Source organism: Halomonas garicola (assembly GCF_055382465.1).
Genome location: NZ_AP043931.1, coordinates 1,354,809 through 1,466,220, shown reverse-complemented (window position 1 = coordinate 1,466,220; position 111,412 = coordinate 1,354,809). Strand labels below are relative to the sequence as shown.

Genomic DNA, 111,412 nt, shown 5'->3' with positions numbered 1-111,412 from the left:
TTGTCGAGCCTGGCTTCCACCCGCTCGAGGATTTGCCGGCTGACCTTGCTTACCAGCGGCGTCGCCGCCCGGTTGACGGCCTTTTCCATCAGCCGGCTGCCGATCTCGTAGCTCAGCGTCAGGGTCACCTCGGTCCCCTCGGGCACGCGCTCCAGGTGATAGCGCCCCTGGTTTTTCACCCCGCTCAGCGATTTCCAGGCAAGCGTTGTCGGCGCGCTGGCCTCCACCACCGCCACGTCGAAGGTCCAGTCCATCTTCAGCGCGTGGACGTACCAGCGGTAGCGCTCATCGCCCAGCGGCTCGATGCGCTCGATCAGATCCGAATAGTCGGCAAAATCCTCGACCCGGCGCAGCAGGGCAAACACGCGCTCGGGGGCGGCGCTGACAATCTCGCTATGTTCAATAGTGGCCATGAGGGTTTCCCCGGGTAAAAGTCTTTGGCGTAGGCACAGGGCCATGATGCCAAGCCTAACACGCCGGCAAGGCGGGCCTCACAAATCCCGCCTCGGCAGGGCAAGCTCAGGCATCGCGCCTTTTATGGGCTGCCTGACTGGCGTAAACTGCCCGGCGCCGGACCGGATCCCGGATGCGCCCCGCCGCCCTCGGGGCCTATACACTCTCCGCCCAAGGACACCGTATGCCTGCCCCGAACACGCCTGAATCAAACGCCGCCGTCGTCATCTATTCCGGCGGCATGGACTCCTTTACCGTACTGCACCGCGCCCTGCGCGAAGGCCGCCGGGTCCATGCGCTGTCGTTCGACTACGGGCAGCGCCACGCCCGCGAGCTGGAAACGGCTCGCCGGGTGTGTCAAGCGCTGGACATACCGCATCAGGTGGTGGATATCCGCGCGATACACGGCCTGATCGATAACTCCGCGCTCACCGACGCCTCCCGCTCCGTCCCCGAAGGCGACTACGCCGAGGACAACCTCGCCGCGACGGCGGTCCCCAACCGCAACATGATTCTTTTATCGCTTGCCATTGCCAAGGCGGTCAACATCGGCGCCGACCGCGTCGACTACGGCGCCCACGGCGGCGAGCACGTCCTCTACCCGGACTGCCGCCCCGAGTTTGTCGAGGCCATGCGCCACGCCGCGGGCCTTGCCAACCTGGCGCCGGTCGAGGTGCATGCCCCCTACCTGGACCGGACGAAAAGTGACATTCTGGCGGACGGCCTGGCCATGGGGCTTGACTACGCCGAGACCTGGACGTGCTATGCGGGCAGCGAGCTCGCCTGCGGCCAGTGCGCCAGCTGCCGGGAACGGCTCGAGGCCTTCGCCGCCAACGGCGCGCGCGATCCGCTGGCCTACGCAAGCGCTCCGGGCCACTCGTGAGCCGCCCTGCTACCGACAGCGCGGCCGGCCGGGTATTTTATATCGCCCCCGCCGAGGCGCCGCCGGCGTCGACCTCTGACGGCTGCCGCCCGGGCTGCGGCGCCTGCTGCATCGCGCCTTCCATCAGCTCGCCGATTCCCGGAATGCCCGACGGCAAGCCGGCCGGCGAGCGCTGCGCCCAGCTGGATGATGATAACCTCTGCCGGCTATTCAACGACCCTCGCCGCCCGGCCGTTTGCCGGCAGTTCGACTACGACGCCGCCGTCTGCGGCGAGCACCGCAACGACGCCCTGGACACGCTCACCGCGCTTGAAACCCTGACCGCCTGAGCCGGTCATGATTCAGGGGAAGCCGCGGCCAGCCGCCGCTCGGCAAGGCTCATCCAGCGCAGCAGCACCGGCGCATCGCTGTGCCGGACCTCTCCCAGCAGACGCCGAAAGTCGTCAAGCGCCGCCTCATCGTCCGGGGCAACCAGGGTCAGCCACAGCTCGAGCGCGGCAAGCGCCTGGTGGCGATTGCCCTGCTTGCGCGCCCGTCCAAGCGCCAGCTCGGCGAGCGCCGTTACGTCCGCCGTCGGCCGCCCCTGGCGATCGCGCACGTAGGCCAGCTGAACGGCAAGTTCGGGCAGAAACAGCGTATCGCGCTTCAGGGCAATCTTGAGGCACCGGTCGAGATAGCCTTCTACCGTATCCAGCTTGCCCAGCGCCAGGCAGGCGTCGGTGTACCACAGCACCGGGCGCAGGTAGCGCTCAAAGCCGGTGAGCTCGGCCATGTGCGTCAGGCACTCTTCCAGCTCGGCAAGTCCTTCGCCATCGCCGCCCAGCGCCCGTTGCCAGCCACGCACACCCCGGGCCGAGATCTGCCACAGCGCCAGATCCGCCGTATTGGCAATGGCGGCGGCCCGTTCGGCATGGCGGCTGGCCAGGTGCACGTGCCCCAGCTGGCGGTACAGTGCGGCCCCCACCAGGTGCGCCATGGCCTGCGTGCCCGGATGATTGATCCGCGCGGCCAGGCGTATCGCGCTTTCCACCTGGCGCTCGGCGCGGGCATAGTCGCCGTACAGGCACAGCGCCCAGCTCTGAAAGCACGCCGCGGACACCTGAGGGTGATCGGAAAACGGCAGCCACTCGATCATCATCGGCGCATTGAGCGGATCCAGCGCTTCCAGCCGGCGGTGCGCCTCGTCGACGTTGGCCGTCCAGTAGGCGCTGTGGGCCCGGGCGTAGCCCGCCAGCCGGCGGTAGCGCGGCTCTTCAAGCCGCCCCGCCAGATCCATCAGGGTCGCCACCAGGGCCTGAGCCTCCCGGTGGTCGTAGCGCTGGCTGCGCGCGACCCAAAGCCCCCAGCTGACCAGAAATTCCGCGCCCGTATCGGCGGGCGCGCCGTCTTCCCCGGGCGTTTTTTCCAGCAGCGCGCGGGCGCGCTGGAAGCTTTCCAGCGCCATGGGTGAGCCGTGGCCCTCAAGGGCAAACGCCGCCTGGCCGCGCACCGTCAGCAGGCTGACCTGCCGGGCGGGGTCGTAGTCCACCCGCGCCAGGCTTTCCAGCCCCGAATCCGCCATGCGCAGCGCCGTGCGGTTAGCGCTGACCTTGAGCGCCTCCCGGGCGGCAAGCTCGAAATAGCGGGCGCTGCGGGCATCGTGGCCGCTTCGCGCCAGGTGCACGGCGAAGTCGCCCGGATGGCGGCTGATCCAGATCGGAAAGCGCGCTTCGATCAGCGCGACGACCTGCCGGTGGAGAGTCACGCGCACGTCCCGCGGGCACGACAGGTAGGCGGCTTCCTGCAGCAGCTGATGGCTGAACTGGTACATCTTGGCACCCCCCTGCGGGTCGTCCACCGGCTCGATGATTTCGAGCTTGAGCATGTGCTCGAGCGCGCGGCCAAGGGCCGTTGCGTCCAGCTCGCTGCTCGCGGCGAGAAAATCCTGGCGAAAACGGCGGCCGAGTACCGCCGCGACATGGGCCACGTGACGATCGCCGCCCAGCTGGTCGATACGGCTGGCCAGCAGGCCAAAAAGACCGTTGGGCAGCGCGTCCAGCTGCATCGGGCGGCCGTCGCGCCGGTCCATGTCCAGCCGCCGGCAGATTTCCTGCAGGTAAAGCGGCACCCCGTCGCAGCGCTCGATGATACGGGAGCGCAGCCGCGGGCTCAGGTGCAGGCGGTAGCGCTTTGCCAGCAGCGTTAGCAGCCGCGACGACTGCAGCTCATCCAGCGGCCCCAGCGCTATCTGCTGGTCCCAGTGCAGCTTGCCCGGCAGCGCTTCGCGACCGTGATGGCTGGCCACCAGCATGAACGCCGCGTTGATGGGCAGGCGCGCCTGCAGGGCCGCCAGCATCTTGAACGACGGCTCGTCGACCCACTGCAGGTCGTCAATCATCAGCATCAGGCTGCGTTCGGCGGCCAGGCGCTCTATTAACCGCTGAACCAGCGCCACCACCAGCTCGGTGGCCTCTGCGCTGCGCGTCAGCCGAGCTACGTCGGTCGCCTCACTGGCCCCCAGCGCTTCTTCCAGCAGCCGCTGGCGCCCGGCTTCCAGCTCGGGCATGGCCAGCCGTCCCTGAAGGGCACGCAAGTGGGCGGCGTCGGGCCGTGCATCAACGTGCCAGGCCACCAGCCGGCGGGCCACGGCGTACGGCTCGAGCACCGAAAGGCGCGTCATCGGCTGCCAGCAAACCGCCGCGCCGCGGCTCAGCTCCAGCTGGCGGAACCCGACCATCAGCGCCGATTTGCCCACGCCCGCGGCACCGCTCACCAGCACGCTCTGGCGCAGCCCGATACCGGCCCGGGCCAGCGCATCGCGCAGCTGGCGCAGCGCGGTTTCGCGCCCCACCAGGCTCGGCGGCACCGCCTCCCAGCGGCCCTCGCCCCGGCCCAGCGCCAGCGCCCGCAGGCGTACCCGGCCGTCGCTTGCCACCCGTCGCGTGGTCAGCCGCGGCTGCAGGTCCAGCGCCGGCGGCATGTGCTGGCTGGCCTCGCGGGAGATCACCAGCTCGCTGCCTTCCGCCGCGCCCATCAGCTCGAGCGACGTTTGCGTCACCTGGCCCAGCGGGTCCGCCAGCTGGCGCTCGGGCAGGTAGATGACCCGGCCGCTGTGCAGCCCGGCCGCCAGGGTGAAACTCGGCACCTCCCCTTCGCCCTGCCAATGGCGCGCCGCCTCCTGGGGCAGCGCGTGGCGGCAGTGTTCGTAAAGCGCCACCAGCTCGGCCAGCTGGTGGGCCGGCCCGTGGGTGCCGAAACAGGCAAGCCCCAGCCCGCCGGTGGCGCCGGGCAGCCAGAAGCCGCCGAGGTGATGGCACTGCTGCTCCAGCCAGCGCAAAAGCGCGCGCTGCAGCGCCAGGCAGTGCTGCAGCGCGCCGCGCTCCTGCCATTCGCCTTCAAGCGTCAGGCGGATGGCCATGACCGACAGCTGGCGCAGCTCGATCTCGTCTTCGCGCAGCGGCTCGCTATCGGCGGCAAGCGCTCGAGAATAGGCGCCCTGGTGCGTCACCGCCTGGGGGGCGGCGGCGTCCGACCAGTAGCGGGCCAGCTGTAGAAACGCGGGCTCGGGCTGCTGGCCGGACAGCGCCAGCAGCTGCAGGTAGGCATTGTACTGCTCGTGAGCCGCGGCCAGCTGCCCCTGCTCGGCCAGCTGTTTGACCCGACGCTGATGAAACGGCCCGTAGCCGGAAAAGCGGCGGGTCAGGGTTTCCAGCACGGCATTGGGTACCGGCTCGCAGGTATCTAGCGCCTGCTCGGCAAAGCGGATGACCCGCTGGCGCCACTCGTTGCGCACCTGCACCAGCCAGCGCTGAAAAGCCGCGCAGCTGATCAGCTGCAGCTCTTCGACCAGATCCCCCTGATAGCACGCCAGCACCGCCTCAAGGCCGGCCAGGTCCCGGGGACCGTCGAGCAGCGCTTCCAAGCGGTAAAGGTCGACCTGCCAGGCCTCCGGCAGAGTCAGCGCAATGGTCTGACGCGATACGCTCAGCACCTCATCGCTATGCGCTCCCAGCGCCTGGCGCAGGCTGTGCAGCGCGTGACGCAGGTTGGTACGCCCGGAAGAAACGCCCTGATCCGGCCATAAAAGCTCGGCAAGCGCTGCCCGGCTCACCGGCTGGCGGTTAAGCAGCAGGTACACCAGCAGCGCCTTGACCTTGTCGTAGCTGAACCGGGTGAGCACATCTTGATCCAGGGTGAGCGAAAAGTGCCCCAGGAGGACAAGCTGGTCCGTCTTGCAAGCATCGCGCATGGGTAAGATCCTGGCGTCGACAAGCGGCGGGCTAGGCGGGCACGCCGCTATGGAAACGAAAATCCGGGTCGGGTGAGCGTATCAGCTCCGCTTCGCGGGCGGCGAAAAACGCAATGCGCTCGTCAAGGGGCGCCTCGGTCTGCTGTCGGGCCAGCAGCAGGTAGTCCTCGTAGTGGCGGCCCTCGGCCTTGACCAGGGAGCGATAAAACTGCGCCAGCTCGGTATCCAGATAGGGGATCAGCCGGGCAAAGCGCTCGCAGCTGCGCGCCTCGATCAGCGCGCCGACAATCAGAATGTCGATCAAACGCTCGGGGTCACTGCCCCGCACGTAGCGGCGCAGCCCCTGGGCGTAGCGCGAGGCGCTCAGGTGGCGATAGGCCACGCCGCGCTTTTCCATCAGTTTAACCACCTGCTCGAAATGCAGCAGCTCTTCGCGCGCCAGCTGGGACATCTTGCTCAGCAGCAGCGGCTGATCGACGTAGCGGTAAAGCAGGTTCATGGCCGTGGAGGCGGCCTTTTTCTCGCACTGGGCGTGGTCGATCAATAGCGTCTCGGGGTTTGCCAGCGCCTCAACGAGCCAGGCCTCAGGCGTCGGGCAGCCGAGAAACGCCAGCAGGCTCTCGGGCAATAGCCCCTCGGCGCTCATGCCGTGGTCGGCTGGGGTCAGAAGGCCGTCCGCCGCGGCCCCGGCGGAAGAAGATAGCGTATGCGTCATGTCAAATTACCGAAGCGGGCCGGCAACCGGCCAGCGTTGATGTTGGGCATATGTCAGGTAAAAAGTCGTATCATCGCATGGTAACGCGGCGCTTGCGCAATCACATCTGCCGGACATGCCCGGTTTGTAGTCCGGTTTCCAAAATGCCGCACAAAACGCGCCGTCGGCGTTATTTTACGCCACGGGCTGCGTCCAAAGTGCAACGGCCGGGCCGGGAGGTTCGCTTAACATTGTCAACGGTTTACCGTAATATTACGCCGTTCCGTCGCGCCGCCTCGCCGCGCATGCCGCCTGCCCGGCTGTGCCTGAAGCCTGCCGTATCTGCCGACACCGCGCGTCGCCGCGCCTTTTCCAGCCAAAGAGGGTCCCCCGTGCTTGAAGCCTACCGCCACCATGTTACCGAACGCGCCGACGCCGGAGTTCCGCCCAAGCCGCTTGACGCCGAACAGACCGCCGCTCTGGTCGAGCTGCTGAAAGCGCCGCCGGCGGGCGAGGAAGAGTTTATCCTGGACCTGATCACCGAGCGCATCCCCCCGGGCGTGGACGAAGCCGCCTACGTCAAGGCCGGCTTTCTGACCGCCGTAGCCCGTGGCGAGGCCGAATCGCCGCTGATCGATAAGGTCCATGCGGTGAAGCTGTTGGGCACCATGCAGGGCGGCTACAACATTGCCTCGCTGGTCGAGCTTTTAGACGACGCGGGCCTTGCGGCCGAGGCCGGCGAGCAGCTCAAGCATACGCTTTTGATGTTTGACGCCTTCCACGACGTGGAGGAGCGCGCCCGGGCCGGCAACGCCGTCGCCCAGGGAGTGCTTGAATCCTGGGCCGAGGCCGAGTGGTTCCTGTCCCAGCCGGCGCTTGCCGAGAAGATCACCCTGACGGTGTTCAAGGTGCCCGGCGAAACCAATACCGACGACCTGTCCCCGGCGCCGGACGCCTGGTCGCGCCCGGACATTCCGCTGCACGCCAACGCCATGCTGAAAAACCCGCGCGACGGCATCGAGCCCCAGGTGCCCGGCGAAACCGGGCCGCTTGCGCAGATCGAGGCGGTCAAGGCCAAGGGCCACCCGGTGGTGTACGTCGGCGACGTGGTGGGCACCGGCTCCTCGCGCAAGTCGGCCACCAACTCGGTTTTGTGGTTTTTCGGCGACGACATTCCCTACGCGCCCAACAAGCGCGCCGGCGGCTTTTGCTTCGGCGGCAGCGTAGCGCCAATTTTCTTCAACACCATGGAAGACTCCGGCGCCCTGCCCGTTGAGATGGACGTGGAAAACCTCAACATGGGCGACGTGATCGACGTCTATCCCTACGCCGGCAAGGTTTGTCGCCACGGCACCGACGAGGTCGTCACCACCTTCACGCTCAAGACCCAGCTTTTGCTCGACGAAGTCCGCGCCGGCGGCCGGATTCCGCTGATCATCGGCCGCGGGCTGACCGCCAAGGCCCGGGAGTCGCTGGGGCTTCCCGCGACCGACGTCTTCCGCCTGCCCGAGCAGCCGGCGGATACCGGCAAGGGCTTTACTCTGGCCCAGAAAATGGTGGGCAAGGCCTGCGATCTTCCCGGCGTGCGCCCGGGTATGTACTGCGAGCCGAAGATGACCACCGTGGGCTCTCAGGACACCACCGGCCCCATGACTCGGGACGAGCTCAAGGACCTCGCTTGCCTCGGCTTCCAGGCGGACCTGGTCATGCAGTCATTCTGCCACACCAGCGCCTACCCCAAGCCGGTTGACGTGGACACCCACCATACTCTGCCGGACTTCATCATGAACCGCGGCGGCGTCTCCCTGCGCCCGGGCGACGGCATTATCCACAGCTGGCTCAACCGCATGCTGCTGCCCGACACCGTGGGCACCGGCGGCGACTCCCACACCCGCTTCCCGATGGGCATCTCCTTCCCCGCGGGCTCGGGGCTGGTGGCCTTTGCCGCCGCTACCGGCGTCATGCCGCTGGACATGCCCGAGTCCGTGCTGGTGCGCTTCAAGGGCAAGCGCCAGCCCGGCGTGACCCTGCGCGACCTGGTCCACGCCATCCCCTACTACGCCATTCAGCAGGGGCTATTGACCGTCGAGAAATCGGGCAAGAAAAACGCTTTCTCCGGCCGGGTGCTGGAAATCGAAGGTCTTGAGGATCTTACCGCCGAGCAGGCGTTCGAGCTCTCCGACGCCTCGGCCGAGCGCTCGGCGGCGGGCTGCACCATTACGCTCTCCGAGGACAGCGTCAGCGAATACCTGACCTCCAACATCACCCTGCTCAAGTGGATGCTGGCCAACGGCTACGGCGACGCCCGCACCATCGAGCGTCGCATCAAGGGTATGGAAGCCTGGCTTGAAGACCCAAGCCTGATGCGCGCCGACAAGGACGCCGAGTACGCCGAGGTGATCGAGATCGACCTCGACGAGCTCAAAGAGCCGGTCCTTTGTGCGCCTAACGACCCGGACGATGCCCGCCTGCTGTCTGACGTCGCCGGCGAGACCATCGATGAAGTCTTCATCGGCTCGTGCATGACCAATATCGGCCACTTCCGCGCCGCCGGTAAGCTTTTGGAACAGCAGCCCGCGGGCAGCCTGAAAACCCGCCTGTGGCTCGCGCCGCCGACCCGAATGGACCAGCACCAGCTCACCGAAGAGGGCTACTACGGCATCTTCGGCCGCGCCGGGGCGCGCATGGAAATGCCCGGCTGCTCGCTGTGCATGGGCAACCAGGCGCGGGTAGCGGCGAAAAGCACCGTGGTCTCAACCTCCACGCGTAACTTCCCCAACCGCCTGGGCGACGGCGCCAACGTCTACCTCGCCTCCGCCGAGCTTGCCGCGGTGGCCGCGGTGGAAGGCCGCCTGCCCACGGTAAGCGAATATCGCCGCTACATGAGCGAATTTGACGCCATGGCCGGGGAAATTTACCGCTACATGAATTTCCACGAGATCGAGGAATACCAGAACGCCGCGTCGAACATGATTCCGCTTGCCGAAGAGGCTTGACCGCAAGCGCTCATGGCGCTGAGCCTTTAACGCTCCGGCCCGATCTGCTCGGGTCGGGGCTTTTTATTGTCGGTCAACCATTCCCTTGAGCCTGTCTAACCTGGAGGTAGCTCGCCATGGCGACACTTGATCCAACCCGCATCGTAACCCCGGATATCTGCGACGCCTACCCGGACGTTCACGCCATTCAGGCGCCGTTCGCCCGCTTTGGCGGCGTCACCGCCTTTGCCGGCCCGGTGCGCACCGTAACCTGCTTTGAAGACAACTCCCGGGTGCGCGAAGCGGTAAGCGAACCCGGCGACGGCGCCGTGCTGGTCGTCGACGGCGGCGGCTCTCTACGCTGCGCCATGCTTGGCGACATGCTCGCCGAAAAAGCCGTCGCCAACGGCTGGGCCGGCATTATCATGTACGGCTGCGTGCGCGACGTCGACGTGCTGGCGACTCTGCCCATCGGTATTCAGGCCCTGGGCCGCCACCCGCGCAAGAGCCACAAGCGCGGCGAGGGCACCCGGGATATCGCCGTGGACATCGCCGGCACCGACGTGCGTCCCGGCCAGTGGCTGTACGCCGACAACAACGGCATCCTGATTGCCGACCAGGAACTTTCGCTGTAAGCCCAGGGTCCCCCACCATGCCTTTCATGTCGTCACGCGCCGGGCCGCTGAATCAGCTCGGCGCCTCTCTCTGGCGTATTTTTCGCGGTCGCCTGCGCGCGCTGATTGCCTTTCACCTGCTGTTCACCCTGCTGGCTTCCACCCTGGTGCTGCCGGGCATCGCCGGGATCACCCGAGCGATGTACGCGCGTATCGGCACGGACGTGGTCACCACGGATACGCTGGTGGCGCTGCTGTTCACCCCCGCGGGCCTGAGCGGTGCGCTGGCCATCCAGGGGCTCGCCTTTGGCCTGCTCTATTGGCAGCAGGCGGGCATGCTGCATATTGCCCTCAGCCAGCGCCGCCAGAATCACTACCGCCTTACCCTGGAAGCCCTGTGGCACGGCACCCGGCGCCTGCCGGCGCTCATCGGGCTGGTGGTGCTGCAGGTAGGTAGCCACCTGCTGCTGCTCGCGCCGTTCATGTTCGGCATTGCCTGGCTTTACGACGCCTGGCTTGGCGAGCTTGAAACCTACTACCTGCAAAAAGTGCGCCCGCCGGAGCTATGGTATTTCATTGCCTGCGCCCTGCCGCTGCTGGCCCTCTGGGCCTGGCTTGCCGGCCGGCTGTATCTGCGCTGGCTGCTGGCGCTGCCGCTGGTGGCGCTGGAAAACGTCTCGCCCCGCCGCGCGCTTTCCCGCAGCGTCGCGCTGACCCGGGGCTGGCACCGCTCCATTGCCGCCGCCGTGCTGGCGGTGCTCATCGGCATTATCGCGCTGCCGATACTCGCCACCCTGGCGTTCGATGCGGTTTTCACCCCGCTGCTGGACTGGCTGCCCGAGTACCACAAGGTGCTGCTTCCGGCGATGCTGGCCTATCTCACGGCTTACGTACTGCTGACGCTGGCCCTGACCTTTGCCGGTATTGCGATCAATGCGCTGCTCTCGGCGTGCCTTTATATGCAGCTCGCCCGGGGCCGGGAATACGCCCCCACGCCGTCGGGCACCCGAGCGGGGAGGCTGGCCTGGGCGGTGGAGCTTGCCGTCATTGTGATAGCGGCGCTCCAGGCCTGGTGGATCGTCAACAGCTTTGAGCTCAACGATGACGTCGCCATCATCGCCCACCGGGGCAGCTCCAAGCGCGCGCCGGAAAACACGCTGTCGGCCTTTCGCCAGGCGGTAAAGGACGGCGCCGACGCCATCGAGCTGGACGTGCGCTTAAGCGCCGACGACGTGGTCATGGTGTATCACGACAGCAGCCTCGCTCGGCTGACCGGCGATCCGCGCCACGTCGGCGACCTCACCCGCGAGGAGCTTGCCAACTTCGACATCGGCAGCTGGTTCGGCCACGACTTTCGCGGCGAGCGTATTCCCACCCTGGATCAAGCGTTTGACGCAACGCGCGGCCAGGCCGGGCTGATGATCGAACTCAAACCAGCCCCCGGCCGCGGCCCGGCGCTGGCCCAGGGGGTGCTGACCGCGCTGAACCGCGAAACCGATACCCGCTACGCCTGCTGGGCCGACGCCGCCGAACCGGTTACCGCTCTGGGCCGCTGCGGCTATCCCGATGCGCGCCGGGAAATGCGCATAGCCTCCCTGTCGCCGACGCTGGTGCGCACGGTCAAGCAGCTGGCGCCGGAGCTGCGCACCACCCTGCTGGCCCAGCTGGTACTGCCCGGCACCCTGGACCGGTACGGCTTCGATGCCCTGGGCCTGCGGCACAACCGTATTACCGAAGACGAAATGCGCCTGGCCACTACCTACGGCTACGAAGTTCACGCCTGGACGGTCAACAGCCCCAAACGCATGGCCACGCTGATCGACATGGGCGCAGACGCCATCATCACCGACTACCCGGAACGCCTGGCTGCCCTGCTCGCCGAGCGCCGCCAGCTCAGCGACGCCGGCCTGCTGCTGCTCAAGTTTCACAGCTGGCTGCGGCGCTAGCGGGGTCAGTCGGGCTCGTCTCCCTTGACCACGCCTTCCCGGCGGGGGTCGGCGCCGCCAAACAGGGTATTGTCCGGCTGGCGGACCAGCACACCCAGGCCGCTGGTCAGCTCGCGCTCGCTGAGCGTATGGCCGCGCTCGCGCAACGCTTCCCGGGTGATATCCGGAAGCCGCTTTTCCACGTAGACATCGCCGCCCAGGGTTAACGCGTGGGGCAGCTCAAGCGCCCGCTGGGCGTCAAGGCCCCAGTCGCGCAGCGCGACAAGGGTTTGCGCCACGTAGGGGATAATCGCCGCGCCGCCGGGGCTGCCAAGGGTGGCTATCAGCGAGCCCGTTTCGTACTCGCCCTCGCTTTGTGCATCGTGCTCGAACACCAGCGTCGGGCTCATGCTTGAGCGCGGGCGCTTGCCCGGCTGCACCCGGTTGGCCACCGACTCGCCGTCGACGGCCGGGGTGAACGAAAAGTCGGTGAGCTGGTTGTTGAGCAGATAGCCACCGTCAAGGCCGGTGCCGCCGTCGGCCAATATCCGCGCGCCAAAGGCCTGCTCGATGGAGGTGGTCAGGGCCACGGCGTGGCCGTCGGCATCGATGATGCTGACGTGGCTGGTACCGTATTCCGACTGACGCGGCGGCGTGGCCAGGCTCGCCTCAAGCTTGCCGGGATGGCCAGGCTCAGCGTCATCGCCCAGGCTGTCGTCACTGACGACCATCCCGGCGCGCTGCTCCAGATACGCAGGCGCCAGCAGGCTCTGCCAGTCGCCGTCGGGGGCCTCGACAAAGGCCGGATCACCGATATAGCGGTTGCGATCGGCAAACGCCAGCCGCGATGCTTCCACAAAGCGGTGCAGCCAGTCATCGCTGGGCGCGCCGGCATCCAGCGGCGCCTCGGCCATGGGCTCTTCGTCCATCATGCCGAGGATCTGCATCACGGTCAGGTGACCCGAAGACGGCGGCGGAAAGCCGCATACCGTCCACTGCTGCCAGGGCGTACAGAGCGGCTCGCGCGCCTTGGCCTGGTAGTCTTCCAGGTCCTTCACCGTCAGGGCGCCGGGCACCTTTTGCGACTGCACCCGCTCGGCCAGATCCCGGGCCACCTCGCCCTGGTAAAACGCCTCGCTGCCGTGTTCGGCGATATCGCCAAGTATGGCGGCAAGCGCCGGGTTGGTCAGCGTCTCGCCCACGGCCAGGGGCTCGCCGTCCTTTTGATAGTAAAACGCCCGGGCCGCCGCGTCTTCCGCCAGGAGGTCGTCATCGGCCAGGCTCTGGTGCAGCCGCTCGCTCACCTCAAACCCGTTTTCCGCCAGGGTGATGGCCGGAATGAACAGCGTCTCCCAGTCAAGCTCGCCGTATTCGTCGTGGACCTTTTCCAGCATCCTGACGATGCCCGGCACGCCCACCGAGCGGCCGCTGGCAACGGCTTCCCTGAACGCCAGAGGCTCGCCCTGGTCGTTGAGAAACAGCGTTTCATCGACGCCTGCCGGCGCGGTTTCCCGGCCGTCAAACGCGGTAATCTCGCTGCCGTCAAAGTGCATCAAAAAGCCGCCCCCGCCAATACCGCTGGACTGCGGCTCCACCAGCGCCAGCACCATCTGCACGGCAATGGCGGCGTCAACGGCGCTGCCGCTGGCCTCAAGTATCTGCTTGCCGGCGTCCGCCGCCAGCGGGTTGGCAGCCACCACGGCAAAGGACTTCGTCGCCCAGCCGGGCTTTTCCTCAAAGCCCGAGGCCAGCTCGGGGATCAGCGCCGGCGTTTGATAGTCAAAGCCCGAGGCCGCAAGCGGCAGCAGCAGGCCAAGCGGCAGCAGGTAGTTTCCCAGGCGCGGCATGAGGATCGTCCTCCGTGTAAGGCCAAGCGTATAAAGCAAAACGCCCGGCGCATGGCCGGGCGTACGTTTAGCGCTGCTGACTAGCGTTGGGTTTCCCCGGCCAGCATCAGCCAGGTGTCCAGCACCGCATCGGGGTTGAGCGAGACCGAGTCGATCCCCTGCTCCATGAGCCACTTGGCAAAATCCGGGTAGTCCGATGGCCCCTGCCCGCAGATGCCCACGTACTTGCCCTGAGCCTTGCACGCCTGGATCGCCATGGCCAGCATCTTCTTCACCGCTTCGTTACGCTCGTCGAACAGGTGGGCGACGATGCCCGAATCGCGATCCAGCCCCAGGGTCAGCTGGGTCAGGTCGTTGGAGCCGATGGAGAAACCGTCAAAGTGCTCGAGGAACTCGTCCGCCAGCAGGGCGTTGGCCGGCAGCTCGCACATCATGATGATCTTCAGGCCGCGTTCGCCGCGCTTGAGCCCGTTGGCAGCGAGCAGCTCAACGACTTCCCTGGCTTCGTCCGGCGTACGCACGAACGGCACCATGACTTCGACGTTCTCCAGCCCCATCTCGTCGCGCACCCGGGCAAGCGCCCGGCACTCGAGCTCAAAGCACGGGCGGAAGGCGTCGGAGACATAGCGCGAGGCGCCGCGAAAGCCGATCATGGGGTTTTCTTCGCCGGGCTCGTAGAGCTTGCCGCCGATGAGATTTTCGTACTCGTTGGACTTGAAGTCGGACAGCCGCACGATGACCCGCTTGGGGTAAAACGCCGCCGCCAGGGTGGAGATCCCCTCCACCAGCTTGTCCACGTAGAAGCTCACCGGGTCGTCGTAGCCGGCGGTACGCAGATCGATGATCTGCTGCAGGTCGGCGGGGAGCGTGGCGTAGTCCATCAGCGCCTTGGGGTGCACGCCGATCATGCGGTTGATGATGAACTCCAGCCGCGCTAGCCCCACGCCGGCGCCGGGCAGCCCGGCAAAGTTGAACGCGCGGTCGGGGTTACCCACGTTCATCATGATGTCGAACGCAAGCTCGGGCATGGCGTCGATGCTTGATACCTTGCGGTCAAACGACAGCAGGCCTTCGTAGACCTGGCCGGTATCGCCTTCGGCGCAGGAGACGGTGACCTCCACGCCCTCGTGCAGCTGTTCGGTGGCGTCGGTGCAGCCCACAACGGCGGGGATGCCCAGCTCCCGGGCAATAATCGCCGCGTGGCAGGTGCGCCCGCCGCGGTTGGTGACGATGGCCGAGGCGCGCTTCATCACCGGCTCCCAGTCGGGGTCGGTCATGTCGGTGACCAGCACGTCGCCGTCGTGGATCTTGTCCATATCGTCCGGGCTTTCCACCACCTTGACCGCCCCGCTGCCGATGCGCTGGCCGATGGCCCGGCCGGTGATCAGCGTGCGGCCCTTCTCTTTCAGGGTGAAGCGCTCCAAGCGGCCGCCTTCCTGCTGGGAGACCACCGTTTCCGGGCGCGCCTGGACGATGTAGAGCTCGCCGTCGTCGCCGTCCAGCGCCCACTCGATATCCATGGGCCGCTGGTAGTGCTCCTCGATGGTGACCGCCTGGCGGGCCAGCGCCATGATCTGGTCATCGCTCAGGCAAAAGCGGTTGCGATCCTGGGGATCGACCTCGACGGTCTCCACCGATTTGCCGGCGCTTGTGTCTTCGCCGTAGACCATCTTGATACGTTTGGAGCCCAGGTTGCGGCGCAGCACCGCCGGCCGGCCCGCGGCCAGGGTGGGCTTGTGGACGTAAAACTCATCGGGGTTGACCGCCCCCTGGACGACGGTTTCGCCAAGCCCCCAGGAGGCGGTGACAAACACCGCGTCGCGGTAGCCGGACTCGGTATCCAGGGTGAACATTACGCCCGCCGCGCCGGTTTCCGAGCGCACCATTTTCTGGATGCCGGCGGACAGCGCCACGTTCTCGTGGGCGTAGCCGCGGTGCACGCGGTAGGAAATCGCGCGGTCGTTGAACAGCGAGGCAAAGACTTCGTGCACCGCGCGCTTGATGTTGGCCAGGCCTTCGATGTTGAGGAAGGTTTCCTGCTGCCCGGCGAAGGAAGCATCGGGCAGGTCTTCGGCGGTAGCCGAGCTGCGCACGGCGGCCTTGAGGTTGGGGTGGCGCGTCTGAAGCTCGGCGTAGGCGGTCTCCAGCGCCGCTTCAAAGGCCGGCGGCAGCGGCGTATCGATGATCCACTGGCGGATATCGCGTCCGGCCTCGGCCAAGGCTTTGACGTCGTCCACGTCGAGCCGGCTGAGCCGCTCGTTGATGCGCTCGTTCAGCCCCTCGTGGGAAAGGAATTCGCGATACGCGTGGGCGGTCGTGGCAAAACCGCCGGGGACGGTGACCCCCACTTCCGACAGGTTCGAGATCATTTCGCCAAGCGAGGCGTTTTTACCGCCGACGCGCTCGACATCGGCCATGCCCAGTTCATCGAACCATAGAATGTAGTTTTCCACGCAACCCCCTCGCACTGATATTTGCCACGACATTTTGACGGCGACACATCCGGTCGCCGAGCCGCCAACGGTTTAGGCCGGCAACCTTAACACCCGGCCGGCGTCTTAACCATTGGTCGAATCGCTAACGCGGTGGAGGAGATTTACAACAGAGCGGCAATTCGCGCCTTTCTTGTAGTCGGCGGCCGGCGGCGCTGCCGTGCTACCCTGAGCCACCGCCCTTAACCGAAAGCTTCACACCGCACGAATCAGGACGCTCAACATGACCCGCACCGCCTTTTTTATTTCCGACGGCACCGGCATTACCGCCGAAAGCCTGGGCCGCAGCCTGCTGGCGCAGTTCCGGGGGATCGAGATCACCATGCTGACCAAGCCCTACATCGACACCGTGGAAAAGGCCGAGGCGCTGGCCGGCGTGATCGAAGCGACCGCCGCGCGCGACGGCAACCGCCCGATCGTCATCGACACCATCGTCGACGAGGTCATTCGCGAGGTCATTCGCGCCGCGCCGTGCTTCAAGGTCGACATTTTCTCCACCTTTCTCGCCCCGCTGGAAGAAGAGCTCGCCACCCACTCGTCCTACAGCGTGGGCAGCACCCACGCCATCGGCAGCGACGACGTCTATATGGACCGCATCCACTCGGTGCACTTTGCTCTGGATAACGACGACGGCGCGCGCACCCACCAGTACGACGAGGCCGACATTATCCTGATCGGCGTGTCGCGCTGCGGCAAAACGCCGACGTCGCTGTATCTTGCGCTGCAGTTCGGCATCCGCGCGGCCAACTACCCGCTCACCGAAGACGACCAGGACGAGGACGGCGTGCTGAAGCTGCCCCGCTTTCTGGCCAAGCATCACCACAAGCTGTTCGGCCTGACCATTGACGCCCGCCGGCTGGCCGCCATCCGCCACGAGCGCCGGCCCAACAGCCGCTATAGTTCCATGGACCAGTGCCTGCAGGAGGTGGAGCAGACGGAGTCGCTGTACCGTTCGCTGAACATTCCCAGCATCGATACCACGCGCTTTTCCGTGGAGGAAATCTCCACCCGCATGATTGCCGAAACCGGGCTTGTGCGGCGCTTTTCACCGCGTTAGCCACCGCTGGCGGCGCTGGAAGACGCGGCTAAAGCCCCTTGGGGGCAAAGATTCCCGGGGCGTTGCGCCAGTAGCCCTTGTAGTCCATGCCGAAGCCGAACACGTAGCGGTCGGCCACAGCCAGGCCGCAGTAGTCGGCGCTTAAGTCGGGCACGGCCTTGCGGTCGTGGTGCTTGTCCACCAGCACCGCGGTGGTCACGCTGGCCGCCCGAGCCTTTTGGCAATAGTCAAGAATCGCGGCCAGGGTTGCGCCTTCGTCGAGAATGTCATCGACGATGACCACGTGGCGCCCGGCCATGGGGATCTCCGGCGACACCCGCCAGAACAGTTCACCGCCGGAAAGCCGGCTGCGGTAGCGGGTCGCGTGGAGATAGTCTACCTCCAGCGGAAAGCCCAGCCGGGTCAGCAGATGCCCGGTGGTAATCAGCCCGCCGTTCATCACGCAGTAGAACACCGGCAGCTTGTCCCCCAGGTCCCGGGTGATGGCCTCGGCCATGCAATCCAGCGCCTGCTCCACCTGGGCCTGGGTGATCAGGCAGTCGGCGTCGTTCATCAGCGCGCGCATCGAGTCCCGAGACTCGAGCGCGTGTTTATCCAGCTTGGCCATGTGCAGGTCTTGCATGTGGGGTCCTGGGTGTTGAGAAAGGAAATCGACAAGGAACGTCGAAAAAGCACGGCGAGCAGAAAAGCCGCTCAATCAGCCAAAAACGGCCGCCCGCAGTCAGGCGTCGGTGTCTACCAGCGCCTCGAGGCGAGCGTGGGTACGGCGCCAGCGGTTGAGCGCCGGCAGCGCGTCACGCTCGGGGCGTGCCCGGCCGTAGCGCAGCTTGGCCGGGCGCCGTGTCTGGCGCTCCCGGCAAACCCCCACCACCTCTTTGGCGGCTTCGCGGTCGTTGCACACCACCAGCGTATCGCAGCCGGCCTTCAGCGCCGCTTCGGCGCGCGCCGCCGGGTCGCCCGCTTCGCGGGCGCCGGCCATGCTCAGATCGTCAGAGAAGATGCAGCCCTTGAAGCCCAGCGACTCGCGCAGCATGCCAAGCCAGCTGGGAGAAAACCCCGCCGGGCGCTGGTCAAAGGCGCTATAGATGACGTGGGCCGGCATCACCCCGTCGAGCTTGCCGGCCAGCCGGGCAAAGGGCACCAGGTCCCGAGCCTTGAGCTCGGCCAGCGGCCGCTCGTCGACCGGCAGCTCCCGGTGCGAATCCGCAGCGACGCCGCCGTGGCCGGGAAAGTGCTTGCCCACCGCCGCCATGCCGGCCTCGTGCAGCCCCAGCACGAAGGCCTCGCCCAGCACCGCAACGTGCTCCGGATCGCTGCCAAAGCTGCGATCGCCGATGACGCTGGAAAGGCCGATATCGACGTCAAGCACCGGGGCAAAGGTGACGTCCAGCCCACAGGCGGCCATTTCCATTCCCAGCAGCCAGCCGGTGTCACGGGCAAGCGCCGTTCCCTCCTCGAGGGCGGCGGCAAAACGCTCGCCCAGCCGTGCCATGGGCGGCAGGCGCGTTACCCCCTGGCGAAGGCGCTGCACCCGGCCGCCTTCCTGGTCCACGGCGATCAGCAGATCGGGGCGCTGGCGGCGGATGGCGGCGCACAGCCGGCTGACCTGGGCGGCGCTTTCGACGTTGCGGGCAAAAAGGATCACGCCGCCTACCGCAGGATCGCGCAGCAGGCGTGCTTCGGCGGCGTCAAGGGTGGGGCCCTCAAGGTCGAGCATGACCGGGCCGATGGGTTGCGTCATGGTGAGAGTCCTGCAAAAGGGAGCGTAATTTTAGCCGATCACTGCCGGCTGTCAAAAACGCCGCATGCCGACTGCCTGAAGGGCGACCCGGCTCAGCCGTCGCCGCTGTGTAGCCATACCGGGGTGCCCGGCGGCGCCTGTTCGAACACCTTGAGCAGGTCATCCAGCCGCAGGCGCACGCAGCCGTGGGACTCTGCCACGCCCACGGGCTCGCTCGGCGGCGTGCCGTGCAGGTAGATATAGCGGCGCTGGGTATCCACGCGGCCGCCGCGGTTGTGCCCCGGCTCCAGCCCGCATAGCCACAGAATACGGCCCAGAATCCAGTCGCGCCCGGGGTGCGCCTGCGCCAGCGCCTCGGAATAGACCTCGCCGGTCGGGCGCCGGCCGCGAAACACCGCTTCCCGGGGCGCGTTCGCGCCAATGGCGGCGCGAACGTAGTGCCAGCCCAGCGGCGTCTGGCCGCTACCCTCCCGCTGGCCGGTACCCGCCACGCCGGTGGAAACGGAAAAATGCGCCTTCGGCGTACGACCGTGCCACAGCACCAGCTGCTGACGGCTGATATCGATTTCTGCCCATACCGCATGCAGCGGCGGCAGATCGCCAAGTGTCGGAGTATGCATGATCCATCCTCTGCGAACCGTTAACGTAAAGCGGTATCCTGCTGGCCTTGCAGCCGCATGCGCATGGTACGGTCGGTGACCCGCATTGCCCAGGCCGCCAGGCGCCAAAACGCCTCTGATCACGCGCCTGTCATGACGTACCGGTCACCCCGTAACGTACTTATCACCCGAATATTGGCAACCAACAGCAGGTATTTCATGTCTCATTACGCTAACGCCTGGACGCTGAAGGAAATCGATCAAAGTCGCGGTGCTCCCAAGGGAACGGCCTTTCGTGCGTTCAAGCGACTCAAGAGTCACTTTGTCGAAGGCGACGACTTCTTCTATCTAAGCGCCAGCCAGGACGCCGAGACCATCGAGTCATTACGCCGCTCCAGACGTATTTATGCCTCCAGCATTCATGTGGTGCTGTTTCCAGATGCGAGCTATCAGGCCATTGTGCAGTATCTGAACGCCACTTAGCTGGGAACGCTCACCCATTCTCCCCGGCTGGCTGTGCTTCGTCGGGCAGCGGGGCATTCATGGCGGCCACGACCACCGGGCGCAGCCGCCGCACCAAGTCGCGCACGGATACCTGCTGAGCATAGTCCTTTTCGGCGATGTCCTTGAGGGCATCGAGCCCCGAAAGGGTAAAAATCACCGTGCCCAGCATGAAATGCAGCCGCCAGAAGCGCTCGGCATCGGGCAGATCCGGCGTTGCCCGGCGCACAAGCCCGGTAAAGCGCGTGAACACGTCACCGTAGTGCTGCTGAATGTGGCGGCGCAGGTGCCCCTGGGCCTGGCTGTAAGCAAGACCCAAAAGGCGCATGAACACCTTGAGGCTGTCGCGCTCGGCGGGCACCGCCAGCACCGTTTCGGCCATGCTTTCCAGCAGCACCTCGAGCGGAACGGTGCCGCCCCGGTAGCGGGCTTCAAGCGTGTCGAGCGCGTCGTGAAAGCGCACCGAGAAGGGGTCGAGGTAGCGCGAAAACACCGCCTGGATCAGCGCTTTCTTGGAGCCAAAGTGGTAGTTCACCGCTGCCAGATTGACCCCTGCCCTGCCGGTAATCGTGCGCAGCGACGTTTCGGCAAAGCCGCGCTCGGCGAACAGCACCTCGGCGGTATCCAGGATGCGCGTGGTTGTATCCGCCTGAGCCATGCGGCGCTCCTCTATCAACGACGGCTTAAAACATCCGAGGATACTACGTCAGCGCCCGGTGCGGCTCAATCGGCAGCGCTCAACGCCCGGACGCTATACTGGACATAGAACCATACTGTATACTTGATCACTGAATACGCCGACCCTTTATCCTGCCGATGGCTCAAGCGGCCGGCACAGCCGGTTCCAGGCACTTTCGACACGGGAGTTTTCCATGACCCAGCGTTTGACCGCTCGCCAGCAGAACGTCTACGACTTCATCGTCAAAACCATGGGCGAATACGGCTACCCGCCCACCCGTGCCGAGATCGCCCGGGCGCTGGGGTTTCGTTCGCCCAACGCCGCGGAGGAGCACCTGCGCGCCCTGGAACGCAAGGGGGCCATCCGCATCATCCGCAACACCTCCCGGGGGATACGGGTACCCACCTCGGAAACGCCCGACGAGCCGCTGGCCGAGAGCCCCCAGGGGCTGCCGATTATCGGCGAAGTCGCCGCCGGCAGCCCCATCCTTGCCGCCGAGCACATCGACCGCTACTGCCCGCTGCCCGCCGAGTACTTCACGCCTAGGGCTGACTATCTGCTGCGGGTGCGTGGGCTTTCGATGCAGGACGCCGGCATTCTCGAGGGGGATCTGCTCGCGGTGCACCGCACCGAGCGCGTGCGCGACGGCCAGATCGTCGTGGCCCGGCTGGAAGACGACGTCACCGTCAAGCGCTTCAAGCGCCAGGGCCACCGGGTTCAGCTGCTGGCGGAAAACGCCGACTTCGCCCCCATCGATATCGACCTGCGTACCCAGGCGCTGGAGATCGAAGGCGTGGGCGTGGGCGTCATTCGCGGCGGCAACGGCCAGGCGCTAAGCTAATCCACCGCGCTGTGGTTTTACCCGCTACTGCATATCGATGTAGCGGTGGTCGTTGAAGGTGGCCACCCAGTCCGGGTGGTACACCATCAAAATGATCAGCAGCATGCCGGTGATGAAAGCTTCCGACGGCATCAAAAGCGGCAGAAACATGGCGTACTCCTTGGCCAGCATCACCGCCTGGGCATCCTGGCTGCCCACCAGGATCAGACCCACCGCGGCAAGCCCGCCGGCCAGGGTCGCCGCCGCCGCGCCGAAAAACCCGCAGATGAACATGAACAGCATGACGTTGTCCGGCAGCTTGCGGTCGACAAAGCGCCAAATGAGCCCCACCACGATCGCCGGCACCACGCCGGTTACCAGCACGTTGACGCCTAAAAGCGTCCATTCGTTGCGCCCGATGGCGACCATCGCCACGTTGACCATGACGTTGCTCAAAAGCGCCAGCGGCGCCTTGAACAGCAGGAGCATCAAAGTGGTAAACACCAGGTGCAGGGTCAGCCAGTCCACCGCCTGAGCGCGCAGCTGCCAGAGCAGAATTACCCCCAGCGTAGCGGCCAGCCAGCGGTGCTGAAGGGCGGGATCATCGACCAGCGCAAGCCAGGGCTTGAGCGTCGCGATCCAGGCCAGCAGCCCCATACACAGGGCCGCGCACAGCACCAACAGCCAGGGGGCCAGCACACTTTGGGCAAACGACATAGCAACCTCGGTAAGACGTCATCCGAAAGACAGGCGGCGCGCGCAGTGTAACCAATCGCGGCGTACGGCGCACCGGCCGGCGGCGATTGAGCCCGGCCCCTGCCATCCCGTATAGTAAAGCCCCACTTTCAAGGCATTTTATACCTGATGGATCCCGCACGCGTCACCGTTCGTCCCCGATACCGCTCCCCCCTGCGCCTGCTGCCGCTTGGCGGCTGCGGCGAGATCGGTATGAACCTGACGCTTTACGGCTACGCCGACGAGTGGATCGCCGTGGACTGCGGCATGATGATCCGCCAGGACCTGCCCGAGGCGCCGCTGCAGGTGCCCAACCTGGAAACGCCCCGCACCCTGGGCATTACGCCCCGGGCGCTGTTCATCACCCACGGGCACGAAGACCACATCGGTGCGGCGGCCTGGCTGTGGCCGCACTGGCAGTGCCCGATCTATGCCACGCCGCTGGCCGCCGGGCTTTTGCGCCTGAAGTTTGCCGAGCACGGCCTCGCCGCCGATGTTATTCGCGTCATCGAGCCCGGCGAGGCCCTGGCCGCTGGGCCTTTCACCCTGCGCTACCTGCCGCTACCCCACTCCATCCCCGAAAGCTGCGCGCTGCTGATTGCCGCCGGCCGCTACCGCGCGCTGCACACCGGCGACTGGAAGCTGGACCCGGAGCCGCTGGTGGGGCCACCCATCGACGCCGAGCAGTTTCGCGCGCTGGCGCCGGTGGACCTGGTCGTCGGCGACTCCACCAACGCCCCGGTGGCCGGGCATTCGGCAAGCGAAGGCGACGTCGCCCGCTCCCTTGCCAAGACCCTTGGCGAGTGCGAAGGCCGGGTGGTGGTCTCGTGCTTTGCCAGCAACGTCGCGCGCATTGTCGCCGTGGCTCGGGCCGCGCAGAAGACCGGCCGGCGCATCAGCCTGATGGGCCGCTCCATGGAGCGCATGGTCGGCGTGGCCCGGGGGCTTGGCTACCTGGAAGAGCTGCCGCCGCTGGTGCCCATTCATGATCTGGGTTACCTGCCGCCCGCCGAAGTCGTGGTGATCGCCACCGGCAGCCAGGGCGAGCCCCGGGCGGCGCTGACGCGCCTGGCCCAGGGGCGCCACCCCCACATGGAGCTTACCGCCGGCGACAGCGTGATCTTTTCGGCCAAGGCCATTCCCGGCAACGAGCGCCCTATCGAGCGGCTCAAGACCCGGCTCGGCCAGCTCGGCGTAACCCTGTTCGACGAATTCAACCGCCCGTCGCTGCACGCCACCGGCCACCCCGCAAGGGACGAGCTGACAACGCTGTACCGCTGGCTGAAGCCGCGCCACCTGCTGCCCGTTCACGGCGAGGCGCTGCACCAGCAGGCCCACCGCGAGCTTGCCGAAGGGCTCGGTATCAGCGCGCCGCTGTCGCCGCTCAACGGCGACATGCTGCGCTTCGATGCCGAGGGCCTGCACCGCGAAGCGCGCTATCCGCAGCCGCCCTGCATCGTCCGCCGAAACGCCGTGGTAGCCCACCCCGGGCTCGACGACTCGGCGGCCCGACACCCGCGCCGGGGCAGCCTGTATCTCGCCCTGCCGGTCACCGCCACCGCCACCGGCTGGGCGCGCATCGGCCGACTAATGCTGGAAAACACCGGCGCCAGCTCGCTGGACGAAGACAGCTTCAGCGACTGGCTGGACGAGCAGCTGGACGCCATTGTCGCCGACACCCTGGCCGAGCTGCGCCAGGCGCTCAGGCCGCGCCTGCTGGCCTGGCTTAACGAACGCATGCAGCACCTGCCCGACGTCCACCTGCAGATCATGGCTGCGGAAACGCCTTCCTATGGCTAGGGTCTGTTGACGTTTCATGGCAGGGGTATTGGCAGGATAGGGGCAAGCTCACAGAATAAAGGTTCCTAAGCCAACAAACTGCAAGCCTGCCATGCCCCGACAAATGCTCACGGATGAACACTGGCCGAAGCTGAAATCTATCCTGCTTCAACAAGGTATTTATGACAAGACCGATCTGCGTACCACGGTGGAAGGCATCCTTTATCGGATGCGAACCGGCTGCCCGTGGCGGGACCTACCGGAGGCGTTTGGCCCCTGGAACACGGTCTACAAGCGCTTCAACGCCTGGTCAGCGAGTGGAAAGCTGATGAGGATTTTCATCTCTCTGGTGGAAGATCCTGATGTCGAGTGGCTATTTATTGATGGTTCCTACGTCAAGGCTCACCAAGATAGCACTGGGGCTGCCACGGAAGATGCAGAAGCCATTGGCAAAAGTCGTGCAGGCAATACCAGCAAGATCCACTTGGCCGTGGATGCTTATGGGTTGCCGATCGCCTTCAGAATAACCGGGGGTGAAGTGCACGACAGCACGGAAGCCCAGGCATTGATTGACGGTTTGCCGGCAGGTGACGCGCTGGTGGCTGACAAAGGCTATGACAGTGAACGTATCCGTGAGCAGGTCGAAGCCAAAGGAATGGCTGCCGTCATTCCACGCAGGCGTAACTCGAAAAAAGGAAATGCCAATCTGGACAGAGGGTTATATCGCTACCGGCATCTGGTTGAGAATGCCTTTGCTCGATTGAAACCGTATCGCGCCATTGCGACGCGCTACGATAAGCTCAAACGAAATTACGAAAGCATGGTGGCCTTGGCATGCGGCTTTTTATGGCTACCAATGTGAAACGTCAACAGGCCCTAGTCCTGATGACTAAGCCCTGGCTATGGTAAACCCTAGCCGCCGGCGCCCCAGCGGTCGGCATCGGCGTAGTCGGAGTCCCGCTCGCTTACCCAGTAGTCGCCGTCGCGGGCATGCTCTTTTTTCCAGAACGGCGCCCGGGTCTTGAGGAAATCCATGATGAAGTCGCAGGCCTCGAAGGCGTCCCGGCGGTGGGCGCTTGCCGTACTCACGCGCACGATGCCGTCGCCCGGCGCCATATAGCCCACCCGATGGACGATACGCACGGCCTGGAGCGACCAGCGCTCCCAGGCCTGGCGGCCGATGTCTTCCAGCGTGCGTTCGGTCATGCCCGGGTAGTGCTCAAGAGTCAGGCCGGTGACGTCCGGCGACTCGTTGAAATCCCGCACCAGGCCGGTAAAGCTCACCACGGCGCCGATATCCTTGCGCCCCCGGCAGATCTCGCGGCTCTCGTCCGAGGCGCCAAAGGGCTCGCGCTGGACGCTTACGCGAATGTCTTTGCCAACGCCCATGCCTAGCCTCCCGTCACGGGCGGAAAAAACGCCACTTCGTCTTCGTCGGTAATGCGCGCGCTGTCGTTGGCCATAACCTGGTTGATGGCGCACAGCACGCGACGTTCGCTCAGCGCGTCAAACGCCGAGTCCTGGGCAGCAAGTGCGGCCTTGAGGCCGGCCACGTCGCAGTTTTCCAGCTGGTCCAGTTCGACCAGGGCTTCGCTTTCGCCCACGCGCTCGCGGAGCTCGGCGAGAAACTTCACCCGCACCGCCGGGGCCTCGCTGCGCACGCCAAGCGATATCTCTCGGGCGGCGCTGTCGCCGGTGACAATGGGGTCCTCCACGTCGCCCCCCGGGCGCTGATAGTCGCCGCTCTTGCCGCCGCTTTTCTGCTCCAGCTGCACCGCCTCGATGTGCATGCCCTTGTCCACCGCCTTGCACATGTCATAAAGCGTCAGGCAGGCCACCGATACCGCCGTCAGCGCTTCCATTTCCACGCCGGTGCGGCCTGTCAGCCGGCAGCGCGCCTCGACGTTGACGCAGCTGCGGGCGGTATCCAGCTCAAACGATAGCTCCACCTTGGTCAGCGCCAGGGCATGGCACAGCGGGATCAACTCGTGGGTGCGCTTGGCCGCCTGAATCCCGGCGATGCGCGCCGTGGCAATCACGTCGCCCTTGGGCAGCGCGCCGTCGGCGAGCAGCGCCAGGGTTTCGGGCTCCATCACGATCCGCCCGGAAGCGACGGCTTCCCGGCGGCTTTCCTCCTTGTCGCCCACGTCCACCATGCTGGCTTCGCCGCGGGCGTTAAGATGCGTCAAATGCATGTTGTGTCACCTTTACTGTTGCTCTGCTCCACTGTCGGCTCGACGGCCGGCTGCCCGGCCACCCACTGCGCTATCCAGCGGGCCACCGCCGGCACGTCGTCAAGGTCAAGCCGGTCAACATCCGGGGCCGGGCCGTGCTGCTCAAGCGCGGCGCGCTCATCGCGCTTGCAGGCAACGGCGCGCACCCAGGGGTCCCGAAAGATCGCCGGATCGCCCACGCCGTCGCGATAAAGTACCAACTTCGGCAGCGGCCAGGCCTTGAAGCCTTCGGCAATGACGAGATCCGGCGCGTGGGGCACCATCAGCTCGACCAGCCGCTCAAGATCCGGCTCGTTCTGCCCGGGGGTTTCCTGCATCAGCGCGAAGCGCTCCCGGGACGCTACCAGCATGGGCGCGGCGCCGGCGCTGCGCAGCCGGTAGCTGTCCTTGCCGGGTTTATCGACGTCAAAGGCGTGGTGGGCGTGCTTGATGACCCCCACGTTCAGGCCGCGCTCGCCGAGTAGCGGCAGCAGCTGCTCAAGCAGCGTGGTTTTGCCCGTGCCGCTCCACGCAGACACGGCAAGCACCGGGAACGGCGCATCAAAGTCGGATGCCGACATGCTGTCTCCTGATCAAAACCTGCGGCTATTCATCATCATTGGCGCGGGGCAGCACCCAGTTAAGCACAATCCCCACCACGGCGGCCAGGCTCACCCCCTGGAGGGTAAACTGGCCGTTGCCGAACTGCATGCCGCCAATGCCAAACACCAAAATCAGCGACGCCACGACAAGGTTGCGCGGCGCGGTGAGCGCCTGGCCGGCGCGCACCAGGGTGTTCATCCCCACCACGGCGATGGAGCCGAACAGAAGCGTCATGATCCCGCCCATGACCGGGCCGGGGATGGTCTGCAAAAACGCCCCGAGCTTGGCGACAAAGGCCAGAATGATAGCGGTCACGGCGGCTACGATCATGTATTTGGGGTTGAATGCCCGGGTCAGCGTCACCGCGCCGGTGACCTCGGAATAGGTAGTATTGGGCGGCCCGCCGAACAGCGCCGCGGCCATGGTCGCCAGGCCGTCGCCGAGCAGGGTGCGGTGCAGGCCGGGCTTCTCCAGGTAGTTTTGCCGCGTTACCGAGCCGATCGCCACCATGTCGCCGATATGCTCCACCGCCGGGGCAATGGCCACCGGCACCATGAACAGCATCGCCGCCCAATGAAACGTCGGCAGAGTGAAGGCCGGAAGCGCAACCCAGGCGCTCTCACGTATCGGGGTAAAGTCTACCGCGCCCATCAATAGCGCCAGCGCGTAGCCGGTGGCAATGCCGCCCATGATCGGCACCAGGCGCAAAAGCCCCCGGCCGAACACCGCCAGTATCAGCGTCACCAGCAAGCTCGCCATGGACAGCGTGATAGCTTGGCCGTAGCCGATATGGTCGCTGGTTTCTCCGGTGGCCATTTCCACCGCCACCGGCGCCAGCGCCAGGCCGATGACCATGATGATCGGCCCCACCACGATGGGCGGCAGCAGCCGGTGCAGCCAGGCGGTGCCCTTGACGCGCACCGCCTGGGATACGGCGACGTAGGCCATCCCCGCCGCCATGAGCCCGCCGAGGGTAGCAGGAATACCGAAGCTTGCTACCGAGCCCTGAATGGGGGCGATGAAGGCAAAGGACGAGGCCAGAAACACCGGTACGCTATTGCGCGTCACGGCGTGGAAGATCAGCGTGCCGACGCCTGCGGTAAACAGCGCCACGCTTGGCGAAAGGCCGGTGAGCAGCGGCACCAGCACCAGCGAACCGAAGGCGACGAACAGCATCTGCGCGCCGGTAAGCAGCAGTCGGGGCCAGGACTCGGCCGGGGCGGGGTGACTCACTGGACGACATCTCCTCTGGTGCTCGGCACGAACCTGTGCCGCGCGGGTGACAAAAAAATGCCCCCGGCGCCGGAGCGCAAGGGGCAGGTAACGGCGGGCACGGCCTAGCGCGTCCCGAAAATCTTGTCGCCGGCATCGCCAAGGCCGGGCACGATGTAGCCGTTCTCGTCCAGCCGCTCGTCTATCGCAGCGGTATAGATGTCGACGTCGGGGTAGGCTTCTTCCACCCGGGCGATGCCCTCGGGCGCCGCCACCAGCACGATCACCTTCATCCGACGGCAGCCGCGCCGGTGCAGCATGTCCAAGGTGGCTACCATGGAGCCGCCGGTGGCGAGCATGGGATCAATCACCACCGCCAGACGCGCTTCGATATCGTTGGCCAGCTTGTCAAAGTACGGCACCGGCTCCAGGGTTTCCTCATTGCGGTAAAGCCCCACCACGCTGATGCGCGCGCTGGGGAGTAAATCGGTCACTCCCTCGAGCATCCCCAGCCCGGCGCGCAGAATCGGCACCACAGTGACCTTCTTGCCCTTGAGCCGCCGAGTGGCGATGGGTTCGCCGTTCCAGCCGCGGATCTCGTGGTCTTCCAGCACCAGCCCCTGGGTGGCTTCGTAGGTCAGCAGCTTGGCGACCTCGCCGGCCAGCTCGCGAAAGCTCTTGGTGCTGAGATCGGCTTCGCGCAGCAGGCCGAGCTTGTGCTGCACCAGCGGATGGTTAATGGCGTGAACACTCATGAGGGTTCCTCGTTTTGGGGGCGGCATCGGCTGAAATTGCGCGGCATTCTACGCCTGTCCCCCGTCGTGTGAAACCTTTTCCGGCAGCTGCCACGCGATGGGCTCGCGCCCCTGCTCGGCCAGAAAGGCGTTGGCCCGGGAAAAATGCCGGGTGCCGAAAAACCCGCGGTGCGCCGACAGCGGCGACGGATGCGGCGCTTCCAGCACCCGATGGCGCGACTGATCGATCAGCGCTTTTTTCTGCCGGGCGTGGCCGCCCCAGAGCAGAAACACGCAGGGCGGCGCCCGGGCGCTGACGGTCTCGATGGCGCGGTCGGTAAAGGTTTCCCAGCCCTTGCCCCGATGCGCCGCCGCGCGACCCTGCTCCACGGTAAGCGCGGTGTTGAGCAGCAGCACGCCCTGTCGCGCCCAGGGCTCCAGAAAGCCGTGCTGGACCGGGGTAAAGCCCACGTCGCTGGCAAGCTCCTTATAGACGTTGTTAAGCGACGGCGGCACCTTCACACCGGGCTGCACCGAAAAGCACAGCCCGTGGGCCTGGCCCGGGCCGTGGTACGGATCCTGGCCGAGGATTACGATCTTCACCGCCGACAGCGGCGTCAGTTCGAAGGCGCGAAACCACTGGCTGGAATGCGGATAAATGATCTTTTTCGCCGCTTTTTCCTCGGCGAGAAAGCGCCTCAGCGCCTGCATGTAGTCGGCCTGGAACTCATCGCCCAGCCAGCGATTCCATTCTTCGGGTAGCGGGTTTGCCATGCTCACTCCGAAACCTCTCGACAGGTAGCTTTTGCCTGGGGCTTACTTTTTGATCTGGTCGGCCAGCGGCTCGACGTAAGCGACACCCATATCCCAAGGGAACTGAATCCAGCAGTTCTGGCCCACTTCGGTCAGGTACTGATCCACCAGCGGGCGGCCTTCGGGCTTGGCGTAAACGGTGACAAAGTGCGCCCTGGGCAGCATGTCGCGTACCGCCCGGGCGGTTTTGCCGGTATCCACCAGGTCGTCCACCAAAAGCCAGCCTTCGCCGTCGTGATCCACTCCCTTGAGCACCTCGAGGCCGCCCTGGTCCTGGCGCTCATAGCTTTTGATGCACACCGTATCGATCAGGCGCACGTTCAGCTCCCGGGCGATCAGCGCCGCCGGTATCAGCCCGCCCCGGGTGATGGCGATAATGCCTTGGAAATCCCGCTCGACCAGCTCGCGGCTCAGCTGGCGCACGTCGCGGTGCAGCTGGTCCCAGGATACGGTGAAGTGCTGCTGGTAGCGTTCGCTGCTCATGGGGCGTTACTCGTCTTCGGTGAAGGAACAAACCGCGAATACGCCATAGCCGGCATCGCGAATTTTCTGTGACCCGCCAAGCTCGGGCAGATCAATGATAGTCGACGTCTCGACCACGCGGCCACCGCTGCGCTGGATCAGATTAGCTGCCGCCAGCATGGTGCCGCCGGTGGCAATCAGATCATCAACCAGCAGGATGCGGTCACCCTGCTTGAAGGCGTCGGCGTGGAGTTCTACCTCGGATTCGCCGTACTCCAGCTTGTAGGTTTCGCTGATGGTCTTGAACGGCAGCTTGCCCTTCTTGCGCACCGGCACAAAGCTGCACCCCAGCTCGTAGGCCAGCGGCGCGCCGACGATAAAGCCCCGGGCGTCAATGGAGGCAATGGCGTCCAGCTGCATTTCCCGGTAGCGGTGGACAAAGCTTTCGATCAGTTTGCGAAACGCCGCGCTGTTCTGAAAAAGCGGCGTGATATCGCGGAAGTTGACGCCCTCCTCCGGCCAGTCCGGCACCGTGCGAATCACCGACTTGATATAGTCGCCGTAGATACTCATCGCGTCTCTCATGGGCTGATGGATGATTAGGAATTACAAATACACGAACTTGCCGACGAACAGCAGCGCCAGGATGACGATGGCCGGATTCAGCTCGCGAAAGCGCCCGGACAGCAGCTTGATCGCCACGTAGCTGATAAACCCGAGCGCAATGCCCTCGGCAATGGAATAGGTCAGCGGCATGCCGATGGCCGCCAGCAATACCGGCGCCGCCTCGGTGGGGTCTTCCCAGTTGGCGTGGGCCAGGCTTCCGGCCATCAGCACGGCAACGTAAAGCAGCGCGCCGGCGGTGGCGTAAGCGGGGATCGACCCTGCCAGCGGGGCAAAGAACAGGCTGATCAGAAACATGCCGGCGACCACCACGGCGGTAAGCCCGGTGCGCCCGCCCGAGGCAATGCCCGCGGTGGATTCGATGTAGCTGGTGGTTGTGGAAGTGCCCAGCACCGCGCCGGCCATGGAGGCGCTGCTGTCGGCGACCATGGCACGCCCGAGCCGCGGCAGCTTGCCGTCGTCATCCAGCAGGTTGCCGCGGTGGGCCACGCCCACCAGGGTGCCCGAGGTGTCGAACAGGTCCACGAACAGAAAGGCGAACACCACGCTGATCATGGCCACGTCAAAGGCCCCGGCCAGGTCCATCTGCATAAACGTCGGCGCAATGGACGGCGGCATGGAGACGAGGCCGCCGTATTCGTTATGCCCCAAAAGGGTCGCGATCAGAGTGACGCCCAGAATGCCGATCAGCACCGCGCCGGTCACACGCAGATACGCCAGCGCGGTAATCACAAAAAATCCCGCCAGGGCATAGATAGCGGCGGGTTCGGTCAAATCGCCCAGGGCCACGAAGGTGGCCGGGTTGGCGACCACGATACCGGCGTTTTTCAGCGCGATCATCGCCAGAAACAGCCCAATGCCGGCGGCGATACCCAGCCGCAGCGTGAGCGGAATGGAGTTGATGATCCATTCGCGCACGCGCAGGATGCCGAGCAGAAAAAAGCACAGCCCCGAGAAGAACACCGCACCCAGCGCCGCCTCCCAGGTATAGCCCATGCCCAGCACCACGGTGTAGGTGAAAAAGGCGTTGAGCCCCATTCCCGGCGCCTGGGCGATGGGGTAGTTGGCCCAGATGCCCATGATCAGACAGCCAATGGCCGCCGCCAGGCAGGTGGCGACGAAAACCGCGCCGTAGTCCATCCCCGCTTCCGAGAGAATGCTCGGGTTGACGAAGATGATATAGGCCATGGTGAGGAAGGTGGTGACCCCGGCGATGACCTCGGTTTTTATATCGGTGCCGTGCTCGGCAAGCTTGAAGTGGCTATCAAGAATTTTCATGGGCTTTTTTTATCCTTTGCGCCGGCAGAGGCCTCGGCAGGGCAAGAAAAGCCGCCTATCTTACCCAAAGGCGCGCGGCGATGCGAGCGCCGCCCCTGCCGCCGGCGCCTCAATTCGCCGCCTGCCGGCTGCGCAAAAAGCGCTCCGCGGTTTCCACAATGGCCTGGGTTTGCGGGTCGATCTCGAGGTTGACGCCGTCCCCCGGCGTGCGGTCGCCAAGGGTGGTGCGCGCCAGGGTTTCGGGGATCAGGTCAACGCAAAACGACGCCGGCCCGTCCGCCGGGCGGCGCACCTCCCCCACCGTCAGGCTGATGCCGTCAATGCCGATATAGCCCTTGTCGAACACAAAGCGCACGCAGTTATCCGGCAGCGCAAACCACAGCCGGCGATTATCCGGCGCCTCTTCAATGGAAAGCACCTCGGCGACGCTCATGACGTGGCCGGACATGGCATGCCCGCCGATCTCGTCGCCAAAGCGCGCCGCCCGCTCGATGTTGACGCGGCCGCCCACGACCACCTCACCCAGGTTGGTCACCCGCAGGGTTTCGCGCATCAGGTCGAAATGCACATGATCGCCGTCTATCGCGGTCACCGTCAGGCACACGCCGTTGTGCGCCACCGACGCCCCGGTTTCAAGCCCCTGGCGCAGCGCCTCGGGCATGGCCACCACGTGGGTACGAAACGCCTCGCGTTCGCGCACCTCCACCACTTCTGCCGTGCCCTGCACGATACCGGTAAACATGGTTATCTCCTTTTGGCGTCCACAGTCCGACTCACGGGCCGGGCGGGGTATTGTGCCATTAGCGCCCGGCGTCGTGCAGGCGAAACGGCGCAAAAAAGGGTGGCCGTTTGCTTGCGGCCACCCTTCGCCAGCTTTGCTTATGCGGCGTTGCCAGTCATTGCTGGCTGCCAGCCATTGCTAGTAGTAGTTGTCGTACGGCGCGATGTTCCACACGCGCTCCCGGGTTTTCTCGTCGTCAACCGGGACAGAGAGCTCCTCCAGCACCCGGCGGGCCACCGCTAGCTCTTTTTCGGCTTCCCCCTTGTCCTGGTACATGAACTCGTCCGACGAGGCCTCGGGCGCGCTGGCGACCTTTTCTTCCAGGTTGTCGACCACCATCTGCTGGTGCTTGCGCATGTAGGCCTTGGTTTCATCCACCCAGGCCGGCTGAACGGCGCGGTTGATATCGGCGCTTTGGGTGTAGGTGTCGTAGGTTTGCCGATAGACCAGATCGCCGTTGGTGCGAACGTCGGTGATGGCCGCGTCCAGGTCATCGTTGGTCAGATCGTCCGGGTTAAGCGGCGTTTCCCGCTTGGGGCCGCCAATGCCTCTGTGGGTCAGATAGAACGGGAACATGCTCTTGATGAGCTTGCCCACGGGCAGCACCGTATTGCCGTCCGCGTCGCGCCCTTTGGGCTGAACGCCCTGGATCGCCACATGGGACGATTCCGGGCGCACGATTTCCTTGGGCGGCAGGATCCCGTGACGCAGTATTTCCCGGACGCTGGTGCCGGAAATCCCCACCCTGACGCTTTCATCGTGGGGGCACGACTGGTCCGTAGCGACGGTGTTGCAGCGCACGCAGAAAAAGGCCTCGTGGAAGGTGCGGATATCGATGCCGATTTCCTCGGGGGTGTACTGGTCAAAAATGCTCTGACTGGCGTCCTTGTCGTAATAGTCGCCGACGCCGGCGTAGTCACGGCCGACGATCTTGTGCGTGCAGCCGAAGTTTTTCAGGATCAGCGCGTGAAGTATCGCCTCCTGAGGGCCGGCAAAGACATAGGTCACGCGCAGCGGGCAGAGGATGGTTCTGTCCTTGGGGTAATACTGCTCAAGCACCCCGCGGTACGCCAGCATGCGGTATTCGTGGCGCGTGTATTCGCGCTTGGCCATCTCCACCAGCGGGCAGACCAGCAGGCCGTCCACCTCTTCCAGCAGGTTTTTGTGCATGTATTCGTGGCCGCGGTGCATGGGGTTGGCCCCGGTCACAAAGCCGGCCACCGTCTTGAACCCCTTTTCCACGTAAAAGAGCTGCCAGGCATCCTTGGGCTCCATCCGGATCTGCTCGAACGGCCCCCAGTCCGGCCGGTTCAGCAGGGTGATCTTGCCGCCGAGCGCCTTGTCGCCCATGCGCCGATAAATCGCGTCTACCCCGGGGTGTTTACGGTCCGTGGTGCCAAAGACGTGCTGCGCCCGGTGGTCCCTGTCGTAGGAGAAAATGTCTTCCGCGTTGAGGATCGCCACGGGCTCCTGGTTGACGTCGATCAGCACGACGTCATCGCCCTTGGAAAGCGAATCCACCACCTCCGTATTCTGCTTGCCGGTGGGCGCAAAGCTCAGCGGAATCGGCCAGACCAGGCCGTTTTTCAGACGCCCCGTCTCCAGGGTGGACAGATAATCCTCTTCGACCATCAGGCCCTCGTTGGGCGACATGACGCCGGTGGCAATCATTTCCAGCGTAATCGCGGCTCGGTGTCGACCATGATACGGGGCAGGGTCTTGGCCCTTGCAAGCTCTCTTTCGCGCTCCTCCCCCCTGGCTACCCGGTCAACCAGCTTGCCGCCATGGGGCTGCTGCGGGAACCCGGCCAGGGTCTTCTCATCCAGCACCACGTTCTCTGAAACCGAGCTTTTCTTGTTCATTTAACTGCCTTCTCCTTAGCGCTTAAGCGTGCTGCCCGCTTGAAAAAATCAGCCAACCCCCTAACCGGCGGCTGATCCGTCAAGCCAATATGAATAGGTCGTGCTCATAACCCCGCGCCTCGCAACGCAGGATCGAATGGCTTTCGTGAGAAATACTCAAGCACCTCCGAGAGCTACCAATGACGGCGAAGCTTGTCAATTTTGCCGCTCGATTCGCGACAAAAGGCGTAGACAAGGGGCTCGGCGAGTTTGACAGCTTCAGGGCAAGCTCCCTAAAATAGCCGCCGCTATAAAGACATTGTCACCAGACGCCGATTTGTTCCCGGATTGCGGGCGTCCACCGGTCCTGTTGCCGGTGAAGTGCAGCTAAAAGGGTGTGCCCCCGCGTTGATGGCCACCCCTCAGGGTGGCCTTTTTCGTTTCCCGCCCTACGCCTGCCCGTCGCCGCCGTCCGCTCCTTCGGCTTCACCCGATTTTTGCCGGTGCGCGGTTCCCGCGCGCCGGTCTCGATAAAGCAGACGTCATGATAGAACTTGAAAACGTCAGTAAAACCTACGGCAACGGCGACGGGGCCGTACACGCCCTGCGCGAAGTGGATCTGCACATCCCCCGGGGCAGCATTCACGGCGTGATCGGCCTTTCCGGGGCGGGGAAATCCACGCTGATCCGCTGCGTCAATCTGCTCGAGCGCCCCACCGGCGGCCGCGTGACGGTCAACGGCGAGGACATCACGCGCCTTTCCGGCCAGGCCCTTAACCGCGCGCGCCACCGCATCGGCATGATTTTCCAGCACTTCAACCTGCTGACCACGCGCACGGTGTTTGCCAACGTCGCCCTGCCGCTGGAGCTCATGGGCTACCGGCGCGCAAGCATCGAGCACCGGGTGGCGCCGCTTTTAAAGCTTGTTGGGCTTGCCGGCAAGGCTAAGCAGTTTCCCGCCCAGCTGTCCGGCGGCCAGAAGCAGCGCGTGGCCATTGCCCGGGCGCTGGCAAGCGAGCCCGCGGTGCTTTTGTGCGACGAGGCCACCTCGGCGCTGGACCCGCAAACCACCGGCTCGATTCTGGAGCTGCTGCGCGAGATCAACCGCGACCTGGGCATTACCATCCTGCTGATCACCCACGAAATGGAAGTAGTGAAGTCCATCTGCCACCGCGTGGGCCTGATATCTGACGGCCGGCTGGTGGAGGACGCCGAGGTCGGCGACTTCTTCACCGCGCCCAAAACGCAGCTGGGCCGCGAGTTTCTCAACGACTTCCTGCAGCTTGAGCCGCCCCGGGGGCTGATCAGCCGGCTGGAAGACTCCCCCGACGCGGGCACCCACCCCGTGGTGCGCCTCACGTTTTCCGGCGACGCCGTCTCCACCCCGCTGATCTCGCGGCTGGCCCGGGAGTGCGGCGTGGACGTCAGCATCCTGCAGGCCAAGGTCGAATCCATTCAGCAGCGCACCCTGGGGCTGATGATCGCCGAGCTGATGGGCACATCGGAGCAAACCGGCCAGGCCATGCGCTATCTGGAATCTCACGAACTGAAAGTGGAGGTGCTCGGGCATGTCCGGCGCGATGATTAATCTGATTTGGCAGGCCACCCTGGACACCCTTTACATGGTCGGCGTGTCCGGGCTGATCGCCACCCTCCTCGGCGTGCCCCTGGGCGTGCTGCTCTACGTAACCCGGCCGCGGCAGATTCTCGCCATGCCGGTAACGCACCAGGCGCTGAGCATTGTCACCAACGTCGGCCGCTCGATCCCGTTCATTATTCTGATGGTGGCCATCATCCCGTTTACGCGGATGCTGGTGGGCACCTCCATTGGCATCAACGCCGCCTCGGTGCCGCTGACCATCGCCGCGATTCCGTTTGTCGCCCGGCTGGTAGAGGGCGCGCTGAACGAGATTTCGCCCGGGCTGATCGAATCCGCCCAGGCCATGGGCGCCACCCCCTGGCAGATTGTGCGCAAGGTGCTGATTCCCGAAGCCCGAGGCGGCATCATCACCGGGCTCACCATTACGCTGGTCACGCTGGTGAGCTATTCGGCCATGGCCGGCGCCGTGGGCGGCGGCGGGCTTGGCGACCTGGGCATCCGCTACGGCTATAACCGCTTCAACCCCACCATCATGCTGATCACCGTGGTGATTCTGGTAGTCATGGTGCAGGGCTTTCAGAGCCTCGGTGACTATCTGGTGCGCAAAAGCGACCGCAAGTGAACCGACTCATAACCATAAAGCATTAGACTTATGTTTCTTATCACCGCAGTATTGACACCTTGTTTTATCGCCCCTAACCGCTAAACGCCCTCAACCCTGACCGGAGCCTGAACATGCAAAAACTCGTGATTGGTAGCCTTACCGCCCTAGCGCTGGGCATTGGCGCGGCCCACGCCGACACGCTGAAAATCGGCACCGTGGCCGGCCCGGAAACCGACGTCATGCAGGTCGCCGTGGACATCGCCGAAGACAAGCACGATCTCGACGTCGAAATTATCGAGTTCACCGACTACGTCACGCCCAACGCCGCACTTGCCGACGGCAGCCTGGACGCCAACGCCTTCCAGCACGAGCCCTACATGCAGTCCATGGTCAATGACCGCGGCTACGACTTCGCCGTGGCTGGCTACACCTTCGTCTACCCCATCGGCGCGTATTCGGAAAAGTATGACAGCATCGAAGCGCTGCCCGACGGCGCCCGGATCGCGCTGCCCAACGACCCGTCCAACGAAGGCCGATCGCTGATCCTGATGCACAACAAGGGCCTGATCGAGCTTAACGATCCGACCAACCTGGAAGCCACGCCCATCGACATCGCCGAGAACCCGCACGACTTCAACTTCCGCGAGATCGAAGCGGCCCAGCTGCCCCGGGTGCTGCCCGACGTCGACATGGCCTTCATCAACAACACCTTTGCCCAGCCCGCCGGCCTGAGCCTTGACGACGCGCTGATCAAGGAAGGCCCGGAATCGCCCTACGTTAACCTGATCGTGGTGCGCGGCGGCGATGAAGACCGCGAAGACATTCGCCATCTGGTCGACGCCTACCAGAGCGAAGCGGTCATGAAGAAAGCCGACGAGCTGTTCAAGGGCGCCGCTGTCCCCGGCTGGACCGAGTAAACGGCCGGGCGAGCTCCCGGCACTATCGCGCCATTTCCCTTTCCCAGGCCGGCCAGGTGCCGGCCTTTAGCGTTTCACAAGGCCAACCCCGATGACATTAGACGCCTCTGACTCCCTCGACCCGGACCTTGCTCCCCAGGACTATGCCCTGCTCAACCGCCAGCTCGCCGCCCTGCTGGATACCCGAGACTGGCTGACCAACGGCGCCCAGCTGTGCGCGTTTCTCTTCCAGCAGGTGCCCACGCTCAACTGGGCGGGGCTTTACCTGCAGCGGGAAAAAGAAACGCTGAGCCTGGGGCCGTTTCAAGGCAAGCCCGCCTGCCACCCGATTCCCTTCAGCCAGGGCGTATGCGGCGCGGCCGCCCGGACGCGGCAAACCCAGCGGATAGACGACGTCAACGCCCTTGATTCCCACATCGCCTGCGACGCCGACTCGCGCGCGGAGCTGGTGGTACCCATCGTCAGCGGCGAGCACCTCTGGGGCGTGCTCGATCTCGACAGCCCGGTAAAAGGCCGCTTTGGCGCCGACGATCAGGCGGGCATCGAGGCGCTGGTCGAAACCTTTATCGCCGCCACCGACCTGCCGGCTTTTGTGAACTGAGCTTTTTTTGAACGGAGCGTTCGCTTGGATCACGCATACAAAAACGCCCCGCAGGCTTTTATAAGAGCTCCTGCGGGGCGTTTTCAATACTGAACTGGTAGGACCAGGCGGATTTGAACCGCCGACCTCCACGATGTCAACGTGGCGCTCTAACCAACTGAGCTATGGTCCTGTAAATCGGGACTGGCGCTGTGGCCGGCTCGCGCTTGGTAGGACCAGGCGGATTTGAACCGCCGACCTCCACGATGTCAACGTGGCGCTCTAACCAACTGAGCTATGGTCCTGCCCTGCGCGCTATTGCCGAGCCTTGCTCAACCGCTGCGGCTGGCAACGGATGCGTATTTTACGGCTTCGCTGCTGAAATGCAAGCGTTTTGCACGCAGGCTTTGCCGCGCCGTATTATTCCGGCACGCCGCCTTCGGTCAGCTTCTTGGGATCGAGCAGGCGCTTGAGCGTCTCCCGGCCCAGGTCGGTCTCTTCTTCGGCAACGTCGATAATCGGCCGCCCGGCCTGGTAGGCCTTTTTTGCCACCTTCGCCGCGGCGTTATAGCCGATGACGCTGTTGAGCGCGGTCACCAGGATCGGGTTGCGCTCAAGCGGCGCCCGAAGGTTGTCTTCGCGGACCTTGAACGACGGTATCACCTGCTCGCCCAGAAGCTTGGCGGTGTTGGTCATCAGCGTGATGGACGTCAGCAGGTTGGTGGCCACCAGCGGCAGCATGACGTTGAGCTGGAAGTTGCCGCTCTGGCCGGCCACGGTCACCGCCGAGTCCAGGCCGATCACCTGGGCGGCCGCCTGGACGGCGGATTCCGGCAGCACCGGGTTGACCTTGCCCGGCATGATTGAGCTACCCGGCTGCACCGCCTCAAGCTCGATCTCGCCGAGCCCCGCCAGCGGCCCGGAGTTCATCCAGCGCAGGTCGTTGCCGATCTTCATGATCACGCAGGCAAGCCCCTTGAGCTGGCCGGAAAGTTCCACCGCCGCGTCCTGGGACGAGAGGCTGGCAAAGAAGCTGTCGTTGGGGCGAAACGCAAGGCCGGTCTGCTCGCTCAGGTGAATCGCCACGCGCTCGGCAAAGCCTTCCGGCGCGTTGATGCCGGTGCCAACCGCGGTGCCGCCCTGGGCCAGGCGCTGCACGCGGTTCATGGCGCTGTCGATACGCTCAATGGCCTGGTCCAGCTGGTTGACCCAGCCGCCCAGCTCCTGGCCCATGGTCAGCGGCATGGCGTCCATCAGGTGGGTGCGCCCGGTCTTGACCACGTGCTCAAGCTCCTCGGCGCGCGCCGCTACGCTCTGGCGCAGAGTGACCAGCGCCGGGCGCAGCGACTGCTCCACGGCAATCGCCGCGGAGACGTGGATCGCCGTGGGGACCACGTCGTTGCTCGACTGGCCCATGTTGACGTGGTCGTTGGGCCCGACCTCGAGATCATCGCTGCTGGCCAGGTGCGACAGCACTTCGTTGACGTTCATATTGCTCGACGTGCCCGACCCGGTCTGGTAGACGTCGATGGGGAACTGGTCGTCGTAACGGCCTTCGATCACCGCTTCGGCCGCCTGGCGGATGGCCCGGGCGCGGTCTTTATCCAGCAGCCCCAGCGCCTCGTTGGCGTGTGCGGCGGCCAGCTTGACCCGGGCAATGGCGTGGATGAAGGCCGGCGGCATGGCCTGCCCGGAGACCGGGAAGTTGTTGACCGCACGCTGGGTCTGGGCGCCGTAGAGCGCCGTTTCCGGCACCTCGAGCTCGCCCATGCTGTCGCGCTCGATACGGGTAGATGCAGAATGACGAGACATATCGACTCTCCTCAGGGTCGTTTACGATACCCCCTGGCAGGCAGCGATCCGGCGCGCCGGGGCTACCAGCCAAGGGCCTGTTTGACGAACGGAATAGTGAGCTTGCGCTTGGCCGAAAGCGACGCCCGGTCCAGGGTTTCCAGCGCGCGGCAAAGCTCGCTAAGCGCCCGCGGGCCGCGATGCATAATGTAGCGCGCGACGTCGTCGGGCAGCGCCATGCCGCGGACCTCGGCGCGTAGCTTGAGCGCCGCCAGCCGGCCGTCGTCGTCCAGCGGCTGGAGGTGGTAGGTCATGCCCCAGGTCAGCCGCGAGGCCAAATCCGGCAGCAGCACCGGGAGCTGGCGCGGCGCTGCGCTGGCCGCGATCACCAGCCGCTTGCCGGCGTCGCGCAGGCGGTTGAAGGCGTGAAACAGCCCTTCTTCCCAGCGCTTGCGCCCGATCACGCACTCCAGGTCATCGATGGCGACCAGGTCCAGCCGCTCGATGTCTTCGAGCATCAGCGGCGGAAAGTGGCCCAGATCCTCAAGCGGCAGGTACAGCGCCCGGGCGCCCTGATCCGATGCCTGATGGCAGGCCGCCTGGAGCAGATGGCTGCGCCCGGTGCCCGGCGCGCCCCACAGGTAGAGATAGGGCTCGCCGTCGGGCTCGGGCTGGCGGGTCAGCTGCTCGACCAGAGTGGCGTTGCGCGGGCCCGGGTAGTAGTTGTCGAAGGTGGCATCGTCGCGCAGCCCCACGCCCAGCGGCAGCTGTGCCGGCGGTCGGTTCATGACTCCTCTCCTTCGTCCCTTTCTGCCTTCTGCGATGCGCCGGGCAAGCGATCGTCGCCGGCCAGCCGAATGCGAACGTCGTATAAGGGACTGTTTTTATAACGTTCCAGCCCCTCGCGCAAGAGCACCATGACCACCGCCGCTGCGGGCAGCGCCAGCAGCACGCCGAGAAAGCCAAACAGCTTGCCCCCGGCGAGCACGGCAAAAATAACCGCCACCGGATGCAGGCCGATCTTGTCGCCCAGAAGCTTGGGCTGGAGCACCACGCTTTCAACGATCTGACCGATGCTGAACACGACCACCACGCCGGCAATCGCCCACAGCGTGCCGATCTGAAACACCGCCACGATCAGGGCGATGCTGATGCCCACGATAAAGCCCAGAAACGGCACGATGCTGGCAAGCCCGGCAATAAAGCCGATCACCAGCCCCACGTTCAGCCCCAGCAGGCTGAGCCCCAGCGCATAGATGGCGCCCAGGCACAGCATCACCAGCAGCTGGCCGCGCAAAAACGCCGCGAGCACGGCGTTGCAGCGCCGGCCCAGGCGGGTGACCTCGTCAACCCAGGGCCTGGGGATCAGCCCGCTGACGTTATCCATCAGCCGCTGCCAGTCCAGCAGCAGGTAGAACGTCACCACCGGTACCAGCGCCGTGTAGGTCACCCAGGATACCAGCGCCATGCCCGAGCGTCCCAGCTGGCCAAGCGCGCTTGCCAGGTAGCCGCCGGCATCGCGCCAGTTTTCGGCAAATACCTGCTTGATGTCCGCAAGATCAGCGCGCAGGTCGTAGCCGATCCATTCCTGCAGCCAGGGCGCCAGGGCGTCCTCGAGCCAGCCAACCATCGCCGGTATCGCATTGCCCAGCTGCTTGACCTGCTGCACCGCTGCGGGGATCAGGATAAAAAGGCTCAGCGTCAGCACGATCAGCATCACCAGAAACACGCTGCTCACCGCCAGGGTGCGGTTCATGCCCAGCCGCTCGAAGCGATGGGTCAGAGGATTCACCATGTAGGCCAGAATCAAACCGGCAATAAACGGCATCAATACGGCGTTGAGCAAATACACCAGCAGCACCGCCACAACGGCCACTAACAACCACCACCATGAATATCGCACTCGCGATCTCTCCTGACTGCACGTGTTGGATATGCGCAATGCCATACGCCCTGCCGGGTGTTACACTTCGCCGCGTATTGCCCCGGCCTTGCCGACACCGCTTCACAGGACTTGCCTTACAGGACTTGCCATGACCGAGACCTCCTCTACCCCATCGGCCAACGCTTCGCTGAGCTACAAGGACGCCGGCGTGGATATCGACGCCGGCAACACGCTGGTCGAGCGCATCAAGGCCGTTGCCCAAAGTACCACGCGCCCGGAAGTCATGGGCGGGCTTGGCGGCTTTGGCGCGCTGTGCGAGCTCCCTACGGGCTACCGCGAGCCGGTGCTGGTATCCGGCACCGACGGCGTGGGCACCAAGCTAAGGCTTGCCATGGCCCTTGGCAAACACGACACCATCGGCATTGACCTGGTGGCCATGTGCGTCAACGACCTGGTGGTGATCGGCGCCGAGCCGCTGCAGTTCCTCGACTACTATGCCACGGGAAAGCTCGACGTGGATATCGCCGCCGACGTGGTCAAGGGCATCGGCGAGGGCTGCCGCCAGGCGGGCTGCGCGCTGGTGGGCGGCGAAACCGCGGAAATGCCCGGCATGTATGCCGGCAGCGACTACGACCTGGCCGGCTTCTGCGTGGGCGTCGCGGAGAAATCCGCCATCCTCGACGGCAGCCGGGTGGCCGAGGGCGACGCGATTCTCGGCCTGGCCTCCTCGGGCCCGCACTCCAACGGCTATTCGCTGATCCGCAAGATCCTCGACGTCAGCGGTGCCGACCTGGACACCGCCCTGGGCGACACTACGCTTGGCGAGGCGCTGATGGCGCCCACGCGCATCTACGTCAAGCCGCTGCTGTCGCTGATTCACGCAAGCAACGTTGAGGTTCACGCGCTGTCGCACATTACCGGCGGCGGGCTGACGGAAAACCTGCCTCGGGTGCTGCCCGACCACCTCGCCGCGCGGCTGGACGCCCAGAGCTGGCAGCGCCCGGCGGTGTTTGACTGGCTTAAGCGCCAGGGCAACGTCGACAACGGCGAAATGCACCGGGTGCTCAACTGCGGCATCGGCATGGCGCTGGTGGTACCGGCCGAACACGCCGAGCAGGCCCGCGCACACCTCGAGGCCCGGGGCGAAACGGTCTACCGCATCGGCGCGGTCGTTGCCCGCCGGGAAGGCGAAGACGGCGTTATTCTGGACCATCTGGGCGAAGGGGGCACAACCGCATGAGCGAAGACGATACGCTGAACGACTTTACCGCCGAATCGGTGACGCCGCCGCGCGTCGTGGTGCTGATTTCGGGCAACGGCGGCAATCTTCAGGCGCTGATCGACGCCCAGTCCCACGACCGCCTGGGCGGCGGCGAGATTGCCGCCGTGGTCTCCAACGTCGCCGACGCCTACGGGCTCAAGCGCGCCCGGGACGCAGGCATCGACGCCGTGGCGCTGCCCCACCGCGAATACGACAGCCGCGAGGCCTACGACGGCGCGCTGATCAAGGTCATCGAGCGCCACGAACCCGATCTTGTAGTGCTCGCCGGCTTCATGCGCATCCTCACGCCGCGCTTTGTTCAGCGCTTCATCGGCCGGGTGCTCAACATCCATCCTTCGCTGCTGCCGGCCTACCAGGGGCTTGATACCCACGCCCGAGTGGTGGCCGACGGCGTCGCCGAGCACGGCTGCAGCGTGCACTTCGTCACCGAGGAGCTCGACGGCGGGCCGGTAGCCCTTCAGGCCGCCCTCGACGTCACCGCCGACGATACCGCAGCCGACCTCAAGGAAAGAGTCCATGCGCGGGAACACCTGATTTTGCCCATTGCCGTCGCCTGGTTTCTGGAAGGCCGGCTGCGCTTTGATGGCACCGACGCCACCATGGACGGCGTGACCCTGCCCGCCTGGGGCATGCGCATGAGCCACGCCGACGCCGCCGAGGAGCTCGACGAAACCGACGAATCGGCGGAATAGCCCCCCATCCTCAGGTCCGCGGCAGGGTCACGCCGCGCTGGCCCATGTACTTGCCGCCGCGATCCTTGTAGGACGTCTCGCAGATCTCGTCGGATTCCAGAAACAGCATCTGCGCCACGCCCTCGTTGGCGTAGATCCGCGCCGGCAGGTTGGTGGTGTTGGAAAACTCAAGCGTCACGTGCCCTTCCCACTCGGGCTCCAGCGGGGTGACGTTGACGATGATGCCGCAGCGCGCGTAGGTCGACTTGCCAAGGCAGATCGTCAATACGCTGCGCGGAATGCGGAAATACTCCACCGTGCGCGCGAGCGCAAAGGAGTTGGGCGGAATCACGCAGACGTCGCCCTTCACATCGACAAAGCTCTTTTCGTCGAAGCCCTTGGGGTCCACCACCGCCGAGTGGATGTTGGTGAACACCTTGAACTCGTCGGCGCAGCGCACGTCGTAGCCGTAGCTCGAGGTGCCGTAGGAAATCACCCGCTGGTCACCCGAGTAGCGCACCTGATCGGCCTCAAACGGCTCGATCATCCCCTCGCGCTGGGCCATGCGGCGGATCCATCTATCTGATTTTATGCTCATATAAGGGTCTCAACAGGCCCGGACTCTCCCGCCCGGAAGGTGGGCGGGGTTACTCGCTGAACGAAATGCTCGGACCCTCGCCCGGCGCCTGATCCATGGAGGCGGCGACCTGGCGCGCCATGTCGGCAAACGTCTGGCTGACGCTGCTGTCCGGCTCGGCAATGACCGACGGCCGGCCGGAGTCGGCGAACTCGCGGATCGAAAGGCTCAGCGGCAGGCGTCCCAGCACCTGGGTATCGTACTCCTTAGCAATGCTGTCGCCGCCGCCCTCGCCGAAGATGGGCGCTTCGTGGCCGCAGTTTTCGCAGTGGTAGAGGCTCATGTTCTCGACCACGCCGAGCACCGGCACGTTGACCTTGCGGAACATCTCGATGCCCTTGCGCGCGTCCAGCAGGGCGATGTCCTGGGGCGTGGTGACGATCACCGCGCCGGAGACCGGCACCTTCTGTGACAGCGTCAGCTGAATGTCACCGGTGCCCGGCGGCATGTCGATGAGCAGGAAATCAAGGTTGTCCCACAGCGTCTGGTTGAGCAGCTGCTGAAAGGCGCCCACGACCATGGGCCCGCGCCATACCATGGGCTCCTTGTTGTCGATCAGAAACGCCATGGACATGGCCTGAATGCCGTGGGCCTTCAGCGGGTAAAACGCCTTGTCGCCTTCGGTTTGCGGCCGCTCGCCCTCCTTGACGCCGAGCATCTGCGCCTGGCTGGGGCCGTAAATGTCGGCGTCGAGCACGCCGACCCGGTAGCCCTGGGCAGAAAGCGCCAGCGCCAGATTGACCGTGACCGTAGACTTGCCTACGCCGCCCTTGCCCGAGGCAACGGCAATCATGTGCTTCACCCCTTCCATTGTGCGCTCCTTGAGTGGGTAAGTGCCGGCATTGGCGCCGGTTGAACATCGCCGCCGATGATACCCCTAAGCCGGCCGGGTATAAACCGGCCTAGCGCTTGGCCATCTTTTCCAGCATGGCGTTGACCGCCTCCAGGTGCTCGGGCTCGTTGTGGCACATGCCCTGAAACACCGCGCACTTTTCCAGAAACGGCTTCAGCTCGGCGTCGCCGCCCTCTTTCATCAGCCGCTTGGTCAGCCGGGTGGCCTTGGGCGGCTGGGCGGCAATGCGCCGGGCGTGGGTCATGACGGCATCCATGAGCGCCTCGGGCTCGGTCACTTCGAGCACGATGCCGTACTCCCTGGCTTCGTCGGCCCCGATCACCCGGCCGGAAAGCGTCAGCTCAAAGGCCCGCTGGTAGCCGATCAGCCGCTGCATGAAAAAGGCGCCGCCGTCGCCGGGGATGATCCCCAGGCTCAAGAACGTTTCGCCGAATTTGGCCCGGTTGGAGGCAATGCGCATGTCGGCCATGTTGGCCAGATCGAAGCCGGCACCGATGGCCGCGCCGTTGATCGCGGCGATAATCGGCACTTCCACGTCGGCCAGCGCCAGCGGAATGCGCTGAATGCCCCGGCGGTAGCGCTCGGCCACCTCGGCCACGTCGCCGGCAAAGTCGCCCCGGCGCTCGGCCATATCCTTGACGTTGCCGCCGGCAGAAAACGTCGAGCCGGCGCCGGTTATCACCAGCACCGACACGTCTTCGCAGCGGTTGACCCACTCGGCCACGGCGACGATGTCGTCGATCAGCGCGGTGCCGGTCAGGGCGTTGCGCACGTCGTGGCGGTCAAGAGTTAAGGTGGCGATGCGCCCTTCCAGTTCAAGCGTCGCATCGGTCAGCTTGGGTAACGGTATATTTTGCGTTTCAGCATGAGCGTTGGTCATGGTGCAGACTCCACATCGGTCGCTAAAAGAATACGAGCATCCACTACGGCATAGCCGTCGGGATAGGCAATTACCGGGTTTAAGTCGAGCTCGGCGATGTCGGGGTAGGCCTCCATCAGCCGGGAGACGCCGAGCAGCAGATCGATCAGCGCGTTTTTGTCGACCCCCGGGGCTCCGCGCACGCCGTCCAGCACCCGGCCGGCCTTGAGATGATCGAGCATGTCGGCGGCGTCCCGGCGGCTAAGCGGCGCGGCGCGAAACGCCACGTCTTCCAGCACTTCGACGAGCACGCCGCCCAGGCCGAACATGACCACCGGACCGAAGGTCGGGTCGCGCATCAGGCCGACGATCACCTCCACGCCCTTGGGCGCCATAGGGGTAACAAGCACGCCGTCGATCCGCGCTTGAGGGGCATATTCCCGGGCCGAGCGCAGGATGCCGGCGTAGGCCTCGGCAAGCGCCGCTTCGCCTTCCAGGTTCAGCGCCACGCCGCCGGCGTCGGATTTATGGATGATATCCGGGCTGACCACCTTCATCGCCACCGGCGTGCCGGCGAAGGCCCGGGCCGCCTCGGCAAGCTCGTCGGCGTCGCGCACCAGGCGCTCTTCCAGCACGCCAATGCCGTGTTCGGCCAGCAGCGCCTTGGCCTCGGGCTCGAGCAGGTGACGCCCTTCGCGCCGGGCGCCCGCCACCAGCGCCTGCCCCCTGGGGCCGGGGGTCGCCGGGGCCAACGGCGCCTCCGCGGCGCGGTCCAGGTAGTCCCCGCGGTCGCCCAGCGCGGCCAGCACGCTCACCGCGTTCTCGATGGAGGCATACACCGGCACGCCGGCCTCGCGCAGCCGCCCGAGCGCCGGCGGCCTGGCCGGGGCATAGAGGCTATACACCACCACGGGCTTGGCGCCGCTGTTGGCCAGCTCGATCATCGCCTCGGCGCCGCGCATTTCGTCGTCGGCAAGCGATTCGTCAAAGCGCCGGGCGTAGCCGCCGAACAGGCCCACCAGCAGCACGGCGTCCACGCCCGGGTCCGCCGCCACGATCTCCATGCAGGTCGCCAGCAGCGAAGGATGGTCATCGGTAGTGCCGGCCACGTCCACCGGGTTGACCGTGGACGCCTGGGGAAACAGCACGGCGTCAAGCATCTTCCGAGTGTCGTCGGCCAGCGTCGCCAGCTCAAGCCCGGCCTCGGCCAGCCGGTCGGCGGCGATGGTCGCCTGGCCGCCGCCGTCGGCGATCACCGCCACGCGCCGCCCCGGCGCTCGCTGCAGCCGGCCGAGCCCTTCCGCCACGGGCAGAATATCGTCGGAGTACGGCACCACGTTGACGCCGGCCTGGCGCAGCAGATCCACGGTCATCGGGTAGCTGCCGGCCAGCGCCCCGGTGTGCGAGCTGGCCGACTGCTGCCCCTGGGCCGTAGCGCCGGACTTGTACACCACCACCGGCTTGGCCGCGCTGACCTTGCGCGCGGCGTCCAAAAACGCCCGGCCGTCGCTGAAGCCTTCGATGTAGAGCGTCGCCACCCGGGTCGCCGGGTCTTCGCCCAGGTAGCGCAGGTAGTCGGCAAAGCCCAGGTCGCTCTGGTTGCCCGGGCCGACGTAGGTGCTGAAGCCCACCTGGCCGTGGTGCTCGGCCTCCAGCGCCAGCGATAGCAGCATGTTGCCGGACTGTGATACCACGCCGATGTCACCGGCCTGGAGGTGGTCAAGCGCCAGCAGGTTGAGGTGATGATGCAGGTTGAACACGCCCGAGGTGTTGGGGCCAATCAGCCGCACGCCGTAGGCCCGGGCTTGCCTTAGCATCGCCTCTTCCAGGCGGGCGCCGTCGGCGCCGGCTTCGCCAAAGCCGCTGGCGAGGATGATCGCGCCCTTGACGCCGCGCCGGCCGCACGCCTCGATAAGCGCCGGCACCGTGGCCGCCGGGGTGCAGATCAGCGCCAGCGCCGGCTTTTCGGGGACGGCGTCGATACTGGGCCAGGCGCTAACGCCAAGAACGGCATCGGCTTTCGGGTTGATCGGATAAATCGCCCCGCGGTAGCCGCCCCGGACCAGCCCCAGCATGGCCTTGTAGCCGCGCTTGGTAGGGTTGTTGGAAGCGCCGATCACGGCGATGCTGTCGGGGGCCAGCAGCGCGTGCAGCGGGCTTTCCCCGGGGGAAGGGTCGTCAATGGCAGTCATGGTAGCGCTGACCTCTGGGGTGCGTTGAGCAAAGAAGACGGCGAACGTCAGTAAAATGGGCCTGGCCGGGCCGGCGCTAGCGGCCCTGAAAGCGCGGGCCGCGCTTTTGCGTAAAGGCGTCCACGCCCTCCTGCCAGTCCTCGGTGGTCGAACAGGTAAAGACCGCGTCCAGCTCCTGCTGCAGATGATCGCCCAGCGCCTCGGCCGCGCCGAGGTTGACCAGCCGCTTGAGCATGGCCATGGAAACCGGCGCCTGGGCGGCCAGCCGTTCGCCCAGCGCCAGCGCCTCTCCGGCAAGCTCGCCCTCGGGGTAAGCCGCCAGCGCCAGCTGCAGCCGGACCGCTTCGGCGCCGCCGATTTTCTCGCCGGTATACAGAAGCCGCCGGGCCTGGGCGAGGCCCACCAGGTGCGGCAGAATCTTCGATACACCGCCGCCCACGCAGGTGCCGATGCCGGTTTCGGGAAAGCCGATCTGCGCCTCCTCGGCCATGAGGATGAAGTCGCAGGCCACGGCCATCTCTGCGCCGGCGCCCAGGGCGTAGCCGTTGACCGCGGCGATCACCGGCTTGGGCAGGCGGTAAAGCGCCTCGCACACGTCGTTGCCGCGCTGCAGATAGGCACGCCGCTGGTAAAGCGTACGCTCGGCGCCGCCGTGCTCTTTCATGTCCGCCCCGACGCAAAACGCCCGCCCTTCGCCGGTCAGCACCAGCGCGCGGACCCGGCTTTCCCGCCGGGCAAAGGCCAGGGCATCGAGCAGCTCGTCGTAGAGGGTTTCGACCACGGCGTTCAGCCGGTGGGGGCGGTTCAGGCGGATTTCCAACACCCGGCTGTCGGCCTCGGCTGTCAGCCAGGCAAGGCGCAGGGTGTCGTATTCGGGCAGCGCTTCGGCAGCGGCGTCAAAACAGGGCATGGGCATCTTCCGGGTAGAAAGTGGTCGTCAGGATCAGAGCGTCAAAAACGGTATAACAACACGTTTGTGTCTATCACTCCCTATAAAGAAACAAACGTTTCATACCCAATCATAGCCGCGCTCTCAGCGCGGGTCAACACGGCTGTGCCATGCTTCTTATTTCAGGTACAGTCGTGCTGAAACCGCGTGCCGCCATCAGCACGCCCGCCTTTTATCCACCCGGCCAACCCAACCCCATGACGCCCAGCACCGATAACGACCTGACCGCCGAAGACCGCCTGAGCGAGGTGTCCCGCCGCCTGGCGGATGCCTGCCCCGGCCTTAGCCCCCAGCTGCGCCAGGCGGCGGGCTACGTGCTCGATCACCCGGGCGAAGTGGCCTTCCAGTCGGTGCGCGGCTCGGCCAGCGCCGCCGGGGTCACGCCCTCCACTCTGGTACGGCTGGCGCAAAAGCTGGGCTTTGGCAGCTACGAGCCCTTCCGCCAGGTGTTCCAGGCCGCGCTGCAGGCAGGCTCAAGCGAGCTCTCCGGCCGCGCCACCCGGCTCAAGCACCGCCCCCAAACGCGCCCCGGCAGCGTCTTCGGCGACATCGGCGACTCCGCCCTGGCCAACCTCGGCGCGCTGCTCACCGCGGACAACCAGGCCCGGGTGGAAGCCGCCGCCAAGCGCCTGCTGGGCGCCCGGCGCGTTGCCGCCATCGGCTTTCGCGATACCTTTGCCTGCGCCTACCACTTTGCCTATGTGGGGCGTATTGCCATGCCGCACATCGAGCTGATCCGCGGGCTTGAGGGCGGCCTGCTCACCGAGCTTGCCCCCTTCGGCGATGAGGATATCGCCGTGGTGTTCGGCTTTGCCCCCTACTGCGCCGACACCCTCCGCGCCCTGGACGTGGTCCGCCAGAGCGGCGCCGGCATCGTCGTGATCACCGATACCCTGAGCTCGCCGCTGGTGCCGGGAGCCGACCTGGTGTTCAACCTGGCAAGCGACACCCCGCACTTTTTCCCCTCGATCCTTGCCGCCATCACCCTGATCGAGGCCATACTCGCCGAGTGCGTGGCCCGGGGGCCGGCCGAGCTGGTGGATAACGTCACCCGCTTTGAGCAGCGCATGCGCGAACTGGGTGCCTACGTCGAATGAGTCCTGTCGCAGCGCACCCCGCCGCTGCCCTGCCGCCGGTAATCGGCCATCGGGGCTACAGCCGGCGTGCCCCGGAAAACACCCTGGCCGCGGTGCGCGAAGCCCACCGCGCCGGCATTGGCTGGGTCGAGCTCGACGTCCAGCTGCTGGGCGACGGCACGCCGGTGATCTGGCACGACCGCGACGTCAACCGCTGCTCCAACGGTCGCTCCCGGCTTACCCGGCTGGATCGCGAAAGCGCCGCCCGGCTCGACGCCGGCGCCTGGTTCGGCGAGGCCTTTCACGGCGAGCCCGTCGCCACCCTCACCGACATGCTTACCCTGCTGGCACGCCTGAGCATGGGGCTGAACCTTGAGCTCAAGGTCAACCGCGGCCACGACCCCGTCGCGCTTGCCCGGCAGGCCGTGCCCGCCGCGCTTGCCGCACTGCCACCCGAACGCCTGCTGGTGTCATCGTTCAGCCAGCCGGCGCTGGCCGCCGCGCGCGAGATCGCCCCGCCCGAAGCGCTGGCGCTGGGCATGCTGTATAAGCGGCTGCCCGCCGCCTGGGCCAGGCAATGCGCGGCGGTGGAGGCCTTCAGCGTGCATCTGGACTGGCGCTACGCCACCCGGAGCCAGTTCGGCGCGATCCGCCGGGCGGGCTACGCCGTGCTGTGCTATACCGCCAACGACCCGGCGGCGTTTGCCCCCTTCTGGCAGTGGGGCGCGCGCAGCGTGATCAGCGACGACCCGGCGGCCTTTTCGCCGCCCCGATAAGCCGTTAGCCTTGCCTTAGGCGCCTTCTCCGCAGGGCAATCGCAGTTGGAGCCGGGAACAGGTCGAAGAGGGGGTTCTACGCCAAGGATGGCGTAGGTAGCGTCCAGGGATGGATTCATAGCGCCCCCTCGCAGACCTGTTGACGGCTCAATCCGGATGACTGGGGCTAATAACTGCAATAGCCCTGGCCTTCCCCGCCCTTTCTTTGCCGCGCTTCGCGCTTCGCCGTACAATAGCCGCATACCCGACTGCCGGCGCTCCGCCGGCAGCGTTTTTTGCGCTTTTTGTGAATCGTCTGCCCAGCTTTAAGGATCGTTGTCCCCATGCGCGCCAGCCAACTGTTGATTGCCACCCTGAAAGAAACCCCGGCGGATGCCGACGTCATCAGCCATCAGCTGATGCTGCGCGCGGGGATGATCCGCCGGCTGACCTCGGGCCTTTACACCTGGCTTCCGCTGGGGCTCAAGACCCTGCGCAAGGTCGAAGCCGTGGTGCGCGAGGAAATGAACCGCGCCGGCGCTCAGGAGGTGCTGATGCCCGCGGTGCAGCCCGCCGAGCTGTGGGAAGAATCCGGCCGCTGGGAGGAATATGGCCCCGAGCTTCTGCGCCTGAAGGATCGCCACTCCCGGGACTACTGCGTCGGCCCCACCCACGAGGAAGTGATTACCGACCTTGTGCGCAAGGAAATCGCCAGCTACAAGCAGCTGCCGATGAACTTCTACCAGATCCAAACCAAGTTTCGCGACGAGATCCGCCCGCGCTTCGGTGTGATGCGCTCTCGGGAGTTCATCATGAAGGACGCCTACTCCTTCCACGTCGATGAGGCCTCCCTCAAGGACAGCTACCAGGTCATGTACGACGCCTACACGCGCATTTTCACCCGGTTGGGGCTGGAGTTCCGCCCGGTGATTGCCGACAACGGCTCCATCGGCGGCACCGGCTCCCACGAGTTCCACGTGCTGGCCGACTCCGGCGAGGACGATATCGTCTTCTCCACCGGCTCCGACTACGCCGCCAACATGGAAAAGGCCGAAGCGCTGGCCGCGCCCCTGGGCAGCGACCCCGCCCGGGCCACCCCCGCCGAAGCGCTGCGCCTGGTCGACACGCCCAACGTCAAGACCATTGCCGACCTGGTCGAGCAGTTTGATCTGCCCATCGAGAAAACCGTCAAGACGCTAATGGTCCACGGCGCCGACGGCGGGCTCGTCGCCCTGATCATCCGCGGCGACCATACTCTGAACGACGTCAAGGCGGAAAACCTGCCCCAGGTCGCCACTCCGCTGACGCTTGCCGGCGAAGACGAAATTCGCGCCGCGGTGAACGCAGGCCCGGGCTCGCTGGGGCCGGTCAACCTTGATCTGCCGCTCATCATCGACCGCAGCGTGGCGCTGATGAGCGACTTTGCCGCCGGTGCCAACGTGGAAGACAAGCACTACTTCGGCATCTGCTGGGAGCGCGACGCCGCCCTGCCCGAAGTCGCCGACCTGCGCAACGTCGTGGAAGGCGACCCCTCGCCGGACGGCCACGGCACCCTTGCCATCAAGCGCGGCATCGAAGTGGGCCACGTCTTCCAGCTGGGACAGAAGTACTCCGAGGCCATGAACGCCACGGTGCTCGGCGAGAACGGCAAGACCAGCCACCCGTGGATGGGCTGCTACGGCATCGGCATCACCCGGGTGGTGGCCGCCGCCATCGAGCAGAACCACGACGCCGCCGGCATCATCTGGCCCGACGCCATCGCCCCCTTCCAGGTAGCGCTGGTGCCGATGAACGCGCACAAGTCCCAGCGCGTGCGCGAAGAAGCCGAGCGGCTGTATCAGCAGCTCAGCGCCGCCGGCTTCGACGTGCTGCTGGACGATCGCGACACCCGGCCGGGGGTGAAGTTTGCCGACCTGGAGCTGATGGGCATTCCCCACCGCATCGTCATCGGCGACCGCGGCCTGGACAGGGGCGAGCTTGAGTACAAGGGCCGCCGGGACAGCGACGTGACCATGACGCCGGCTGACCGGATCGTGGCGTTTCTGGAAGAAAAGACGGTCTAGCGCCATGCCCCGACCCGCGCGGAGACGACACTCGCAGCGGCGAGGGCCGCGCCTGGCGAAGCGCCTGAGCGGCGCTTTGTGCGGGCTCGCTTTCGGGGCTGGTGTCGCCTTCGCCGAGGTTCAGCCCACTTTCGATGCCGCCAGGCCCGATGCCCAACGGCAGCAGGGGCAGCGGCGCTTTCATGCCGCCATGGACGGCCGGCTGGCGGCGTTCATGGGCGACGTAAAAGCCCGCGAAACGCTGCTGGCGCGCCTTTATCGCGAAGCCCGGCTCGCGGGGCTTCCGCCGTCGCTGGTGCTGGCGCTGATCGAGGTGGAAAGCGCGTTTCGCCCCGGGGCGGTATCGCCTGCCGGCGCGGTGGGGCTGATGCAGATCATGCCGTTCTGGATCGACGAGCTGGGCCTGGCCGCCGACGACCTGAAGGCGCCCGAGCGCAACCTGCGCTACGGCTGCACGATTCTTGCCTACTACCTGGCACAGGAAAACGGCGACTTCACCCGGGCGCTGGCACGCTACAACGGCAGTCTGGGCCGCACCCGCTACCCCGAGCGCGTGCTGAATACCTGGCAGAGGCGCTGGCAGCTGGACTCCCCTTGAGCGTTGCCCGCCCCTTAACAGACTCGCGCCCTGCTCGTACATGCCAAAGCGTACGAGCAGGGCGCGAGGCTATTTGACGCTGCCCCTGGCAAACCCTGCACCTGATTTACCTGGGTACCGGGTACTCCATAGGCGATGACGTCATCGGCGTCCCGTCACCAGCGACACCACGAACAGAATCAGGAAAATGACAAACAGCACCTTGGCAATCGTCGCGGCGACGCCGGCCACGCCACCAAAGCCGAAAAAGGCGGCGACGATGGCGATGATCAAGAAAAGCACAGCGTTGTTCAGCATGGGCAGCTCCTTTGGGTGAGCGCTCGCGTGCGCCCAGATTTGGTTGTATTGTTACTATTAACCGCATTAGTGAACGCTTGTCAATTCTGCCGACGGCCATTGTCCGTCCGCGCATAAAAAAAGCCGGCTCCGAAGAACCGGCGACTGAAAGCCTCGGGATTCTCCCTCGGCCTTCCCCCTGACGACTGGTAGCACCCAGTAACGCTTTTCTTTTTCTCCCCTGTTGCCCCTGACTTACCGCTTTGTTTGCTTAGTTTGTTTGCTTAGCGTTTCCGGCGGTGGTCGCGCACGATGAAAACGACCCACCCAACCATGAAAGCGATCATCATACCGACAGTGATCAGGCCGAAAATGACGGCATCATCCCAATACATAGCCTTGCTCCCGCCGCGATGTGTTGGCTCCATACTAGGCAGGAAACGGCGAACAAAAACTGACGTGGATCAATTACCCCGGCATCGTCATCGCGCTGCGGCGGGGGGAGTTGATCCACGTCATCTTTACTCTTAGCGGGCTACGTTAATCGCCCCGGAGCCAACCGCGCTAGAGCACCTTGCTATCCTCGACGCTTGAGGCGTCGACGTCGGGCGCCAGGGGGTGACCCTTGGCCAGCTCCGCCCGGGTGGCGTCGCGCACGCCCACAATGCGCACGTCGTAGCGCAGGGTGCGGCCGGCCAGCGGGTGGTTGGTATCCACCGTTACCTTATTGCCGTCAACGGCCAGCACGGTAACGACCTGGGGGCCGGCCTCGCCTTCGGTTTGAAAACGGCTGCCCGGCGTCGGCTCGGCGGCGCCAAACGCCTCGCGCCCCACCTCGCGCACCAGCGCTTCGTCGCGCTCACCGTAGGCCTCGGCGGGTGACAGCGTCACGCTCGTCTCGTCGCCCGCCCGATGGCCAGCAAGCGCACGCTCGAGCCCGGGCACGATATTGTCGTGGCCGTGCAGATACTCAAGGGGCTGGTTCCGCGCGGCGGAATCGTCAAGCACCCGGGGGTCCTTGAGAACGTCCGTAAGAACATAGTGCAGGGTGACCACAAGGTGCGCGGCAATCGACATGGAAAACTCCTCTCCGGTAAGCTGTCGGGCGGTTTTGAGCGCCGCGGCAGTATAACATCGGTGCGGCTTGTTCAGCCGTTAGCGATTTCCGTTAAGGAGCCCTATTTCCATGCCCACTCCCGACGCCCGGCGCAGCTGGCGCGAATCCCTGGCCGTTTACGCCCGCGCGCCGGTCGTCGCCATGCTGTTTCTGGGCTTTTCCGCCGGTCTGCCGTTTTTGCTGGTGTTCTCGACGCTCTCGGCCTGGCTGCGAAGCGCTGGGGTGGAGGTCGCGGCCATCGGCTTTTTCGCCTGGATCGGCATGCTCTATTCGATCAAGTTCTTCTGGGCGCCGGTGGTGGACCGCGTGACGCTGCCGCTGCTGACCCGGCTGCTGGGCCAGCGGCGCAGCTGGATGCTGCTCGCCCAGGCGACGATCGCCGCCGGTCTTGTCGGCCTTGCCGCCACGCCGCCGGTGGGCAACCTCGGCTGGGTGGCAGGCTTTGCCCTGCTGGTGGCCTTTGGCTCGGCCACCCAGGACATCGCCATCGACGCCTTTCGCATCGAGTCGGCAAGCGATGACATGCAGGCGGCCATGGCCTCGACCTACATCATCGGCTACCGCGGGGGGCTTCTGGCCGCCGGCGCCGGCGCGCTGTACGTGGCCTCGGCGGTCTCCTGGCACGCCGCCTACCTGACCATGGCAGCGCTTACGGGCGTGGGCATGGTGACGGTGCTGATGCGCCCCGAGCCCCAGCGCCTGGCCGCCGGCAACAAGCCCGTGCTCGAGCCCCGGGTGCGCGCCTTCCTGCGTAAAACCCGCGGCCAGCCGCGAATTTGGCGGCACGTCGGGGCCTGGGTCATCGGCGCGCTGGTGTGTCCGTTTACCGACTTTTTTGTCCGCCACGGCGTGAAGGCGCTGGCGCTGCTGGCGTTTATTGCGGTGTTTCGCATTAGCGACCTGGCCATGGCCTCCATGGCCAACCCGCTTTACATCGACCTGGGCTTTTCCCTGGCGACCATCGCCAACGTCACCAATATTTTCGGCATTGCCATGAGCATCGGCGGCGGCGTGCTCGGGGGGCTTTTGGTGGTGCGCTACGGCATCGGACGGATGCTGGTGGCCGGGGCGCTCATGACCATGCTGACCAACCTTTTATTTGTCGCCCTGGCGCTGATAGGCGACAGGCTGCCCATGCTGGTGGTCACCATCGTCGGCGACAACCTGGCCAACGGCCTGGCAAGCGCGGTATTCATTGCGTTTCTGTCGAGCCTCACGTCCCGGGCCTATACCGCCACCCAGTACGCGCTTTTTTCCTCGCTGATGACGCTGCCCGGCAAGTTTTTAAGCGGCTTTGGCGGGCTGGTGGTCGAGGCCCAGGGCTACGCCAGCTTTTTTACCCTGGCTTCGCTGCTGGGCATCCCCGCGGTGCTGCTGGCCGTCTGGGTCAGCCGCGGCATGCCCCGGCGTCCCGGCGCCTAGCGGTGCTCGCCGAGCCACTCGAGCGCCCCGGCAGTGGTGCGCCACTGGTCGCGCATTAGCGTGCGGTACTGCCAGGCCTCGGCCTTGGTGCCGGGGTCGATGCGCCCGGCCTTGTCCGGCAGCGCCGGGCGCGGACTTTCGGCGCAGAGCATGTCCAGCGCGTAGCGGCTGTGGCGCTTGACCTCTGCAAGCGCCGCTTCAGCCTGCTCCCAGCGCTCCAGGCGATACAGCGCCAGAGTGCGCCCCATGAGGATATTGAGCCACAGCGACCCGTCGTCTTCGGCGTTCTCGGCCAGAGCCAGGGCTTCGCGGTTGCGCTCGTCGCGCAGCAGCTGGTCGAGCACCAGCTCGCGCAGCCCGAGGCTATCCTCCTGGTTGATGGCGAGAAGCTGCTCGGCCAGCCGGCGCGAGTGCTCCCGGGCGCCGCGCTCCATGCCCACCACCAGCGCCAGCCCGGTGCGCAGCAGAAAGGCGTTGTCGCCGTCGTCCCAGCACAGGCTGCCCTCGCCTTCGGCCCGGGCCTGCTCCAGCCAGCGCGAGAGCCTTTGCGCCAGCGGCTCAAGCAGGCTCGGCGCCATCCACGGCAGGCTGCCGAAACGGCTGGTCAGCGCAAGCGTCAGATCCTGCACCACCTGGGGACAGTCCAGCCACTCGGGGTTGGCGCAGAGCTCGGACATCCACTCGACGGCGTTGCCCCAGGGGTCGTCGCGAAAGCCCAGCGCCACGTCCTCGTCGACCATGACCTGAAAGGCCGCGTGCCAGGCGGCAAAGAGCGTGCTCTCCCGGGCGCTTTCGCGGTAGACAATGCGCCGGGTATCGGCATCGACGTCAAACGCCAGCTTGGGCGCCACGGGCAGCGCGGCGAGCAGCGACTGCAGGCTGATCAGCGGCGTGGCCAGGTCTTCTTCGGCGCTCAGCAGCTGGTCGGCCAGGGTGGCGCCGGGGTTGTCGGCCAGGGCGGCGAGAAAGTCGAGCTGGTCTTCGTCCAGCTCGCCCTGGCGCAAAAGTCGACGGTACCAGAAGTCCGCTCGCTCCCGGGCCTCTTCCTCGTAGCCTTCGTGGAGCAGCAGCATGGCCTCGATGTAGGCAAGCGTCGGCGAGTCCGGCAGCGCCTGCTGGGCGCGGACAAAGGCGGCCCGGGCACTGTCCAGGTCGTCGTTGTCCAGGTGCGCCAGGCACAGGCGCTCGAGGGCCACGCCGCGCAGAAACAGCGGCCCGCGCTCGAGCACCTCGTCCAAAAGCTCGGTGCGCTTGCGGGTAAAGCCGCGCTCCTGGAAAAGATCGAGCAGGATCTCGAACGCCGGCTCGGCCTGTTCCGGCAGGCGCGACCAGTCCCGGCGGTCGAACAGCGACTCGAGCACCTGCATGGCGCGGCCGGTCTGGCCGCTTTCCGCGGCCACCAGGCCGGCTTCCAGCAGCGCCTGGGCCGGGGCCTCGCCGCTGTCAAGCGCGGCCTTGAGCGTGGCCCCTTTCCACTCGCGCAGCGAGAGCATCCACATCATCTGCTCGGGGATTTCGGTCAGAAACTCCACCCGGGCGCAGCACTGCTTGTACTTGCGCCCGGAGTCGCACCAGCAGGGTTCGCTGGGCCCCGGCTTGGCCAGCGGCTCGCTGGCAAAGCCCCGGCGCTCCAAAGGCGTCTGGGACCATAGCACCGGCGCCAGCGCCTGCGCCGTGGCCACGTCGCCGTTGAAATAGTCGCCGCCCTCGGCGCGCACCCAGATCATGAAGTCCGGGTAATGCTCTTTTTGCCTGATTGCCGCGAGCGCCGCCGAGGCAAAACCCAGCAGCTGATCGACCCATACCGCCAGCATTGCCGTCTCCATTGTCTGTCACCGGCGCAAAAAGCGCGCGGAATAAAGCGCCGTAGTCTAGCATGTCCGCGCGCGGCTACGCAGGTGGCGATGCAGGCGGCGATCGCCGCGGCGCGCCCGGGGCGGCGTGCGCCCACGCCAGCAGCGGCTCGCAGCGTTGGTGCATGCCCAGCCGGGCGCCCAGGCGCACCATGTTCCAGTAGTGGCCGTTGAGCGCCCGGGACAGCAGCAGCGTATCCGCCGGGGGCTGCAGGCGGTCCATGGCTGCCCACACCCGGGGCGAGAGCTCGCGCAGCCGGCGGTGCACGCGCACGTCGGCAAAGTCCTGCTCTCCCGGGGCAAAGAGCGGCGCTACGGCCTCGGCGGCTTCGCGATACAGCGCCAGCGGCGCGCCCTGCCCCTGGCGCCCGCCCAGGGCCAGCATGGCCTCGTCCATGGCCATGGGATCGCCGACAAGGGTGGCCTCCAGCAGCGCCATCATGGTGACGAGGCGGGCTTCGGGCACCGCTATCACCGCGCCGAAGTCGTAGATGATCAGCCGCGACTCGGCGTCCACGGCAAAGTTGCCGGCGTGGGGGTCGGCGTGGAGCTCGCCGTAGGTAAAAAGCTCCTCGGTCAGCCAGTCGGCAAGAGTAGCGGCCACCTGCTGGCGCAGGGCGTCGTCGGCCGCGGTTACTTCGTCAAGGGGCGTGCCCGCCAGGTAGCGCATGGCCAGCACGCGCTCGCCGCACAGCGACTCGATCGGCTCGGGGATGCGCAGCCGCGGCTCGTGGCGGTAGCGCTCCCGGTAGCGGGCCAGGGTTTCCGCCTCGGCGCGGTAGTCCAGCTCGTCGCGAAGCCCGGCGGCCAACTCCTCGAACAGCGCGTCCAGCCGCGCCGGGGAGACGTTGAACCAGCGGCCCAGCCGCATCATCCGCTTGACCTGGCGCAGATCGCCTTCCAGGGCGTCGGCAAGGCCCGGGTACTGCACCTTGAGCACCAGCGTCTCGCCGTCTCGGGTGACGGCCCGGTGCACCTGGCCCATGGAGGCGCTGGCAAAGGGCGCCTCTTCGATATGGCGAAACCGGGCCTCCAGGTCGCCGTACTCGGCCTGAAGCGTCTCGCGGATGCGCGGCCAGGGCATGGGCTCGGCCTGGCGCTGCAGGCGGGCCAGCTGGTCGGCAAGCTCCGGCGGCAGCACGTCGTCCCACTGGGCCACGATCTGCGCCAGCTTCATCGCCGGGCCGCGCAGCTCAGAGAGGCCGTCAAACAGCGCCTCGCCCAGGGAGTCCCAGTTGGCGCTGCCGCCCATGCGGTTTTTCAGCATCGCGCCGCCGGTGCGCGCGCCGAGTCCGAAAAGCCGCCGCGTTCTGCCACGTTCACGCATCGATGAATCCTCTGCACGGAGATATCGTACAAAAGCTATACGAAATTCAACAAAAAGCAAAGCATGGTCAATAGACCGCCGCCGCAGACGGGCCGCCCGGCGGCGCCGGCTCTGCTACCATAACGTTTCGCTTTTTATCCGAGTGCGCCCGATGCGTTTGATCATTGCCGAAAAGCCCAGCCTCGCCCGGGCCATTGCCGATGCGCTACCCGAGCGACCCCGCCGGGACGAAGGCGCGCTGTACGCCGGCGACACCGTGGTGACCTGGTGCTTGGGCCACCTGCTCGAGCAGGCCCCGCCCGAGGCCTACGACGCCGCGGATAAACAATGGCGGCTCGACCGCCTGCCCATTGTGCCCGCGGCGTTCAAGCACGTGCCCAGGCCCAGGGCACGCGGCCAGCTGGCGGTGATCCGCCGGCTGCTGAAAAAGGCCGATACGGTGGTCCACGCCGGCGACCCGGACCGCGAAGGCCAGCTTCTGGTGCAGGAAGTGATCGAGTATCTGGGCTACCGGGGGCCGGTCAAGCGCCTGCTGATCAACGACCTTAACCGGCCGGCGGTGACAAAGGCGCTTGGCCAGCTTGCCGACAACGCCGACTTCGCGCCACTGTACCGCGCCGCCCGGGCACGCTCCCGGGCCGACTGGCTGTACGGCATCAACCTCACCCGGGCGTGGACGCTGCTGGGCCGCCGGGCCGGGCACGACGGCGTGCTTTCCGTGGGCCGGGTGCAAACGCCGGTGCTGGGGCTGATCGTCCGCCGGGACGCGGCTATTCGCGACTTTGTCCCCCGGCCGTTCTATCCGCTGTGGGTGGACGTCCGCGTGGCCGATGGTGAGCTGCGTGCCTGGTGGGTGCCCGGGCCGCCGCACCCGCTGGATGACAAAGGCCGGCTGCTGGACCGCACCCCGGCGGATGCCCTGGCCGAGACCCTGCCCGGCCGCGAAGGCCAGGTAGTTAAACTTAATCAGCAGGAAAAGCGCCAGGCGCCGCCGCTGCCCTATTCGCTGTCGGCGCTGCAGGTCGACGCCGCGAGGCGCTACGGGCTTTCCGCCAAGGCGGTGCTGGACACCTGCCAGGCGCTTTACGAGCGCCACCGGCTGATTACCTACCCGCGCTCGGACTGCCGCTACCTGCCAAAGGCACACCTGGCAGAGGCCCAGCAGACGCTTGCCGGCGCCTGCCGGTCGGACGCCACCCTCAAAGGGTGGTTCGACGACGCCGACTTCGGCCTGCGCTCGAAAGCCTGGAACGATAGCAAGGTTGGCGCCCACCACGCCCTGGCACCCAGCGGCAAGACGCCGAGCTTTGATCAGCTGTCCGCCACTGAGGGCAAGGTGTTTCGGCTGATTGCGCGCAACTTTCTCGCCCAGTTCTACCCGCCGCTTGTCACCTTCGAGACCAAGGCCGAGCTAGCTATCGCCAATGAGGCCTTTCGCGCCGGCGGCCAGCAGGTGCTCGACCCGGGCTGGAAGCCGCTTTTCACCACCCGGGAAGAGGCCCCGCCGCTGCCGGCCATGACCGAGGGCGAGGCGTGCCGGGCGCTTGCCGCCGGCGTGGAGGCGCGCGAAACCCGCCCGCCTGAGCCGTTCACCGACGCCAGCCTGATCAAGGCGATGATGAATATCGGCCGCTACGTCGAGAATCCGGACGTCAAACGCACCCTGCGCGATACCGACGGCCTGGGCACCGAAGCCACCCGGGCGGGCATCATCGAAACCCTGGTCGCTCGCGGCTATCTGGTGCGCCGGCAAAAGGCCCTGCGCGCCACCCGGCTGGGCGCGGCGCTGATCGGCGCGCTGCCCGAGGCCGTGGCCACCCCGGAGCGCACCGCTCTCTGGGAGCAGCGCCTAAGCGCCATCGCCGAGCGTCAGGACGACGACGGCGCCTTTCAACAGGCGCTGCTCGAGGACCTGCGCGGGCTGCTGGCCCAAAGCGACGCCGGCCGGCTGCACCAGAGCCTGCAAAGCGCGCAGGGCGAAGCCGCGCCCGCCCCATCCGCCAGGCCCGGACGGGCGCGCAAGAAGGCCGCCAAGCGGGGGCGCACCGGGTCGCGCCCACCCAAACGCCCCTGACACTGCCCTGCTCTCAGCCATTAACGCCGCGGCAGCGACGCATCGCGGTTGCATCGGGCAGCCCCGCTCCGGCATCCTTGGTGGGTCATCCCGACCCGATACTCGCCAGAGCGGGACGTTGCGTATTGCCCCGGCGTCAGGCACCGTGCCGGCTATTCAGCGCTACCGGCGTCTCTTCCAGGGAAATAAAAAGGACAGGAGAACTTGCTTCATGTTTGATCAACTTGCGTTACGCCTACGCACCGCCGGCCTGCTGGGCCTGCTGGGCCTGATGGCCCTGTCGCCGACGGCGTTCGCCCAGGATGCCGGCCCGGCCATGGACACCGAGACCTTTAAGGACTGGGACGTCAACTGCCCGGTCAATTCAAGCGAAGGCAACTGCGCCATGACCCAGATGATCGAGGACGCAAGCGGCGAGCCGGTGCTGCGCGTGGTCGTCGGCAATCCGCCCCAGCTGGACAGCGCCGCCATGACCATCCTCACGCCGCTGGGCGTGCGCCTCGCCGCCGGCCTGCAGCTCCAGGTCGACAGCAACGAGCCGGTGGGTATGCCCTACCAGGTCTGCCTGCCCCAGGGCTGCCGCGCCGACCTGCCTCTCCCCGCGGAGCTTGTGTCCCAGCTGCGCGGCGGCAGCACGGCAACGATCAGCATGATCGATCCCGACGACCAGCGCGTGGATCTGGACGTCTCGCTGATGGGCTTCACTTCCGCCAAGCAGTACCTCGACCAACATTAAGGCGCATCACGTCATCGTCGGCCCCGGCGCGCTGGGGCGCACGCTCGCCCACACGCTGGCCGGGGCCTTCCCGGTCACGCTGATCGCCCGCCGCTCCCTGCCTGCCCGCCAGGCGCTCACCACCCCCGAGGGAGAGACCGTCACGCGGCGGCTGCCCGCCGCCGGCATGGCGGCGCTTGACGCCACCACCCCGGCGTTTCTCCATCTGACGACCAAAGCCTACGCCGCCGAAGCGGCGGCCGAGGCCGCGGCGGAGCGTATCGCCCCCGGCACGCCGCTGGTGCTGTGGCAAAACGGCTTTGCCGTGCAGCCGCGCCTGACCGCGCGCTGGCCGGGGCCGGTGCTCTGCGCCTCGACCACTGAGGGGGCGTACGTCATTGACGATGCCACCACGGTGCACGCCGGGCGCGGCGCCAGCGTCATCGGCGATCTGGCGGGCCGCCACGCGGGCCTTGCCCGGGCCCTGGCCCGGGCGCTTGACCGAGCTGGCCTGGCGGCAAGCGCTGTGGACGACATCGAGACCCGGCTGTGGCAGAAACTGGCGGTGAACGCCGCCATCAACCCGCTGGCAGCGCTTTACGAAGTGCCCAACGGCGCGCTTGCCGAGGCGCGCTTTGCCGCCGAGCGCGAGGCCGTTATCGCCGAGGTCGCGGCCATCCTTGCCGCCGACGGCGTGCCCCCGCCGAAAGGTGAGGGCAAGGACGGCTGGCGGGACCTGGTGGAAGGGGTAATGAAGACGACCGCCGGCAACCGCGCCTCCATGCTCCAGGACATCGACGCCGGGCGACCCACCGAGCGCGACGCCATTCTGGCACCGCTCATCCGCCGGGCCGACCATCACCGCCTGCCCTGCCCCGAGATTGGCGCGCTGAACGCCCGGCTGGCCGAGAAAGAAGCCCGCTAGTCAAGATCGGCCAGCGGACTTTCCTCCCAGAGATCGGCCAGCATGGTCTCGACAAAGGCCGGCTCCACGTCGGCCAGGCGGGCATAGCGAAACTGCGGATCGCGGTCTTTATCCACCAGCAGCGCGCGCACCCCCTCGGCGAGATCACCCAGACGGCAGCACTGCACCGAGAGCGCCAGCTCCGAGCGCAGCACCTGGGCCAGCGACATGTACCGGGTGCGGGACAGCTGAGCATCGATCAGCTTGATCGACAGCGGGCTGCCGTTGGCCAGCGTCTGCCGGGCACGGGCAAGCCAGTCGGCGTCGCTTTCGTCGTCAAGAATCGCGGCCACCTGCTGCTCCACGGTGTCGTGATCCATCAGCTTGCGCACCCGCTCGGCGTGCTCCGCCGTGGGCGTGGGCATGGCGTCAAAGAGGCCTGCCTCGTCGGCTTCGCGCTCCAGACCGCGGAGCACGTTGCTGACCACGCCGTGAGCGTCGCGCGCCGCCGCGGGCCAGTCGGCGTCAGCCAGCTCCCGAAGCAGCGCCTCCCGGCTATCGCTTGCCAAAAGCCGGTCGGCAAACCCCAGCCGGCGGGCGTCCCGGGCGTTGAGCTGGCTGCCGGTGAGCGCCAGAAAGCGCCCCATGTTCCCCGGGAGAGGGTTAAGAAACCAGCTGGCGGCGACGTCGGGGTAGAGGCCGATGGTCACCTCGGGCATGGCAAGCCGCGTGGTTTCGGTGACCACGCGGTGGCTGCCGCCGCTGAGCAGGCCCATGCCGCCGCCCATGACGATGCCGCTACCCCAGACGATCACCGGCTTGGCATAGGTGTGCAGGGTGTAGTCCAGGCGATACTCCCGGGCAAAGTAGCGCTCGGCGAAGTCCGGCGCCCCCTGCAGCGCCTCGGCGGGCACCTCGTCCGGCGCGGTGATCCCGCGGTACAGCGCCACCACGTCGGCCCCGGCGCACAGGGCCTTGTCGCCGGCGCCGCCGAGCACCACGGCGGCAAGGCCGGGATCGTCTTCCCAGGCCGCCAGCCGCGCCAGCATGGCCTCGATCATCTCAAGCGTCAGGGCGTTGAGCGAGCGCTCGGCGTTGAGCCGAATCTCGCCAATGCGGTAACCATCGCGCGCGGGATGTTCGATAAAATCAACGCTGCTCATTGTGCAACTGCCTCTTTGAAACCGGTGAAAGAATAGATCCTCCGGCCGCTTCTAGCCGGTGTTGCGCAGGCCGGCGGAGATTCCCGCCATGGTTACCATCAGCGCTCGGGAGAGATCCGCGCTGATCGCGCCGTCGGCGTCGCGGTTGCGCTGCAGAAGCTCGGCCTGAAGCCCGTGCAGCGGATCAATATAGGGGTTGCGCACGGCGATGGCCTGGCGGATCAGCGGCGTTTTTTCCAGCAGCTCGTCCTGCTCTAAAAGCGTCAGCACGCTGCCTTCCAGGCGCTCGAAGCGCTCGCGCAGCTTGCGCCCCAGCGTCTTCAGCGACGGCTCGTCCACCAGGCGGTGCTCGTAGTAGGCGGCGATGCCCACGTCGGCCTTGGCCAGCAGCATCTCCAGCATGTCGAGATAGGTGCCGAAAAACGGCCAGCTGTCGCGCATTTCCTTGAGTACCTCAAGCCCGCCGGGCTGCGCCAGGCGCCCGCTGAAGGCCTGTTCGCTGCCAAGCCAGGCGGGCAGCATCAGCCGGGTCTGGGTCCAGGCGAAAATCCACGGAATCGCCCGCAGGGTTTCCACGCCGCCGTCCTGGCGCCGCTTGGTGGGCCGCGAGCCCAGCGGCAGCCGGCCAAGCACGCTCTCCGGGGTCACCGCGCGGAAATACGGCACAAATTCCGGGTCGTCGCGCACCACCTTGGCGTAGACCTCGTGGGAGGTCTGCGCCAGCCGGTCCATTTCCTCGCGCCAGCGGGGCTCGGGCGCCGGCGGCGGCAGCAGCGTGGCCTCGAGCACCGCGCAGGCGTAGATCTCCATGGAGCGCAGGGCGATATCCGGCTGGCCGAACTTGAAGCGAATCATTTCGCCCTGCTCGGTGACTCTGAGGCTGCCGTCCACCGAGCCCGGCGGCTGGGACAGGATCGCCGCGTGGGCCGGGCCGCCGCCGCGCCCTACGGCGCCGCCGCGGCCGTGGAACAGCCGCAGCTTGACGCGGTGGCGGCGGCAGATCTCGACCAGCGCTTCCTGGGCGCGGTACTGAGCCCAGGCGGCGGCCAGCTGGCCGGCGTCCTTGGCCGAGTCGGAGTAGCCGATCATCACTTCCTGGCGGCCCTGCATCAGCTCGCGGTACTGCGGCAGCGCCAGCAGCTGATCGATCACCTCGCCGGCGCGGTTGAGGTCGTTGAGCGTTTCAAACAGCGGCACGATGGGCAGCGACACCCGGCCGCCGACTTCCTGCAGCAAAAGCGCCACGGTAAGCACGTCGGAGGGCTCGGCCGCCATGGAAATGACGTAGCTGCCAAGCGCCTCGGGGTGCTCTTCGGCCACCACGCGGAAGGTTTCCAGCACCTCCCGGGTTTCCGCCGAGCACTGCCAGCGCAGCGGAATCAGCGGCCGGCTGGACTTGAGCTCGGTAAGCAGAAAGGCCTGACGCTCGTCCTCGCTCCAGTCCTGATAGCGGCCCAGGGCCAGCTCGTTGGTGATCTCCTCGAGCACCTGGGCGTGGCGGCTGGCTTCCTGGCGCAGGTCGAGCTTGGTCAACGTGACGCCGAACACTGCCACCCGGCGCAGGGTATCCAGCAGCGCGCCGTTAGCGATGGTCTCAAGCCCGGAGTCGCACAGCGAGCGGTAGCAGGACAGCAGCGGCGCGTAGAGCTGATCCCGGGTGTCGATGATCGGCCCGCCGTCGAAGCTGCGCCCCTCGAGCCGGGCCTCGGCCCAGTCCCGGGTGGCTTCCATCCGCGTGATAATGCGCTTGACCAGCTCGCGGTAAGGCTCGGCCACCTCGCCCACTTCGGCTTTCAGGGCGCTGTTGGCCTTCCACATGGAGAGCTCGTTTTTCAGCTGCTCCAGATCGCGCAGATAGAGATCCGCCGCCATCCAGCGGCCCAGCAGCAGCACTTCCCGAGTGACGCTGGCGGTGACGTTGGGGTTGCCGTCGCGGTCGCCGCCCATCCAGGAGGCGTAGCGGATCGGCGCGGCGTCCAGCGGCAGGCGCTCGCCGGCGGTGTTCAGCAGCAGGTTGTCCAGGTCGCGGTGAAAGTCGGGCACGGCCTGCCACAGCGAGTTTTCGATTACCGCAAAGCCCCACTTGGCCTCGTCTACCGGCGTGGGGCGCTCGTGGCGAATCTCGTCGGTATGCCAGGCCTGGCTGATGAGCTCGGCAAGCCGCCCTCGGGCCCGGGCGGCGCGCTCTTCGCCGGCGTTTGCGTCCTCAATGGCGCCCAGGCAGTCGTCGATGGCGTCGTACTTCTGGATCAGAGTGCGGCGGATGATTTCCGTGGGGTGCGCGGTGAGCACCAGCTCCACGCGCATGTCGGCGAGGGTCTTGACCAGCTCCCGGGGCGAGCGGCCCGAGTCCCGGGCGCGCTGCAGCAGCTCGTCGAGGGTGGGCTGGGTGCCCGGCTTGTAGTCTTCCACGTAGCGAAACCGCGCGCGGTAGTGCTGCTCGGCAATGTTGGAGAGGTTGAGAAACTGGTTGAACGCCCGGGTCACCGGCAGCAGATCCTCGTCGGGCAGGTTGCGCAGGTAGTCGATCAGCTCGCGCTGCTCGAGCGTATCCTGCCGGCGCCCCTGCTTGGCCCGGGAGCGAATGGCTTCGATCTTGTCGACAAACTCCTGCCCCAGGTCGTCGGCAATGGTGTGCCCAAGGTTATCGCCCAGGATGCGAACGTTGTCGCGCAGGGATTCGTGCAGGTCGTGACTCATGTCATGGCCTCCTGAGGACCCGGCCGGCCACCGGATCGCGGCTAATGTTTATCGCTTGCGCGACTCGAGACGTTTGGCCGCCTGCCAGCAGCGCTCCATCTCCTCGGCCGACGCCCGGTGCAGGCGCCGTTCGCCGTCGCCCAGGCGCTGCTCGACGTGGCGAAAGCGAGACTCGAAGCGGGCGCTGGTGGCGCGCAGCGCCTGCTCGGGGTCGGCCTTGAGCCGGCGTGCCAGGTTAGTGACGGCGAACAGCAGATCGCCCACTTCTTCCCCGGCCCGGTCGCTATCGCCCTGGGCAAGCGCCTCCTCCACCTCGGCGAGCTCCTCGTGAATCTTGTCCATGACGCCCCGGGTATCGGCAAAGTCAAAACCCACGCCGGCCGCGCGCTTGCCAAGCTTGGCCGCCCGGGAGAGCGCCGGCAGCGCCCGCGGCACGTCATCCAGCACCGAGGCCGGCGCTCGGGCGCGCTGCTCGCGCTCGGCCGCCTTGAGCGCTTCCCAGTTGTGTTTGACGTGGCGCTGCTCCAGGGCGTCCGGATCCGCTCCCGGCGGGCGGCGCGACCCCAGCGTGCCGGCGGGGAAGACGTGGGGGTGGCGCCTTAGCATCTTGGCGGTCAGGGTGTGAACCACGTCGGCAAAGTCGAAGCGTCCTTCTTCCTCGCCAAAGCGGGCGTAGTACACCACCTGAAACAGCAGGTCGCCGAGCTCGCCGGGCAGCTCGTTAAAAGCGCGCCGCTCGATGGCGTCGGCGACCTCGTAGGCCTCTTCCAGAGTGTGCGGCACGATGCTGTTCCAGTCCTGGCGGATATCCCAGGGACAGCCCTGATCCGGATCGCGCAGTACGGCCATCAGCGTCAGCAGGTCATCCATAGTATAGCGCATCAGGCGCCTCCCTTGCCCGCGACGGTCGGCGCGGCGTTTCGCAGCCGGCGCACTTCGATCACGTTTTGCAGCTGCTGGATGCGCGAGAACAGCCGTCCCAGGGTTTCCAGACCGTCCACTTCCAGGGTAATGCGCAGCCGCGCGGTGCCCTCATCCGTGTCGGTGGCGGTGTTGACCGCCAGCACGTTGACTTTCTCGTGGCTCAAAAGGCCGGTGACGTCGCGCAGCAGACCGGAGCGATCCCAGGCCTGGATCTCGACGGTCACCGGATAGCGGGTCTGTTCGCGCTCGCCCCATTCGGCCTCGATAATGCGCTGGGGCTCCTCGGCGCGCAGCTGCAGAAGGTTGGGGCAGTCCTGGCGGTGAACGGTCACCCCGCGCCCCTGGGTGATGAAGCCGGCAATGGGCTCGCCGGGCACCGGGCGGCAGCAGTTGGCCATGCTGGTCTTTAGGTTACCCACCCCCAGCACGGTGATGTCGTTCTGGGCCTTCTGGCTCGACTGGCGCCGGGGCTTGGCCAGCAGCCGGTTGAGCTTTTCCTGATCGTCGTTTTCGCCGAACAGATGCTGGGCCTGGTTAAGCACCTGGCCGATGCGCAGGTCGCCGGCCCCCAGGGCGGCGTACATGTCGTCGGCACCGGCGTAGTTGACCGCAGCGGCCAGCCGGGAAAGGTCAAGGCCTTCCACCGCCAGGCGCCGCATTTCCCGGTCGAACAGCGCGCGCCCTTCTTCCAGGTTCTGATCGCGCGCCTGAAACTTGAACCAGGCCTGGATCTTGGCCCGGGCCCTCGAGGTGCACACGTAGCCCAGGCTCGGGTTCAGCCAGTCGCGGCTGGGGCCGCCCTTGCTGGCGGTCAGGATTTCAACCTGCTGGCTGGTCCTGAGCCGGTAGGTCAGCGGCACGATGCGCCCGTCGACCTTGGCGCCCCGGCAGCGGTGGCCGACCTCGGTGTGCACCCGGTAGGCAAAGTCGATGGGCGTGGAAACGCTTGGCAGGTCAATGACGTGCCCTTCCGGGGTGAAGACGTAAATGCGGTCGGGGGCGACGTCGCTTGCCAGGCCTTCGCGCAGATCGCCCAGGTCGCCGACTTCGTCCTGCCACTCGAGCACGTGGCGCAGCCAGGCGATCTTTTCTTCGTAGCCGCGGCTCTTGCCCCGGGAGTCGTGGCCCTTGTAGCGCCAGTGGGCACAGACGCCAAGCTCGGCTTCGTCGTGCATGGCAAAGGTGCGAATCTGGATCTCCAGCACCTTGTTTTCCGGCCCGAGCACCGCGGTGTGCAGCGACTGATAGCCGTTCTGCTTGGGATTGGCGATGTAGTCGTCAAACTCGTCGGGCACGTGGTGCCAGCGCGAATGGACAATGCCCAGCACGGTGTAGCAGTCGGCCACGTTGGGCACCAGGATGCGCACCGCGCGGATGTCGTTAACCTGGGAAAAATCGATCCCCTTGCGCTTCATCTTGCGCCAGATGGAATAGATGTGCTTGGCCCGGCCGCTGACGTCATAGTCGCGGATGCCCTGATCGCTCATCAGGTACTTGAGCGTCTCGACCACGTCGCTGATGTAGCGGGTGCGATCCAAGCGCTTTTCCGCCAGCTGTTTGGCAATGGCCTTATAGTCGTCGGCGTGCCGGTAGCGAAACGCCAGGTCCTCAAGCTCCCACTTGACCTGGCCGATGCCCAGCCGGTGGGCCAGCGGGGCATAGATCTCGGCCACTTCGTTGGCCACTTCCAGGCATTTTTCCCGGGGCGCATCGCGCACCTGTCGCAGCGCGCAGGTGCGCTCGGCAATCTTGATCAGCGCCACGCGCACGTCGTCGACCATGTTGACCAGCATCTTGCGCAGGTTTTCCTGCTGGTTGTGCTGGCCCATGTCCTGGTGCGGCGCGTGGGGATGGCTGATGGCGGCCATTTGCAGCACGCCGTCGATCAGCCCCGCCACTTCGTCGCCGAAGCGTTTGGCAACGGCCTCCAGCGTCATCAGCCGTTCGCGCACTGAGCGATAGAGCACGGCCGCTTCCAGCGCCGCCTGGTCAAGCTTGAGCTCGCCGAGGATGTCCGCCATCTCAAGCCCCATGCGAAAGCTCGAGCCCGGCGTCAGAAAGCCGCGCGGCGCGTCGGGGGATTCCCACTCCAGCCTGTCGGCAAGCTCGCAGGCCTCGCGCAAGCGCTCGGCGTCGTCAAGGCGCACGTCCTGCTGCAGGCGCTTGAGCCATTGAGGTATGTCGACCCTGCCGTCGGGCGTCAGCGGTTGGTCTTCACGCACTTTGACCATGTCGTTCACTTATCCTTCGGCCGCTGCCGCCAGCCTCTGCTCGTGACGGCCCTGCGCCGGTAGTTGCCTTTGCCTTGCCGCCCTGACCGGGCGGCTCAAACGATCCTTCAAGCCCTGTGACCACGCCTTAGCTGGCGCCGGGCTCCCGGGTATCCTCCAGCAGCATCAGCGTTTCCATATGGGCAGTGTGCACAAACATGTCGGCGACGGCCACTTGGCCGATGCGATAGCCGCCGGCCGTGAGCAGCGCGACGTCTCGGGCAAGCGTCGCCGGGTCGCAGGACACGTAGGCCAGCCGCCCGGGGCGCCGGGCGGCGTCGGCAAGCGCCCGGCAGGCGGCCTCGGCCCCGGCTCGGGGCGGGTCAAGAATCAGGGTATCGGCCGCGGTCTCGTCGAGCAGCGCAGCCGCGCTACCCGGGGCGTTGAGATCAACCCGGGTGGCGCGCACTTCAAGGCCGTTACGCCGGGCGTTGGCCGCCAGGCGCTCGACCATGGCCGGGTGGCCTTCGACCGCGGTGACGCTGGCGCCGGCCGCCGCGGCGGGGAGGCTGAAGTTGCCGATACCGGCGAAGAGGTCGAGGTAGCGCTCGCCGGGCGCCGGCTTAAGCCACGCCATGACTCGGGCCACCATCTGCGCGTTGACCGCGGCGTTGGCCTGGAGAAAGTCACCCGACGCCGCCCCCAGCGTCAGCGGCGCAAGGCCCGGCAGCGCCAGCGTGTCGGCCAGAGCCGGCGGCTCGCTCAGCCACTCGAGCCGCGGGGTATCGCGGCCCTCGAGCAGGCCAAGCGCCACTCGGTGCTCGGCGAGCCGGTGAGCAAAGGCCCGCCAGCGCTCGGCATCCCGGGCGTGGGGCTTTAGCTGGCGCACCGTGATCGCGCTGCCGCCGGCGGTGGCGACCAGCTCGACGTGGCCCACCTGGCGCGGCGCTTCAAGCGTGCCGATTACCTCGCGCAGCGGCGCCAGCAGCGCGGCAAGCTCGGGCACTAGCACGTAGCAGCGCTCGATATCCACCAGCCGCTGGCTGCCCGCCGCGCGAAAACCCACCAGCACGCGCCCCTGGCCGTCGACGTTGACACCCAGCCGCGCCCGGCGGCGGTAGTCTTCTGCCGGAGTGGCGAGCATGGCGATATCGTCGGGAAGCTCAAGGCCCTGGCGGGCGAACAGCTCGCGCACGACCGCGATCTTGTGCTCGCGCTGGGCGTTAAGGGTCATGTGCTGCAGGTCGCAGCCGCCGCAGCGGCCGAAATACGCGCAGGGCGGGGTGACCCGCTTGGGCGAGTCGCTCAGCCGCTGCCTGACGTGCGCTTCGTCAAAGCGCTTGCGGGTGCGGTGCACCGCGACCTCGACCTCTTCACCGGGTAGCGCGCGCTCCACAAACAGGGTCTTGCCCGCGGCGGAGCGCGCCACGCCGCGCCCGTCGTGGGCCAGCCGCTCGACGGTCACGGTAGGTGCATCGGTATCGGCCGGCGCTTTCTCGCCGTGCGGCGCCCGCGCCAGCCCCGAGACGCCGGATTTGCGGCGCGGCGGGCGCTTTTTGCCCAGCATGGCCATCTACACCTCCGGGGCGTAAAGGCCGGTGGACAGGTAGCGGTCGCCGCGGTCGCAGACGATAAACACGATCACCGCGTTTTCCACCCGCTCGGCGATGCGCAGCGCCCCGGCGAGGCTGCCGCCGGAGGAAACGCCGGCAAAAATGCCCTCTTCCCGGGCCAGCCGGCGCATGTGCTCTTCGGCTTCGAACTGGCCGATATCCAGGGTGGTATCCACCCGCGAGGCGTCGAATATCGACGGCAGGTAGGCCTCGGGCCAGCGGCGAATGCCGGCAATGCTGGCGCCGTCCTCGGGCTGCAGGCCGACGATTTCCACCTCGGGATTGCGCTCCTTGAGGTAGCGCGACACGCCCATGATGGTGCCGGTGGTGCCCATGGAGCTGACGAAATGCGTTACCTCACCGCCGGTCTGCTCCCAGATTTCCGCGCCGGTGGTGCGGTAGTGGGAGAGCGGGTTATCCGGGTTGGCGAACTGGTCCAGGGGCTTGCCTTCGCCCCGGGCAATCATCGCCTCGGCAATATCCCGGGCCTCTTCCATGCCGCCCTCCTTGCTTGCCGAAATCAGCGTCGCGCCGTAGGCCGCCATGGCGTGCTTGCGCTCTTCGGAGGCGCTTTCCGGCATTACCAGCACCATGCGGTAGCCAAGGATCGCCGCGGCCATGGCCAGCGCAATGCCGGTGTTGCCCGAGGTGGCTTCGACCAGGGTATCGCCGGGGGCAATGTCACCGCGCTTTTGCGCCTCGGCGAGCATCGCCATGGCCGGCCGGTCCTTGACCGAGCCCGCCGGGTTGTCGCCTTCAAGCTTGGCAAGCAGGGTGTTGTTGCGCCCGGCGCCGATACGCTTCAGGCGCACCAGCGGCGTGTTGCCAACGGTATCTTCCAGGGTCGGGTATTCCATGGTGCCTTCCTTCTTGTCATCGTTAGCCGGCATTGTATCGCGGCAAGTGCGGACGAGACAGGTACGCCGCTGGGCCGATTAGCGCTCCAGCACCACAAAGGCCAGGGCGTATTCGGCCTCGTCGCTTAGCGTGAGGTGGCTGAGCTGCACGCCGGCCGTTTGCGCCACCGCCTCTGCCTGGCCGCTCAGGGCGAGCTCGGGCTTGCCCAGCGAGTCGTTGAGCACCTGGATATCGTGCAGCTGAATCCCCCAGCGAAAGCCGGTACCCAGCGCCTTGACGAAGGCCTCCTTGGCGGCAAAGTGCTTGGCCAGAAACGCCGCCGGAAAAGCATGGCGCGTAAAGCGCCAGTACTCGTCGTCGCCCAGCAGGCGCCGAGGAAAGCGCTCGCCGTGGCGCTCGAGCGCCGCCTCGAAGCGGGGCACCCGGGCAATGTCCGAACCGATGCCGATGATCACCTCAGCGCTCCCGGCCGTGATCGTGATCGCCGTGGTCGTGGGCGTCCAGCGCCGCCATGAGCCCGGCTTCCTGGCCGGCGATGATCAGGCGCTTCATCTCGCCCACCGCGTCCTTCAGCCCGGTAAACAGCGCCCGGGCGATAATCGCGTGGCCGATGTTGAGCTCGTTGATGCCGGGAAGCGCGGCCACGGCCTCGGCGTTGTGGTAGTGCAGGCCGTGGCCGGCGTTGACGGTAAGCCCCTGCTCGCCTGCGTGCACGGCGGCGGCGGTGAGGCGCTGGTATTCGGCGTTGGCGGCGGCGCTTCCGGGTGCCGCCTCGGCAAAGCCGCCGGTGTGCAGCTCGACGGTCGAGGCGCCGGCGCGCACGGCGGCGTCGATCTGGGTGAACTCGGGGTCGATGAACAGCGATACGTCGCTGCCGGCGGCGGCCAGGCGGCGGCAGGCGCTGGCGCAGGCGTCAAACCCGCCGGCGACGTCGAGCCCGCCTTCGGTGGTCAGCTCTTCGCGCTTTTCCGGCACCAGGCAAGCGTGGGCCGGGCGGACCTCTTCGGCCAGCGCCAGCATCTCCTCGGTAATCGCCATTTCCAGGTTCATCCGGGTGTTGAGCACCTGGGCGATCAGGCGCACGTCCCGGGGCTGGATGTGGCGGCGGTCTTCGCGCGGGTGGACGGTAATGCCGTCCGCGCCGGCCTCCTCGGCCAGCAGCGCGGCCTGCACCGGGTCAGGATAGCGCGTGCCGCGCGCCTGGCGCAGCGTGGCCACGTGGTCGATATTGACACCCAACAGGATACGCGGGGGATGCATAAAACCTCCAAAACGTGACAAGAGCGCCGCGCCTCAGTCGGTACCGCGGGCGCGGCGGCGATGAATCAGATCCTGCAGCAGGCGCCGGGAGCGAAGCTCGGTATGGCCGAGATGCGGCGCCAGAGCCTGGCGCATCAGCGCCTTGAGGGCCCCGGCAAGCCCCGGCTGGTGCCACCCGCCCCGGGCCAGGTAACGCAGGGCACGGCCGTCGATACCGCCGGCGGCGGGGATAAAGGCGCCGCTTGGCGCATCAAAGGCGTAGCGCGTCTGCCCGTCGAGTGCCGCCCCGTCCGGGGTGGCAAAGCGCGGCGTGGCGCCCAGCGCCTCAAGCAGCGCCCACTCGTAGCGGCGCAGCGCCAGCATGCGCTCGGCCGGGCGCGGCAACGCGTCCAGCAGCGCAGTATAGAACGCAAATACCTCGGCGGCGGGCATTTCCGGCGGCAGTAGCCGGGTCGCCAGCTCGTTGGCATAAAGCCCGCACAAAAGCCCTTCCCCGGCCAAAAGCGCCACCTGCCCGCGAGTCTCCATGAGCCTCAGGCGCTTGAGCTCGCGCTCGCCCCGCCAGGTCACAAACAGCGGCGCAAACGGCTGCAGGCGCTGGCGGGACTTCGCGCCCGGGCGCTGAACGCCCCGGGCCACGGCGCGTATGCGGCCGTGGTCAAGGGTCAGCAGATCCACCAGCGCGCTGGTTTCGCGATACGGCCGGCGGTGGAGCAGAAAAGCCGGCTCGGGCGACATCTGCCGGGTTACCAAGCGCGTCAGTCCAGGTCGTAGCCAAGGCTCTTGAGCGCTCGGCTATCGTCGGACCAGCCGCGCTTGATCTTGACCCAGAGGTTGAGCATCACCTTGCCGTCGAGCACGCGTTCGATATCCAGCCGGGCATCGCGGCCGATGCTCTTGATGCGCTCGCCGCGATCGCCGATGAGGATGACCTTCTGCCCCTGGCGCTCGACCAGAATCAGCGCGCTGATGTGGGTGACATTGCCGGCTTCGCGAAACTCTTCGATTTCCACGGTCATCTGGTACGGCAGCTCGTCGCCGAGCTGGCGGGTGATCTTTTCGCGCACCAGCTCCGCGGCCATGAAGCGCAGGCTGCGATCGGTGACCTGGTCGTCGGGGAAATAGTGCACGCTTTCCGGCAGCCGGGACATCACCTCGCCTTCCAGCGCCGCCACGTTGGTGCCGTGCTTGGCGGAGATCGGCACAATGGCGGCAAACTCGCGCCGGGCGCCCACGGATTCGAGCCAGGGCAGAAGCTCGCTCTTGTCCTGGAGGCGATCCACCTTGTTGACCGCCAGAATCACCGGGGCGGTGACGTGCTCCAGACGCTCGAGCACGGCCTGGTCTTCATCACTCCAGCGGGTGCGGTCAATGATGAACACCACGCAGTCCACGTCGCGCAGAGCCCGGCCTGCCGCCTGGTTCATGAAGCGGTTGATGGCCTTGTTGCGATCCTTGGACATGATGTGCATGCCCGGCGTGTCCACGTAGATGCACTGGGCCTCGTCCTGGGTCTTGATGCCCATGACCTGGTGGCGCGTCGTCTGGGGGCGGCGCGACGTGATCGACACTTTCTGCCCCAGAATGCGGTTCATCAGCGTGGACTTGCCCACGTTGGGGCGCCCGACAATGGCCGCGAATCCACAGGTTTGGGTCATGCGTTTTCTCCAGGGCGTTTTTCCAGGTAGCCAAGGGCGTCGCCGGCCGCCTGCTGTTCGGCGTGACGGCGGCTGGCGCCCTTGCCGGTAGTGTGCTGCTCAAGCAGCTCGACGTGACACTCCACGGTAAAGGTCTGGGCGTGGGCTTCGCCTTTGACCGACACCACCTCGTAGTGCGGCAGCGCCGCCTGGCGGGACTGCAGGAACTCCTGCAGGCGGGTCTTGGGGTCTTTTTGCGTATCCTGCAGGGAGATGTTGGCCAGGCGCTCGCTGAACCAGGCAAGAATGCGCTCGCTGACCGCGGCCATGCCGGTGTCCAGATAGATCGCCCCGATCACCGCCTCGACGGCGTCGGCGAGGATCGAGTCGCGCCGGTGGCCGCCGCTTTTCATCTCGCCGGATCCCAGCCGCAAACACTCGCCAAAGCTCATTTCGCGGGCCAGCTCGGCCAGGGTCTGGCCTTTTACCAGCCGCGCCCGGAGCCTGGAAAGCTGGCCCTCCCGGGCCTCGGGAAAGCGCTCGAAAAGCGCCTGGGCGATGACAAAATTGACGATCGAGTCACCCAAAAACTCCAGGCGCTCGTTGTTGCGACCGCCGTAGCTGCGATGCGTCATGGCAAGCTCCAGCAGCGCCGTATCGTTGAATTCGTAGCCGATACGTCGGCTAAAGGCGTTCAGGGTCTGACTCACGGGACTCCCAGGTCACAGACGTTGATGCGTGAATGAGGCATAGGCGATGTGTAAAACGTTGAGCACACGCTTACTCGATGTGCCTGATACTGGTAAAGCTCGGCAGTCCGCCGTCCCAGTGCATCCATACGGCAAAGGCGCGGCCGACGATGTTCTCCTCCGGCACAAAGCCCCAGTAGCGGCTGTCGTTGGAGTGGTCGCGGTTATCGCCCATCATGAAATAGTGGCCTTCGGGCACCTCGACTTCGCGCACCTGGGGGCCGGGGTCCAGCGGATTATTATAGATGTCGTGACGGGTTTCGCCCAGCGTTTCGCCCAGCAGCAGCTGGCGGGGCGAGGCCTCGGGCCCCTTTTCTACCAGCGTTTTGGCCACCGCTTCGCCGTTGACGTAAAGCTGCTTGCCCTCGTAGCGGATCCGGTCGCCGGGAAGCCCAATTACGCGCTTGATGAAGTTGACCGACGGCTCTTCGGGGTAGCGAAACACCATCACATCGCCGCGCTCGGGATCCGCCACGTCGAGAAACTTGGTGTTGATTACCGGCAGGCGCAGGCCGTAGGCGTACTTGTTGACCAGGATGAAATCCCCGACCTTGAGCGTGGGGCGCATGGAGCCCGAGGGAATCTGGAACGGCTCGATGATAAAGCTGCGCACCACCAGCACCACCAGCAGCACGGGGAAAAAAGACCGCGCATAGTCGACGGGCCAGGGCTCCTTGTAGAGCTTCGCGCGCTCGGCCGCGCCCAGCCCGCCATCGCTTGTCGCCTCGGCGCGGGCCGCTCGGGCGCGGCGGCGCGGACGCCAGATGACAATGTCCAGCAAACAGATCACGCCGGACAGCGCTACGGCCAGAACCAGCAGTAAGGAAAAATTCATGGGTAGCGTCTGTCCTAGTCGTTGACTCTGAGCACGGCGAGAAAGGCATCCTGAGGAATCTCCACGCGCCCTACCTGCTTCATGCGTTTTTTACCGGCCTTCTGCTTTTCCAGCAGCTTTTTCTTACGCGTAATGTCGCCGCCGTAGCACTTGGCGGTAACGTTCTTGCGCAGCGCCTTGACCGTGGAACGCGCCACCACCTGGCCGCCGATGGCGGCCTGGATCGCCACGTCAAACATCTGTCGGGGGATAAGCTCTTTCATCTTCTCCACCAGCGCCCGCCCCCGAGGGTGGGCCTGATCGCGGTGAATGATCACCGCCAAGGCGTCGACCTTGTCACCGTTGATCAGCACGTCCAGGCGCACCAGCTTCGCCGCCTCGAAGCGCTCGAAGTTGTACTCAAGCGACGCATAGCCCTTGGACAGCGACTTGAGACGGTCAAAGAAGTCCATGACTACCTCGGACATGGGCAGCTCGTAGGTGAGCTGGATCTGGTTGCCGAGAAACTGCATGTCGAGCTGGCTGCCCCGGCGCTGCTCGCACTCGGCAATGACGTTGCCGACAAACTCCTGGGGCACAAGGATGCTCGCGCGCACGATGGGCTCGCGCATTTCTTCCACGTCCGCAAGATCGGGCAGCTTCGACGGGTTGGACACGTAGCGCACGTCGCCGTCTTCCATCATCAGCTCGTAAATCACCGTGGGGGCCGTGGTCAGCAGGTCGAGATCGTATTCGCGCTCCAGGCGTTCCTGGACGATCTCCATGTGCAGGGTACCGAGGAAGCCGACGCGAAAGCCAAAACCCAGCGCATCGGAGTTTTCCGGCTCGTAGGCCAGCGACGCGTCGTTGAGCGAGAGCTTTTCCAGGGCGTCGCGAAAACCCTCGTAGTCGTCGGCGCTCACCGGGAACATCCCCGCATAAACCTGGGGCTTGACCTGCTGGAAGCCCGGCAGCCGGGGCACATCGGGCGTCTTGCTGTGGGTGATGGTGTCGCCCACCGGCGCGCCCTGGATATCCTTGATGCCGGCCACCAGAAACCCCACCTCGCCGGCGCGCAGCACGTCGGTCTGCTTGCGCAGCGGGGTAAAAATGCCCACCTCGGTGGACACCCAGTCGCCGCCGGTGGATGAGATCCGTACTTTATCGCCCTTGCGCAGGGTGCCGTCAAAAAGCCGCACCAGCGACACCACGCCCAGGTAGTTGTCGAACCAGGAGTCGATGATCAGCGCCTGCAGCGGCGCCTCGACGTCGCCTTTGGGCGGCGGCACGTCGCGCACCAGGCGCTCCAGCAGCTCTTCGATACCCAGGCCGCTCTTGGCCGAGACCTGGCAGGCATCGGCGGCGTCGATGCCGATGATTTCCTCGATCTCCTGGGCCACGCTGTCCGGGTCGGCCTGGGGCAGATCGATTTTATTGAGCACCGGCAGCACTTCCAGGTCCTGCTCCACCGCGGTATAGCAGTTGGCCACAGACTGGGCCTCGACGCCCTGGGCGGCGTCCACCACCAGCAGCGCGCCCTCGCAGGCGTAGAGCGAGCGCGACACTTCGTAGGAAAAATCCACGTGGCCGGGGGTGTCGATGAAGTTGAGCTGATAGACCTCGCCGTCGGCGGCCCGATAATCCAGGGTGACCGACTGCGCCTTGATGGTGATACCGCGCTCGCGCTCGATATCCATGGAGTCCAGCACCTGCTCTTTCAGCTCGCGGTCGGTGAGCCCGCCGCAGACCTGGATCAGCCGATCCGACAGCGTAGATTTGCCGTGGTCGATGTGCGCGATGATGGAGAAATTTCGTATATGATTGATAGTGCTTCGTTTTTTATCTGTCATCAGGTGCCACAATCCGATTCATGGTCACGCCCTTGGCGACATTTAGCGCAGCGTGCGTAAATAATGACGGTCATTGTACCGCTCCCGGATGCGCCGTGCTATGGCAGGTCGGGGCCGGCAGGTGCAATAAAAAAGCCCGGCGCGAAGCCGGGCATCAGATACACGGGCTCGGGCGTTTAGTCCAGGCGCAAAGCCACGAACAGCGAGCGGCCGTCCCGGTAGAGCCGCAGCGGAATCGCGCGGTCGTCGGGCAGCGCCTCGACCCGCTCGCTGAGCTCTTTGGCTGTGGATACGCTCTGGTGGTCGATGCTGACCAGGATATCGCCGGGGCGAATGCCCGCGCGGGCGGCAGCGCTGCCCGGTTCGACGTCGCGCACTTCCACGCCGCCGTCGACGTTGAGCCGCTCGCGCAGGGCGTCGTCGATTTCACCGACTTCCACACCTAGGCGGGCCTGGCTGTCGTTTCGGCTCTGATCGCGGGACGGCTGATCGCTGTCGGGCCAGCTGCCTAACGCCACCTTTTCGGTCATTTTCTCCCCGTCGCGCATCAGCGAGAGCTCGACCGTTTCATCCGGCGCCACCCGGCCAATCAGACGCGGCAGCGTGCTCGAGCGCGTCACTTCCTGATCGTTCACCGCGAGGATAATATCGCCGGCCTGCAGGCCACCTTTGGCCGCCGGGCCGTCGGGATCAAGGTCGGCAATCAGCGCGCCGCCGGGCTTGTCCATGCCGAAGGACTCGGCCAGATCCCGGGACACCGGCTGGATCATCACCCCGAGCCAGCCGCGGTCGACGCGGCCCTCGTCGCGCAGCTGATCGGCCACGTCCATGGCCACGTTGATGGGAATGGCGAACGACAGCCCCATGAAGCCGCCGCTGCGGGTGAATATCTGCGAGTTGATGCCGATCACCTCGCCGTCCAGGTTGAACAGCGGGCCGCCGGAGTTGCCCGGGTTGATGGCCACGTCGGTCTGGATGAACGGCACGTAGGCGTCCCGCGGCAGGGTGCGGTTCATCGCGCTGATGATGCCCGACGTCACCGAATGGTCGAAGCCGAAGGGCGAGCCGATGGCGGCCACCCAGGCGCCGACTTCAAGCGCGTCGGAATCGCCGAGCGTAAGCGTCGGCAGATCGTCGGCGTCGACGCTCAGCAGCGCAATATCGGTCTTGGGGTCGCTGCCAACGACTTCCGCTGCCATCTCGCGGCGGTCGTTGAAGCGCACCAGGATTTCATCGGCGTCTTCCACCACGTGGGCGTTGGTGAGGATGTAGCCGTCTTCGCTGATGACAAACCCGGAGCCCAGCGACTGGCGCTCCTGGCTGCGACCGCGCCCACCGCCGTGCCCCGGCGGCACCGGCGAACGGTCGCCGAAGAAATGGCGAAAGATTTCCGGAATGTCCTGGCCTTCAAAGCCGTGCAGCGGCGAGCCGCCCCGCCGCTCGATCGTGCGGCTGGTGGCGATGTTCACCACCCCCGGCGCGGCGTCCTTGACCAGCTGGGTGAAGTCCGGCAGGTCCCGCGCCTGAGCGGCGCTGCCGGCGGTAACCACGAACAGCAAACATAGCCACAGCGTGGCCGGGAGGATCAAGCGCTTCATGCAAGAACTCCTTGGGTGATGGGACATCTTTCTTCCTACGCCGGGCCATCGGCGTCCGAGCTTTCGGTATCCGCCTCGGTGCGCGTTACCGAACGGGCGATGCGGCCAAGCAGCTTGGGCGGCACTTCGCCGATGGCAATGACCTGCCAGGAATCAGCGGTATCATGGCGCTCCACGGCAATCGCCGAGGCGCCCAGCCGGTGCACGCCGGTGGCAAGGGCCGTGGTGGCCGCGGGCGCTTCGACAAACACGCTGACGGTGGAGAGCCCGTCGCTGTAAAGCCGCCGGGTGCGGCCTTCGTGTTCTTCTTTCACCGTATCGGGCTGCTCTACCATACCTTCGGGCAGCCAGCCGGTTTGCCAGTCCGGCCCTTCATCGCGCTGGGGCGGCGCTACCGTCACATCGCGGGTGTAGCGCTTGGGCGTTTTCAGCCGGGTAATCTGGAAGGTCTCCAAAATGGCGTCGTCGTTATCGCGCAGCACGTGCTTGAGCAAAAGCCCGGTGTCCCGGTCAAGCCACCACTGGTGGCGGTAACGATCGCCGCTTTTGGGGGTAAAGGTCAGCGCCACCGCATCGCGGCCGGCTACGCGCTTGTCCGCGTCGAGCGTTATGTCGTAAACCGAGGCTACGTGCTCGGCCCAGCGCCTGGGCATGGGGGCGGGGTTATCAGCGCTGTCGGCGCCCTCGCCGGGGCTGCTTGCGTCGTCTGCCGGCGCCGGACGGCCGCCGGGCCAGCCCCAAAGGCCGGCCCGGGCGTGGCGCTCGACGTTGACTGACGGCCCGTCGAGGTGCTGAATCACCTGCTGGCGGACGCCGTCCTGAATGCGGTGGGAAAGCGCCAGGGTGCGCACGTTGAGCGCGTCGATCGCCACGGCCCGGGCCTGAAAGCTGTAGCAGTGGCTCGCCTGCAGGCTTTCGGTGAGCCACGCCACCGGCGTTTGCGGCCTGTTATCGTCCAGCGCCTCGCAGCGAAGCGTCGCCTCGCCTGTCGGGTCGTCGGCGTCTTCCGCCGCGGCCGGCGCTGCGATCAAGGCACCGCACACTATCAGCAGCCCCAGGGCGGCACCCCGGCCGCTGCGCCGCCGGGAAGGAAGCGAGCGGCAGGTAAGGGCTTCAGGCACGGCGGAAAACGAGTTGCGTGGTGTACGGCGCATCGGCAGTTAGCGCCCCAGCGCGTCAGACATGGCCGATGAGCGCGAAAGCGGCAGCCAGCTATCGCTGTTGCTGTAGGCCGCGCCGTGGGCGTGCTCCTGAAGGTAGGACTGCAGCAGGTGGATCTGCTCGCTGTCGACCTGGGCGGCCGCCCGGGACGCGCTAGCCTGACCGGCCGATGCGGCCATGCTGCCGCCGTCGCTTACGGTCATTAGCCCCTGGCGGCGACTTTCCTGGCTCAGCTGGAACGGCGTGGGCTCAAACATCGGCGTGCCGCTGCCTGTTCCGGAGGCAGCCAGGTTAACCGGCTGGGGAACGGCACGGGCGCCTTCATCCGAGCTCGCCATGGGCTCGTCGGCAGGCTCGGGCGTGCCGGCGATATTGCTGCCGCTATTGCCGAAATACTGCACGCCGGTAATCACCATCAGCGACACGGCGGCGGCGACGCCGGCACCGCGCATCAGCGAAACCCGGGACGACGCCCTCGCAGCGGGAGCAGCCGAGGCGGCAGGCGCCTCGACCACCGGCGCCGGTTCGTCCTGCAGCCGAGCCATGATGCCCGCCGACAGGTCGGCGCCGGTATCCACGCCGTGGTCGCGCTGCATCAGGCTGCGCGCCAGGTGGTAGCGCCGCCAGGCATCCGCCGCGCCGGCATCGTCGGGCAGTGCTTTCAGCACCCGCCGCAGTTCCAGTTCGTCACCTTCGCCGTCCATTAACGCCGAAAGAGTTTCCCGTGTGTCTTGACTCATGCTTCACACCCTCACACTGATTGGAGAAAGCCGACGCCAGTTCGGCTTTAGCTGAGGCGTTTGCCGGCTTCCCTGCGGCGCCTGTCTGACCCTATGACGCGAGCAGGCGCCAACAGTTCAGAAATCGGGGAAAAACAGTAACGTTTTGTTGGCCAAACGCTGCTTCGCCACTCATCTATGACCGCTAATCTTCGCGACTGTTCCGCGTCGTTGCCATCAGCGGCCGGATGTGTTCGTCCACGGCCTCCCGGGCGCGGAAGATGCGCGAACGCACGGTGCCCACCGGACACTGCATGATGTGGGCGATATCCTCATAGGCCAGGCCGTCGAACTCGCGCAGGGTAATCGCCGTGCGCAGGTCGTCGGGGAGCTTATCGATGGCCTCGAACACCGCCGCTTCCAGCTGGTCCCGGGCAATCGCCGCTTCCGGCGACTCGCTGTCGGCCAGGCGCCCGCTCTGGTCGACGATTTCCGCATCGACGATGTCGACGTCGCTGCCCGGCGGGCGGCGGCCCCGGGACACCAGGTGGTTCTTGGCCGTGTTGATGGCGATTCGGTACATCCAGGTATAAAACGCGCTTTCGGCACGAAAGTTACCCAGCGCCCGGTAGGCCTTGATGAAGGCCTCCTGTGCTACGTCCTGCACTTCGGCGTGGTCGTGCACGTAGCGGCCGATCAGACCGATGATCTTGTGCTGATACTTTTTTACCAGCAGATCAAACGCGCTGTTATCGCCGTTGCGGGCCCGCTCCACCAGCTGCTGATCCGTTTCCCGAGTGCCCATTTACACGCTCCTCACGCCCGCACAACCGGCGTGGCGACCTACTATATCAAGCCCCCTGGTACGGGTGGCATTCACGGCAAAACGCATAGTGTCCCTTGGGCAGTTTTCATTTCACATTCACATCGAGCACCCTGTGCCGCTACGCGCCCCGCGCATCCGGCAGCCTTCAGGCACGCCGCATCCTGACAGCCCGCACCGGCAAAAGCACGCCAGTGTTGCGCGTTCCACCGCGCGCATCAAGCACCTGGCTCTCTCCGTGGGCGCCGGCAAGGCCGCCTTGCCAGCGGTAAAGCGATTGATTTTTACCGCGCCGGCGGGCGATAGTAGACGCACTGACGATACACGCAACACGTTTTCGAATCCCCGCGCATGCACAGGTAGCAAGATGCCCGAACAACAGGTCAATAACCTCAACGTCCTCGCTCAGGACGTGCTTACCAACCCGGACGATCTCAAGCAGGCGGTTCCGCTTACGGCCAAGGCCGAACGCACCGTCATCGACGGCCGCCATACCATCCAGAACATCCTCGACGGCAAGGACCCGCGCCTTTTGGTCGTGGTAGGCCCGTGCTCGATTCACGACGTCGACGCCGCCATTGACTACGCCAAGCGCCTGCGCGAGCTGGCCGACAAGGTCAGCGACAGCCTCTATATCGTGATGCGCGTCTACTTCGAGAAGCCCCGCACCACCACAGGCTGGAAAGGCCTGATCAACGATCCGCGCCTGAACGGCTCGTTTGAAATCGAGGAAGGCCTACACAAGGCCCGCCGGCTGCTGGTGGAGCTTTCCGAAATCGGCCTGCCGCTGGCAACCGAGGCGCTTGACCCGATTTCGCCCCAGTACATCCAGGACTGCATCAGCTGGTCTGCCGTAGGCGCACGCACCACCGAGTCCCAGACCCACCGCGAAATGGCCTCGGGCCTGTCCGGCCCCGTGGGCTTTAAAAACGGCACCGACGGCAGCCTTGACGTGGCCATCAACGCGCTCAAGTCGGTCGCAAGCCCGCACAACTTCCTCGGCATCAACCACGCCGGCCAGGTCGCGATCATCCGCACCCGGGGCAACGCCTACGGCCACGTGGTGCTGCGCGGCGGCAACGGCAAGCCCAACTACGACAGCGTAAGCGTCGCCCTTGCCGAGCAGGAGCTCGCCAGCGCCGGGCTCTCGGCCAACATCATGATCGACTGCTCCCACGCCAACTCCAACAAGGATGCCGGGCTGCAGCCGCTGGTGCTGGAAAACGTCACCAACCAGATTCTCGACGGCAACACCTCGATCATCGGGCTGATGGTGGAATCCAACATCGGCTGGGGCAATCAAAAGGTGCCCGAGGACCTCAGCCAGCTGGAATACGGCGTGTCAATCACCGATGCCTGCATCGACTGGAACACTACCCTCGATTCTTTCGTCCGCATGAACGAGCAGCTGGCCTCTGCCCTGGCCAAACGCAGCGCCGCCTGATCGGCCCAGCGGCCTCGCTTACGCCCCGGCACCTGCCGGGGCGTTTTTGTTTCCGAGTGCCCCGCTCAGGCGATCTCCCGGGTAAACGGCGGCAGCGCGTCCAGCAGCGCCTGGCCGTAGCGCCGGGTCAGCACCCGCCGGTCCAGCAGCGTAATGCGCCCAGTATCGCTTTCCTTGCGAATCAGCCGCCCGCAGGCCTGCACCAGCTTCACCGAGGCATCGGGGACGCTGATGCGCATAAAAGGGTTGCCGCCCTGGCTTTCGATCCACTCGGCAAGGGTGGCGCCCACCGGGTCATCGGGCACGGCGAAGGGCAGCCGGGTAATCACCACGTGGGTGAGGTAGTCGCCGGGGAGATCGATCCCTTCGGCGAAGCTTGCCAGGCCGAAGATCACGCTGCCCTCGCCGCGATCCACCGCGGCGCGGTGGCGCTTCAATAGCTCCGCCTTGGGCATCGCGTCCTGGGCCAGCAGGCGCTGCTCCACCGCCGCCGGCAACGCCTTGCGCACCGCGCGCAGCTGGGCCCGGGAGGAGAACAGCACCAGCGCCGCCTCCTTTGCCGCCAGGGCGCTGATAAAGGCCACAATGGCGCGCTCGTGCCCTTCCCGATCGGCCGGGTCGGCGGCCTCCGCCGGCACGCTGAGCACGGCGCTGGCGTAGTCGAAGGGGCTGGGCAGCGCTTGATAGCGGTAGCGCCCGGCAAGACCGGCCCGCTCCTGAATGCGCTCGAAGCGCCCAAGGGCGGTGAGCGTAGCCGAAGTCACCACCGCGCCGTGGCAGCGCCCCCAGAGGTTTTTGGCCAGAGTATGCGCCGCCGACACCGGGCTTGCGGAAAACTCGATTTCGGCCTCGTCCCCCGCGCGGGAAAGCGTCAGCCAGCGCGCCTGGGGCGGCGCGCCCGGCGGATCCTCGGCGGCAAACGCCTGCCACAGCGCATGGGCCTCGAGCGCCCGGCCGTGAAGCAGCGCCACCAGCGGCAGCCAGGCCTCGGCCTGCTCGCGCTCAAGGCCGGTCTGTTTGTCCGGGTCGAGGCTTTCGCGCAGGATATCGCTGATGCTTTCGAGGCTGCGCGAGAGCTCGGCGAACATGATCAGAAGCTGCCCGGCCTGTTCGCGCAGCGCCTCCGGCACCGCGCCCTTGGCAAAGCGCTGCTGGTAGGTGGTTTCGCCGTCGCCAAGCCCGTTGGGCCGCTCGGCCAGCTGATGGCCGCTGGTGAACACTTCCTTGAGCGCCGGCTCCACGGCCTGCAGGGTTTGCGGCAGCCCGGCCAAAAGCCGCGCGACGGCGGGCTGGGCGCCCAGCGCCTGGTGAAGCTCGGTCAGGCTCGTGCGCAGGGTGTTCAGCCAGCGCAAACAGCCGTGCACGGCAAAGCGGTGGGCGAAGTGGGACAGCGCCTTGTCCGGCAGGTGGTGGCCTTCGTCAAAGATGAAAACGCACTCTTCCGGGTCGGGCAGGATCGCCCCGCCGCCCAGCGCCAGATCGGCCAGCACCAGGTCATGGTTGGCGACGATAACGTCGGCGTTTTCCAGCTCCCGACGGGAGCGGAAAAACGCGCAGGCGGAGAAGTGCCCGCAGCGCCGGCCGGTGCACTGGCGGTGATCCACGGTCAGCCGCCGCCAGGTGGCGTCGTCGATGGTGTCCGGCCAGCTGTCGCGGTCGCCCTCCCAGTCGCCGCGGCCGTAAGCCTCGGCCATGTCGGTTGCCAGGCGGGTAAAGTCGCCGCTTTTGGCGATCAGGTCCTGCTCAAACAGCGACTGGGTAGGGTTGGGCTCGCTGTCGCCCATGGCGTCGTCCAGCCGGGCCACGCAGACGTAGCGCCCGCGGCCTTTGGCCAGCGCGTAGCGAAACCCCAGGCCGCTATGGGCAGAAAGCGACGGCAGATCCTGGTGGAGCACCTGCTCCTGCAGCGCCACGGTGGCGGTAGAAACCACCAGCCGCTTGCCCCGGGCCCTGGCCACCGGCAGCGCCGCCACCAGATAGGCCAGCGTCTTGCCGGTGCCGGTGCCGGCTTCGAGCACGCAGACGTGGGTGTCGTTCTGGCGCTTGCCGGCCTCGTCGACTTCAATACCGCCAAGCGTACGGGCAATTTCGGCGATCATCAGCCGCTGGCCGTAGCGCGGCGTCAGCGAAAGCGCTTCGACCATGTGCCGGTACGCGGTCTGGATTTCGCCCTTGAGCGCATTGTCGAGCATAACGGCTAGAGCAGGCCTTCCGGCGGGCGCTCGCAGGGCAGCTTGTCGCCGGTGTAGCGTTCGATTTCGGGCAGCGAAAAGGCGTCCTCTTCGCCGACAAGGCTGACAATGCCTTTGCCACCGGCGCGGCCGATACGCCCGAGGCGATGAACGTAGTCCTCGGGGTCTTCCGGCAGGGTGTAGTTGACCACGTGGCTGACGTCGTCAATCTGCATGCCGCGCCCGGCCACGTCGGTGGCCACCAGCACCTGGAGCTTGCCTTCGCGAAACTGCTCGAGGGTGGCGATCCGCTCGGCCTGGGGCACGTCGCCGGAAAGGGGCGCCGCGCTGATGCCGGCCTGCCTGAGCTCGCCCTCGAGCTTGCGCACCAGGTCCCGGCGGTTGCCGAAGACGATGACCCGCTCAAAGCCTTCCTGCTGCAGAAGCTTCACCAGCAGCCGCGGTTTGTCGGCGTCTGCGACCCGATAGGCCAGCTGGTCGACATCCGCCTGGCCGTCGGCGCTGCCCTGGAGGCTTACCCGGGCCGGGGACTGCGCCCACTGGTCGGCAAGGGTCAGAACGTCGTCGCTGAAGGCGGTCGAAAACAGCCAGGTCTGGCGCTCGTCACGGGCCGGCATGTGCTGAATGATGCGCTTGACGTCGGGAATGAAGCCCATGGACAGCATGCGCTCGGCCTCGTCCAGCACCAGCACTTCGGTCTGGGACAGATCAAGCTCGCCCTTCTGCTGGAAATCCAGCAGGCGCCCTGGGGTTGCAACCAGCAGGTCGACGTTTTTATCCAGCTGCTCGCGCTGCTGCTGGTAGTCAATGCCGCTGACCGCACTGGTTATGCTCAGATGAGTATAGCGGGCTAGTCCCTTGGCATCCTTTTCGATCTGCAGCGTAAGCTCCCGGGTGGGCGCGACCACCAGGGCTCGGGGCGCCCGCTTTTTCTGCCCGTCCGGCGCCTTTTCTTCCAGAAAATAGGCCAGAATCGAAATCAGGAAAGCCGCCGTCTTGCCGGTGCCGGTCTGCGCCTTGCCCAGGATATCGCCGCCCAGCAGCGTATGGCGCAGGGTTTCCGCCTGGATCGGCGTGCAGTACTCAAAGCCCTGGGCCTGAATGCCGCGCATCAGGGGCAGCGGCAGGTCAAAATCATGGAAGCGCCACTTGCCGGCAACGGCGGGCACCTTGAACTGGCGAAGATCCCAGCCCGACTGGCGACGACGCGGCTTGCGGCGACGGCGCTTGGGCTTGCGCGCCGCGGCCTCTTGTGTGGTCTTTTCCGACTCGCTCATAGGCTTTCTATCTATCCGTTACGGTGGATGAGTGACATCACGACAGGCGTCGCGTACCCGCCAACGCGCGTACACGAACTCCCTAGTGTAACAGGGCTTGGCGCCCGAGGCGCGACGTTGCTGTATGCCCGGCGTTGGCGCCTGTTAGAATACCCCACAACGTAAGGCTACAGGTTAATCAGGAGCGCCCCCATGACGCGTCGCAAAAAGACCCGCTCGCTTGCCGACAAGGTATCCATCCGCACCGGCCGGCGTAAGGATTACAAACAATGGCGCCACGAGAACCCCGATCAGGTGGGGCAGTCGAAGCGCTTTGCCGCTAAAAAAGAGAAGCAGCGCAAGCTGCAGGCGCAACGCCGCCTGGCGCGCCAGCAAAGTGCGCCGGACATCGAGATTCATCCCGCCACGAAAGACTCGCCCAACACCGGGGAGACGCGCTGATGCGGCTGGTTTCGTTCAACGTCAACGGCATCCGCGCGCGGCCCCACCAGCTGCAAGCGCTCGTCGACACCCATCGGCCAGACGTCATCGGCCTGCAGGAAACCAAGGTGCAGGACAGCGAGTTTCCCCTGGCAAGCGTCGAGGCGCTGGGCTATCACGTCGTCTACTACGGCCAGAAAGGCCACTACGGCGTGGCGCTGATGTGCCGCCAGGCACCCGAAGCGGTATTCTACGGCTTTCCCGATGACGAGGTCGACGCCCAGCGGCGGATGATCGGGGTGCGCCTGCGCGGCGCCGAGGGCGAGGCGGTCACGGTGTGGAACGGCTACTTCCCCCAGGGGGAAAACGTCGACCACCCGACCAAGTTTCCACACAAGGCGCGCTTTTATACCCAGCTCTCGCGGCTGCTCCACGACCACCACTCCCCCGACGAACGCGTGGCGGTGATGGGCGACTTCAACGTGTCTCCCGAGGATCGCGACATCGGCATCGGCGAGGCCAACCGCAAGCGCTGGCTGCGCGAGGGCAAGACCAGCTTTCAGCCCATAGAGCGCGAATGGCTCGGCGGCATCAAGGCCTGGGGGCTTACCGACAGCTATCGGCTGTGCCACCCCGAGCGCGACGACCTTTTCAGCTGGTTTGACTACCGCTCCAAAGGCTTTGACCGCGACCCTCGGCGCGGGCTGCGCATCGACTATATCCTCGTTAGCTCACCCCTTGCCGAGCGCGTCCGGGAGTCGGGCATCGACTATGCGCTGCGCGGCATGGAAAAGCCCTCCGACCACGCGCCGGTGTGGACCCAGTTCGACCTGCCGCTGGCCTGAGCGCCGACCTTACTCTCGGGCCTTATAGCCGGGGGCTTTTAACAGAGTCTTATAGCGCCGCCAGCCACTGTTCCGCCTGCTCGTCGCCCAGGGCGACGGCGCGCTCAAAGGCCGTTTTGGCCCGAGCGTCCTTCCCCCAGGCGTAGGCCAGCTGGCCAAGCGTACGCCACTGGTCGGCGCTCTGGGTATATCGAGCCAGCGCTTCCCGGGCGGCCAGCGCTCGGGGAACATCCCCGGCCTGCTGCCAGGCCGCCGCTCGCTGCTCAAGGGCCAGCCCGCTGCGCACTACCCGCCCTTCTGCCAGGCCTTCCTCCAGCAGCTCCGCGGCGCGGGCCGGCGTGCCGCCTGCCATGTGCAGGTCCACCAGCTGCCAGTAGTCGTCCGGCCGCTCGAGCCGGCCCAGCCGCCAGCCGGTATCCCAGAGCCCGGCGGCCACCCCCGGCTGGCCGGCGCGCTGGGCGACCCCGGCGGCCCGGCGCCAGTCCGCGGCCGGGCTTGTCTCATCCAGCCCCGCGGCAAGCTCCCCCAGCGCCTTATCCATTCGCCCGGCGTTGAGGTTCACCGCCAGCGCCAGCCTGCGCCGGCGATCGTCAGCCGGCGCGCCTTCGGCGGCGACGCTGTCCAGCTGCGCCGCCGCGTCCTGCCAGCGCGTCTCCCGGGCCAGCCAGCCGATCAGGCGCCAGCGCGCGTCGCGGCACTCGGCGCCGGCCGGGGCCGTCTCGAGCCACACGCTCAGCCGGGCAATGGCCCGGTCGTGCTCCCCGGCGGCCCGGTGAAGCCGGGCCTGCTCGCGCAGCCAGCGCCGGCTCAGCTCGCTTTTAGGCCCCAGCCCCTGCCGCGCCCGGGCAAGCTGGCCGGCGGCCTCGGCGTAGCGCTCCTGCCTGGTCAGGGCGCTTGCGACCAGCTGGCGGTAGAGCGCGCTGGCGTAGCGATCGGCGGCGTTGCCCGAGGCAAAGCGGTCGGCCTGGCGCCTGCCGTGGCTCACCACCCGCTCAAGCTTGTCCTGCTCAAGAGACCGCTCGACCGCCTCCAGATCGCGGATCACGCCGCCGGCAAGCGAGGGCGCGCCCCAGGCCGAAGCGCTCGGCGCCCCGAAAAGTACCAGGTACAGCGCGATACACAGCAGGCGGACAGGACAACGCGACGACATAGGGGCTACCTCAACTGGAACTGGATACGCTGGGTGGCGCGCCGCCGCCGGTCTCCCGGCTCGAACTGCCACTGGCGAATGGCCTCGCGCGCGGCCTTGTCGAATATCCGGCGCGGCTTGGCTTGGGTAACGTCGATAGAGCCCGGCTCCACGCCGCCGTCGCGGCGGATGATAAAGCTGACCTCGACAAAGCCTTCCATCCCCCGACGCTGGGCCCGGGACGGATACGTCGGGTTCACCCGGCTGGTGGGGGTCGCCTGGCCGACGTTGACCGGCTCGTTGGAGGCGGACTCGCTCGCTGCCGCCTCGGCCGGGGCCGCCCTGTCTGCCTCGGCGCGAGAAGGCGCGGGGTCAGGGCTTGCCTCGGGCGCCGGCTCCGGGTCGGGCTCGGGGGCGGGCTGCGGCTCTGGCTCGGGCTCTGGCTCGGGTTCTGGCTCGGGTTCGGGGCGAGCTTCGGTCAGCTCGGGCAGTCGGCTGTCCAGCGCCACGGCTTCCGCCTTGGCCTCCGGCAGCGGCGCGTCGGGCAGCGCAATCGCGCTGTTTGCCGTCGGCGACGGCGCCGGGGCGGGCGGCGGGGGTGCCGCGCTTTCCACCGGTGCCGGCGGCGCTTTCGCCGGGGAGCTTGCGCTCGGCGTTGGCGGCGGCGCCTGGGTAATCGACAGGGTCATGTCTTCGACGGGCTTGTGCGTATCGGCGCTTGGCGGCATCACCAGCAGCGCCAGCAGCCAGAATAGCCCCAGCGCCAGCCCCGCGCCGCCAAGCGTTGAGAAGACGCTTCGCCCCAGGCGCCCTCCCCGACGCCTGGCTGCCGGCATGCCCGGCCTATCGCCTCGGTTGGTCACGGCGCTACCCATGGTCGGCCTCACGACTGGCCGCGGCTGGCGGCCACGGCGATCTGCTCGACGCCGGCCTTCTTGAGCCGGTCCATCACCTCGATCAGCAGGCCGGTTTCGGCGCTTTTGTCGGCCTGGATCACTACGCCGCCGTCATTGCTGACCATCTCGGCCACCGTCTGCCCCACGCGGTGGGTATCCACGGGGCTTCCGTCCACCCAGACCGCGCCTTCCGACGTCAGCGCGACCAGCACCTGGGCCTCCGGACGCGGCGTCGCGGCGCTGGATTCGGGCCGCTCGATCTCGACCCCGCTTTCCTTGACGAAGCTGGTGGTGACGATAAAAAAAATCAGCATGATAAAGACCACGTCGAGCATCGGCGTGAGGTTGACTTCGTTGCTGTCATCAGCGATGTCCCGCGAGCGGCGTCTACGCATCCTTTTCCTCCCGGGCCTGTGTCGCCAGGTCCCGATTCTCCAGCGCCTGTGCCAGGCGATCGTGCAGCCGCTGGTCTTCCCGGCGGATCACGTGCTCAAGGCGGCTGATAAACAAAAGCCCCACCACGGCAATGGCCATGCCGGTGAGCGTGGGCAGCGTCGCCCGGGCCACGCCGTCGGCCATGGCTCGGGCCTGGCCGGTATCGCTGAGCGCCAGGCTGTCGAATACGCTGATCATGCCGGTCACCGTGCCCAGAAGCCCCAGCAGCGGGCACATCGCCACCAGCAGCTTGAGCCACGGCAGCGGCCGGCCCAGCCGGGCGATAAGGGCATCGGCCCAGACGTCGCGCAGGGTGCGCGCGCTCCAGCTGTGGTGGTCGCGACGCGCCGCCCAGTAGCGCACCAGCTGCTTGCGCGCCGGACGCCAGCTCAGGCGGTAAAACCAGAAGCGCTCGACCGCCATGCTGAACACCAGCACCGCCACACAGGCGAGCACCACCAGCACGATGCCGCCGGCATCGACCAGGCGCTCGACCGGCTCAAGCCAGGGGGGGAGCAGGGTCATGCCCGGCCTCCGCTAGGTGTTCCGGCTGCTGCGCTTCCAGATGGGTGGCAAGTGCGGCACTCGCCTGGCCTTCGATGAGCTGGGTCAGCGCGCGGCTGCGGCTCGACAGCGCCGTCTGGGCAAACAGCAGCGGCACCGCGGTCACCAGCCCCAGCACGGTGGTCACCAGCGCCTGGCTGATGCCCCCGGCCATGAGCTGGGGGTCGCCGGTGCCGAACACGGTAATCGCCTGAAAGGTGACGATCATGCCGGTGACAGTGCCCAACAGCCCCAAAAGCGGCGCGATAGCCGCGAGCAGCTTGACCAGCGGCTGGCCGCGCTCGAGCCGCGGAAGCTCGGCCAGCACGGCTTCGTCCAGCCGGGCCTCCAACGCTTCGGGCGGCTGGGCTTTATCCAGGCGCGCGAAGCGCAGCAGCACCCGGCCCAGCGGGTTATTCGGCTGCAGCGCGTCGGGCGCACGGCGCTGGCGGCGCACCCGGGCGCTGACCAGCAGCAGATAGGCGTACTGTAAAGCGGCGGCCAGCAGGCCAAGCACGCCAAGCGTCACCACGACGTAGCCCACATAGCCGCCCTGGTGGAAGCGCTGCCAAAGGGTCGGGCGCTGGGTCAGCGCATCGAGCACGCTGCCCCGGGTGGGGTCCACGGCCAGGGTGCGGCCGTCGCCGTTGGCGTAATCGGCCAGCCAGCGGCTGACTTCCTTCGGCGTGTCGGGCTCCAGTGCCGGGCTGTCGCCGGCGCCCCGACGCGCCAGCAGGGCATTCGGGGTAAAGGCGCCAAAGTCGCCCAGCCGCACGACCTCGCGCTCGCGGACGTCGCCGCCGGGCTCGACCACGGGCAGCGTCATCGCCGCGGCCTGCCCGGTGGCCCGGGTCAGCGCGGCAAGGCTGTCCACCACGTCTTCGAGGTGGCGCTGCTCGAGCACTTCGGCATCGTCCAGGCGCGGCGGCAGCGGCGTATCGCCAAGGGTCAGCCAGCTGTCATCGCCCAGGGCATTGCGCACCTCGGAGCTGTGCCGGGCGAGCGTCGACAGCAGGCCGGCGAGGGTGTCGTCCTGCTCGCTTTGGCGGCTTTTCAGTCGGGCCCCGTTGAGCGCCCGGGCCGCCGCCTCGATGCGCAGCGCGGCGTCTTCGCGGCTGGCCTGAGCGTGCGCCTCCCGAGCGTCGGCCAGCGCGCTTTCCAGCGCCTGCTGATCGTCGAGCAGCTCCAGCAGACGCTGGCGATCGCGCATTTCTGCCGCCTGGCGCGCCTGGCGCAGCGAATCGATGCCGGGCTCCGTTTGCGCCTGAGCAGCCCCCGACAGAGAGACCAACAGTGCGGCGGCGCCGGCGAGCAGAGCCATCAAGCGAAATCGTCTCATGCGTCATCCCCCTTGGCGTCCGCTTTGTCTTCGCCCGGCATCGCGGACACCTTGACCGACAGCGGCACGGTCAAAAGCTCCGGCGCGCGCTGATCCCTGGCCATCAGCAGGCCGTGGCGCACTTCGCGCCGGCCGGCCTCGTCAAGCGGCTGCCATTCGCCGCTCTCGGCCTGCCAGACGCCGCCTTCGCGGCCGTCCGGCGTGAGGTAGTACCAGCCGATGCGGCCCAGGCGCAGAAAGTCTACCTCGCGGGCGTCGCCGTCGGCATCGCCGAGCCGGTCAAGTCGGCCGCGCCAGCGGTCGACTTCGCGGCCGTACTCAAGCTCGGTGCGCCAGGCTTCCAGCAGCCGGCGAATCCGCGCGGCGGGCGCAAGCGCCTCGTCATCCTCCACCCGCGCCAGGCGCTCCTGATCCAGAAACGGCATGTCGCGCTCGATGAAGCCGCGCAGCTGGCGGGCCATGTTCTGCTCGATGCCCGGCAGCGCCTCCCGGGTGTGGGCCAGAGTATCCAGCGCCCGGGCAAGCGCCAGCTGCCGCTCGGCCTCGTCGGCCAGCCGGTGCGTACGGGTGCGGTTTTGCTGGCGCAGCGTGCGGGTTTCGCTTTCCAGGTCGCGCAGTTCGGCAAGCGCTTCCCGGGTCTGGTCGCTGGCCTGGTCGATCTGCGCCTGCAGCGCCGCCTGGGTATGCTGGGCGTCCACGCCGTCGAGCGCCAGGCGGGGCGTAGCCGGGTCATCAGCGGCAAGCGACTGGCCTGCCGGCAGCAGCATCGCCGTGCTGCCGGCCATGATCAGTCCATACGCCGCCGCGCGAAAGGGTTTACTCAAGGGACATCTCCGCTGCGGGGGTCAGCGTTGCTTATATATTAGCCGCTCAATAGGTGAGAACGTCCAAGATATAAGAACGGTTTACGTTTACGCGCTACAGCCTATCATCCTCAGCTCAGATGACAATATTTATCATTCAATAAGGAAAAATCGGCGGTGCCCCGCCCATAAAAAAACGCTTCCGGTGCGTCCGGAAGCGTTTCCCGGCGGGCCGACGCCCGCCCCGCGGCCGGGGCGTCAGAACGCCCAGTCGTCGTCTTCGGTGGCTTCGGCGCGGCCAATCACGTAGGACGACCCGGACCCCGAGAAAAAGTCGTGGTTTTCATCGGCGTTGGGCGCCAATGCCGCCATGATGGTGGGATCCACGTCGGTCACGCTTTCCGGGAACAGCGCCTCGAAACCGAGGTTCATCAGCGCCTTGTTGGCATTGTAGTGAAGGAACTTCTTGACGTCCTCGGTGAGCCCGACGCCGTCGTACAGCGACTCGGTGTATTTCACCTCGTTGTCGTAAAGCTCCATCAGCAGATCAAAGGCGTAGTCTTTGACTTCGGCCTGCCGCTCGGGCGATGCCTCTTCGTAGGCCAGCTGGAACTTGTAGCCGATGTAGTAGCCGTGCACCGCCTCGTCGCGGATGATCAGGCGGATCAGATCGGCGGTGTTGGTCAGCTTGGCGTGGCTTGACCAGTACATGGGCAGGAAAAAGCCCGAGTAGAACAGAAACGACTCGAGAAAGACGCTCGCCACCTTGCGCATCAGCGGGTCGTCGGAATAGTAGCGGTCAAGGATCAGCGTGGACTTGGCCTGCAGCGTGGGGTTTTCTTCGCTCCAGCGAAAGGCGTCGTCCACGTCCCGGGTGGCGCACAGCGTGGAGAAAATCGAGCTGTAGGAGCGCGCGTGCACCGCCTCCATGAAGGTGATGTTGGCGTATACCGCCTCCTCGTGGGGCGTGCGCGCATCGGGCATCAGCGCAGGTGCCCCGACGCTGCTCTGGATGGTGTCCAGAAGCGTCAGCCCGGTAAACACGCGGATGGTCAGCTGCTGCTCTTCGGCGGTCAGCGTATGCCACGACGGCAGATCGTTGGACAGCGGGACCTTTTCCGGCAGCCAGAAGTTGCTGGTCAGGCGGTTCCACACCTCCAGATCCTTGTCGTCCTGAAGGCGGTTCCAGTTGATCGCGTCAACCCGGGAAATCCGCGGCGCGGCGGGCGTTTGCATAACGGTCATGTTCTCCTCCTTTACAGCGTGCAGGACACGCAGCCTTCGACTTCGGTGCCGGCAAGCGCGCTCTGACGCAGACGAATGTAGTAAAGCGTCTTGATGCCCTTGCGCCAGGCGTAGATCTGGGTTCGGTTGATGTCTCGCGTGGTCGCGGTATCGGGGAAAAACAGCGTAAGCGACAGCCCCTGATCCACGTGCTTTGTGGCCTCGGCGTAGGTATCGATGATTTTTTCCGCGCCGATTTCGTAGGCGTCCTGGAAATACGCCATGTTTTCGTCGTTCAGATACGGCGCCGGGTAGTAGGCCCGCCCGAGCTTGCCTTCCTTGCGGATCTCGATCTTGGCCGCCACCGGATGAATGCTCGACGTCGAGTGGTTGATATACGAAATCGACCCCGTGGGCGGTATCGCCTGGAGATTGCGGTTATAAAGGCCGTGGGCCATGATCGAGGCTTTCAGATCGCGCCAGTCGTCCTGAGTCGGCAGCGCTATGCCGGCCTGGTCAAACAGTTCCCTGACCCTGGCCGTGCGCGGCGCCCAGGCCTGATCGGTATATTTATCGAAAAAGCTGCCGTCGGCGTAGCGCGAGTCGGCAAACCCCCTGAAGGTATCGCCGTTTTCCATGGCCAGGCGATTGGACGCGCGCAGGGCGTGATAGGCCACGGTGTAGAAGTAGAGGTTGGTAAAGTCGAGCCCTTCTTCCGAGCCGTAGTGGATATGCTCGCGGGCGAGAAACCCATGGAGGTTCATCTGCCCAAGGCCAATCGCTCGGGACTGGGCGTTGCCGTTGGCCACCGACGGCACCGAGGTCAGGTTGCTCATCTCGGAAACGGCGGTGAGGCCGCGCACCGCGGTCTCCACGCTTCGGCCGATATCGCCGGCATCCATCACCTTGGCGATGTTCATCGAGCCTAGATTGCAGGAAATGTCCTCGCCCACGTGCGCGTAGCCAAGATCCTCGTCGTAGCGGCTGGGCGTGTTGACCTGGAGAATCTCCGAGCAGAGATTGCTCATGTTGATGCGCCCGGCGATGGGGTTGTCGCGGTTGGCGCTGTCTTCAAACAAGACGTAGGGATAGCCGGATTCAAACTGCAGCTCGGCAAGCGTCTGGAAAAACGCCCGGGCGTTGATCTTGGTCTTGTGGATGCGCTTGTCGGCGACCATTTCATGGTAGCGGTCGCTGACGCTGATATCGCCGAACGGCACGCCGTAGACGCGCTCGACGTCGTAGGGCGAAAACAGATACATCTCCTCGTTGCTTTTGGCAAGTTCAAAGGTGATGTCGGGGATGGACACCCCCATGGACAGCGTCTTGATGCGGATTTTCTCGTCGGCGTTTTCCCGCTTGGTGTCCATGAAGCGCAGGATGTCCGGGTGGTGGGCGTTCAGGTAAACCGCCCCGGCGCCCTGCCGCGCGCCCAGCTGGTTGGCGTAGGAAAACGCGTCTTCCAGCAGCTTCATGATGGGGATGATGCCCGACGACTGATCCTCGATGCGCTTGATCGGCGCGCCCTGCTCACGGATGTTGCTGAGCAGAAACGCCACCCCGCCGCCGCGCTTGGACAGCTGCAGCGCCGAGTTGATCGAGCGGCCGATGGACTCCATGTTGTCTTCGATACGCATCAGAAAGCACGACACCAGCTCGCCGCGCTGGCGCTTGCCGCAGTTGAGAAACGTCGGCGTGGCGGGCTGGAAGCGGCCGTTGATGATGTCGTCGACCAGCGCTTTTGCCAGCGCCTCATCGCCCCGGGCAAGCGTCAGCGCCACCATGCAGACGCGGTCCTCGAAGCGCTCCAGGTAGCGCTTGCCGTCAAAGGTCTTGAGCGTGTAGCTGGTGTAATACTTGAACGCGCCGAGAAAGCTCGAAAAGCGAAATTTCCAGGCGTAGGCCTGCTCAAAAAGCGCCTTGATAAACGCCGCATCGTACTGCTCGAGCATCTCGGCTTCGTAGTAGCCTTCCTCCATGAGATAGTCGAGCTTTTCTTCCAGCGAATGGAAAAACACCGTGTTCTGGTTAACGTGCTGGAGAAAATACTGGCGCGCCGCCTCGCGGTCCTTGTCCAGCTGCAGGCGGCCGTCGGCGCCGTACAGATTGAGCATGGCGTTGAGCGCGTGGTAGTCCAGCGTTTTTGCTGCCTGCTGGGAAGGCGCCGGTGCTACAGATGTGGTTGCCAAAACGAGGTAACTCCCTGACGAACGTTGACGACGTCTTGCGGCGTGCCGAAAAGCTCAAAGCGATATAAAAGCGGCACGTCGCACTTCTCCGCGACGATGCGACCGGCAATGCCGTAGGCGGTGCCGAAGTTGGTATTGCCCGCGGCGATGACGCCGCGGATAAAGCGCCGGTTGTGCGCATCGTTCAAAAAATGAATGACCGGTTTGGGGACGGCTCCCGCTACCTTGCCGCCGCCGTAGCTCGGCACCAGAAGGATGTAGGGTGTTGCCACCTGGAGCGGCTGCGCGTCGTGCTCGTAGGGGATGCGCGCCGCCGGCAGGTCGAGCTTCTCGACAAAGCGGCGGGTATTGCCCGACTTGGTCGAGAAATACACCAGCTGGGGCGAGGTGCTCATGCCGTCGCGGCGGCAAGTTCGCGAATGCGATCCGGGCGAAAGCCCGACCAGTGCGACTCGCCCGCGGTGACCACCGGCAGCTGGCGATAGCCCAGGCGCGCGAGGTCTTCCCGAGCGACGGGCGTTTCGTCGACGTTAATAACGGTATAAGAAAGGCCCCGCTTTTCCATTTCCCGGTAGGTCGCCGAGCACTGCACGCAGGCCGCAGCGCTATACACCGTAATGGCCATGATTGTCTCCTCTGTCCTTATCAGATCGCCTTGTCAAATCGCGTAGGCAGAAGCCGGTGGCGCCCGCCGACTCCACACAATATATAGTATATATATGCGACTTCAACCCGTATTTGGCACTATATATAGATTTTATCCGGTAGCAAAAGATTGCCCGATGTCAAGCTACCGAGACGGTGGATTTTGTGCTAGGCAGGCGGAACGGCGAGGCCAGAAAAGCCATTGCCCCAACATAAAAAAACCGCCCGCTGGGAGCCAGCGGGCGGTCGAATAGCGCTACCGTGGAAGTAGCGTCACGGCGTCATTCAGGCAACGGCGGCCTGGTAGCGACGCTCGACGTCTTCCCAGTTGATGACGTTGAAGAAAGCGTCGATATAGTCCGGACGCTTGTTCTGGTACTTGAGGTAGTAGGCGTGCTCCCAGACGTCCAGCCCCAGGATCGGCGTGTTGCCGTGGGAAATCGGGCTGTCCTGGTTAAGGGTGTTTTCCACCACCAGCTTTTTGTCGCCGGTGACGGAGAGCCATGCCCAGCCGCTGCCGAAGCGACCCAGCGCGGCTTTCTTCAGCGCGTCCTGGAAGGCTTCATAGCCGCCAAGCTCGGCGTCGATGGCTTTGGCCACGTCACCCTGGGGCTGGCCGCCGCCGTTGGGCGACATCATCTGCCAGAACATGCTGTGGTTGTGCACGCCGCCGCCGTTGTTGATCACGGCCTGGCGCTTGTCGTCGGGGACGCGGTCAAGGCTTGCCAGCAGCTCATCGACCGGTACGTCTTCAAGGCCGGTGCCTTCAAGCGCGGCGTTGAGGTTGTTGACATAGGTGTTGTGGTGACGCGAATGGTGGATTTCCATGGTCAGCGCGTCGATGTGCGGTTCCAGCGCATCGTAGGCATAGGGTAGTTCGGGCAGTTTATGTGCCATATTGCATCCTCTCCTTGCGTTATGGTTTTACCGTTGCTCTTGCCAACGCTTTCTAAGGTGCGGCCTTGGCGGCAGGATTTCAACCACGTCCTGCCCGCCGGCGCCTTCCCCTGGCGGCGTTGTCAGCTACTGGGAGTGTATCGAATACGCCGCCGGGACAAAAGCCGTAAGGCGCTTTTGCCCGGCGCGCGGCTTTTTCGAAAAGAAAGGATATTCAAATGCTTATAGCTTGCCCTCAAGCTCGGGAAGGACGTCGAACAGGTCACCCACCAGGCCATAGTCGGCGATCTGGAAAATCGGCGCCTCCGCGTCGTTGTTGATCGCGACGATTACCCGGGAGTCTTTCATCCCGGCCAGGTGCTGGATGGCCCCGGAGATGCCCACGGCGATATAAAGCTCCGGGGCGACGATCTTCCCGGTCTGGCCGACCTGCATGTCGTTGGGCACATAGCCGGCGTCTACCGCCGCCCGGGAGGCGCCGATGGCGGCGTCGAGCTTGTCGGCAATGCCGCCCAGCAGCCTGAAGTTCTCGCCGTTGCCCATGCCGCGCCCGCCGGACACGATCACGCTGGCGCCGCCAAGCTCGGGACGCTCGCTTGCGGCCAGCTGCTCGTCGACAAACTGCGCCAGGGTGTTTTCCACGACGATATCCAGCGCTTCCACCGGCGCCGGCTCCGATGCCGGCGCCACCGCATCAAAGGCGCTGGGGCGCACGCTGATGACCTTGAGCGCTTCGTGATTTTTCACCCGCGCCACGGCGTTGCCGGCGTAGATCGGACGCTTGAAGGTATCGGCGCTCTCCACGGCAATGATATCGGACACCTGGCCCACGCCCTTTAGCGCGGCCAGGCGCGGCAGCACGTTCTTGCCCGCCGAGGAGGTGCTTGCCAGCACATGGGTGTAGTCGTCGGCAAGGGCGACCAGCAGTGCGCCCACCGGCTCGGCCAGGCGGTGGGCGTAAACGTCGTGATCTGCCACGCGCACCCGGCGCACGCCGTCAAGGGCGGCGGCCTCCCTGGCGGCGGCCTGCACTTCCTTGCCCGCGACCAGCACGTCCACGCTTTCGCCGATGGCCCGGGCGGCCGCCAGCACGTGGGCTGTCTCGCCGGCCAGCCGGCCGGCATCCAGATCGGCGAGTACCAGAATGCTCATGAAATCACCTTTGCTTCATTCCTGAGTTTTTCCACCAGCTCATCCACCGAGGCTACCTTCACGCCGCCCCGGCGCTCTTCCGGCGGCTCAACGCCCAGCAGCTCGATGTTCGACGCCACGCTGACCCCGAGCGCTTCGGGGGTGGTGTCCTCCAGCGGCTTTTTCTTGGCCTTCATGATCGCCGGCAGCTTGGCATAGCGCGGCTCGTTCAGGCGCAGGTCGGCGGTAATCACTGCCGGCAGCGTAAGCCGCAGCGTCTGCAGGCCGCCGTCGACTTCCCGGGTGACCGTGACCGCCTGGCCGTCGACCTCGACCGCCGAGGCAAAGGCCCCCTGAGCGGCGCCCATCAGCGCAGCCAGCATCTGGCCGGTCTGGTTGTTGTCGCTGTCGATGGCCTGCTTGCCCAGCAGCACAAGGCCGGGCTGCTCCTGCTCGGCCACCCGCGCCAGCACCCTGGCCGCACAGTGGGAATCCACGCGCTCATCGGTTCGGACGTGAATGGCGCGATCGGCGCCCAGCGCAATGGCCGAACGCAGCTGCTCCTGAGCCGCCTTGGGGCCAATGGTCACGGCGACGATTTCGCTGGCCATGCCCTGCTCTTTCAGCCGCACGGCCTCTTCCACGGCAATTTCGCAAAACGGGTTCATGGCCATTTTGACATGGGTAAGTTCCACGTCCGAACCGTCCGGCTTGACCCGGATCTGGACGTTGTGGTCGACGACGCGTTTCACCGCGACGAGTACTTTCATAGGTGCCTCGCTTGACCTGAAGGGAATGCCGACTCCCCGTCGTTATCCGCGCGTCGCGGGGCAGCCGCTTAAGGCACGCCGATAAAGATCAAGGGAGTGTTCATACGCCGATATTATGCCTGCCATGCCCCGCAATCAGAAGCCGGCGCCTGCGGAAAAGCGGGCGGGCCGCGCTACCCGGGCGAGTCGCCGGTGGCCACGGGGTGCGACGCCACGGTGATCCACTCGCTCCAGGAGCCGGCGTAAAGCGCCGGCAGCGCTCGCCCGGCCACCGCGTAGGCCAGCACGTTATGGCAGGCGGTAATGCCGGAGCCGCAGTAGGCCGCGACGGCCGGTGCCCGGGGTAGCTCGGCGTCGAGCGCGGCGGCGGATTTGAAATAACCCTCGGCGGTAAGGTTGTCGGCGCTTGGCCGGCTGCGCGCGCCGGGAATATGCCCGGCCACCGGGTCCACGGGCTCGCTCTCGCCGCGAAAGCGCGCCGACGCCCGGGCATCCACCGGCAGCACTTCGCCGCCGGCGACGGTATCGGCATCCACCCAGGCGGCGTCGTTGAAGCGCGGCTGCCAGGCGCTCGGGGCCGGCGCTGCCGTTGCCGTCACCAGCGCGCCGCCGTGCGCCTCCCAGGCATAGAGCCCGCCGTCGAGCACGCGCACGTCCGGGTGGCCGGCCCATACGGCCAGCATCCACCAGGCCCTCGCCGCTGCCAGCTGGCCGCCGCGGTCGTCATACACCACCACCGGTTTCTCAGGAGCAATGCCCAGGCGCTGCACGGTGCGGGTAAACGCCTCGGCCGACGGCAGCGGATGGCGCCCGCCGGCGCCCGGGGCACCGGCCAAGTCGCCTTCCAGCGCCAGGTGCCGAGCCCCGGGGATATGGCCTTCGCCCCACAGCGTCTCGCCGGCAGCGGCGTCATCAAGGCGCGCGCGGCAGTCCAGCACCAGCGGCGCCGTGCCGGCAAGGGCGGTATCAAGGGCGATCTCAAGGGCTTCGGCGCTAATCAGCGGAGGTGACATGGCATGGCTCCCGTGGTGGCTGAGTACAGGCAGGCTGGCGCTCAGGGCGCGGCGCTGTCCAGGGATTCAATTGGCGCGCGCCGGGCCATCAGGCGCCGGCGGCCGGCCCGCAGAAAGCGCACGTCGATCACCGGGTCGTCGGGATTGCCCTCCACGGCGGCGACCTCGCCTTCGCCAAACACCGCATGGCGCAGCCGCTGGCCGGGAAAGAAGCCGCCGGATACCGGCGCCGCGGCGGCCGCTTCCTGGGGCAGCGCCTCGAGCGCTATGTCACTGCGCTCCACGCCTTCCAGGTAGCGCCGGGCAATAGCCGGCGAGCCCACGGTCAGCGGCGCGGCGGGCGGTGTCTCGGCGGCCAGCTGACCGGCAACGACCATGGCATCCTGCCAGGCGCACTCGGCCAGAAAGCGGCTGGGGCGGTGCTCGCCGCCGTCGTGAATAAGCCGCAGCTCTTCCCGGGCCCGGGTAATACCCACATAGAACAGCCGGCGCTCTTCTTCCAGACGCTCGTCGGTGAGGGGGTTGTCGCGGCTGTAGTGGGGAAAGTCTTCTTCGTTGATCCCAGCTACCGCCACCAGCGGCCACTCAAGGCCCTTGGCGGCATGTACCGTGCTGATCAGCACGCCGCCGGCCTGGTTATGCACCGGCCGCTGCAGAAGCTCGATAAAGGCGTCGGGGTCCGGCACGCTTTGCGCCTGTTCGATCAGCACGTCGAGCAGGCGCACGTCTTCCTCGCCCTTGTCGCGCCGGGCGGCCGCGCGCCTGAGCACCTTTTCCGCTTCCACGGCGTCCACCACGTGGCGTAACAGCTTCGCCGGCGGCCAGGCGCCGAGCCTTGGCAGCTCGCACAGCAGCCCCCAGCGCTTTTTCAGCGTGCGCCGCTGCATCGGCTTGAGCTCGGTGAGCAGTGGATCGCCGCGCTCGGGCCAGCGCTGGGTCTCGGCCAGACGGCAGGCCAGCCGCCAGAGCCTTTCCCGGGCGACAAAGGTCGTCGGCTGAGAGAGCAGCAGCAGCAGCAGCGAGGGGTCGTGAAGCAGCCCCGGCTGGCGGGCGAGCTTAAGATAGCCGGCCAGCGCCTGCACCAGCGGCAGGCGAAAGACAAAGCGGTCTTCCCGGGAGAGGCGAAACGGCAAGCCGGCCTGCAGAAGCGCCAGCTGGAACGGCACCGACAGCGCCCAGCTGCGCACCAGAAGACAGGCCTCGGCGAGCGGCCGCCCCCGGGCCTGCCAGTCCATCAGCGTATCCAGCAGCGCGCGGCTGCCCTGCCCTGCGGTGACCCGGGTCGCCGGATTGGCCGGGCCGGCCAGGCACAGCTGATCGGGCCGGCGGCGGTTGGCGGCAATGGCGTAGTTGGCCGCCAGCGCCAGGGCGTGGCCGTGGCGAAAGGTGATCGACAGCGGGTAGTCCCGGGCTGTGCCAAAGGTCGCGGTAAAGTCGGCCAGCATGGTGTCGGGATGGGCGCCGCGCCACTCATAGATACACTGGTTGGCATCGCCCACCGCCATGACGTCGGCTTTTCCGCCGGCAAGGAGTGCCAGCAGACGCTGCTGGGCGGCGTTGATGTCCTGGTACTCGTCGACGATGACGTGATCGAGAAAGCCCTCTACCCGAGCGCGCAGGGTATCGTCGGCCTCCAGCGCCCGCAGCGGTCGGTACAAGAGGTCGGCGTAGGTCATCACGCCGTCGTCGCGCAGCAGGCGCTCGGCTTCGTGGAAGGCGGCGGGAAAATAGTCCGTGTCGGGATCCAGATCGAGACGCGGATAGAGCGCTTCCGGGGAGATCATCTCGGCCTTGACCAGGGCGCAGTAGTGCGCCAGGGTTTCCAGCCGCTCGCCCTCCAGGGCCGCATCCCGGCGCTCGCGCTCGTGCTCCAGCACGCTCAGGCTTGCCTGGCGCAGCAGGCGCTCGAGCTGCCAGTCGGCCGAGAGCAGGCGGCGCGGCTCGAGCACGCCCCAGCGGCACAGGCTCTGGGTTAGCCGGTGGCCCAGCGAATGAAAGGTGCGCACGTCGGGCAGCGCCTGCCCGGGCGGCGCCATAGCGGCCAGACGGCGCTGGAAATCTTCCCGGGCCGAGCGGTTGAACATCAGCACTAGCATGCGCCTGGGGGCCACGCCGCTGGCCAGCAGATGCAGCACTCGGGCCGCCATGGTGGTGGTCTTGCCCGCCCCCGCTACCGCCGCCACCCGGGCGTGACCGCCGGCGTGATGAATCACCGCCTGCTGCTGCGCGGTGAGCTTCACAGCGCCTCGTCGTCGTCGAGCGTGCCCAGCACGTGCCAGACCCCGCCGCTTTCGATTCCGACCTGGGTGTGATCATCGCTCTGGCGCAGGCTGGCGGCGTCCACCAGCTGATAGTAGACGTTGCAGTTGAGCCTGGCCGTCAGGCCAAAACGTACCGGGACTTCCGGCGCCTCGTCGCCGGCGGGCGTGCGCGTCATCGTCAGCTGATGGTCAGCGTCCAGCGCAAACTCGTCGCCCTGCCCGGTGGTCAGCCACCAGCCGTCGCCCTCCTGCCGGGCGGCGACGACCATCAGCGGGCGGTCTTCCACTTCGATGCGCACGCGTTCGGCGGGGGTGACCAGGCACACCCCTTCCGGATCGCGGCGCATCAGGCTTGCCAACAGCCGCACAAGCTCCGGACGGGTAAACGGCTCGCCCTGGTGCCACCAGCTACCGTCGGCGCGGATGGTCAGCGGCATGTCGCCGCAAAACGGCGGCTGCCACTGGTCTACCGGCGGTATCTTCGCGGCGCTCTCGCCGTGTTTCAGCAAATGCTCAAGGTGCATGCTAACCTCCCGTGATTCCCACCCCGGCGCCGGTCCCTGTCCCGGCGCGGGGTTAGCGTCAATGGCGCCCGGCAGCGCCGCTATACCAGCCCGGCCCGGCTCAGCGAGTCGCGCTGCTCGGCCGTCACCTCGGGCGCGGCGGCGCGAAACAGGCGATAGAAGTTGGCCGTGGTCTGCATCGCCACTTCGTCTACGCTGATGCCGCGCGCTTCGGCGATGCACTCGGCGACTTCGACCACCCAGGCCGGCTCGTTGGGCTTGCCCCGATGCGGCACCGGGGCGAGATAGGGGCTGTCGGTTTCGATCAGCAAACGATCCAACGGCAGCCGGCGCGCCACGTCGCGCAGGGCCTTGGCGCTGGCAAAGGTAACAATGCCGGAAAGCGAAATATAAAGCCCCAGTGTCACCGCCCGGCGGGCCATGTCAAGGTCTTCGGTGAAGCAGTGAAGTGCGCCGCCGACGCTTGGGTCCAGGTGCTTTTCCAGCAGGGCCAGGGTGTCCTCCTGGGCGTCGCGGGTATGCACGATCACCGGCAGCCCCAGCTTGCGGGCGGCGATCAGGTGGCGCTCAAAGCGCGCGTGCTGTACGTCCGCGGGTACGCTTTCGCGGTAGTGGTAATCCAGCCCGGTTTCGCCGATGGCCACCGCGTCAAAGCGGGTGGCGGCGTCCATGATAGCGTCGATGTCAGGTTCGTCGGCCGAGGTATGTAGCGGGTGCAGACCCGCCGAGATCACCACGTCGTCGTGCTCCCGGGACAGCGCGGCAAGCCCCGGCATGTCATCCAGACTCACGCAGACGGCGAGAAACTGGCTGACCTGCGCCCGGCGGGCCACGTCAAGCGTGGCGGCAACGTCGCCGCCGTGGGTCTTGTCGGAAAGGCGGTCGAGATGGCAGTGGGAATCAACAAACATGGGGCACTTCGCCTGGGTAAAAATGGACGTTTACAGCGTGCAGGTAGCGGCGGCGCCGTCCAGCTGGCCGGCAAGCAGCGTCTCAATGCGGTCGCGCACGTTGTAGTCCTGCTGGCTGAAGTGCACGCCGACGCCGGGCTGGCGTCGTCCGGTGACGCCGTCGGGCGAAATCCATACCACGCTGCCGTTTACCGTCAGCTCCTGGTCATCACCGGGCAGGGTCAGCATCAGGATAACCGGATCGCCCAGCATGCAGCGCTCGGGGGTGGCCACAAAAAGGCCGCCGCGCTCGAGAAACGGCATGTACATCGACAGCAGCGCAGGTACGTCGGGCAGCGCCGTTGTCAGCAGTTTTTGCGTGCTCACAGCAAGCCTCCTTCAAGAGCGCAGCAGCGCCGACCAGCGCACCAGCCAGGCTTCCAGCACCAGCTGCGGATTGGGGTTGGCGCCTACCGCCAGCAGGCGCCGCTGCTCCCGGGCGTAGTCGAGCAGCCGGAACCAGTCCTGCACCCGGGCGTTCTTCGCCGCCTGACGATACAGCGGCACCAGATCGGGATTGCGCAGCCGCCGGCTGTCGCCGGACAGGCCAAAGCCGATCAGATCCTCAAGCCAGGCGATACCGTACCACAGGATGGCATCTGCCGCCTGGCGGTCAAACCGTGCCGCCTCGGAGATCGGCTCGGCGCCGCGCACCAGCTGCTCGAAGCAGTCGTGGAGCTGCTGACGCAGGGCCCGGGCTTCCGGGCCGGCAAGCTCGAGGGCGAGCAGCGGCAGGCCCCCCGCCACCTGCCACCAGAAGCGCGCCTCGTCGTCGTCCCCCTGCAGCTGCCCGGCAAGCCAGGCGCGGCAGTCGTCAAGCGCCACCGGCTTAAGCGACCACTGCTGACAGCGCGAGCGAATCGTGGGCAGCAGCCGCGAGGGCACGTCGGAGAGCAGCACGAAAAGGGTATTGCGCCCCGGCTCCTCCAGGCTTTTCAGCAGCGCGTTGCTGGCCGCCACGTTCATCGCTTCGGCCGGGGCAATGATGATCACCCGGTAGCCGCTTTGCTGGGCGGTCTGGGCGACAAAGCGGTTGACCTCGCGCACGCTGTCGATGCGGATCTGGCGCTTGCCCTCGTCGGGGACAATGCGCATGAGGTCGGGGTGATAGCCCGCGCCCAGCATCCGGCAGGCGTGGCACCGCCCGCAGGCCGTGGCCGTGTCGGCGGCGCACAGAAGACGCGCCACCAGCGCCTCGGCCAGCACCTGCTTGCCCACGCCTCGGGGGCCGCTTAGCAAAAGCGCATGGGGCAGCCGGCCGCTTTGCTCGAGCTGCCACAAACGCTCCCAGAGCGGCCGGTGCCAGGGCAGCGGCAGCCTGTCCTCCGGCGCTAGCGCCATGGTGCCGTCCGCCGGTCGAGGACGGTGGCAAGCTCGCACTGTACCGCCGACAGTGGCTGGGCGGCATCAATCAGGGCAAAACGCTCGGGCTCGGCCTCGGCTCGCCTGCGGTAGGCGTGGCGCACCGCGGCAAAAAACGCCCCGCGCTCGCGCTCAAATCGGTCACGCGCCCCGCCCCCGGCATCCGCTCTTTGGCTGACCCGGCGCGACGCAGCGTCAACGGGCATATCCAGCAGCAGGGTTAAATCCGGCGTCATGCCCCGCTGGACAAAACGCTCGAGTACGGCGATACGTTCGGCGTCAAGCCCGCGCCCGCCGCCCTGGTAGGCGTAGGTGGCGTCGGTGAAGCGGTCACACACCACCCAGGCGCCGCGCTCAAGCACCGGGCGAATTTTCTCCGCCAGATGCTGGGCCCGGGCGGCAAACATCAGCAGCAGTTCGGCGTCCGCGGCCAGCGGCTCGGCGGGAGCCGGATCGAGCAGCAGCTCGCGAATGGCCTCGGCGCGCGGCGTGCCGCCCGGCTCCCGGGTGCGCACCACCTCGATCCCCCGGGCCTCAAGCCAGGCGCTAACAAAGGCCATGTTGGTTGACTTGCCTACGCCTTCTCCGCCTTCCAGGGTGATCAGGCGCCCGCGCTGGGTCATGGATACCTCGCCGCCGTTTGTCAGGCCGGGTGTCAGGCCATGTGTCAAGTTAGTCATCGCTGCCCGAGTCGTCCTCGCGCTCGCTGCGAATAAAGCGATTCACCGCGTTGTTGTGCTCGCGCAGGCTGCCCGAAAAATGATGCGAGCCGTCGCCCTTGGCCACAAAGTACAGCGATTTGCCGTCCTCGGGGCTCACCGCGGCCTCAAGGGCTGCCTTCCCCGGCATGGCAATGGGCGTGGGCGGCAGCCCCTTGATCACGTAGGTGTTATAGGGCGTTGGTTCCTGCAGGTCGGCCCGGGTAATGTTGCCGTCGTAGCGGCTGCCCATGCCGTAGATGACCGTAGGGTCGGTCTGCAGACGCATGCCCTTCTCCAGGCGACGGGCGAACACGCCGGCGATTTCCCGGCGCTCGGCGGGTACGCCGGTTTCCCGTTCGATCAGCGACGCCATGATCAGCGCCTCATAAGCCGACTCGAACGGCAGCGCGTCATCTCGGCTCTCCCACGCGGCCTTGAGCATGCGCTGCATGCGCCGGTGGGCCTGGCGCAGAATGTCTGTATCGCTCATCCCCAGGTGATAGCGATAGGTATCGGGGAAAAACCAGCCTTCGGGATGTTCCTTGTCGGCATTGATCAGCGCCATCACCTCATCGTCGCTCATCTCGGCGGTGCGGTGCTCAAGCTTATCGGCGCTGTCCAGCAGGCGGCGCATCTGGGCGAATGTCCAGCCCTCGGGCACGGTGAGGGGGTACGTCACTACGTTGCTGCTGCCCAGCAGCGTCACCAGTTCGCGGCTGTCCATCTCCGGCGTCAGCCGGTATTCACCCACCCGCAGCGAGGGCACCTTGTCAGGCTCGGCCCGGGCCAGCACCTTCAGCGCCCAGGGATCGGCAATCACCCCGCGCCGGCCAAGCTCGTCCACTACCTGATTGAAGCCGGCGCCCTCGGGCACCTGGTACAGCAGGGGCTTGTCCAGCGCCAGCGGCGCAGCCAGCCGGCTTTGCCAGTAGGCGTAGCCGCCCGCTGCCGCGGCGGCCCCCAGCAGGATCAGCACGACCAAAGCTTTCAGGATACGTTTCACGTCAGTCCTCCCGGGACAGAGTTGGATACCCCAGCAGGCCGTGGGCGTCGGCCTGCAGCGGCGCGCCGGCGGCTCCGGCAAAGCGCCGCAGGGGCCGGCCCTGGGTCGTGACCAGGGCGTTGACCGGCCACAGGCCCTGGACCGAGTTACCCACAAACAGCTGCTCGACGGCGGGCGACTCGAGCAGCGCCTCGGCGCCGAGCGGCGCCTCCTGTACCCGGCCCTGATCCAGCAGCGCGGCGCGCAGGGTGCCGGCGACGCCGCTGGCGTCGAGCGGCGGCGTCCAGTAGGCGCCCTCCGCTCGCCAGAAAACGTTCATGGCGGTGGCCTCGACGAGGTTGCCGTCGGTATCGGCGAGCAGCCCTTCGGCGATGTCGGCGCTCTGCCACTCCCGGCGCGCCAACACGTTTTCCAGCCGATTGAGGTGTTTGATGCCGGCAAGCGCCGGCTGGCGGGCCAGGCGCAGCGCGCAAAAGCAGACGTCGACGCCCTGCCAGCGGGAGCGCGCCGGGGCAAACGCCGTGCGCCGGTGCAGCAGCCGCGGCCGCTGGCAATCCGGCAGCGCATAGCCGCGCCCGCCGCTGCCCCGGGTCACCATGATCTTGAGTACTTCAAGCCCGCTTGCCGGGGCCTGCCAGCAGGCCTCGAGCGCGGCGTCGTCGGGGGGCGGGATGCCCAGCGCCTGACAGCCGTGGCGCAGCCGCGCGCGGTGCCGGGGCCACAGCAGCGGGACGCCGTCGCGCATCAGCACGGTTTCAAACACGCCGTCGCCGAAGGCCAGGCCGCGATCGTCAAGCGGCACCTGATCCGCTGATGCCATTGGCTCCTCCGTATCCTGGACGGCCTGAAGCGGCTGCCCCTAGACCCTCTGAAACTTAAACCTTCTGAAACAGCAGCGACCCGTTGGTGCCGCCAAAGCCGAAGGAGTTGGATAGCGCCACGTCGATGCGCATGTCCCGGGCGGTATGCGGCACGTAGTCCAGGCGGCAGCCTTCCTGGGGGTTATCCAGGTTGATGGTCGGCGGCGCGACCTGGTCGCGAAGGGAGAGCACACTGAACACCGCCTCCACCGCGCCGGCCGCGCCCAGCAGATGGCCGATCATCGACTTGGTCGAGCTCACCGCCACCCGGGACGAGGCCTCGCCCAGCACCTGCTCGATGGCGCGGCTCTCGGCCAGATCGCCGGAAGCCGTCGAGGTGCCGTGGGCGTTGATGTAGTCCACACGGGAAGGATCGATACCGGCATCCTTGATGGCGTTGCGCATGGACAGCGCCGCCCCGCTGCCGTCCACGGGTGGGGCGGTCATGTGGAAGGCGTCGTCGCTCATGCCAAAGCCGCTCATTTCGGCGTAGATCGTCGCGCCGCGGGCTTTGGCATGCTCGTACTCTTCCAGCACCAGCACGCCGGCGCCGTCCGAGAGCACAAAGCCGTCGCGGTCGACGTCCCAGGGGCGGCTGGCCGCTTCGGGGTCGTCGTTGCGGGTGGAAAGCGCCCGGGCCGCGGAAAAGCCGCCCAGTCCCAGCGGCGTGGTGGCCATTTCGGCGCCGCCGCAGACCATCACGTCAGCGTCGCCGTAGGCAATGGTCCGCGCGCTGTAGCCGATGTTGTGGGTGCCCGTGGTGCAGGCGGTGGTAATGGCAATATTGGGACCCTTGAAGCCATGCTGGATCGCCATGTTGCCGGAAATCATGTTGATGATGGACCCGGGCACGAAAAACGGCGAGATACGCCGCGGGCCGCTCTTTTCCAGCGCCTT

At 66.4% G+C, this 111,412-nt stretch carries 104 protein-coding genes and 2 tRNA genes (2 of these 106 only partly in view); 27 read left to right on the top strand and 79 right to left on the bottom strand.

What is annotated here, in order from left to right:
* A protein-coding gene (locus tag ACZ46Y_RS07190) for an SRPBCC family protein (protein WP_311956902.1) crosses the window boundary here: on the bottom strand, positions 1-413 show its 5' portion. The gene continues 10 nt to the left of window position 1, outside the view; the window shows 413 of its 423 coding nt (coding positions 1-413); the start codon lies at positions 411-413; its stop codon lies off the left edge, out of view.
* Between the two features lie 224 nt (positions 414-637).
* Between ACZ46Y_RS07190 and queC the strand changes: the two genes are divergently transcribed.
* Complete coding sequence (queC, locus tag ACZ46Y_RS07185) at positions 638-1,336, top strand: 7-cyano-7-deazaguanine synthase QueC (RefSeq protein WP_311956900.1); 699 nt, start codon at positions 638-640, stop codon at positions 1,334-1,336.
* A 41-nt stretch (positions 1,337-1,377) separates the two neighbouring features.
* Entirely contained in the window at positions 1,378-1,665 is a 288-nt protein-coding gene (locus ACZ46Y_RS07180) for a YkgJ family cysteine cluster protein (RefSeq protein ID WP_311956921.1), read from the top strand.
* 5 nt (positions 1,666-1,670) lie between these two features.
* On the opposite strand, the gene ACZ46Y_RS07175 is transcribed toward ACZ46Y_RS07180, so the two are convergent.
* Positions 1,671-5,564, bottom strand: a complete 3,894-nt coding sequence (locus ACZ46Y_RS07175; protein WP_311956898.1) for an AAA family ATPase — start codon at positions 5,562-5,564, stop codon at positions 1,671-1,673.
* Between the two features lie 31 nt (positions 5,565-5,595).
* Positions 5,596-6,210: a MiaE family protein gene (locus ACZ46Y_RS07170; RefSeq protein WP_311956919.1), complete on the bottom strand. Its 615-nt coding sequence runs from the start codon at positions 6,208-6,210 to the stop codon at positions 5,596-5,598.
* A gap of 440 nt (positions 6,211-6,650) precedes the next feature.
* Here ACZ46Y_RS07170 and acnB point away from each other — a divergent pair, with 440 nt between their 5' ends.
* The 3 genes from acnB (at position 6,651) to ACZ46Y_RS07155 (ending at position 11,793) form a co-directional block, all read left to right on the top strand.
* Positions 6,651-9,254 carry a bifunctional aconitate hydratase 2/2-methylisocitrate dehydratase gene (gene acnB, locus ACZ46Y_RS07165; protein ID WP_311956897.1) on the top strand — a complete coding sequence of 868 codons (2,604 nt, stop codon included), beginning with the start codon at positions 6,651-6,653 and terminating at the stop codon, positions 9,252-9,254.
* A 116-nt stretch (positions 9,255-9,370) separates the two neighbouring features.
* Positions 9,371-9,868, top strand: a complete 498-nt coding sequence (rraA, locus tag ACZ46Y_RS07160) for a ribonuclease E activity regulator RraA (RefSeq protein WP_311956896.1) — start codon at positions 9,371-9,373, stop codon at positions 9,866-9,868.
* 26 nt (positions 9,869-9,894) lie between these two features.
* Positions 9,895-11,793, top strand: a complete 1,899-nt coding sequence (locus ACZ46Y_RS07155; RefSeq protein ID WP_311956895.1) for a glycerophosphodiester phosphodiesterase family protein — start codon at positions 9,895-9,897, stop codon at positions 11,791-11,793.
* 5 nt (positions 11,794-11,798) lie between these two features.
* On the opposite strand, the gene ggt is transcribed toward ACZ46Y_RS07155, so the two are convergent.
* A complete protein-coding gene (ggt, locus tag ACZ46Y_RS07150) occupies positions 11,799-13,619 on the bottom strand; it encodes a gamma-glutamyltransferase (protein ID WP_311956894.1) in 1,821 nt (606 codons plus the stop codon).
* A gap of 80 nt (positions 13,620-13,699) precedes the next feature.
* A complete protein-coding gene (gene ppsA / locus ACZ46Y_RS07145) occupies positions 13,700-16,072 on the bottom strand; it encodes a phosphoenolpyruvate synthase (RefSeq protein WP_311956893.1) in 2,373 nt (790 codons plus the stop codon).
* A gap of 262 nt (positions 16,073-16,334) precedes the next feature.
* Here ppsA and ppsR point away from each other — a divergent pair, with 262 nt between their 5' ends.
* A complete protein-coding gene (ppsR, locus tag ACZ46Y_RS07140; protein ID WP_311956892.1) occupies positions 16,335-17,168 on the top strand; it encodes a posphoenolpyruvate synthetase regulatory kinase/phosphorylase PpsR in 834 nt (277 codons plus the stop codon).
* A gap of 28 nt (positions 17,169-17,196) precedes the next feature.
* On the opposite strand, the gene ACZ46Y_RS07135 is transcribed toward ppsR, so the two are convergent.
* The 3 genes from ACZ46Y_RS07135 to ACZ46Y_RS07125 all read right to left on the bottom strand — a co-directional run bounded on the left by ACZ46Y_RS07135 (position 17,197) and on the right by ACZ46Y_RS07125 (position 19,529).
* A complete protein-coding gene (locus ACZ46Y_RS07135; protein ID WP_311956918.1) occupies positions 17,197-17,775 on the bottom strand; it encodes a hypoxanthine-guanine phosphoribosyltransferase in 579 nt (192 codons plus the stop codon).
* A 114-nt stretch (positions 17,776-17,889) separates the two neighbouring features.
* Complete coding sequence (nagZ, locus tag ACZ46Y_RS07130) at positions 17,890-18,909, bottom strand: beta-N-acetylhexosaminidase (protein WP_311956890.1); 1,020 nt, start codon at positions 18,907-18,909, stop codon at positions 17,890-17,892.
* 92 nt (positions 18,910-19,001) lie between these two features.
* Complete coding sequence (locus tag ACZ46Y_RS07125) at positions 19,002-19,529, bottom strand: L,D-transpeptidase (RefSeq protein ID WP_311956889.1); 528 nt, start codon at positions 19,527-19,529, stop codon at positions 19,002-19,004.
* Positions 19,530-19,727: 198 nt separating this feature from the next.
* Between ACZ46Y_RS07125 and ACZ46Y_RS07120 the strand changes: the two genes are divergently transcribed.
* The gene (locus ACZ46Y_RS07120; RefSeq protein WP_311956888.1) at positions 19,728-19,991 is read left to right on the top strand and encodes a hypothetical protein; all 264 of its coding nucleotides are present in this window, start codon (positions 19,728-19,730) and stop codon (positions 19,989-19,991) included.
* Positions 19,992-20,001: 10 nt separating this feature from the next.
* Here the strand turns inward: ACZ46Y_RS07120 and ACZ46Y_RS07115 are convergent, their stop codons facing one another.
* Positions 20,002-20,667: a TetR/AcrR family transcriptional regulator gene (locus ACZ46Y_RS07115; RefSeq protein ID WP_311956887.1), complete on the bottom strand. Its 666-nt coding sequence runs from the start codon at positions 20,665-20,667 to the stop codon at positions 20,002-20,004.
* 214 nt (positions 20,668-20,881) lie between these two features.
* Between ACZ46Y_RS07115 and lexA the strand changes: the two genes are divergently transcribed.
* The gene (gene lexA, locus ACZ46Y_RS07110) at positions 20,882-21,529 is read left to right on the top strand and encodes a transcriptional repressor LexA (RefSeq protein WP_311956885.1); all 648 of its coding nucleotides are present in this window, start codon (positions 20,882-20,884) and stop codon (positions 21,527-21,529) included.
* Between the two features lie 24 nt (positions 21,530-21,553).
* On the opposite strand, the gene ACZ46Y_RS07105 is transcribed toward lexA, so the two are convergent.
* Positions 21,554-22,225 carry an energy-coupling factor ABC transporter permease gene (locus tag ACZ46Y_RS07105; protein ID WP_311956883.1) on the bottom strand — a complete coding sequence of 224 codons (672 nt, stop codon included), beginning with the start codon at positions 22,223-22,225 and terminating at the stop codon, positions 21,554-21,556.
* A 231-nt stretch (positions 22,226-22,456) separates the two neighbouring features.
* On the opposite strand from ACZ46Y_RS07105, the gene ACZ46Y_RS07100 reads away from it, so the two are divergent.
* On the top strand, positions 22,457-24,043 hold the full coding sequence (locus ACZ46Y_RS07100) for a ribonuclease J (protein WP_311956916.1): 1,587 nt from the start codon (positions 22,457-22,459) through the stop codon (positions 24,041-24,043).
* A 91-nt stretch (positions 24,044-24,134) separates the two neighbouring features.
* Entirely contained in the window at positions 24,135-24,884 is a 750-nt protein-coding gene (locus ACZ46Y_RS07095; RefSeq protein ID WP_311881913.1) for an IS5 family transposase, read from the top strand.
* Between the two features lie 50 nt (positions 24,885-24,934).
* Here ACZ46Y_RS07095 and moaE read toward each other — a convergent pair whose 3' ends face one another.
* The 12 genes from moaE to ACZ46Y_RS07035 all read right to left on the bottom strand — a co-directional run bounded on the left by moaE (position 24,935) and on the right by ACZ46Y_RS07035 (position 34,604).
* A complete protein-coding gene (gene moaE, locus ACZ46Y_RS07090; RefSeq protein ID WP_311954001.1) occupies positions 24,935-25,411 on the bottom strand; it encodes a molybdopterin synthase catalytic subunit MoaE in 477 nt (158 codons plus the stop codon).
* Positions 25,412-25,413: 2 nt separating this feature from the next.
* Complete coding sequence (moaC, locus tag ACZ46Y_RS07085) at positions 25,414-26,217, bottom strand: cyclic pyranopterin monophosphate synthase MoaC (protein ID WP_311953998.1); 804 nt, start codon at positions 26,215-26,217, stop codon at positions 25,414-25,416.
* A complete protein-coding gene (gene mobB, locus ACZ46Y_RS07080; protein ID WP_311953995.1) occupies positions 26,208-26,816 on the bottom strand; it encodes a molybdopterin-guanine dinucleotide biosynthesis protein B in 609 nt (202 codons plus the stop codon). The genes moaC and mobB overlap by 10 nt, the downstream gene beginning before the upstream one ends.
* Positions 26,817-26,841: 25 nt before the next feature.
* Positions 26,842-28,071, bottom strand: coding sequence for a uracil-xanthine permease family protein (locus tag ACZ46Y_RS07075; protein WP_311953992.1), 1,230 nt, complete (start codon positions 28,069-28,071; stop codon positions 26,842-26,844).
* 104 nt (positions 28,072-28,175) lie between these two features.
* Positions 28,176-28,805, bottom strand: a complete 630-nt coding sequence (gene upp, locus ACZ46Y_RS07070; protein ID WP_311953988.1) for a uracil phosphoribosyltransferase — start codon at positions 28,803-28,805, stop codon at positions 28,176-28,178.
* Positions 28,806-28,853: 48 nt separating this feature from the next.
* Positions 28,854-29,558: a uracil-DNA glycosylase gene (gene ung, locus ACZ46Y_RS07065; protein ID WP_311953984.1), complete on the bottom strand. Its 705-nt coding sequence runs from the start codon at positions 29,556-29,558 to the stop codon at positions 28,854-28,856.
* 42 nt (positions 29,559-29,600) lie between these two features.
* A complete protein-coding gene (gpt, locus tag ACZ46Y_RS07060; RefSeq protein ID WP_311953980.1) occupies positions 29,601-30,080 on the bottom strand; it encodes a xanthine phosphoribosyltransferase in 480 nt (159 codons plus the stop codon).
* A gap of 6 nt (positions 30,081-30,086) precedes the next feature.
* Complete coding sequence (locus ACZ46Y_RS07055) at positions 30,087-30,632, bottom strand: adenine phosphoribosyltransferase (protein WP_311953976.1); 546 nt, start codon at positions 30,630-30,632, stop codon at positions 30,087-30,089.
* Positions 30,633-30,665: 33 nt separating this feature from the next.
* A complete protein-coding gene (locus ACZ46Y_RS07050; protein WP_311953973.1) occupies positions 30,666-31,961 on the bottom strand; it encodes an NCS2 family permease in 1,296 nt (431 codons plus the stop codon).
* A 109-nt stretch (positions 31,962-32,070) separates the two neighbouring features.
* On the bottom strand, positions 32,071-32,703 hold the full coding sequence (locus ACZ46Y_RS07045; RefSeq protein ID WP_311953968.1) for a riboflavin synthase subunit alpha: 633 nt from the start codon (positions 32,701-32,703) through the stop codon (positions 32,071-32,073).
* 177 nt (positions 32,704-32,880) lie between these two features.
* Entirely contained in the window at positions 32,881-34,413 is a 1,533-nt protein-coding gene (locus ACZ46Y_RS07040) for a hypothetical protein (protein ID WP_311953962.1), read from the bottom strand.
* Positions 34,410-34,604 (bottom strand): hypothetical protein, encoded by a 195-nt coding sequence (locus ACZ46Y_RS07035; protein ID WP_311953959.1) that lies wholly within the window; start codon positions 34,602-34,604, stop codon positions 34,410-34,412. Before ACZ46Y_RS07035 ends, ACZ46Y_RS07040 begins: the two co-directional genes overlap by 4 nt.
* A 523-nt stretch (positions 34,605-35,127) precedes the next feature.
* Between ACZ46Y_RS07035 and ACZ46Y_RS07030 the strand changes: the two genes are divergently transcribed.
* The 4 genes from ACZ46Y_RS07030 (at position 35,128) to ACZ46Y_RS07015 (ending at position 38,305) form a co-directional block, all read left to right on the top strand.
* A complete protein-coding gene (locus ACZ46Y_RS07030) occupies positions 35,128-36,171 on the top strand; it encodes a methionine ABC transporter ATP-binding protein (protein WP_311953955.1) in 1,044 nt (347 codons plus the stop codon).
* Complete coding sequence (locus ACZ46Y_RS07025) at positions 36,152-36,805, top strand: methionine ABC transporter permease (protein WP_460540593.1); 654 nt, start codon at positions 36,152-36,154, stop codon at positions 36,803-36,805. Before ACZ46Y_RS07030 ends, ACZ46Y_RS07025 begins: the two co-directional genes overlap by 20 nt.
* A 113-nt stretch (positions 36,806-36,918) precedes the next feature.
* Positions 36,919-37,704: a MetQ/NlpA family ABC transporter substrate-binding protein gene (locus ACZ46Y_RS07020; RefSeq protein ID WP_311953951.1), complete on the top strand. Its 786-nt coding sequence runs from the start codon at positions 36,919-36,921 to the stop codon at positions 37,702-37,704.
* Between the two features lie 91 nt (positions 37,705-37,795).
* Entirely contained in the window at positions 37,796-38,305 is a 510-nt protein-coding gene (locus ACZ46Y_RS07015; protein WP_311953948.1) for a GAF domain-containing protein, read from the top strand.
* A 95-nt stretch (positions 38,306-38,400) separates the two neighbouring features.
* On the opposite strand, the gene ACZ46Y_RS07010 is transcribed toward ACZ46Y_RS07015, so the two are convergent.
* The 5 genes from ACZ46Y_RS07010 to ACZ46Y_RS06990 form a co-directional block, all read right to left on the bottom strand.
* Positions 38,401-38,477: transfer RNA gene (locus tag ACZ46Y_RS07010), tRNA-Val, on the bottom strand.
* Between the two features lie 35 nt (positions 38,478-38,512).
* Positions 38,513-38,589, bottom strand: a tRNA-Val gene (locus ACZ46Y_RS07005).
* Positions 38,590-38,704: 115 nt separating this feature from the next.
* Positions 38,705-40,096: a class II fumarate hydratase gene (locus ACZ46Y_RS07000; protein WP_311953944.1), complete on the bottom strand. Its 1,392-nt coding sequence runs from the start codon at positions 40,094-40,096 to the stop codon at positions 38,705-38,707.
* A gap of 62 nt (positions 40,097-40,158) precedes the next feature.
* Positions 40,159-40,863 (bottom strand): DnaA regulatory inactivator Hda, encoded by a 705-nt coding sequence (gene hda / locus ACZ46Y_RS06995; protein WP_311953942.1) that lies wholly within the window; start codon positions 40,861-40,863, stop codon positions 40,159-40,161.
* Positions 40,860-41,978 carry an AI-2E family transporter gene (locus tag ACZ46Y_RS06990; protein ID WP_311953939.1) on the bottom strand — a complete coding sequence of 373 codons (1,119 nt, stop codon included), beginning with the start codon at positions 41,976-41,978 and terminating at the stop codon, positions 40,860-40,862. The genes hda and ACZ46Y_RS06990 overlap by 4 nt, the downstream gene beginning before the upstream one ends.
* Positions 41,979-42,108: 130 nt before the next feature.
* On the opposite strand from ACZ46Y_RS06990, the gene purM reads away from it, so the two are divergent.
* Both purM and purN read left to right on the top strand, forming a co-directional pair.
* Entirely contained in the window at positions 42,109-43,200 is a 1,092-nt protein-coding gene (purM, locus tag ACZ46Y_RS06985; protein WP_311953935.1) for a phosphoribosylformylglycinamidine cyclo-ligase, read from the top strand.
* Positions 43,197-43,934: a phosphoribosylglycinamide formyltransferase gene (gene purN / locus ACZ46Y_RS06980; RefSeq protein WP_311953933.1), complete on the top strand. Its 738-nt coding sequence runs from the start codon at positions 43,197-43,199 to the stop codon at positions 43,932-43,934. Before purM ends, purN begins: the two co-directional genes overlap by 4 nt.
* Positions 43,935-43,944: 10 nt before the next feature.
* Here the strand turns inward: purN and dcd are convergent, their stop codons facing one another.
* The 5 genes from dcd to ACZ46Y_RS06955 form a co-directional block, all read right to left on the bottom strand.
* A complete protein-coding gene (dcd, locus tag ACZ46Y_RS06975) occupies positions 43,945-44,511 on the bottom strand; it encodes a dCTP deaminase (protein ID WP_311953928.1) in 567 nt (188 codons plus the stop codon).
* Between the two features lie 49 nt (positions 44,512-44,560).
* Positions 44,561-45,361: an iron-sulfur cluster carrier protein ApbC gene (apbC, locus tag ACZ46Y_RS06970; RefSeq protein ID WP_311953926.1), complete on the bottom strand. Its 801-nt coding sequence runs from the start codon at positions 45,359-45,361 to the stop codon at positions 44,561-44,563.
* Positions 45,362-45,452: 91 nt separating this feature from the next.
* Positions 45,453-46,283, bottom strand: coding sequence for an enoyl-CoA hydratase-related protein (locus tag ACZ46Y_RS06965; protein ID WP_311953923.1), 831 nt, complete (start codon positions 46,281-46,283; stop codon positions 45,453-45,455).
* A complete protein-coding gene (locus tag ACZ46Y_RS06960; protein WP_311953919.1) occupies positions 46,280-48,454 on the bottom strand; it encodes an acetate--CoA ligase family protein in 2,175 nt (724 codons plus the stop codon). Before ACZ46Y_RS06960 ends, ACZ46Y_RS06965 begins: the two co-directional genes overlap by 4 nt.
* A 76-nt stretch (positions 48,455-48,530) precedes the next feature.
* Positions 48,531-49,364 carry an enoyl-CoA hydratase/isomerase family protein gene (locus tag ACZ46Y_RS06955; protein ID WP_311953916.1) on the bottom strand — a complete coding sequence of 278 codons (834 nt, stop codon included), beginning with the start codon at positions 49,362-49,364 and terminating at the stop codon, positions 48,531-48,533.
* Between the two features lie 173 nt (positions 49,365-49,537).
* Here ACZ46Y_RS06955 and ACZ46Y_RS06950 point away from each other — a divergent pair, with 173 nt between their 5' ends.
* The 4 genes from ACZ46Y_RS06950 (at position 49,538) to ACZ46Y_RS06935 (ending at position 53,895) form a co-directional block, all read left to right on the top strand.
* Positions 49,538-50,500, top strand: a complete 963-nt coding sequence (locus tag ACZ46Y_RS06950) for a MurR/RpiR family transcriptional regulator (protein ID WP_311953913.1) — start codon at positions 49,538-49,540, stop codon at positions 50,498-50,500.
* Positions 50,497-51,255: a glycerophosphodiester phosphodiesterase family protein gene (locus tag ACZ46Y_RS06945; protein ID WP_311953911.1), complete on the top strand. Its 759-nt coding sequence runs from the start codon at positions 50,497-50,499 to the stop codon at positions 51,253-51,255. Before ACZ46Y_RS06950 ends, ACZ46Y_RS06945 begins: the two co-directional genes overlap by 4 nt.
* Positions 51,256-51,578: 323 nt before the next feature.
* Positions 51,579-53,297: a proline--tRNA ligase gene (locus tag ACZ46Y_RS06940; protein WP_311953909.1), complete on the top strand. Its 1,719-nt coding sequence runs from the start codon at positions 51,579-51,581 to the stop codon at positions 53,295-53,297.
* Between the two features lie 4 nt (positions 53,298-53,301).
* Positions 53,302-53,895, top strand: coding sequence for a lytic transglycosylase domain-containing protein (locus tag ACZ46Y_RS06935; RefSeq protein ID WP_311953902.1), 594 nt, complete (start codon positions 53,302-53,304; stop codon positions 53,893-53,895).
* Positions 53,896-54,036: 141 nt separating this feature from the next.
* On the opposite strand, the gene ACZ46Y_RS06930 is transcribed toward ACZ46Y_RS06935, so the two are convergent.
* The 3 genes from ACZ46Y_RS06930 to ACZ46Y_RS06920 all read right to left on the bottom strand — a co-directional run bounded on the left by ACZ46Y_RS06930 (position 54,037) and on the right by ACZ46Y_RS06920 (position 55,248).
* Positions 54,037-54,192, bottom strand: coding sequence for a DUF1328 domain-containing protein (locus ACZ46Y_RS06930; RefSeq protein ID WP_311953898.1), 156 nt, complete (start codon positions 54,190-54,192; stop codon positions 54,037-54,039).
* Between the two features lie 263 nt (positions 54,193-54,455).
* Entirely contained in the window at positions 54,456-54,566 is a 111-nt protein-coding gene (ccoM, locus tag ACZ46Y_RS06925; RefSeq protein ID WP_311953895.1) for a cytochrome c oxidase subunit CcoM, read from the bottom strand.
* Between the two features lie 169 nt (positions 54,567-54,735).
* Entirely contained in the window at positions 54,736-55,248 is a 513-nt protein-coding gene (locus ACZ46Y_RS06920) for an FKBP-type peptidyl-prolyl cis-trans isomerase (RefSeq protein ID WP_311953892.1), read from the bottom strand.
* A 109-nt stretch (positions 55,249-55,357) separates the two neighbouring features.
* Here ACZ46Y_RS06920 and ACZ46Y_RS06915 point away from each other — a divergent pair, with 109 nt between their 5' ends.
* Positions 55,358-56,710 (top strand): AmpG family muropeptide MFS transporter, encoded by a 1,353-nt coding sequence (locus tag ACZ46Y_RS06915; RefSeq protein ID WP_311953889.1) that lies wholly within the window; start codon positions 55,358-55,360, stop codon positions 56,708-56,710.
* Here ACZ46Y_RS06915 and ACZ46Y_RS06910 read toward each other — a convergent pair.
* Together ACZ46Y_RS06910 and ACZ46Y_RS06905 are read right to left on the bottom strand one after the other, a co-directional pair.
* Complete coding sequence (locus tag ACZ46Y_RS06910) at positions 56,707-58,524, bottom strand: SEC-C domain-containing protein (RefSeq protein ID WP_311953884.1); 1,818 nt, start codon at positions 58,522-58,524, stop codon at positions 56,707-56,709. The two genes, ACZ46Y_RS06915 and ACZ46Y_RS06910, sit on opposite strands and share 4 nt — an antisense overlap.
* Positions 58,525-58,600: 76 nt before the next feature.
* Positions 58,601-59,890, bottom strand: a complete 1,290-nt coding sequence (locus tag ACZ46Y_RS06905) for an ABC1 kinase family protein (protein ID WP_311953878.1) — start codon at positions 59,888-59,890, stop codon at positions 58,601-58,603.
* Positions 59,891-60,041: 151 nt separating this feature from the next.
* Between ACZ46Y_RS06905 and ACZ46Y_RS06900 the strand changes: the two genes are divergently transcribed.
* The 3 genes from ACZ46Y_RS06900 to ACZ46Y_RS06890 all read left to right on the top strand — a co-directional run bounded on the left by ACZ46Y_RS06900 (position 60,042) and on the right by ACZ46Y_RS06890 (position 63,604).
* Positions 60,042-61,964, top strand: a complete 1,923-nt coding sequence (locus ACZ46Y_RS06900) for a DNA topoisomerase III (protein WP_311953873.1) — start codon at positions 60,042-60,044, stop codon at positions 61,962-61,964.
* Positions 61,965-62,175: 211 nt separating this feature from the next.
* Positions 62,176-62,700 carry an invasion associated locus B family protein gene (locus ACZ46Y_RS06895; RefSeq protein WP_311953869.1) on the top strand — a complete coding sequence of 175 codons (525 nt, stop codon included), beginning with the start codon at positions 62,176-62,178 and terminating at the stop codon, positions 62,698-62,700.
* Positions 62,696-63,604 carry a ketopantoate reductase family protein gene (locus ACZ46Y_RS06890; RefSeq protein WP_311954023.1) on the top strand — a complete coding sequence of 303 codons (909 nt, stop codon included), beginning with the start codon at positions 62,696-62,698 and terminating at the stop codon, positions 63,602-63,604. The genes ACZ46Y_RS06895 and ACZ46Y_RS06890 overlap by 5 nt, the downstream gene beginning before the upstream one ends.
* Here ACZ46Y_RS06890 and ACZ46Y_RS06885 read toward each other — a convergent pair.
* From ACZ46Y_RS06885 to rpoE, 17 genes are all read right to left on the bottom strand, one after another.
* A complete protein-coding gene (locus ACZ46Y_RS06885) occupies positions 63,601-64,746 on the bottom strand; it encodes an enoyl-CoA hydratase/isomerase family protein (protein WP_311953862.1) in 1,146 nt (381 codons plus the stop codon). The two genes, ACZ46Y_RS06890 and ACZ46Y_RS06885, sit on opposite strands and share 4 nt — an antisense overlap.
* 51 nt (positions 64,747-64,797) lie before the next feature.
* Complete coding sequence (gene ppc / locus ACZ46Y_RS06880) at positions 64,798-67,446, bottom strand: phosphoenolpyruvate carboxylase (RefSeq protein ID WP_311953857.1); 2,649 nt, start codon at positions 67,444-67,446, stop codon at positions 64,798-64,800.
* A 48-nt stretch (positions 67,447-67,494) separates the two neighbouring features.
* The gene (mazG, locus tag ACZ46Y_RS06875) at positions 67,495-68,328 is read right to left on the bottom strand and encodes a nucleoside triphosphate pyrophosphohydrolase (RefSeq protein WP_311953853.1); all 834 of its coding nucleotides are present in this window, start codon (positions 68,326-68,328) and stop codon (positions 67,495-67,497) included.
* Complete coding sequence (relA, locus tag ACZ46Y_RS06870; protein ID WP_311953851.1) at positions 68,328-70,601, bottom strand: GTP diphosphokinase; 2,274 nt, start codon at positions 70,599-70,601, stop codon at positions 68,328-68,330. The genes mazG and relA overlap by 1 nt, the downstream gene beginning before the upstream one ends.
* Before the next feature lie 127 nt (positions 70,602-70,728).
* Entirely contained in the window at positions 70,729-72,153 is a 1,425-nt protein-coding gene (locus ACZ46Y_RS06865; protein ID WP_311953849.1) for a TRAM domain-containing protein, read from the bottom strand.
* Positions 72,154-73,050 carry a cysteine synthase CysM gene (gene cysM / locus ACZ46Y_RS06860; protein ID WP_311953846.1) on the bottom strand — a complete coding sequence of 299 codons (897 nt, stop codon included), beginning with the start codon at positions 73,048-73,050 and terminating at the stop codon, positions 72,154-72,156.
* 78 nt (positions 73,051-73,128) lie between these two features.
* On the bottom strand, positions 73,129-73,506 hold the full coding sequence (acpS, locus tag ACZ46Y_RS06855; RefSeq protein WP_311953840.1) for a holo-ACP synthase: 378 nt from the start codon (positions 73,504-73,506) through the stop codon (positions 73,129-73,131).
* Between the two features lies 1 nt (position 73,507).
* Complete coding sequence (pdxJ, locus tag ACZ46Y_RS06850) at positions 73,508-74,311, bottom strand: pyridoxine 5'-phosphate synthase (RefSeq protein WP_311953837.1); 804 nt, start codon at positions 74,309-74,311, stop codon at positions 73,508-73,510.
* A gap of 33 nt (positions 74,312-74,344) precedes the next feature.
* Positions 74,345-75,049, bottom strand: coding sequence for a DNA repair protein RecO (gene recO, locus ACZ46Y_RS06845; RefSeq protein WP_311954020.1), 705 nt, complete (start codon positions 75,047-75,049; stop codon positions 74,345-74,347).
* A 20-nt stretch (positions 75,050-75,069) separates the two neighbouring features.
* On the bottom strand, positions 75,070-75,969 hold the full coding sequence (gene era / locus ACZ46Y_RS06840; protein WP_311953834.1) for a GTPase Era: 900 nt from the start codon (positions 75,967-75,969) through the stop codon (positions 75,070-75,072).
* Positions 75,966-76,658: a ribonuclease III gene (gene rnc, locus ACZ46Y_RS06835; RefSeq protein ID WP_311953831.1), complete on the bottom strand. Its 693-nt coding sequence runs from the start codon at positions 76,656-76,658 to the stop codon at positions 75,966-75,968. The genes era and rnc overlap by 4 nt, the downstream gene beginning before the upstream one ends.
* A 70-nt stretch (positions 76,659-76,728) precedes the next feature.
* Positions 76,729-77,532, bottom strand: a complete 804-nt coding sequence (gene lepB, locus ACZ46Y_RS06830; RefSeq protein WP_311953828.1) for a signal peptidase I — start codon at positions 77,530-77,532, stop codon at positions 76,729-76,731.
* A 14-nt stretch (positions 77,533-77,546) separates the two neighbouring features.
* Entirely contained in the window at positions 77,547-79,361 is a 1,815-nt protein-coding gene (gene lepA / locus ACZ46Y_RS06825; RefSeq protein ID WP_311953825.1) for a translation elongation factor 4, read from the bottom strand.
* Positions 79,362-79,537: 176 nt separating this feature from the next.
* A complete protein-coding gene (locus tag ACZ46Y_RS06820) occupies positions 79,538-80,959 on the bottom strand; it encodes a DegQ family serine endoprotease (RefSeq protein ID WP_311953822.1) in 1,422 nt (473 codons plus the stop codon).
* Positions 80,960-80,994: 35 nt separating this feature from the next.
* Entirely contained in the window at positions 80,995-82,113 is a 1,119-nt protein-coding gene (locus ACZ46Y_RS06815; protein WP_311953818.1) for a MucB/RseB C-terminal domain-containing protein, read from the bottom strand.
* Between the two features lie 6 nt (positions 82,114-82,119).
* Positions 82,120-82,860 carry a sigma-E factor negative regulatory protein gene (locus ACZ46Y_RS06810; RefSeq protein ID WP_311953815.1) on the bottom strand — a complete coding sequence of 247 codons (741 nt, stop codon included), beginning with the start codon at positions 82,858-82,860 and terminating at the stop codon, positions 82,120-82,122.
* A gap of 184 nt (positions 82,861-83,044) precedes the next feature.
* Positions 83,045-83,644, bottom strand: coding sequence for an RNA polymerase sigma factor RpoE (gene rpoE / locus ACZ46Y_RS06805; RefSeq protein WP_311953810.1), 600 nt, complete (start codon positions 83,642-83,644; stop codon positions 83,045-83,047).
* Between the two features lie 385 nt (positions 83,645-84,029).
* Between rpoE and ACZ46Y_RS06800 the strand changes: the two genes are divergently transcribed.
* Entirely contained in the window at positions 84,030-85,106 is a 1,077-nt protein-coding gene (locus ACZ46Y_RS06800; RefSeq protein WP_311953807.1) for a 3-deoxy-7-phosphoheptulonate synthase, read from the top strand.
* A 65-nt stretch (positions 85,107-85,171) separates the two neighbouring features.
* Here ACZ46Y_RS06800 and dinG read toward each other — a convergent pair whose 3' ends face one another.
* Together dinG and ACZ46Y_RS06790 are read right to left on the bottom strand one after the other, a co-directional pair.
* The gene (gene dinG, locus ACZ46Y_RS06795) at positions 85,172-87,298 is read right to left on the bottom strand and encodes an ATP-dependent DNA helicase DinG (RefSeq protein ID WP_311953804.1); all 2,127 of its coding nucleotides are present in this window, start codon (positions 87,296-87,298) and stop codon (positions 85,172-85,174) included.
* A gap of 5 nt (positions 87,299-87,303) precedes the next feature.
* On the bottom strand, positions 87,304-88,575 hold the full coding sequence (locus tag ACZ46Y_RS06790; RefSeq protein WP_311953801.1) for a DEAD/DEAH box helicase: 1,272 nt from the start codon (positions 88,573-88,575) through the stop codon (positions 87,304-87,306).
* A 192-nt stretch (positions 88,576-88,767) separates the two neighbouring features.
* On the opposite strand from ACZ46Y_RS06790, the gene ACZ46Y_RS06785 reads away from it, so the two are divergent.
* Together ACZ46Y_RS06785 and xthA are read left to right on the top strand one after the other, a co-directional pair.
* Complete coding sequence (locus ACZ46Y_RS06785; protein WP_311953798.1) at positions 88,768-89,016, top strand: hypothetical protein; 249 nt, start codon at positions 88,768-88,770, stop codon at positions 89,014-89,016.
* A complete protein-coding gene (gene xthA / locus ACZ46Y_RS06780) occupies positions 89,016-89,840 on the top strand; it encodes an exodeoxyribonuclease III (protein WP_311953795.1) in 825 nt (274 codons plus the stop codon). The genes ACZ46Y_RS06785 and xthA overlap by 1 nt, the downstream gene beginning before the upstream one ends.
* Positions 89,841-89,889: 49 nt before the next feature.
* On the opposite strand, the gene ACZ46Y_RS06775 is transcribed toward xthA, so the two are convergent.
* From ACZ46Y_RS06775 to fabF, 23 genes are all read right to left on the bottom strand, one after another.
* The gene (locus ACZ46Y_RS06775) at positions 89,890-90,990 is read right to left on the bottom strand and encodes a hypothetical protein (protein WP_311953793.1); all 1,101 of its coding nucleotides are present in this window, start codon (positions 90,988-90,990) and stop codon (positions 89,890-89,892) included.
* A gap of 5 nt (positions 90,991-90,995) precedes the next feature.
* Positions 90,996-91,844: an energy transducer TonB gene (locus tag ACZ46Y_RS06770; RefSeq protein ID WP_311953790.1), complete on the bottom strand. Its 849-nt coding sequence runs from the start codon at positions 91,842-91,844 to the stop codon at positions 90,996-90,998.
* Positions 91,845-91,852: 8 nt separating this feature from the next.
* A complete protein-coding gene (locus ACZ46Y_RS06765) occupies positions 91,853-92,260 on the bottom strand; it encodes an ExbD/TolR family protein (RefSeq protein WP_311953787.1) in 408 nt (135 codons plus the stop codon).
* Positions 92,253-92,825 (bottom strand): MotA/TolQ/ExbB proton channel family protein, encoded by a 573-nt coding sequence (locus ACZ46Y_RS06760; protein WP_311953784.1) that lies wholly within the window; start codon positions 92,823-92,825, stop codon positions 92,253-92,255. Before ACZ46Y_RS06760 ends, ACZ46Y_RS06765 begins: the two co-directional genes overlap by 8 nt.
* Positions 92,800-94,182 carry a MotA/TolQ/ExbB proton channel family protein gene (locus ACZ46Y_RS06755; RefSeq protein WP_311953779.1) on the bottom strand — a complete coding sequence of 461 codons (1,383 nt, stop codon included), beginning with the start codon at positions 94,180-94,182 and terminating at the stop codon, positions 92,800-92,802. Before ACZ46Y_RS06755 ends, ACZ46Y_RS06760 begins: the two co-directional genes overlap by 26 nt.
* Entirely contained in the window at positions 94,179-95,006 is an 828-nt protein-coding gene (locus ACZ46Y_RS06750; protein WP_311953775.1) for a DUF3450 domain-containing protein, read from the bottom strand. Before ACZ46Y_RS06750 ends, ACZ46Y_RS06755 begins: the two co-directional genes overlap by 4 nt.
* A gap of 237 nt (positions 95,007-95,243) precedes the next feature.
* Positions 95,244-96,230 carry a class 1b ribonucleoside-diphosphate reductase subunit beta gene (gene nrdF, locus ACZ46Y_RS06745; protein WP_311953771.1) on the bottom strand — a complete coding sequence of 329 codons (987 nt, stop codon included), beginning with the start codon at positions 96,228-96,230 and terminating at the stop codon, positions 95,244-95,246.
* Between the two features lie 11 nt (positions 96,231-96,241).
* Positions 96,242-98,398 carry a class 1b ribonucleoside-diphosphate reductase subunit alpha gene (gene nrdE, locus ACZ46Y_RS06740; protein WP_311953765.1) on the bottom strand — a complete coding sequence of 719 codons (2,157 nt, stop codon included), beginning with the start codon at positions 98,396-98,398 and terminating at the stop codon, positions 96,242-96,244.
* Complete coding sequence (gene nrdI / locus ACZ46Y_RS06735; RefSeq protein WP_311953759.1) at positions 98,380-98,793, bottom strand: class Ib ribonucleoside-diphosphate reductase assembly flavoprotein NrdI; 414 nt, start codon at positions 98,791-98,793, stop codon at positions 98,380-98,382. The genes nrdE and nrdI overlap by 19 nt, the downstream gene beginning before the upstream one ends.
* Positions 98,790-99,023 (bottom strand): glutaredoxin-like protein NrdH, encoded by a 234-nt coding sequence (gene nrdH, locus ACZ46Y_RS06730; RefSeq protein ID WP_311953755.1) that lies wholly within the window; start codon positions 99,021-99,023, stop codon positions 98,790-98,792. Before nrdH ends, nrdI begins: the two co-directional genes overlap by 4 nt.
* 305 nt (positions 99,024-99,328) lie before the next feature.
* Positions 99,329-99,940, bottom strand: coding sequence for a superoxide dismutase (locus tag ACZ46Y_RS06725; RefSeq protein ID WP_311953752.1), 612 nt, complete (start codon positions 99,938-99,940; stop codon positions 99,329-99,331).
* Positions 99,941-100,162: 222 nt separating this feature from the next.
* On the bottom strand, positions 100,163-101,092 hold the full coding sequence (locus ACZ46Y_RS06720; RefSeq protein ID WP_311953750.1) for an electron transfer flavoprotein subunit alpha/FixB family protein: 930 nt from the start codon (positions 101,090-101,092) through the stop codon (positions 100,163-100,165).
* Entirely contained in the window at positions 101,089-101,841 is a 753-nt protein-coding gene (locus ACZ46Y_RS06715) for an electron transfer flavoprotein subunit beta/FixA family protein (protein ID WP_311953748.1), read from the bottom strand. Before ACZ46Y_RS06715 ends, ACZ46Y_RS06720 begins: the two co-directional genes overlap by 4 nt.
* Before the next feature lie 173 nt (positions 101,842-102,014).
* The gene (locus ACZ46Y_RS06710) at positions 102,015-102,854 is read right to left on the bottom strand and encodes a sulfurtransferase (protein WP_311953746.1); all 840 of its coding nucleotides are present in this window, start codon (positions 102,852-102,854) and stop codon (positions 102,015-102,017) included.
* 41 nt (positions 102,855-102,895) lie between these two features.
* Positions 102,896-105,094, bottom strand: coding sequence for an ATP-dependent helicase (locus ACZ46Y_RS06705; protein ID WP_311953743.1), 2,199 nt, complete (start codon positions 105,092-105,094; stop codon positions 102,896-102,898).
* Entirely contained in the window at positions 105,091-105,639 is a 549-nt protein-coding gene (locus ACZ46Y_RS06700) for a DUF1285 domain-containing protein (RefSeq protein WP_311953739.1), read from the bottom strand. The genes ACZ46Y_RS06705 and ACZ46Y_RS06700 overlap by 4 nt, the downstream gene beginning before the upstream one ends.
* Before the next feature lie 80 nt (positions 105,640-105,719).
* Positions 105,720-106,550, bottom strand: coding sequence for a TatD family hydrolase (locus tag ACZ46Y_RS06695; RefSeq protein WP_311953732.1), 831 nt, complete (start codon positions 106,548-106,550; stop codon positions 105,720-105,722).
* A gap of 30 nt (positions 106,551-106,580) precedes the next feature.
* Positions 106,581-106,916: a PilZ domain-containing protein gene (locus ACZ46Y_RS06690; protein ID WP_311953730.1), complete on the bottom strand. Its 336-nt coding sequence runs from the start codon at positions 106,914-106,916 to the stop codon at positions 106,581-106,583.
* A 12-nt stretch (positions 106,917-106,928) separates the two neighbouring features.
* The gene (locus tag ACZ46Y_RS06685) at positions 106,929-107,930 is read right to left on the bottom strand and encodes a DNA polymerase III subunit delta' (RefSeq protein ID WP_311953727.1); all 1,002 of its coding nucleotides are present in this window, start codon (positions 107,928-107,930) and stop codon (positions 106,929-106,931) included.
* Entirely contained in the window at positions 107,921-108,574 is a 654-nt protein-coding gene (gene tmk, locus ACZ46Y_RS06680; protein WP_311954017.1) for a dTMP kinase, read from the bottom strand. Before tmk ends, ACZ46Y_RS06685 begins: the two co-directional genes overlap by 10 nt.
* Positions 108,575-108,623: 49 nt before the next feature.
* Positions 108,624-109,655 (bottom strand): endolytic transglycosylase MltG, encoded by a 1,032-nt coding sequence (gene mltG, locus ACZ46Y_RS06675; protein ID WP_311953723.1) that lies wholly within the window; start codon positions 109,653-109,655, stop codon positions 108,624-108,626.
* A gap of 1 nt (position 109,656) precedes the next feature.
* The gene (gene pabC, locus ACZ46Y_RS06670; protein ID WP_311953718.1) at positions 109,657-110,475 is read right to left on the bottom strand and encodes an aminodeoxychorismate lyase; all 819 of its coding nucleotides are present in this window, start codon (positions 110,473-110,475) and stop codon (positions 109,657-109,659) included.
* Between the two features lie 55 nt (positions 110,476-110,530).
* On the bottom strand, positions 110,531-111,412 hold the 3' portion of the coding sequence (gene fabF / locus ACZ46Y_RS06665) for a beta-ketoacyl-ACP synthase II (RefSeq protein WP_311953714.1). Its footprint extends 357 nt past the window's final position; only the last 882 of its 1,239 coding nucleotides appear in the window; its start codon lies off the right edge, out of view — the gene reads right to left on this strand; it ends in the stop codon at positions 110,531-110,533.

Excerpts from the sequence above, each read along its gene's own strand:
- queC (WP_311956900.1), top strand. The coding sequence starts at position 638 with ATGCCTGCCCCGAACACGCCTGAATCAAACGCCGCCGTCGTCATCTAT.
- ACZ46Y_RS07175 (WP_311956898.1), bottom strand. The coding sequence starts at position 5,564 with ATGCGCGATGCTTGCAAGACGGACCAGCTTGTCCTCCTGGGGCACTTT.
- ACZ46Y_RS07170 (WP_311956919.1), bottom strand. The coding sequence starts at position 6,210 with ATGAGCGCCGAGGGGCTATTGCCCGAGAGCCTGCTGGCGTTTCTCGGC.
- rraA (WP_311956896.1), top strand. The coding sequence starts at position 9,371 with ATGGCGACACTTGATCCAACCCGCATCGTAACCCCGGATATCTGCGAC.
- ACZ46Y_RS07155 (WP_311956895.1), top strand. The coding sequence starts at position 9,895 with ATGTCGTCACGCGCCGGGCCGCTGAATCAGCTCGGCGCCTCTCTCTGG.
- ggt (WP_311956894.1), bottom strand. The coding sequence starts at position 13,619 with ATGCCGCGCCTGGGAAACTACCTGCTGCCGCTTGGCCTGCTGCTGCCG.
- ppsR (WP_311956892.1), top strand. The coding sequence starts at position 16,335 with ATGACCCGCACCGCCTTTTTTATTTCCGACGGCACCGGCATTACCGCC.
- ACZ46Y_RS07135 (WP_311956918.1), bottom strand. The coding sequence starts at position 17,775 with ATGGCCAAGCTGGATAAACACGCGCTCGAGTCTCGGGACTCGATGCGC.
- nagZ (WP_311956890.1), bottom strand. The coding sequence starts at position 18,909 with ATGACGCAACCCATCGGCCCGGTCATGCTCGACCTTGAGGGCCCCACC.
- ACZ46Y_RS07125 (WP_311956889.1), bottom strand. The coding sequence starts at position 19,529 with ATGCATACTCCGACACTTGGCGATCTGCCGCCGCTGCATGCGGTATGG.
- ACZ46Y_RS07120 (WP_311956888.1), top strand. The coding sequence starts at position 19,728 with ATGTCTCATTACGCTAACGCCTGGACGCTGAAGGAAATCGATCAAAGT.
- ACZ46Y_RS07115 (WP_311956887.1), bottom strand. The coding sequence starts at position 20,667 with ATGGCTCAGGCGGATACAACCACGCGCATCCTGGATACCGCCGAGGTG.
- lexA (WP_311956885.1), top strand. The coding sequence starts at position 20,882 with ATGACCCAGCGTTTGACCGCTCGCCAGCAGAACGTCTACGACTTCATC.
- ACZ46Y_RS07105 (WP_311956883.1), bottom strand. The coding sequence starts at position 22,225 with ATGTCGTTTGCCCAAAGTGTGCTGGCCCCCTGGCTGTTGGTGCTGTGC.
- ACZ46Y_RS07100 (WP_311956916.1), top strand. The coding sequence starts at position 22,457 with ATGAACCTGACGCTTTACGGCTACGCCGACGAGTGGATCGCCGTGGAC.
- ACZ46Y_RS07095 (WP_311881913.1), top strand. The coding sequence starts at position 24,135 with ATGCCCCGACAAATGCTCACGGATGAACACTGGCCGAAGCTGAAATCT.
- moaE (WP_311954001.1), bottom strand. The coding sequence starts at position 25,411 with ATGGGCGTTGGCAAAGACATTCGCGTAAGCGTCCAGCGCGAGCCCTTT.
- moaC (WP_311953998.1), bottom strand. The coding sequence starts at position 26,217 with ATGCATTTGACGCATCTTAACGCCCGCGGCGAAGCCAGCATGGTGGAC.
- mobB (WP_311953995.1), bottom strand. The coding sequence starts at position 26,816 with ATGTCGGCATCCGACTTTGATGCGCCGTTCCCGGTGCTTGCCGTGTCT.
- upp (WP_311953988.1), bottom strand. The coding sequence starts at position 28,805 with ATGAGTGTTCACGCCATTAACCATCCGCTGGTGCAGCACAAGCTCGGC.
- ung (WP_311953984.1), bottom strand. The coding sequence starts at position 29,558 with ATGGCAAACCCGCTACCCGAAGAATGGAATCGCTGGCTGGGCGATGAG.
- gpt (WP_311953980.1), bottom strand. The coding sequence starts at position 30,080 with ATGAGCAGCGAACGCTACCAGCAGCACTTCACCGTATCCTGGGACCAG.
- ACZ46Y_RS07055 (WP_311953976.1), bottom strand. The coding sequence starts at position 30,632 with ATGAGTATCTACGGCGACTATATCAAGTCGGTGATTCGCACGGTGCCG.
- ACZ46Y_RS07050 (WP_311953973.1), bottom strand. The coding sequence starts at position 31,961 with ATGAAAATTCTTGATAGCCACTTCAAGCTTGCCGAGCACGGCACCGAT.
- ACZ46Y_RS07045 (WP_311953968.1), bottom strand. The coding sequence starts at position 32,703 with ATGTTTACCGGTATCGTGCAGGGCACGGCAGAAGTGGTGGAGGTGCGC.
- ACZ46Y_RS07040 (WP_311953962.1), bottom strand. The coding sequence starts at position 34,413 with ATGATTGCCACCGGCGTCATGTCGCCCAACGAGGGCCTGATGGTCGAA.
- ACZ46Y_RS07035 (WP_311953959.1), bottom strand. The coding sequence starts at position 34,604 with ATGAACAAGAAAAGCTCGGTTTCAGAGAACGTGGTGCTGGATGAGAAG.
- ACZ46Y_RS07030 (WP_311953955.1), top strand. The coding sequence starts at position 35,128 with ATGATAGAACTTGAAAACGTCAGTAAAACCTACGGCAACGGCGACGGG.
- ACZ46Y_RS07025 (WP_460540593.1), top strand. The coding sequence starts at position 36,152 with ATGTCCGGCGCGATGATTAATCTGATTTGGCAGGCCACCCTGGACACC.
- ACZ46Y_RS07020 (WP_311953951.1), top strand. The coding sequence starts at position 36,919 with ATGCAAAAACTCGTGATTGGTAGCCTTACCGCCCTAGCGCTGGGCATT.
- ACZ46Y_RS07015 (WP_311953948.1), top strand. The coding sequence starts at position 37,796 with ATGACATTAGACGCCTCTGACTCCCTCGACCCGGACCTTGCTCCCCAG.
- ACZ46Y_RS07000 (WP_311953944.1), bottom strand. The coding sequence starts at position 40,096 with ATGTCTCGTCATTCTGCATCTACCCGTATCGAGCGCGACAGCATGGGC.
- hda (WP_311953942.1), bottom strand. The coding sequence starts at position 40,863 with ATGAACCGACCGCCGGCACAGCTGCCGCTGGGCGTGGGGCTGCGCGAC.
- purM (WP_311953935.1), top strand. The coding sequence starts at position 42,109 with ATGACCGAGACCTCCTCTACCCCATCGGCCAACGCTTCGCTGAGCTAC.
- purN (WP_311953933.1), top strand. The coding sequence starts at position 43,197 with ATGAGCGAAGACGATACGCTGAACGACTTTACCGCCGAATCGGTGACG.
- dcd (WP_311953928.1), bottom strand. The coding sequence starts at position 44,511 with ATGAGCATAAAATCAGATAGATGGATCCGCCGCATGGCCCAGCGCGAG.
- apbC (WP_311953926.1), bottom strand. The coding sequence starts at position 45,361 with ATGGAAGGGGTGAAGCACATGATTGCCGTTGCCTCGGGCAAGGGCGGC.
- ACZ46Y_RS06965 (WP_311953923.1), bottom strand. The coding sequence starts at position 46,283 with ATGACCAACGCTCATGCTGAAACGCAAAATATACCGTTACCCAAGCTG.
- ACZ46Y_RS06960 (WP_311953919.1), bottom strand. The coding sequence starts at position 48,454 with ATGACTGCCATTGACGACCCTTCCCCCGGGGAAAGCCCGCTGCACGCG.
- ACZ46Y_RS06955 (WP_311953916.1), bottom strand. The coding sequence starts at position 49,364 with ATGCCCTGTTTTGACGCCGCTGCCGAAGCGCTGCCCGAATACGACACC.
- ACZ46Y_RS06945 (WP_311953911.1), top strand. The coding sequence starts at position 50,497 with ATGAGTCCTGTCGCAGCGCACCCCGCCGCTGCCCTGCCGCCGGTAATC.
- ACZ46Y_RS06940 (WP_311953909.1), top strand. The coding sequence starts at position 51,579 with ATGCGCGCCAGCCAACTGTTGATTGCCACCCTGAAAGAAACCCCGGCG.
- ACZ46Y_RS06935 (WP_311953902.1), top strand. The coding sequence starts at position 53,302 with ATGCCCCGACCCGCGCGGAGACGACACTCGCAGCGGCGAGGGCCGCGC.
- ACZ46Y_RS06930 (WP_311953898.1), bottom strand. The coding sequence starts at position 54,192 with ATGCTGAACAACGCTGTGCTTTTCTTGATCATCGCCATCGTCGCCGCC.
- ccoM (WP_311953895.1), bottom strand. The coding sequence starts at position 54,566 with ATGTATTGGGATGATGCCGTCATTTTCGGCCTGATCACTGTCGGTATG.
- ACZ46Y_RS06920 (WP_311953892.1), bottom strand. The coding sequence starts at position 55,248 with ATGTCGATTGCCGCGCACCTTGTGGTCACCCTGCACTATGTTCTTACG.
- ACZ46Y_RS06915 (WP_311953889.1), top strand. The coding sequence starts at position 55,358 with ATGCCCACTCCCGACGCCCGGCGCAGCTGGCGCGAATCCCTGGCCGTT.
- ACZ46Y_RS06910 (WP_311953884.1), bottom strand. The coding sequence starts at position 58,524 with ATGCTGGCGGTATGGGTCGATCAGCTGCTGGGTTTTGCCTCGGCGGCG.
- ACZ46Y_RS06905 (WP_311953878.1), bottom strand. The coding sequence starts at position 59,890 with ATGCGTGAACGTGGCAGAACGCGGCGGCTTTTCGGACTCGGCGCGCGC.
- ACZ46Y_RS06900 (WP_311953873.1), top strand. The coding sequence starts at position 60,042 with ATGCGTTTGATCATTGCCGAAAAGCCCAGCCTCGCCCGGGCCATTGCC.
- ACZ46Y_RS06895 (WP_311953869.1), top strand. The coding sequence starts at position 62,176 with ATGTTTGATCAACTTGCGTTACGCCTACGCACCGCCGGCCTGCTGGGC.
- ACZ46Y_RS06885 (WP_311953862.1), bottom strand. The coding sequence starts at position 64,746 with ATGAGCAGCGTTGATTTTATCGAACATCCCGCGCGCGATGGTTACCGC.
- ppc (WP_311953857.1), bottom strand. The coding sequence starts at position 67,446 with ATGAGTCACGACCTGCACGAATCCCTGCGCGACAACGTTCGCATCCTG.
- mazG (WP_311953853.1), bottom strand. The coding sequence starts at position 68,328 with ATGCGCTATACTATGGATGACCTGCTGACGCTGATGGCCGTACTGCGC.
- relA (WP_311953851.1), bottom strand. The coding sequence starts at position 70,601 with ATGGTCAAAGTGCGTGAAGACCAACCGCTGACGCCCGACGGCAGGGTC.
- ACZ46Y_RS06865 (WP_311953849.1), bottom strand. The coding sequence starts at position 72,153 with ATGGCCATGCTGGGCAAAAAGCGCCCGCCGCGCCGCAAATCCGGCGTC.
- cysM (WP_311953846.1), bottom strand. The coding sequence starts at position 73,050 with ATGGAATACCCGACCCTGGAAGATACCGTTGGCAACACGCCGCTGGTG.
- pdxJ (WP_311953837.1), bottom strand. The coding sequence starts at position 74,311 with ATGCATCCCCCGCGTATCCTGTTGGGTGTCAATATCGACCACGTGGCC.
- recO (WP_311954020.1), bottom strand. The coding sequence starts at position 75,049 with ATGTCGCCCGAGCCGGCTTTTCTGCTCCACCGCCGGCCGTATCGCGAA.
- era (WP_311953834.1), bottom strand. The coding sequence starts at position 75,969 with ATGACCCAAACCTGTGGATTCGCGGCCATTGTCGGGCGCCCCAACGTG.
- lepB (WP_311953828.1), bottom strand. The coding sequence starts at position 77,532 with ATGAATTTTTCCTTACTGCTGGTTCTGGCCGTAGCGCTGTCCGGCGTG.
- lepA (WP_311953825.1), bottom strand. The coding sequence starts at position 79,361 with ATGACAGATAAAAAACGAAGCACTATCAATCATATACGAAATTTCTCC.
- ACZ46Y_RS06820 (WP_311953822.1), bottom strand. The coding sequence starts at position 80,959 with ATGAAGCGCTTGATCCTCCCGGCCACGCTGTGGCTATGTTTGCTGTTC.
- ACZ46Y_RS06815 (WP_311953818.1), bottom strand. The coding sequence starts at position 82,113 with ATGCGCCGTACACCACGCAACTCGTTTTCCGCCGTGCCTGAAGCCCTT.
- ACZ46Y_RS06810 (WP_311953815.1), bottom strand. The coding sequence starts at position 82,860 with ATGAGTCAAGACACACGGGAAACTCTTTCGGCGTTAATGGACGGCGAA.
- rpoE (WP_311953810.1), bottom strand. The coding sequence starts at position 83,644 with ATGGGCACTCGGGAAACGGATCAGCAGCTGGTGGAGCGGGCCCGCAAC.
- ACZ46Y_RS06800 (WP_311953807.1), top strand. The coding sequence starts at position 84,030 with ATGCCCGAACAACAGGTCAATAACCTCAACGTCCTCGCTCAGGACGTG.
- dinG (WP_311953804.1), bottom strand. The coding sequence starts at position 87,298 with ATGCTCGACAATGCGCTCAAGGGCGAAATCCAGACCGCGTACCGGCAC.
- ACZ46Y_RS06790 (WP_311953801.1), bottom strand. The coding sequence starts at position 88,575 with ATGAGCGAGTCGGAAAAGACCACACAAGAGGCCGCGGCGCGCAAGCCC.
- ACZ46Y_RS06785 (WP_311953798.1), top strand. The coding sequence starts at position 88,768 with ATGACGCGTCGCAAAAAGACCCGCTCGCTTGCCGACAAGGTATCCATC.
- xthA (WP_311953795.1), top strand. The coding sequence starts at position 89,016 with ATGCGGCTGGTTTCGTTCAACGTCAACGGCATCCGCGCGCGGCCCCAC.
- ACZ46Y_RS06775 (WP_311953793.1), bottom strand. The coding sequence starts at position 90,990 with ATGTCGTCGCGTTGTCCTGTCCGCCTGCTGTGTATCGCGCTGTACCTG.
- ACZ46Y_RS06770 (WP_311953790.1), bottom strand. The coding sequence starts at position 91,844 with ATGGGTAGCGCCGTGACCAACCGAGGCGATAGGCCGGGCATGCCGGCA.
- ACZ46Y_RS06765 (WP_311953787.1), bottom strand. The coding sequence starts at position 92,260 with ATGCGTAGACGCCGCTCGCGGGACATCGCTGATGACAGCAACGAAGTC.
- ACZ46Y_RS06760 (WP_311953784.1), bottom strand. The coding sequence starts at position 92,825 with ATGACCCTGCTCCCCCCCTGGCTTGAGCCGGTCGAGCGCCTGGTCGAT.
- ACZ46Y_RS06755 (WP_311953779.1), bottom strand. The coding sequence starts at position 94,182 with ATGAGACGATTTCGCTTGATGGCTCTGCTCGCCGGCGCCGCCGCACTG.
- nrdF (WP_311953771.1), bottom strand. The coding sequence starts at position 96,230 with ATGACCGTTATGCAAACGCCCGCCGCGCCGCGGATTTCCCGGGTTGAC.
- nrdI (WP_311953759.1), bottom strand. The coding sequence starts at position 98,793 with ATGAGCACCTCGCCCCAGCTGGTGTATTTCTCGACCAAGTCGGGCAAT.
- nrdH (WP_311953755.1), bottom strand. The coding sequence starts at position 99,023 with ATGGCCATTACGGTGTATAGCGCTGCGGCCTGCGTGCAGTGCTCGGCG.
- ACZ46Y_RS06725 (WP_311953752.1), bottom strand. The coding sequence starts at position 99,940 with ATGGCACATAAACTGCCCGAACTACCCTATGCCTACGATGCGCTGGAA.
- ACZ46Y_RS06720 (WP_311953750.1), bottom strand. The coding sequence starts at position 101,092 with ATGAGCATTCTGGTACTCGCCGATCTGGATGCCGGCCGGCTGGCCGGC.
- ACZ46Y_RS06715 (WP_311953748.1), bottom strand. The coding sequence starts at position 101,841 with ATGAAAGTACTCGTCGCGGTGAAACGCGTCGTCGACCACAACGTCCAG.
- ACZ46Y_RS06710 (WP_311953746.1), bottom strand. The coding sequence starts at position 102,854 with ATGTCACCTCCGCTGATTAGCGCCGAAGCCCTTGAGATCGCCCTTGAT.
- ACZ46Y_RS06700 (WP_311953739.1), bottom strand. The coding sequence starts at position 105,639 with ATGCACCTTGAGCATTTGCTGAAACACGGCGAGAGCGCCGCGAAGATA.
- ACZ46Y_RS06695 (WP_311953732.1), bottom strand. The coding sequence starts at position 106,550 with ATGTTTGTTGATTCCCACTGCCATCTCGACCGCCTTTCCGACAAGACC.
- ACZ46Y_RS06685 (WP_311953727.1), bottom strand. The coding sequence starts at position 107,930 with ATGGCGCTAGCGCCGGAGGACAGGCTGCCGCTGCCCTGGCACCGGCCG.
- tmk (WP_311954017.1), bottom strand. The coding sequence starts at position 108,574 with ATGACCCAGCGCGGGCGCCTGATCACCCTGGAAGGCGGAGAAGGCGTA.
- pabC (WP_311953718.1), bottom strand. The coding sequence starts at position 110,475 with ATGGCATCAGCGGATCAGGTGCCGCTTGACGATCGCGGCCTGGCCTTC.